We start from the raw sequence: 114,003 nt of genomic DNA, 5'->3' as shown, positions 1-114,003 counted from the left end.
CGACAGCGATTTCACGGCTGCGCGGCAAGCTGAAATATCGACCCGTGATCTTCGAACTGATGCCGGAAGTCTTTACTCTGACCGAGCTCCAGACCTCGGTCGAGGCCATATCCGGCCGGCACCTGCACAAGCAGAATTTTCGACGGCTCGTCGAAAACGCGGACTTGGTGGAGCCGACCGGCGCCACATCAACGGCAACCGGCGGGCGCCCGGCTGCCCTCTTCCGGTTCCGCCATCAGTTGATGAGTGAACGCCCTGCACCGGGCCTGAGGGTTGGCGGCCGTTAGGAACTCGTTAAGCAATTGCCCCAGTAAAACTCATGTGATTAAAGCTTAACGCCTTGTTATATTAACCATAACGCCTCTCGGGGTAGAAAAAAATACGCGAAAATGCCTCAAATCCGCTCTCATTAACGGTCTTTCAAGGTTAAGCGCACATTCTGATATCCGGCGCTGCTGTTTACAGAGCGTTAGTGCTTGTCGTCCGGCGCCCAGGCGCGGTGTGTAACGAGTTGGAGTTGGCTGCGTATGTTTGGCCCAGTTTCCCGCAATGGAAAGCGGTTCTCTTCGAAAGTGACACAGATATCTATACCGGCCCGGGAACACTTGCGCCGCCTGAAATACGTGCTTGCTGCGAGCCCCCTGCTCTATTTCGGACTTGGCGGCTCCATCGGCGACCAGGACATTTTCGCACTGATCAATGCACGGCATGACCAGTCTCCGCGCTGGATGATGGCGCTTGAGCCGGCGAACTTTACCACCAGGGTCACGCCAAAGCTGGCACTCGGTACGCCCGTTGTGCCCGACTATACCAACACACCGGTCCTGACACTCACTTCGGCAGAAGAGGGCGTGGAGAAAAGACCGCTCTATGGCCTCGATGACGTTTTTGCGAGTGCACGGCCAAACGATGTCCCGGATGAGATCGCCACGAACAAGGCAGGCAAAGGCAACCGGCTTATAACGGTGGCACCCGACCGCCAGATGGTCGACAGGGCAGCCGGCAATGTCTATGCGATGTCGAGCATTATCTCGAACGAGAAAAAACACGAAGACCTTCCGCGCGTTGCTTTTGTCAAGCCGACGCCACTCGACAGCCAGGAATCGTCCCGCCTGGCGAAGGCCCGTGAAGACGGCCTCCTGGAAGACGGACCGCTTGACCTGCAAAAGGTGATGATGGCCCGCAACGCGGCTGCCGCGAGTTTCTCTCTCGTTTCCGCCTATGCGCCCGATAGAGTCAAGGAAACCAAGGATCCGTTCAACGCGCTCTTCGGAGCAGCAAAATACGAGCAGGAGCTGCCGCCACCGGAAGATCCGAACAACCCGCACTGGTGGGCGCAAAAACCTCTGCCGCTTTCCGTTGGAACCAAGAAAGAACAGCGCTGCCTCGCCGAAGCTATCTACTTCGAAGCGCGCGGTGAAACGGAAGAAGGCCAGGTTGCCGTTGCTCAGGTTGTTCTCAACCGCGTGAAGAACCCGTCCTATCCGAACTCAATTTGTGGCGTTGTTTATCAGAACAAGCACAAGCGCAACCGCTGTCAGTTCTCCTTCGCTTGCGACGGGATCAAGGACCGTATTTCGAGCAAAGGTGCCTGGAAGACGGCACAGCGGCTCGCACGGGAAGTATCTGACGGCAAGCAGTACCTGAAGATGGTCGATGCCTCGACGCATTATCATGCGACATATGTGAGCCCGCGATGGGCACGCTCCATGGCCAAGCGCGGCCAGGTCGGGTTGCATATTTTCTACAAGACGTATGCCGGCGGCTGGAACTGATCCAGCCAGCCTCTGAACTTCAGTCGTTTGTCCGGAAAACGTTCGTCACGACATAGGTCGCCAGCAGCACAAGGTGGAAGCCGAGCAGCGCGGCGACCTGAAGCGGATTGATCTGCGAAAATTCCAGCAATTCGCTCAGGACATGGATCGACGCAATGATCACGATCGTCGAGACGATCCTGTGCTTCATGCGCCGATAGGCTCTTTCGCTTTCCTTGATGAAGCCTTCGCCGTAAGCCGAGGCTTTCAGCCTGAACGTATTATAGGTGTTATTGGCCACCATCACGACGAGGTTTGCGATGAACACCATGTCCAAAAGATTCAAGATCAGAAGGATGGTCTTTTTCCGGTCCAGGAATTCGTACGTCGCGATGGCGTCGTAGATGTCGATGAAGAATGTGATTAGGAACAGGACCATGCCAACGGACAGTCCAATCAGCATCGGAATCTGCGCCAACTGGGTCAACCGATGCGCAAGATCGAAGTCATTTGAAGGGTCGGCAGGCGGTTTCTGCTCGCTCATCGCACTTCCAGGTCATAAAGAGACAGCTTGTTGCAACGCACGCTAGAATGGTCAGGCGCTGCGATCAACATGTTAGCTCATCTCGATATCGAGACCGAGATCCAGGACCGGCGCTGAATGGGTGATCCATCCGGACGAAATCAGGTCCACGCCGGCCTCCGCGACGCTCTTCACCGTGTCGAGCTCAATTCCGCCTGAAGCTTCCAGAAGCGCTCGTCCATCGGTCAATGCAACCGCCTCGCGCAGCGTTTCCGGCGACATGTTGTCGAGCATGATCACATCGGGACCAGCGTTTAAGGCTTCGCTTAGCTGATCAAGCGTATCGACTTCCACCTCGATCTTCACCAGGTGCCCAGCAAAAGCCTTAGCCGCTTCGATCGCTTTCCGCACGCCCCCGGCTACGGCAATATGGTTGTCCTTGATCAGGATGGCATCGTCGAGCCCAAAACGATGGTTTGAGCCGCCACCGCATTTCACTGCGTATTTCTCAAAGGCCCTCATGCCCGGCGTCGTCTTACGGGTGCAGACAATGTTCGCCTTCGTGTGACGAATGGCCTCGGCGAACCGGCTTGTTGCCGTCGCGATGCCAGACAAGTGACCCATGAAATTCAAGGCGACGCGTTCCGCAGACAGAAGCGCACGCGCCGGTCCCTGAATGCGGGCAACAATATCCTTGGGCGACAGGTGATCGCCGTCCTGTTTTGTCGCCTCGAAGATCAGTCCGGGATCCGTCTGGCGGAAAGCGCTCTCTGCAAAGGCGAGCCCACAGAGCACACCCGGCTTGCGCGCGGCTATCGTCGCACTGGCAAGGGCCGTCTTGGGAAGCGTTGCCTGGCTGGTAATGTCACCGGCGCGCCCCCAGTCTTCAAGAAGCGCGGACTTGACCGCCTCTTGTACCAAGAGGTCAGGAAGGTGGGGGAGCAGCATTTCGCTCATGTCTTCGCGTCCTCTCAGGCTGATTCCAAGGCGCTAGCGGAGATGGCTTCAACCTCTTTCAGGCTGGTATAGGACCGCTTTGCCAGATCCGGATTTTCCTCGGGGAAATCCTTGCGGAAATGGCCGCCTCTGCTCTCCTGACGCTTTAGGGCCGATGCGGCGATGATCTTGCCGGTGATCATCATGTTCTTGATCGACTGGCGCACACAGGTTTTTTCGGCCTCCGCGATATCGGCAAGCGCCCTTTTCAGCCCGTCTGCGTCCCGCAAAACGCCGACGTTTTTCGAAAGCGTTTCACGCAGCACGGTGATTGACCCGCGTTCTTCCACGTTGCGCTGGCTTGGCAGGCCTGGCGCGTCGTCCATCTCATCCCAGAAAGCGCTCCTGGGCGTCGGCATGAGACCCTGGATATCTTCTGCGATACGGGCCGCGAAGACGACCGCTTCAAGCAGCGAGTTGGATGCGAGCCTGTTGGCGCCATGTGCTCCGGTTGAGGCCACTTCCCCGGCGGCCCAAAGACCGTCCAGCGACGTGCGCCCGTTCGCGTCCGTCAGAACGCCGCCCATATGGTAGTGTTCGGCGGGCGCGACCGGCAGCGGCTGTTTCTCCGGGTCTATCCCTGCTGCTGTTGCAGCGGCGTAAACGGTTGGAAACTCGTCCTTGAATTTCGCACCGATGGCTTCCCGGCAATCGAGAAACGCTCCGCGCCCTTCCTCGATCTCTCTGAATATTGCGCGTGCGACAATGTCGCGGGGGGCGAGTTCGCGATCGGGATGGACACCCTCCATGAACCGATCACCCGCCTTGTTGACCAGAAATGCGCCTTCGCCGCGCAAGGCCTCGGTTGCCAAGGGAGACGGGTCCTTGCCGACATCAAGCGCGGTCGGGTGGAATTGAACGAATTCCGCATCGGCAATGACGGCGCCAGCCCGCGCGGCCATTGCAAGGCCATGGCCATTGGCCTCCTGAGGGTTGGTGGTCAGGCCGTAAAGATGGCCAACGCCGCCGGAAGCGAGCACCACTGCCTTCGCCGGGAAAGCCATCCGCGTGATGCCGCCGCGCCGGCGTACCAAAACACCGGTGACGTAACGGCCCTCACCGAGAAAACTCTCGCCGATATAGCCTTCCAGGACGCGGATCGATGGCGTTTTGCGCACGGCGTCGAGCAAGGCGTTCATAATCGCGCGGCCGGCCATGTCGCCGCGCACGCGTACAACGCGGCTTTGTGAATGCGCCGCCTCGCGGGAAAGCTGAAGGCGGCCTTCCAGATCCTGGTCGAAGGGCACGCCATAGGATAGAAGATCATGGACCCGCGCGCTTCCCTCACGCGTCATCTGGTCGACAATTTTCGGTTCGCCGATACCGCATCCCGCGGCCAGCGTGTCGTCCCGGTGTTTTTCGACCGAATCCTGCTCGGAAATCGCGGCGGCGATGCCACCCTGCGCCCAGGCAGAAGAAGCCCCCTGCCCTATCGGTGCATTGGTGATGACTGTAACCGGTCGCGGGCTCAGCTTGAGCGCGCAGAAAAGGCCGGCGAGCCCGCCTCCCAATATGACGACATCGTCCACATCCTTGCCGAAATAGGCAGGTACGAAATCCTCAACCGACACGGCCATTGGAAACTTCCTGGAACTGTGGGCATAGCCCGAATGATCATCCGGACCCTCAACCTGAAGGTCCGGAGGAATGCATTGCGCGGTTTAGGCCAAGGCGGGTCAGATTTTCAAGTTGATCATCCGCTCAACGGCTGTCCGCGCGCGATCTGCGACGGCAGGATCTACAATCACCTCTTCCTTCATCTCGATGAGGCTATCGAGGATCTTGCCGAGCGTGATGCGCTTCATGTGCGGACACAGGTTGCAAGGGCGGATGTAGTCAACGCCCGGGGTTTCGCTGGCGACGTTGTCTGCCATGGAGCACTCGGTGACCATCATAACCTTTTCCGGCCTTTTGGTCTTGACCCAGTTGATCATGTGCGCCGTGGATCCGGCAAAATCGGCTTCGGCGACAACCTCAGGCGGGCATTCCGGATGCGCGATGATCTTTACGTCCGGCTCGATGCGCCGGTAGTCGCGCAGCTCTTCGGCTGTGAACCGTTCATGCACCTCACAAGCACCGTCCCAGACCAACACTTCGACATCTGTCTTGTTGCCGACATTGGCTGCGAGATACTTGTCCGGAATGAGGAAGACCCTGTCGACCCCAAAGCTCTCAACCACCTGAAGCGCGTTTGACGAGGTGCAGCAGATATCGCATTCCGCCTTCACATCCGCGGACGTATTCACATAGGTGATGATCGGCACACCCGGATTGCGCTCGCGCAGGGCGCGCACATCAGCGCCGGTAATGGATTCTGCGAGTGAGCAACCGGCACGCATGTCCGGAATTAGAACCGTTTTTTCCGGGCTCAGGATCTTGGAGGTTTCCGCCATGAAGTGGACGCCGCACTGGACGATCACTTCGGCATCGGTGCGCGTTGCCTCGATCGCAAGCTGGAGGCTGTCGCCAACAATGTCCGCAACGCCGTGGTAGATATCCGGTGTCATGTAGTTGTGCGCCAGGATCACGGCATTGCGCTCTTTCTTGAGCGCGTTGATCGCGTGGACAGTCGGTGCAAGAGCCGCCCATTCGAAGGCCGGGATGAAATGCTTCACCTTCTCGTAAATAGGCGCGGTCGCCTCCGCAATTGCAGGCGTATAGCTGAGTTCCGGACGTGTCACCGGTCCAAAGCGCTCCAGCGCTGTCAGACCGGTCGTAACGGGTTCGGAAACCGAATAGGCTTTCTGGGCAACTGTCATGGCGCCCCCTCCTTCATGCAGGCTGAAACCGGAGTTTCAACTTACGAGACTTTATACTCAAGTTGAGCATATACCCCGCAAAAGAAAACGGGCACAGCGGCCCATACCTTTTGCTCTTTCAGAGTTTATATAAGCGGTACGTGACCAAAAATCCATCACTTTCCGTCTTGTTTTTTTCGGTTTGCTTTTTCCGTATAAGTTTCAGAGAGTTGGCGAGAATTTTTTTGCCGCGATTATAGCCAGCTAATGAGTTAGCTCGATCTTTGCGTTAAGGTGCGGACCTTGTGTGAAAGTCAAATTCTGTTTTTTGATCCAACGATCAAAATTTCGCGTTTTACGATTTTAGGTAAGCGGCTATCTTGTCGGCAACTCCCGATACGAGGTTCTAGATGACAGCCGCATCAACGCCGGCCCGCACAGGTCCAAACATACCTCTCATCATCGTCTGCGGTTGTCTCATCGCGCTCTTTTCCTTTGGGCCACGATCGGCCATGGGCCTCTTTTTCCAACCGATGACGGAGGCCAGGGACTGGAGTCGGGAGATATTTGCGCTTGCCATTGCCATACAGAACCTGGTCTGGGGTATCGGACAACCATTTGCGGGAATGTTTGCGGATCGGTTCGGAACGTGGAAGAGCATGACGATCGGTGCATTGCTCTACTGCGCCGGTCTTTTGATCATGATCGACGCTGAAAGTGCTGTGGCCTTGCATGTGTCCGCAGGCATTCTAATCGGGCTCGGGATCGCCTTTTCGTCTTTCTCGCTGGTTCTGGCGGCATTCGGACGGACGGTTTCGCCTGAGCAACGCTCGCTCGCATTCGGTATCGGAACCGCTTCCGGATCGCTCGGTCAGTTCCTGTTCGCGCCAATGGGCGGCGCCCTCATTGCGAATATCGGCTGGCAGGACACGCTGATCGTGTTTGCGGGTCTCGTTGCGTTGATCCCACTGCTTGCCATCGCACTGAGAGGCAAGTCCGAGCAGCCTCCAGGTACGTCCGTAGCCAACGACCAAAAAATCAGCAGTGCTGTTGCCGAGGCTTTCAAAACACGCGGATTTATTCTTCTGACAATTGGCTTTTTCGTTTGCGGCTTTCACGTTGCCTTCATCACGGTACATTTGCCGCCCTTTATCGCTGACGTCGGTCTCGATCCGAGCTGGGGAGCATGGGCAATCGCGCTCATCGGGCTGTGCAACATCGCCGGCTCACTCGCGTCTGGCTACATCGGCGGCCGCTATTCAAAACCGATCTTTCTGTCGCTGATCTACCTCGGCAGGTCGATCGCCATTTTTGCCTTCATCATGCTGCCGATCACACCGGCCTCCGTCCTGATCTTTTCCGGCGTGATGGGGCTGCTCTGGCTTTCCACCATCCCGCCGACATCGGGTCTTGTCGCAGTGATGTTCGGTCCCCGCTACATGGCAACGCTGTTCGGCTTTGTATTCCTGTCGCACCAGATCGGGAGCTTTCTGGGGGTCTGGCTTGGCGGCAGGCTCTATGACGAAACGGGGTCCTACGACGCCATCTGGTGGTGCGGTATCGTGCTTGGCATTCTGGCGGCCATAATCCACTGGCCGATCGAGGAAAAGCCTGTGCCAAGGCTCGCACAGCAAGCGGCGGAATGATGAAAGGCGCAATTCGCGCAAGGGCGAACAAAATCCATTGAGCTCACCGCGATGAAAACAATCGCAGATGTCCCGGTTTATCCGAGCAGAGGCTTTGCCTGCGCAAACGACAACAACCGCCTGGATTCTTCATCCCACAAGTGAAGACGGACACTGGCAAGACTTTGCCGGATCGTCATGCGGTTACGTTCCGCCAGATCCTTGTGATCCTTCAGCACTTCCGGAAGCCGATAGAACGGGATCCTGCTATTGAGGTGATGCACATGATGGATGCCGATGTTGGCGCTGGACCACCTTAAAACCGATGGCAGCACGTAATGCGAGCTTCCGTGCAGGGCCGCATCATGCAATTGCCAGTCCTCTTCCACATCCCAATGCGTCGTTTCAAACTGATGCTGAACGTAAAACAGCCAAACACCCAGCGTCGCGGCGAGAATTGTCGTTGGGAAAAAAATCAACAGGATCGGCATCCAGCCGCCAAACTTCAGGATAAGTGCCAGGGCCACAACAATCGCAAGATTTGTCGCCATGGCGTAAACCCAATATCTGAAGCTGGCCATATAGCCGAAGGGCAGGCGGTTCTCCAAAAAGAACGTGTAGAATGGTCCAAGGCCAAACATCACGAACGGCGACCGATAGAGCCTGTACCAAAACCGGCTAAGCGGCCTCAGCGCTCGATATTCAGCGACGGTCAAAGTGTGAATGTCACCTATGCCGCGCTGGCCCAGATTTCCCGAGGAACTGTGGTGCAACGCATGTGACCGGCGCCAGACATCATAGGGTGTCAATGTCACAACCCCTATCGCCCGACCCAGCCAGTCGCTGACTGCGCGGTTTTTGAAAAACGACCCGTGCCCGCAATCGTGCTGGATCGCGAAAAGTCGAACCAGAAAAGCAGCGTTGATCAGGGAGATAATTGCGGAAAGCCAGTAACTGACATCGAGTGACAACCAGGCCAAAACCCACAGGAACAAGAACGGGCCCACCGTTACTGCCAGCTCAAAGGAACTGCGAAGCGTGCTCGGATCGCGATATCGGGCAAGGATAGCCACCCAGTCACGCGGCGCTCGGACTTCCGGCGCAGTGCCAGAGGCATCATCTAGTTCGCACATAAACCTGCTTCTTGTTATTCAACTTCCTACATAGCCAGTTGAAAAACGCTTGCAATGGTATTGTGCAAGGTGAGCAAACAATTCTTTGTATATGCCCCGAAAAACCGCCCCTGCGTTGTGGCTCGGCAATAACGCTACCAAACCACCGCTTCAATTTCGCGCGAACAAGTCGAGTCCGTTTCAAATTTATCAAGCAGGTGCAAAGCGCTTGGAAACCGCTTCGTCGCTGCTCCGGTAGTCCTCAAACCCCATGCGCGAATAATAGGCAATGCCGCCGGTGTTTTCCCTGCGGATCGTTGCGTCGATAAATGAAACGCCGGCCTGTCTTGCGGCTGCCGCAGTGCTTTCAAACAGAGCGCGGCCAATGCCTTTTCCGTGGATCTCCGGGTCGACATATGTCCCAATGATTGCCCAGTCAGCCGGTAGTCTTTTCTCTTCAGGCCAAGTGGGATCACACCACAAAAGAGCCTGAAACCCACAGATCTTTTGGTCCTCAACCGCAATGTGACAGGCGATCGCGAGTTCCGGAGCAATAAACTCGCTCATGATTTTCGTATCGTCGAAAAGGTCGCGATAGGCGGTCGTGCCTCCGATCGCGATAATACGGTTAAGCAGCACGGCCATCTCCTCGGCATCTTGCGGCGAAGCCGCCCGAACTTCTATGGACAAAGCGCGTTCCTTCCCTTTTCAATGCCTTGATACGCTTGGCATCGACGCACCAGGCTACCCCGAGACTTTTGAGAAATCCGCGACAACGTGGGTCGCATCGCGGATCTCAGCAAGCAGCTGCAAGCGGTTCGTGCGCAGAGCGGGGTCTTCCGCATTGACCAGAATATCTTCGAAGAACCGGTCGACAGGCGCCCTCAGTTTTGACAGGGCCTCCATCGCGCCTTCAAAGTTTTCCGCCGAAACAGCGCTTTCAGCCTCGGCGCGGGCTGTTCCGATTGCCGCAGCAAGATCTATCTCGGCCTGTTCCTGAAAGTGATCCGCATGCGGTTTGCCGGAAACCGGTGCGCCGTCCTTCTTTTCTTCCGCCTTCAGGATGTTGACCGCGCGCTTGTAGCCCGCAATCAGGTTTGCACCATCATCGGAGGAAACGAAGCTGCCGAGCGCCTCGACGCGTTTGACGATCATCAGAAGGTCGTCCTGATCTTCAAGCGCAAAAACGGCGTCTATCAGATCATGACGTGCACCTTCGTCCTTCAGATGCACCTTCAAGCGGTCCGCAAAGAAGGAGAGAAGGTCGGTCACAAGGGCACCCGGATCAGCTACGTCTACGTCAATCGGTTTGAGCGCCGAAGGGATTGCATCGCCGACGCGCAGCCTGAGACCGTTCTCCAGAACGATCCGGATCACACCGAGGGCGGCGCGGCGCAAGGCATAGGGATCCTTGGATCCGGTTGGTTTTTCCTCGATTGCCCAGAACCCTGCAAGCAAATCCAGCTTTTCCGCGAGTGCGACGGCAATCGCAACAGGATCCGTTGGAACCTTGTCGCTCGGCCCTTGCGGCTTGTAGTGCTCTTCAATTGCGGTTGCCACTGACGGATCTTCACCCTGCGCGGCTGCATAGTAGCGACCCATCAGACCTTGCAGCTCCGGGAACTCGAATACCATGTTGGAGACAAGGTCCGCCTTGGCAAGTTCTGCAGCCCGTTTTGCCTTGGCCTGATCTGCGCCGACCAATGGAGCGAGCTCCCCCGACAAGGCGATCAGGCGCTCAACCCGCGCACCGACACTGCCGAGCTTTTCGTGGAACTTCACCTCGTTCAGATTTGGCAGATTGTCGGACAGGCGCGATTTGAGATCGGTCTCCCAGAAAAAACGCGCGTCCGACAAACGTGCACGGATGACCTTTTCATTCCCCGCGACAATCAGTTTGCCGCCGTCATCGGCGACGATGTTCGAAACCAGAACAAATCTGTTCGCCAAACGACCGGATTGCGGATCTTTCAGGACAAAGCATTTCTGATTGACCCGGATCGTGAGCTGGATGCACTCATCCGGAATTTCGAGAAAGTCCTCGTCGAAGCTCCCCGTCAGCACGACCGGCCACTCCACGAGGCCGGCGACCTCTTCGAGAAGACCATTGTCTTCAACGAGATCCAGACCGAGTGCGAGCGCGCGATCTTTCGCATCGTTGAGGATAATGTCCTTGCGCCGATCGGCGTCGAGAACGACTTTGTGCTTTTCAAGGCCGGTCGCATAATCGTCGAAGCGGCGCACGGTGAATGCTTCGTCGGCCAGAAAACGATGACCACGGGTCGTCTTGTCTGAGTTTATGCCGTCGAACTCAAAGGGCACCAACTCCGGTTCTTCGGTCTCTGGGCCGAAGGTCGCAACAATCGAATGGAGGGGGCGGACCCATCGCGTCGTCGTCGTTCCCCATCGCATGGATTTCGGCCAGGGAAATCCGCGCAAGATTGCGGGCATGAATTCCGCGATGATCTCGATTGCGGACTGGCCTGGCTTTTCGATTACAGCGACGTAGAAATCACCTTTTTTCGGATCGTTTTGAACCTTTGCCTGGTCAATCGACGCAAGTCCAGCTCCGCGCAAGAAGCCTTCTATCGCCTTTTCCGGAGCCCCGACGCGCGGTCCTTTTCGCTCCTCGCGCGTTGCCGCCGATCCTACTGGAACGCCGGCAACGTGTAAAGCCAACCGGCGCGGCGTTGCAAAAGCCTTAGCGCCTTCATATGGCAAACCCGCATCCACCAGGGCGTTGGTTACGAGGGTTTTCAGATCTTCGGCCGCCTTGCGTTGCATACGGGCCGGAATTTCTTCGCTGAAAAGTTCAAGCAGAAGATCGGGCATGGAAACTTTGGCCTTCGGTCTTGGTAAGATACGTCCGGAAACAGCAGTGCGTCCGTTACCAACTCAACGGCGACTTGTCACCCTTTTTCCGGTCTTCCGCCTATCGCGTACCCCGGCACAAATACCGATACCAAATCAGCGCTTTGCTTCATTCTTCTTCAAGAAATAAATGCAAAACTGGAGGTCTGATTAGACAGTTAGCAGTATCAGGACGGAAGAGTGATCAACAGAGGAGCCACAGGCGGCCGTCTCATGGCACGCTCAATGGCCGCGCTATTTGCCGCGGCTATACTTGGTTTCGTCGTGCTGCAATTCATTCCGCATCTTCTGGAAGACTCCCACTCAAACAGCCCGCATCTTTATTTCGACATAGCGACCGGTGTTTTCATGGTGGTCGCCCTCACCGGTGTCGGCTACGGCTTGTGGGCAACGCGCAGGCTGCGCAAGGAACTGAGCGAAAGATCTTCGGAGCATTCTGAAGCGCTGGCGCTGGCGCAACATGACGCGCTCACAGGGCTTCCCAACCGGCGTCGGCTGCTTGAAGCCTTCAGCGATCTTAGCCGAAACGTCAAAGACGAGTCATTCCGAGCCATCATGATGCTGGACCTTGATGGTTTCAAACCGATCAATGACGTTTACGGCCATGCTTTCGGCGACAAGTTGCTGCGCAGTTTCGCAGACCGGCTTGCTGAAACCGTGGGATCGGATGGCATTGTTGCCCGCCTCGGCGGTGATGAGTTCGCAATCGTGTCACCTGTATTCAAGGACAAGACCGAAGTGTCCGGCTTTGCTCGCCGGCTTCTGACACGCCTTGGCGACCGGTTTGAATTCGGCGAACGCCAGATTTCGATCGGCACGGGGATCGGCATCGCGCTCTATCCGCATGACGGACACGCCATCACTGAGCTTTTGCGCCGGGCTGACATCGCCCTCTACCGGGCCAAATCCTCGGGCCGATCGACTTACCGCTTCTTTGAAGTGGATATGGATGCCTCGATCCTGCATCGCACGCTTCTGGAACAGAGGCTTCGACGCGCGATCGAAGATGAAGACGTCAAGGTGCACTATCAACCCATTCTCGACATGGATACTGGGCGAATAGCGGGATTTGAGGGGCTTGCCCGATGGTCGGATAGCGACTTCGGCATGGTTCCACCGAAACAATTCATTCCGATCGCCGAGGACTGCGGGATCATATCTGAGCTTACACGTCATCTTCTGGCGCAAGCTTGCACAACGGCACAGACGTGGCCTGATGAACTTTATCTCTCCTTCAACCTGTCGCCTGTCCAGTTACAGGACCCAGCTCTGCCGGAACAAATCAGAACTATCATAGATGCGTCCAGTTTCCCGCCTGAGCGCCTTGTTCTTGAGATCACGGAGACATCGCTCGTCAAGAACCCTGAATCGGCAAGACGCATTCTAACGGAGCTGACCGAGACCGGCATTACAATTGCGCTGGATGATTTCGGAGCCGGGCATTCTTCCCTGAGCTATCTCAGAGACTTTCCGATCAAGAAAGTGAAGATCGACAAATCCTTCACCGAACGAATGCTGTCCGACAAGCAGTGTGGTGCCATCGTGGAAGCGGTTCTGGTGCTTTCCAAGGGGCTTGATATTGACGCCGTCGCAGAGGGCGTTGAGCGCGGCGACGTACACGACGCCCTCAGCTCAAGCGGCTGCCATTACGGCCAGGGTTTCCTTTATGCCAAGGCGGTCACCGCAGATGCAGCCGCTGAGCTCCTGAAAATCCAGGCCGACGGCCGACTGCCTTTCGACGAGAATTCAAACGTCGCCTGAAGACACGAAAGTGCAACGTGACTGCTGCCGTTTGGGGCCAATGGTCTTCCATGTTCCTTACAGGGCGCACTTACCAGCCGCCGCCACCACCGCCTCCGCCGCCGCCGCCCGACGAACCGCTTGACGAGGAACCCGAGCTTGACGTCTCCGGGGCCGGCAGAGAGGAAACGAAGGATCCTGCAATTGCGCCTGCGGTTGCACCGACGCTCTCTGCGACATCTCTGGCATTGAATGATCTGCCCGAATACCAATCCGGGTGGTAGCCCGTTGCTGCCGAGGCTCCCGCTGCCGTCGCCAACCATCCTTCAAACGCTTCTGACCATGGTTTTTCGACGCCCAGCGCTACCGCGTAAGGAAGCAGTTTCTCGAAGTGAACCGTGCTCATGTCCGGCACATTGTTCATGTTCAGACGATCTTTTTCCGCAACAGAAAGATAGAGCTTCAGTCCCTCTATCTGGTCGAGAAACTGCCTGCCCAGCGTTGTCGGAGCATCGATGATCAAGAAGAAAACGATATTGATGCCCACGAGAATGGCGACGGAGACCGGAAAGGCGATCATCGAGGCAAGCGCGCCGGTTATCAGGTTGGCAAGAGTCGCTGCCAATCCCATCCCGAGGGCAAAGAAACCAAGGGTGAAAACCAGACGAAAGGGAAAGTTCAGAGAGCCAAGAGCCAACGCACCAAGCCCGGCGGAGAAAAAGGTCGCGAAGACGGAGAAGAACAGGAAAAGCATGACGAATTCCTGTTGCTGCGCTCCCAGAAATCCGAAGAAAATCAACAGACCGAACGTCGCCAGGCTGAGCAGAACGCCCGGGATCAGGTAGGTCCAGTTGCTCTTGAAGTACAATCCGCCGCTTTCGCGTTCGATAGCGCCTGTAAATTTTGATCCCAGCGCCTGGATCGACTGGCCGTTCGCTTCGTTCAGGGTCAAGGGGCTTCCCCTGCCGCTGAGCCATTTTTCCAGGGCGGCTTCGCCTTTTGGCAAACCTGAGCCAGGTGCTTCGCCGTTTCGGCCGTCCGGCAGAAGACTCAAGCTTATGTCGCCGCCATCCTCTTCCAGCTTCAGGCGCTTCTTGACGGCAAGACTGAGGCATGCGGCTGAAAGCGCTACCCACTGGTCATTTCCAAAGCCACGGTTTTCAATGTATTTGGCAAGGGCCGGTGAAATATTGGCAGGCGGCTGAAACCTCGGAAAGACCACGCCTCGTGCAGGATCGCGACCGACCCTGAGCCATGCCCAGAGATAGTAGAACAACACCAGTAGAATGCCGGTTCCACCAATCAGTTCGAGCCGGTAATCGCCCAAAAAATACTCAAATTCTTCAGCACCGGTCGGCCGCGCTACCGAACCAACAGGCATGTTGACGACGATCGTGAACCCTTCATTCGCCAAAAGTGACTGCGTGGTCGAGAAAAGAACTACGTTTCCATCATCCTCCACGCTTGCCCGATAGAATTGATCTCTCGAGCCGAAGGCACCGGTATAGGCCGTATTTTCCGTTGCTCTGACGCCGGATGGCAGCACAACGCGGGCAATGGCCTCGTCAATCGGGAAATTCCACTCGTTTCCGGTGGCATTCCAATAGAGCTGGTCTTCGGTCTCAAAGAATCGGATTTGCCGGTCCGTTTCGTACTTGATCGTATAGGTGTAGTTGCCCGGCTGAAGGAAAACGTTCTCCTCACCTACGTAAATCCGAACACCATCGGTACTGTCCCTGACAAAATGCGGAGCCGGACGCCCATCCTGCAGAACCTCCAGAAGTTTGAAACCAACCCTGTAGCTGCGCCCGTTTGCTCCGATCGCTGTCAACGGGAGGTCGCGAAAAATGCCCCGGCGGATCTCGCGTGCCTCCGAGCGAGCGGTGATCGTTTCGGTGACTGTCAGGACGCCGTTCTGCGCAACCTCGATATTGGAGACATATTTCAGGATGCGCTCATCTGCGTGAGCGCCCCAGCCGAGGCAAAGCAGGATCAGCGCCGCCAGTGCGCTCGCGGCGATACGTGAAATTTTCATGACGGACCCTTCTTAGAATTCGACGCCCGGGACGGCCCGGTCAGCCTCATCCTCGATCTCGAAATAGTCGGCCTTTTCAAATTTGAATTGCGTGGCGATCAGATTGGAGGGGAAACTTTCGACAGCCACATTCAGGCCCCTGACAGCGCCGTTGTAATATCTGCGCGACATCTGAATGGCGTTTTCGATTTCATCAAGTGACTGGTGCAGGTCCGAAAAATTCTCGCTTGCCTTCAGATCCGGATAAGCTTCCGCAACCGCAAAAAGGCGTCCGAGAGCCTGACCCAGCGCACCTTCAGCCTTTGCGCGCCCTGCGACGTCTTCCTTCGAAACCGCATTCGCAGAGGTTCGAAGTTGTGTAACCGCGTCGAGCGTTTCCGTCTCGTGCGCGGCATAGCCTTTGACTGTTTCGACAAGGTTGGGAATGAGGTTGGCGCGGCGCTTGAGCTGCACATCGATACCGCTCCAGCCTTCCTCGACCATCTGACGCTTTTTGACGAGCGTGTTGTAGAGAATGATCGCGTAAACCGACAGCGCAATCAAAAGTGCGAGAACAATCCAGGCCAACTTTCAGATCCCCTTTAAAGAACGATCCGGAAGCTAGCTGCTGCGGCTGGGATTGTCATCCTGCGCAAGCACGGTCTTTTGTTTCAATACCGTATCAAATGTCAGGAATGTTGCTGGAGGCGCCCGGCCGCCAGCAAACGTTTCAATCCAAAAAAAGGTTCAGGCTATTCAGCTGCCTGGTTGTGATAACCCACACCGCCCGCTTCGGTTTCCAGAAATGCCGCTCCGCAGGCCTTTGCCAGCTCGCGCACGCGCAGAATATAGCTCTGGCGCTCCGTCACGGAAATTACACCGCGGGCATCAAGCAGGTTGAAGGCGTGGCTGGCCTTGATGCACTGATCATAAGCCGGCAGGACTACCTGGTGCACGCTCGCGCCAACCTCTTCCCGCGCCTTCGCACCAGCTTCCAACAAGGCACGGCATTCAATTTCCGCGTCCTTGAAATGGCGGAACAGCATCTCGGTATCCGCATGCTCGAAATTGTGCCGCGAATACTCCTGCTCTGCCTGCAGGAAGACATCCCCGTAGGTGATCCTCGCGTCACCTTCCATGCCGTTGTAGTTGAGCTCGTAGACGTTATCGACACCCTGGATATACATGGCGAGACGCTCAAGCCCGTAAGTGAGTTCGCCGGAAACCGGTGAACATTCGAACCCGGCCACTTGCTGAAAGTAAGTGAACTGCGAAACCTCCATGCCATCGCACCAGCATTCCCAGCCAAGGCCCCAGGCACCCAGGGTCGGGCTTTCCCAGTCGTCTTCGACAAACCGGATATCGTGCAGTTTCGGATCCAGCCCGATGGCGTAAAGCGATTTCAGATAAAGGTCCTGCAGATCGGCCGGTGACGGCTTCAAGATGACCTGAAACTGGTAGTAGTGCTGCAGACGGTTCGGGTTTTCGCCATAACGCCCATCAGTCGGACGCCGCGACGGCTGAACATATGCGGCGCGCCACGGGCGCGGGCCGAGTGAGCGCAATGTGGTTGCCGGATGAAACGTCCCAGCCCCGACTTCCATGTCATATGGCTGAAGCACAACACAGCCCTGGTCCGCCCAGAACCGCTGGAGTGTCAGGATCAGACCCTGAAAGGAGTTTTCCGGGCGCATATGCGCCGGCAATGTGTCAGTCGACATGAATACCGCTTCCGCAAATGACGCGCTAAGGCGAGCCGGTCCCGCCTGCGCGAGGCGAGAGGTGCCATGATGCGGCGGCGAGGTCAAGACGAGGTTGCCGGGCCTGGCCAATCTGTCTCGCAGCGAACTGCGGGGTTGACCTTCCATCCGGCAGCGACTACCAAAAGCGCCGGTTCCAGACGCCTGCCGCTCGCAGACACAATGTCATGGTGAAGATCTGGTCTCGACGATTTTTCGTTCCTCCGCGCGTTTCGTGCAGGCGGCAATGCGAGCCCTTCCCTACAAGCGAAACGCCTTTATCTGGAGAACGGAATGTCCAACGACACGTCCCGGACGAATGTGTTTACGCACGGGGCTCTCGTCCCCACGCTTTTGAAAACCGCCCTTCCAATCATTCTGGTCATGAGCATGAACGGTCTGCTGACGGTTGCAGATGCCGCCTTTCTGGGTCACTACGTTGGGCCCGACGCGTTGAGCGCCGTTACGCTGATCTTTCCCGCCTACATGCTGCTTGTTGCTGGGGCAACGCTGGTTTCCAGCGGCATGTCCAGCATTCTTGCGCGCCATCTCGGCGCCAAGAGTTTCGACGCAGCGCGATCCGTATTTGCGGGCGCACATGGGCTGTCGCTCCTGGCAGGTGCTCTTGTCATATTTCTGTTCTGGGCGATCGGCTATCGGGCCATCCTTGTTGCCGCTGATGGATCAAAACCAGTTGCGCAGATGGCGTTCACCTATCTGGCGATCACGGCGTTCACTTCGCCCTTGCTCTTCGTCCTGTCTGTGCAGACCGACGCCCTGCGCAGCGAGGGTTACGTCGTGCAAATGGCCGGTATGAGCCTGCTCGTCTCCGTCGCGAACATTCTTTTCAACTTCGTGATGGTGGGGATTTTAAACTGGGGTGTGGCCGGATCGGCCTTCGGGACGGCTCTGGCGCAATTGGTCACGTTCACGGCCGTGCTCATTTTCCGACTGCGGGTTGCGACAATCCTGAAGCCCACCGTCCTGTTCACATACCCCTTACACGGATACTGGCGGTCGATCATTGCCCTTGGAGCACCGCAAAGTCTCAACTTCGCAGGCATCGGTCTGGCGTCCGCTGCGACAATCGCCGCCCTCCAGTATGTTGAATCAGACAGCTACGAAGCGACGATCGCCGCTTTCGGGATCATCACCCGCATCATGACCTTCGTCTTTCTGCCTCTGCTTGGTCTGACGCAGGCATTACAGGCGATGATTGGAAACAACTACGGCGCAAAGGAGTGGCGCCGCTCCGACGATACGCTGCGGTTGGGTCTTTTGACGGCCTTCATTTACTGCGTCAGTGCGCAGGCCGTGCTGTCGCTCTTTCCGGGTCCGATAGGGCTGCTATTCGTCGAAGATGAACGCGTCGTTGGTGAAATTGTCCGGATCATGCCGATCAACATCGCGCTGATGTGTGCCGCTGGACCACTTTTTGTGATCGCGGCTTATTTTCAAGCGTGTGGAGATGCGAAAAAGGCAGCCGTTATCAGTCTGGTCAAACCGTATGTGTTCTTTTTGCCGCTGTTGTTCGTTCTGCCCCATTTCTTCGGCGAAACAGGGATCTGGCTCACTGGCCCGGCTGCAGAATTTCTGCTGCTGGTCCTGACCGCGCTGCTGCTGTTCAGGGCATCGAAAAGACACTCGGCACGGTGGGGGCTCTTCACGGCGCCGAATTGACATAACCCAAGCCGTTGGGGTGGCCCGGCGGAGCGCCCGCTCCGCCTGGTCGGTCAGTTGCTTGGGCGGTACTTTCCTGTTTCCGGATCGAGTACGAGCTTGGCGCCGCGCCCATTCGGATCGGCCTTCGCCGCGGCCTTGGAGATCTGATTCTCGACTTCAGCCATCTTGCGCTTGACGCGCTGGACGATCCAGTAACCGCCGACGGCAAGAGCTGCAACACCAATCAGTTCCGTCATATCGTTCCCCTTTTGCTGTCCCACCTGACGCGAGCAATACGCCCATTTAAAGGCCGTAACGCATCCACAACGCCCGCTCTTCAACCGCTGAAATCAACTCGTCGCCCAAGCCTTCGGTCAGGCGCTGCCCCTTCTGGTTCACGCCGAGCCCCGCACGCCTGCCAAAGAGGCCCCGTGGCGCGGAGATCAGCCGTGGTTCCGTCTTCTCGCCGTATCTTTCCTTCAGAACGCCGCGCAAATCGCCTATCGCGTCGACAAGTCCGAGCTGAACGGCGGTTCGCCCCGTCCAGAACTTGCCCGTGAAAAGGTCCGGATCCTCGGTCAGAACATCGCCACGGCGGGATTTTACCAGTTCGATGAAGGTCTCATGGAGCTCAAGCTGGAGGCTTTTGAGATAGTCAATATCTTCAGGGACCTCCGGCTGAAAGGGATCGAGCGTCACCTTCTTCTCGCCGGCCGTATAGACGCGCCGGTCGACACCGATCTTCTTGATCATTTCTGTAAAGCCGAAGCCAGCCGCGACCACCCCTATGGAACCGACAATGGAGGACGGGTCGACGAAAATCTCGTCTCCCGCGACCGCGATCATGTAGCCCCCGCTTGCGGCGACATCTTCGACGAAGACAAGGACGTCCTTCTCGTTTTCCTTGGCCAGATCACGTATGCGCTTGAAAATCAGGCGCGACTGCACCGGAGACCCGCCCGGCGAATTGACGATCAGCGCGACCGCGGGAGCCTTTTTGACAGAAAACGCCTTCTCAAGCGGCATCGCCGCTGAGGCCAACGACAAGCCCGAGCGCATCGGACTTTGCATGCCGATCGCGCCTTGCAGGCGCACCACGGGAACGATCGTCTTGTCATTGCGGAATGGTTTGGGAAGGAAACGGCGGAAGGTAGAAAGCACGCTGGAAGGCCCTGAGAGAGGTCAAAACTCTCTTCGATATATGTATTCGAGCGGCACTTGCAAAGAGTGCCCCCGGGCAATTTCAGGAATAGGCTGAGAAGGTGTTGGCGGACGTTCAGGTGCCAAAGGCGCTGATGCGCTTTTTCGGTTTAATCTTCTCCGCTTCCTTTTTCTTTTCAGCTTCGCGATCCAGCAGAAGCGCAACCGCTTCAGGCGTCAGGTCCGGTTCCGGCTCGAAAGGCCAGTTCAGTTGAACACCCGCTTGACCGTCCTTGCGCCAGACAATTTTTGCGGCGATCGGCAAGTCCAGACCCGGAATGGAAATTTCAATATCCTGCGGCAGCCGGTCGAGCTTGGCCGCTTCAAGCCGGCATCCGGATTTACTCGCATCAACAATGCGTCCTTTGACGATGAAAGGACTGGTCTTGCCGTAGACAACAGTGCTGATCCAGACAGGACGGCGGATTTCGCGCCGTTTTTCACCCGGCTCCGTGTTCACCACCGAAAAGCTGATCCTGGCCTCATTGTCTCCGTAGGCAATGACCGTCCCGCGAACCAGTTTGTCGTAGCCATTCAGCCGCAGCCCTACCTCTTCCTTGAGTAGGTCGACCTTGTCGGAAACGATCCAGCATCCCTTGTCAGTGAGGTCCAAGGCACTGGCCTCAAAGCAGCTCATATCCGCCAGATCCACGACCAGCGCGGGAACGCAGCTATCGGCAACTTTGACCTCATTGACGTTTGACACTTTCCCCTCCAGCTCAACTACACCCAAGCCTACAACCTGAAGACTGAAAACGGCGTTAACGTCGGGGAAGAGCGGCGCGTCAGGTTCCTTCCAGCTTCAATTGGATGCTGAGAAAATCGCGCCACGAAAGACGCTTTTCCAGGGGGCTGCGCAGAAGATAAGCCGGGTGATAGGTTGCAATCGCATCAATGTCACGACCTGAGACCGGATACTTCATCCAGCGGCCACGCATCTTTCGAATTCCGTCCTGAACACCCAACAGGTTCTTTGCGGATGCTGCGCCCAGAAAGACAATCACGTCCGGGTTGACAAGCTCGATCTGCCTTCTGATGAAGGGCTTGCAGATTTCCGTCTCCTGCGGTGTCGGCGTGCGGTTACCCGGCGGACGCCATGGAACGACATTGGCGATGTAAGCTGAAGACCGATCAAGACCGATAGCTGTGAGCATACGGTCCAGAAGCTGACCGGACCTGCCGACAAACGGTTTCCCCTGCAGATCCTCATCGCGTCCGGGCGCCTCGCCGACAAACATCAACCGGGCCGCAGGATTGCCGTCCGCGAATACCAGCTTCTTCGCCGTCAGTTTCAAATTGCATCCGTCGAAAGCCTCCAGGCAGGCCCGCAGTTCTTCCAGTGACACGGCCGACGCGGCCTGGTCTCGCGCCGAGGCGACAACTTCCCGATCCGGAATGACAGCTGGATTGTTCGGTTTGGCTGGTTGTGCTGTTCGCGGTTGCGGTGCCAAGCCAGTGGGAACCGGTGCCGCGCGGTCATGCGCGGGCGGTTCCGCGGGTGCGGTCCGGTGCGCGACTTCAGATGCCTGAGGCTGTTGCCGCACCGGAGCCTTCCTCCGGCTTAGCTCCGTCCAGTCGACAGGACTGTCACCCAAAAAACAATCGACACCGGCGTCGATATAGAACTCCAGCAGGCTTTCGATGTTTTTCAGGTCTTCACTAGAATGTTGCAAGAAATTGGCCTCCGGTACGGGATATTATCCGGTACGCCTGTTCGTACAAGCGGCGCAGCGCCGCCTTGGTGCAGGACAACTGCGTTTCACACACCTGTACACATCTATTCCCGTGAAACCAAAATCATTTCCGCTTACGTAAGCGTAACTTATTTCGCTTGACGCTTTGATGCGGCTTTGGTCTATCTGGGCGAAATTCGACCAATATGGGGCCGGATTTCGCAAAGAGAATAGAAAAAAATCGTGTATTGCGCTGCGAAATATTGCAAACAGGGCGATACGGATGAAGCCCCGCCGGCTTGAGGGAGAAAATGATGAGCGAACAAGACGCGCTTGGTGAACGCGAAAGCATGGATGTCGACGTTGTGATCGTCGGAGCAGGCCCGGCCGGCCTTGCCGCAGCGATCCGGCTGAAACAGATTGCGAACGAAAAGGGCGAAGAACTAAGCGTTGTCGTGCTGGAAAAAGGTTCGGAAGTGGGTGCGCACATCCTTTCTGGCGCCGTTATCGATCCGATCGCTCTCGATCAGCTGCTGCCGGAGTGGCGCGAAGAGGATACGCCGATCAAAACGGCGGTGACCGCTGATCATTTTCTGGTTCTAGGCCCTGCGGGTTCCATGCGGCTGCCCAATCTGTTCATGCCCAAGCTCATGAACAATCACGGCAATTACATCGTCTCCCTTGGCAATGTGTGTCGCTGGTTGGCGGAAAAAGCCGAAGCGCTCGGTGTGGAGATTTATCCGGGTTTTGCGGCAGCCGAACTGCTTTACGATGATGAGGGCAAAGTCCTCGGTGTCGCGACCGGCGACATGGGGATCGGCCGCGACGGCAAACCCAACGCCATGTTTACGCGCGGCATGGAACTGCGTGGCAAGTACACCCTCATCGGCGAAGGTGCCCGCGGATCTCTTGCCAAGCAGCTGATCGAGAAATTCGACCTCGACAAGGACAGTGACGTGCCGAAATTCGGGATCGGCATCAAGGAACTCTGGCAGGTTGATCCGGAAAAGCACCAACTCGGCCTCGTTCAGCACTCCTTCGGCTGGCCGCTCGACGGCAAGACCGGCGGCGGTTCGTTCCTCTATCACCTGGAAGACAATCAGGTCGCCGTCGGGTTCGTCGTTCACCTCAACTACGAAAATCCCTGGCTGTCACCTTTCGACGAGTTCCAGCGCTTCAAGACACATCCCGCAATCCGGGACACTTTTGAAGGTGGCAAACGCATCTCGTACGGCGCAAGGGCGATTACTGAGGGCGGCTACCAGTCGGTTCCAAAGCTCTCCTTTCCCGGCGGTCTTTTGATGGGGTGTTCTGCAGGATTCGTGAACGTTCCGCGCATCAAGGGATCGCACAACGCCATGCTGTCGGGCATGCTCGCCGCCGAGGAAGTCATGTCGGCCATCGGCCGCGGCGAGGCTCACTCTGAGCTTACCCATTTTGACACGGCCTGGCGTGAAAGCGCGATCGGCAACGATCTGAAAAATGTCCGTAATGCCAAGCCACTTTGGTCGAAGTTCGGCACCTGGCTCGGGATCGGTCTTGGCGGTCTCGACATGTGGACGAATGAATTGTTCGGCTTCTCCTTTTTCGGCACGATGAAGCACGGCAAGCGTGATTCCGAAACGCTGAAACCGGCGAAGGATTGCAAGAAGATCGACTATCCGAAACCGGATGGCGTTGTTTCCTTTGACAAACTGTCTTCGGTGTTCCTGTCGAACACCAACCACGAAGAAGACCAGCCGATCCATCTGAAAGTCAGCGACCTGGCCGTTCAGAAGTCCTCCGAACACGATGTTTTCGCTGGTCCGTCAAACCGCTATTGCCCTGCAGGCGTTTACGAGTGGGTCGAAGAAGGCGAAGACGCGCCGCGTTTCCAGATCAACTCGCAAAACTGCGTGCACTGCAAAACATGCGACATCAAAGACCCGAACCGTAACATCACCTGGACAGTGCCGGAGGGCGCAGGCGGGCCGAATTACCCGAACATGTAAGCTCTGACGGCGATGCACAGAACGCGGCACTGGATCGGAACGGCTTCCGTCGCTTTGTTTCTGTTGCCGGGTGCCGCGTTCGCCGAAGTCTGCGACAAGATAAGGCCTGGCTGGAACAACATTCACGGGCCTGTTTCGCAAGTTGATGATGCCGTCTTCTTCTTTAGTGCATCACCTGCAACGAATCTTGTTTTTGTCGGATTGATCTCAATTTCACTCCTCCTTCGAAATCGATCGCTGTGTTTGTTTTCTGCACTAGTTTCGATCGTGCTCGCTGCAATGCTCGCTTTCGACTGGGTATTTCATTTGGGTGGCAAAGTCACAGAATCCGGTGTTGCCGAGGGCTGTGTGGTCCCGCCCTACTTGCTAACGGCCATTTTCCTCGCGATCTTCACCGTTTGCATCTTCGCAGCGTTCAAACGGCGCATTCAAGTGTGATGGATTGAATTTACAAAATCGGTTTCGGAAACAAACAACGCCGGGAAGTCGACTTCCCGGCGTTGCCGTCTTGTGGCCGATGGGTTGTATCAAACCGGTTAAAGTGGGGGTACCGGTTTGTTGCGGTTGTCAATTACGCATAGCTGGAAGGCCGGACGTACCAGACGTCCATCTGTTGCGCGATCGCCCGCGCCACAAGGCCTGGGCCGTTTTGTTAAACGGCGATTTTTTTGGAGCGAAGGTTCCGATGGAGCCAACGTGCACCTGATCCGGATCTCTGTCCGGTTTTGCGCCAAGGCATTATTAAATTTGATTAACTAAAGCATCAGCGAGTGCCGACATATAGTCACCTTACGGAAACGTCAACTACAAAATCCAGCAAATAACCACAACCTATGACCTTAGTAGATATTTTTATACCAATTGGTCAATTTTCTAACTGAACCTCATTTCTGCGCGGTCAATTCATGTAGGATCATCCAGCAATTCATCGCAGACAACAGGTGCTGCAACACCGCAGCGCTAATCAACGCAGCGCGCGAACGATCCGGCCCGCGATCCGTTCTCCGGCCACGCCGCCCCCGCTTTCATAGTTTCCGGCGAAGATCGTGATTACCAATCCTGCGTCGGGCACGACATAGAGCCGCTGATCGCCCCACCCGGAGGCCATGATCACCTTGTGCCCGGTGTAAAGCACCCCGGGGAACCAGAAATAACCATAACCATATCGTTCCCACGAATTGGCAACGTGTCGGGCGGTAGATATCTCAATCCAGTCTTCCGGCACCAGTTGCCGGCCACGCCACCTACCGGAATGCAACATGAGCGAGCCGACCTTGGCCAGATCCCTGGCCCGCAGGCGCAGTCCTGCCGAAGCGCTTGGGAAATGATCCGACGGCCAAGCTGTTGGACGCCACCACTCATAGTCGGAGATCTGGAGCGGCTCGAAGAGAACCCTATTGGCGTAATCAGTCAGCGCCATTCCCGTCAGCTTTTCGATCACGCCGCCGACAAGTTCGCTCAAGCCGCTGTTGTAGAGCCAGCGGCGACCAGGCGCATCAAGAAACTCTTTGGCCAATGTAAAAGCAATAGGATCATCACCCGTCAGAAGCCGGATAAAATCGTTTTGACTATTGTAGGGAACGATCGTTTCATTCCACGCGAAGCCGGCCGTCATCGTAAGAACATGGTGCAAAGTCACCGCTTTCAGCTCTCCCGCCAGGTTGCGCGCTTCGGGGAAGAAACTCCCGATCGGGCGGGAGAGAGTGCTTTCCGCCGAACCGTCAAGCGCAACTCCCAAAAGGAGCGATGTCACGCTTTTTGTGACCGACCGAATATCGTGCAGTGTTTCGGGTCCATGCTCGACGTAGCCGTACTCACCATCTTCGCCCGGCCAGTAATGTTCGAAAACCAATCGCCCCTTATGTTCCACAAGCACTGCGTGGATATTCCGCGCACTCACGCCCGCATCGATCATTTCGATGAGTTCTGAGAGCGCTTGCGGATCGAGCCTGGCACTGGCGGGTTCTGCAACGGGCCAGCCATCTGCACGTGCGGAAGGCGCGGCATCCATGCCGCGCGCATCTGCCGCCGCCGGCGGAAAAACGGCAGCCAACAGGCTGGACAAAAGGACACGCCGCGTGACCATCACCGATCTCCTCAGGCAACGGATGATACTGAAGCGCGAGAGGTCACGTCCATAAAAGATGATGGCGCGGGAAGACCGTATTTCCGATCTGAAGCAGTTAAACGCGTGAAACGGGATGCTGCTGGGGCTGGGCTTCCCTATCGAACCCGCAATTCGGGTCTTGGTTATCCGGCTTTAAAACCGTCTCTACCGATGAAGGCGCACCGAGGAACCCATAAGCAATCGGATTTGAAATTGAACGGACGGATAATAAAGGCGCTGCAATACGACAATCCGGAAGCAGTAAATTGTCAAAAATCACATCGGAAAATCCCTGATCGATTTTCTAGACCTTTCAACTGCTTATTGAAATCAGATTGAAAATAAACGCCCATAAGAATTTTCTATACAACAATAGATAAAGGGAATGTTTTTTACAATCCTTTGAAACTAAAGCACTTCTCACTGCTTCAGCAAATTTGATTCAATCAATGGTTACGCGGGAAATTGGCACCTGAGAACTCAGAACTCGCTTAACAATATGAAAATATTACACTTTTCGGATTTCCACATGCATTTTTTCTAAAGTTCAGTTGTAATTGCAGACTCGATTTAGTTAATCTAGTTTTACTGTCAACGGGGCTTAGTTGATTGATTTCCGCCATGTTTTGGCGGTTTCCTTGACAGTGTTCGCGGGTTTCCGCGACTTCCCCAGAATAATATAGATCTGGTCGCTAGAAACGGTCAGATACCTTGTGGGCAGGAGGCAGCAGCTTCCCGTCCGGGCTGCGGCGGCACCGGTTCGGGTTTGAAGGGCTTCCAAAAGTACATTCAGGGTAGCGCTTGCTCCCCTGACCCCATCGACCACAAGGTTTGGCACCGGGAAGGCCACTTCCCGGTGCAATTTTTTTGGTTTTTCTGAACAAATCTGTGACCGGTCAGGCCGCATTCTTGCGGTTGTTGGGTCTACGACGCTTCGAAGGCCTTGAAGCGGCATTGTCGTTGTGCCCTTTTGAAGACCGTTTGTGTGCGGGTTTCTTGGACGGCTGTTTGGCATGGCCGCCCCTGTTCTGACCACCGCGCTTTCCACGGCTGGCAGCAGCGGAGAGCGGAGGAACCTCACCTCCGGCAACCGGAATGTCGATCCCGATCAGTTTCTCGATCTGGCGAAACAGCCCTATTTCCTCAGGAGCGCACAGTGCGACCGCCTCACCGTCGGCTCCCGCACGCGCGGTTCTGCCGATGCGATGCACATAAGCTTCGGCGACTTCCGGCAACTCGAAATTGAAGACATGACTCACGCCAGGAATGTCGATACCACGCGCTGCAACATCAGTTGCAACAAGAACGTTGATCTTGCCATCCTTCAGGTCACGAATGGCTCTGTCACGCTGGTTCTGGCTCTTGTTTCCATGAATGGAGCCCGCTGCTATGCCGCCTTGTGAAAGCTTGCGCATCAACCGCTCCGCACCATGCTTGGTCCGGCAGAATACCAGCGACAATCCGTCTGGGTTGGATTGCAATTGGTGGAGAAGAAAATCGGTCTTGGATTTTTGATCCATGAAATGCACCGACTGCGTGACCTTGTCCGCAGTACGACCAGCGGGGACGACTTCAACCCGCACAGGATCGTGCAGATAAGTGCGGGCCAGGTCCGCGATCTGTTTCGGCATCGTTGCTGAAAACAGAAGCGTTTGCCGGTCGTCCCGGACCAGCCCGGCGATCCTGCGCAGTGCATGAATGAAGCCGAGATCCAGCATCTGGTCGGCCTCGTCCAGAACCAGATAAGACGCCGTTCCAAGATCGACTGCCTTGCGGTCGACCAGGTCAAGCAGGCGGCCAGGTGTAGCTACCAGAATATCGGTTCCTTTTGAAAGCCGCTTGATCTGCCCGTTAATCGACACGCCGCCAACAACGGATGAAACGCGCAAGGGCGTCGCTTTCAGATAGGCAATCAGGTTTTTTGCGATCTGGTTCACAAGTTCCCGGGTCGGGGCCAGTATCAGGGCCCGGGTTCCCTTAGGCCGTGCAGCTTCATTGTCGGCCAGCAGGCGGTCAATCAGCGGCAGTCCGAAGGCTGCGGTTTTGCCGGTGCCCGTTTGCGCGAGCCCCATGAGGTCGCGCCCTTCAAGAATGAGGGGAATAGCTTTTTCCTGGATCGGCGTGGGAGAAGCGTAGCCGTTTTCCGAAATTGCCTTCAACAGGCCATCGGAAAGTCCCAGGTTGTGAAAATCGGTCAATATCATTTCCTTGCTTCGAGCGCCAAAGCGCTCCTGTCACCGCAAGTCTTAAGCTTGCGGATTGGTGTCGGTGCGCGGCAGCCGGACCCGTATCGTTCCGTCTCTATGCCGCCAGACCCTCGCGTGACATGGGAACTGGTTGAGCCTCGTATCAGGCTCATGATCTGTGCAACTGGGAAAGTCCAGGCCAAAGATGTCGTGCCCCTGGGCGGGGAACTCGGCGCGTTGTCTCTGCTCACGCGGCAGCAATTGCAGTGCGGTATATCTGCTTCCCGATGCAAAATGTCAAGCCACGCGCCTGACTCGCGTCGCGCTTGGCCTCTCGCCTTTGATCAGGGCACGAGCCTGATCAGACGGCCGTCATCGCTGTCGGTGAGGACATAGAGGTATCCGTCCGGAGCCTGACGCACGTCGCGGATCCTTTCCCCAAGCTCTGACAGCAATTGTTGTTCGGAGACAACCTTGTCGCCGTCCAGTTCGAGTTTCGAAAGATGCCGGCCACGCAGCGCACCGACCAGAAGGTCACCCTGCCAGTCAGGATAGAGGTCGCTGTTGACGAAAGCCATTCCGGAGGGTGCGATCGAAGGGTCCCAATAGTGAATGGGCTGTTCCATGCCGTCCTTGGCTGTCCCCTCACCGATCTTGCCGCCGGTATAGTGCTTTCCATACGATATCACCGGCCAGCCGTAGTTCTTGCCTGCCTCCGGAATATTGATCTCATCGCCACCACGTGCACCATGCTCGACAGTCCAAAGGACGCCGTTTGAAGGATTGATCGCAGCGCTTTGCGGGTTCCTGTGTCCGATAGACCATATCTCGGGTTTATGCTCCGCGCTTCCCTCGAACGGATTGCCGGCGACAGGTTCACCGTCGGCCGTCAAGCGAAGGACGGAGCCTGTATGATCCAGTGTGTCCTGAGAACGCGGACCATCGCCTCTGTCGCCCAATGTCATGAAGAGGTTTCCGTCGGGTGCAAAGGCAAGCCGAGAGCCGAAGTGGCGGCCACCGTATCCCCTGTTGTTGGCCCGGAAGATCGTTTCTCCGTCTTCCAGCCTATAGCCGCCCCCTTCGGGCGACAGTTTCGCGCGGAAGAGTGATGTACCGGCTCCTTCAGGAGAGCCTTGCGAGAATGTCAGGAAAACAGTCTGGTCGGATGCAAAGTTCGGGCTCAGCGCGATGTCGAGCATGCCGCCCTGACCTTGTGCAAAGACTTCCGGCGTTCCCGGAACGACACTCTGCTCGCCATCGCCAGATACGAATTTCAGCAGCCCGTCGCGCTCGGTTACCAGGTAGCCCCCGTTCGGCAGAAAAGCGACACCCCAGGGATAAGACAAGCCGTCAGTCACCGTTTCCAGGTTTACAGAGTTTTGCGCGGCTGCAGGTGCCAACGCGGCCGGAGCGGCCAGAATGCTGAGGGCTGCAGTGGAGATTGCGAAAAAACGGCGGGCATTCATGATGGGCTCCAGAGCAAAAGGTTTTGACCTTAATTAGGAACTCTCGCGACCACGAACAGACGCGGTACCATTAAAAATCATCAATATGGCGTTAGGTTTGGCACTCAAGCGCTCTTTTCGAGGCGGTGCGCAATCACGCGCTGCTCGAAGGCTATGTTCCAGTCGATCAGCGTGCGCCAGACGAGATCCACCTGATCGGCTTCAAGACCAAGTTCCTCGGCCCGCTTCCTGATAACGGCAATCATCTTTTCGATGCGTTCCGCATCGAAAGCTTCATCGGGATGCTGTTTGAGCTCCGACATTCGCCGCACGAAGCCTTGTCGCTCCGCGAACAGCCGAACGAGTTTTTCGTCGAGCCGATCGATTTCATCACGAACGTCTTCTTTGGTGAGGCAGTCCACAGGCGTTTTCACGTTCACCATCCGGGTTTGCGGGATATCTGTACCCGCGAACCGGTATCCCGGTCCGCGTCCTGGAGTTTTTTGATCGACAATGCTGTAGCGCAGAACAGCAGATCAGTCGGCCAGCCGTGTCTGGGCTTCCACGCAAGCGAGCGCCGACATGTTGACGACCCCGCGCGAGGTCACCGACGGTGTCAGAATGTGCGCCGTCTTCGCAGCGCCGAGCAGAATTGGACCGACGTGAAGCGCTTGTGTCGCGACCTTCAGAAGGTTGTGCGCGATATTGGCGGAATCAAGGTTCGGGAAAAGCAGCAGATTGGCCTCCCCCTTCAATTTGCTGCCCGGCATGACACTCTCGCGCAAAGCCTCGCTGAGAGCGGAATCGCCGTGCATCTCGCCGTCGGCTTCGAGCTCGGGATGGCGTTCCCAGATCAGTTCAAGCGCTTCACGCATCTTGCGCGAGGAAGCCGTATCCCTTGAGCCGAAATTGGACATGGACAGCAGGGCGATCTTCGGCTCGATGCCAAAGCGCCGGATTTCTTCAGCTGCTAGAACCGCCATTTCCGAAATCTCGACAGCGGTAGGGTTCTCGGTGACGAACGTATCCGACATGAACAGCGCACCCTGGCTGTTGATCAGCAGCGACATTGCCGACAGGTCCTTGGCCGTTTCACAAACGCCGATGACTTGCTTGATGTCGCGAAGATGGCGAATGAAGCGCCCTTCCAAACCGCATATGACGGCGTCTGCATCACCGCGCCGGACCGCGAGGGCCGAGATGACTGTTGCGTTGGTGCGCACAACCGTGCGGGCGGCATTGGGTGGCATGCCGAGGCGTCCGACGCATTCGAAATACTCATCTACATAGTCGCGGTACCGCGGATCTTCCTGCGGGTTGACGTATTCAAAATCGACATCGGGACGGATCTTGAGGCCAAAGCGTTCACAGCGCTGCTTGAGGACATCGGGCCGTCCGACCAGGATGGGTTTTGCAATATGGTCTTCGATCAGCACCTGCGCGGCGCGCAGCACACGTTCGTCTTCCCCTTCGGCATAAATGATCTTTTTCGGATCTTTCGAAGCGTTCTGAATGATCGGCTTCATGATCAGGCCCGACCGGAAGACGAAACGGTTCAGCCTGTCGTAATAGGCATCGAAGTCCGTAATCGGACGGGTCGCGACGCCGGACTCCATCGCCGCCTTGGCAACAGCAGGCGCAATGCGCAGGATCAGCCTTTGGTCAAACGGGGACGGGATCAGGTAATTGGGCCCGAAGGTTTCCGTCTTGCCACCGTACGCACGCGCCACAACATCGGAAGGTTCTTCCTGCGCCAGTCCTGCGATCGCCTCAACAGCTGCCCGTTTCATTTCCTCGTTGATCGTTGTTGCGCCGACATCGAGCGCACCGCGGAAAATGAACGGAAAACAGAGAACGTTGTTCACCTGGTTCGGGTAGTCTGACCTGCCCGTGCACATGACAACATCATCGCGTACGGACAATGCGTCCTCCGGCATGATTTCCGGATTCGGATTGGCAAGCGCGAGAATGAGCGGCCCCTTGCCCATTTTCTCGACCATATGCGGCTTGAGCACGCCGCCGACAGACAGACCGAGAAAAACATCAGCACCCTCGATGATATCGTCCAGGGTGCGCTTGTCGGTTGGCTGTGCAAATACCGACTTCCACTCGTCCATGAGCTTTTCGCGGCCTTCATAAACGACGCCTTCGATGTCGGTGATCCAGATGTTTTCGCGCTTAGCGCCGAGCGACACCAGCATGTTCAGGCACGCGAGTGCCGCCGCGCCTGCGCCGGACGCGACGATCTTGGCGTCTTCAATCTTCTTACCCGCAAGGTGAAGACCGTTACGGACTGCAGCGCCGACGATGATGGCGGTTCCATGCTGATCGTCATGGAACACCGGGATGTTCATCTTTTCCCGCAAACGCGCTTCGACCATGAAGCACTCGGGCGCTTTTATGTCTTCCAGATTAATGCCGCCGAAAGTGGGCTCCAGCACCGAAACGGCGTCAACAAACTTGTCGACATCGGTTTCGTCCACCTCGATGTCAAAAACGTCGATCCCGGCAAACTTCTTGAACAGGACCGCCTTGCCTTCCATGACCGGCTTTGAGGCGAGAGGTCCGATATTGCCGAGGCCGAGCACGGCCGTACCATTTGAAATCACCGCGACAAGGTTGGCGCGGGACGTGTAGTGCGCCGCCTTTGCGGGATCTTCGGCGATTTCAAGGCAGGGCGCGGCGACGCCCGGAGAATAGGCCAGCGCGAGGTCGCGCTGGTTGCCGAGCGGTTTCGTCGGCTGGATCTCAAGTTTCCCGGGCTTGGGATGCTCGTGATAGAAGAGGGCTGCTTCGGTCAGATCGTGTTCAGTCTTGTTGCTGTCGCTCATGACGTTTTCTGGCTCCCTGACCTGTTCCGCTCGGTATTTGTATTTGTCTTTGGCTTGTGATTGGGAAGCGTGACGCTTCGCGATCCGAATTGCAAATTCCTGAAGTGTCTGTGTGGTTTACCCGGCGCGCTGGAAAATGAGAACCCGTATTAGCAAAAACAGCACAACGGCGTTCAGGATATGCCACATGAAATGAATTCCGAACTCGATATGGGAACAGAGCGGCTCGTCCAGCGTGCGGAACGTCAGCGATGCCAGGAAGACAAGACCTGTCAGGAGGACCTGAGCTCCGAGCTTCTTGTCCTTGCGGGCAAACAAAGTACCAACCACGAAAATCGCCAGAAGGGCGGGTACGTATCCCGCCGACGAACCAACAAGCGGTGCGAAAAGCGTGTCCGCGAACAGGACCGTTGCGACGAGGAAGGCGACGACAATCCCGAGAGAGGCCCACCAGGCAAGCTCAAGGTAACGAATGAGCGCGACATAGAGATAAACGTGAATGAAGATGACGATCGGAATGACATCGGCGAGCACCGCCCACACCGTTGCAAACGTGTGGAAGAGGAAGGAACCGATACCGATTGCGGCGAGAATCACGATCAACGCAAGGCCCACCCAATCGTCAGGTGTCTTTCTGCGCCAAATCAGAAATGCGACTGCGGCCGCGATCAGGAAGGCAGCGTTGGTTATGGCATTCAACGGTTCCGACCAGAATTCAGGTCCGATACGTTCACAGTAATTGTCAAGCTGCTGCGTCAGATCCATTTGCGGCACATCGGTTCGTTGCTCTTTTGTATCCTTTACAGCCCCGACGTGACAGTTTCGGCAATCATCGCGCCAAGACGTGAAATTCCCTCTTCAATTCGAGCAGGGCTGGCGCAAGAAAAGCTCAACCGTAGTGTGTTGGCACCACTCCCATCTGGATGAAACGCGCCTCCCGGGACAAATGCAACCTTGACGGTATCAACCGACCGTTCCAGCAATCCGGCAGCGTCCATTCCCTTCGGTAGCTCGACCCAGATGAACATGCCACCTTCCGGTCTCGACCAATGCACTCCGGCCGGCATATGCCGCTCCAAGGCGGCAAGCATCGCATCGCGGCGCTCCCTGTAGATCTTATTGGTATGCGCCGTATGGCTGTCGAATTTTCGCTCGGCGACACGCGCCATTGCTTCCTGGTTGAGAACAGGTGTGTTCAGGTCGCTCGCCTGTTTGATCAGAACCAGCCTGGAAATGACTTCGGAGGCTGCGCAGATCCAACCAAGACGCAGTCCGGGCGAAAGCGACTTGGAGAAGCTGCCGCAATAAAGCGTCCGGCTGTTTTCGATGCCTCCGCTTTTCTCACAGTCCAGCGCGAGGACCGCGGGCACCGGCTCGCCATCGTAGCGCAGGCTCTCGTAGGGAGCGTCTTCTATGACCGCGCAGGCGAGTTCTTCTGCAAGCGAGAGGATTTGCCTGCGCTCGTCCAGACCGAGCGAAAGGCCCGTCGGATTCGCAAAGTCCGGCGACAGATATGCAAATTTCACGGCTCCGCCCTTTTGCGACGCCCTCAACGAATAGTCATCCGCCGGCCGGTTTGTGCCCGGATCCAACCGGTCGAAGTGCAGCTCATAGGCGTTGAAAGCCTGGATCGCGCCAAGATAGGTCGGCCATTGCACCAGCGCCGTGTCGCCTTCCGACAAAAACAGCTTGCCGATGTAGTCGAGGCCCTGCTGGGACCCGGAGGTGATGAGAATGTTCTCGGGGCCGCATGAGACGCCGAGTTCCTGCATGTGCCTGACAATCCATTGGCGCAGCCTCAGACTGCCTTCGCTGATGCCGTATTGAAGCGCCTTTTCCGCATCAGGCCCGCCCAGGATTTCGCCATAGGCTTCCTTGAAAGCGTGTGCCGGAAAGAGCGCAGGGTCCGGAATGCCGCCGGCAAACGAAATCACATCCGGACGGTCGAGGAGCTTCAAAAGTTCACGGATTTCAGAAGCGCGCATGCGGGTGGCACGTCGTGCGTAGAGGCTGTCCCAGGTCGTCATGGTTGTCTCGAAAATTGTTTTGATGTTATTTAAGTCAATAATACTGACCTATTTATTTTGCAAGTGTCCCAATCTTGTTATTTTTTGTAATTTTATTTCGCGGCGATTGTCTGCGCATGAAGTTGGGCCCGGTCACTGGAAGCGGCGCCGTTCTTCCCCTATGTCTTGAGGACAAAGGAGATTTCCATGTCGCGAATTGATGACTCCCGACCCTTCATCCCGCTGAACATCGCCGTCCTGACTGTCTCGGACACACGCAAGCCTGAAGATGACAGGTCTGGGAACACACTGGCGGACCGGTTGACAAAGGCGGGACACGTGCTTGCTGACCGCAAGATCGTCCAGGATGACATTCCGGCCATTCAGGACACGGTCCGCACCTGGATCGCCGATGAAGGCGTTGATGTGATCATTTCGACGGGCGGCACCGGATTCACAGGACGGGATGTAACGCCGGAAGCCATGGAACCTCTTTTCGAAAAACGCATGGACGGGTTTTCCGAGGTCTTTCACCGAATTTCTTACGACAAGATCGGGACCTCGACGATCCAGTCCCGCGCAACGGGTGGTGTTGCCGGTGCAACTTATATCTTTGCCCTTCCCGGCTCGCCCGGCGCCTGCAAGGACGCCTGGGACGGGATTTTGAAGATGCAGCTCGATTACCGCCACATGCCATGCAACTTCGTGGAAATCATGCCCCGTCTGGATGAGCACCTGAAACGCGGGAAGCTGCAGGAAGCCTGACAGCATGTCCGTTTCGCTCCGCCCGACCGACATCACTGATGCTGACGCTGTCTCCTCTTTGCTTGTCAAAAGCTATGCGGCGCTGCTTGCGGACGCATACGACCAGGAGACGCTGGACGCTGCACTCCCCCTGATCACTGTCGCGCAACCCGATCTGCTAACGTCCGGCACATACTATCTGTGCGAAACGTCTGCCGGCCAGATCGTGGGTGTCGGCGGATGGACGAAACACTCCCCGACCGGACAGGACGACACGGCTTCGAACGGCAACATCAGGCACTTCGGTACCGATCCCGACCATGTCGGCAAGGGTATCGGCCGGACCTTGATGGACCGGTGCGTTGCGGATGCCACAGCAACCGGGCTAAGCGAACTCAATTGCTATTCAACGCTGAACGGCGAAGCGTTCTACCGCGCGTGCGGTTTTCTGCCTGTCGAGCCATATTCCCTCAAACTACCGGGTGGTGTCATCTTTCCTTCCGTCCGCATGACCCGAACCTTGTAACCATCACCAGCAAACCGGAGACACTCATGGGACTTCTTGTAGACGGCACCTGGGACCCGAATGCGACCGGCGATACCGTGGCCTCCGACCGGTTCGAAAGGTCCAAGGCGCAAATCCGGAACTGGGTGACAGAAGACGGTTCGGCGGGCCCATCAGGTGAGGCCGGGTTCAAGGCGGAAAGCGGCCGGTACCATCTTTATGTTGCGTGGAATTGTCCCTGGGCGCACCGCACGCTGCTGATGCGCGCGCTCAAGGGGTTGCAGCAGCACGTTCCGATATCCGTGCTCGCGCCGAAGCGAACGGAAGACGGATGGGTCTTTGATCCGGACAACGGTTATGTCGACACGCTTTCAGGAGCTTCAGCGCTGCACGAGGTCTATTCCGCCGGAACGGACACCTATACCGGCCGCGTCACGGTTCCCGTGCTCTGGGACACGAAGCCGGGCCGTCTGGTGAGCAACGAGTCGGCTGAAATCATACGCATGTTCAACGGCGCTTTTCAGAGCGTTTGCGATAACAAGACGGATTTCTTCCCTCAAGACCTGCGCGAAGCGATCGATGAATGGAACAGTTTCATCTACCCGAAACTTAACAACGGAGTGTACCGGGCCGGGTTCGCGCGTTCCCAATCGGCCTATGAAGAAGGCGTTAAAGGCGTCTTTGAGGCCCTGGACCGTATCGAAAAAACGCTTGAAAACAGTCGATGGCTCCTTGGCGACACTCTGACGGAGGCCGACATTCGTCTCTTTCCAACTCTCGCACGCTTTGACGTCGCCTACTGGAGCGCTTTCAAGTGCAACCAACGACGGCTGATTGATTATCCAGGACTGTGGGCCTATGCGCGCCGTTTTTACGCTCTGCCGGGCGTTGCCGAGACCGTCAAGCTCGACATTTACCGTCGCGGCTATCATTCAAGGAGCGATGTCCGCAATCCACACGGTATCGTGCCGCTCGGGCCAATCGTCGATTTTTCTGAACCGTTGGCCGCCGCTTGAGTCAAGCGTGCCTAGCCATGCAGCTTGACGGCAACGCTCGCCGGGATGCGCAGCGTGCCGACGCAAAACCGCGCCAGACCCTGGCGGAAACGCGATACGCTGCTGTCGCCTTCCGATTCTCCCGACGTCACGGCCGCTGCGCGCAGAAAGACGATCCGGGCGCGGCCAATCCGCTTGGCGATATCAAGATCCTCGAGCTCCGGCAAAGGCCGGTGACCGCCCAGTTTTTGATAAAACTGCCGTGAGATCAGAAGGCCCTGGTTGCCATAAGGCATTCCCAGAAGCTGGGATCGGAGCGCGGCGATCGATTCACTTATACGGGCGCTCATGCTGAAGGCTTCGTACCTGAGACGGAAACTTGCTGCGGTCCGTGTTCCGTTGGGCGCCCTGGTTGCCCGCTCGATAAACGCCTGGGCTTCGTGATGCCAGCCGCTTTCCAGCAAGGTTTCAGGGCGCAGGAACAACAGCCAGTCGCCGCGTCGCGCGAGCCCTGCCCCATAAGCCAGGCGCTCGCTGCGAGACATGGATTTGCAACTCACCCAATGACACCCGGCAGCATCGGCAACGCACTCGGTCCCGTCACTCGAGCCGCCATCCACAACGATGACTTCCCGTATGACGCCTTCGGCAGCAGCTGTCACCAGAGACGAAAGTGAGTGTACAAGCTCGGTCTCTGAGTTCTTTGTCGGTACTATGACACTGATCATGGTGCAGTCTTTTACATCAAAAATTCGCAAGTGCGAAATATGCGGGTTGTATTACGTGATTTTTGAGCTAATGTTCCTGATATGTTCTCAATCCACATCGATATGTTTTCATGAGCTCCGCGCTACACTCTGAGGTTGATCTGACGCTGGAAGAACCCACAGATCCTGACGTCTCACGGCTTCCGGGGGAAAGGCGCAGAGGCCGGGCCGCAGCAACAAATGCTTCCGGCCGTTATGAACCTGTGTCGCGGGAAAGTTTCGACGACGGATGGGAGACGCTGGATGACCTCCCGCCCCTCAAAACAGAGGTGCAGGAAGAGCGTGCCCGCACGATTATCACCCGCAACCAGTCACCGGATCTCTCATTTGACCGCTCTATCAATCCCTACCGGGGTTGTGAGCACGGTTGTATCTATTGCTTCGCCCGGCCGACGCACGCTTACATGGGCTTGTCCCCGGGACTGGATTTCGAAACGAGGCTGTTCGCGAAGCCCAATGCGGCGGCGCTGCTGGAGCGCGAATTGTCCAGGCCCGGCTATACGCCGCGCGTGATCGCCATTGGCACCAACACCGATCCCTATCAGCCCCTTGAAAAGAGCTATCACCTCATGCGCGAGATCCTGGAGGTCATGGATAGCTGTTCGCACCCGGTTGCCATCGTCACGAAGTCATCTCTCGTGACCCGTGACATCGACATCCTCTCCAGGCTGGCAGAACGCAATCTGGTCAAGGTGGCCCTCTCAGTCACAACGCTCGACAGAAAGCTCGCGCGCGCAATGGAACCGCGCGCCTCTGCGCCGCACAAACGTCTTGGGGCAATCCGGTCGCTTTCGGATGCGGGCGTTCCCGTAGCGGTCATGATGGCGCCTGTCATACCCGCCCTGACCGACAGCGAAATCGAAGCTGTGCTTGAGGCCGCAGCCAGCCAAGGTGCGACCGAGGCAAGTTTCGTGCTGTTGCGCCTGCCGCTCGAAGTTTCCGAACTCTTCCGCGACTGGCTGCTGCGGGAGCGACCGGATCGCTACCGACATGTAATGAGCCTCGTTCGCTCCATGCGCGGCGGCAAGGACTATGACGCAAAATGGGGCGAGCGTCTGCGCGGACGCGGTCCTTATGCGGACCAGATTGCCAAGCGGTTTTCACTGGCCGCAAAGCGCCTGGGACTCAACCTGCGGCGAAAGAAACTCAATGCTACAGACTTCGTCCAACCCCAAAAAGGTGGTGTGCAACTCGACCTCTTTTAGGTTTCCTGCTTGCAGCATGGGCAATTCGGCGGCAGCGTTGCCTCATGACTGCAGGAACTCCCCTTTTCGACCTTTCCTTTCCCGAGAGTCCGGACCTGAAACTGGAGCGTGCGCATGCGCTCACGTTTCCAGGAGGTCTTTGCGGCGTCGATGAAGCCGGGCGCGGTCCGTGGGCTGGACCTGTCGTTACCGCAGCGGTTGTCCTGGACTATGACAATGTGCCCGAGGGACTGAACGATTCCAAAAAGCTCACCGAAGCCCGGCGGGAAGAATTGTTCGAGAAGATCGTGTCGAGTGCCACGGTTTGTTGCGCAAGCGCTTCCCCCGCTTCCATCGACAGCATGAATATCCGGGCCGCGACACTGGCGGCAATGGTCAGAGCCGTGAACGGACTTGCGGGCATTCCAGACTATGTGCTTGTCGACGGACGTGATGTGCCACCAGGTCTGAAACAGCCGGGACAGGCCCTGGTCAAAGGCGATGGGCGCTGTCTTTGCGTTGCGGCGGCCTCCATCGTTGCCAAGGTCACACGCGATCGGATGATGGTGCGTCTGGAACGACATGTTCCCGGCTATGGCTTCGCTCAGCACAAGGGATACGGGGTTCCCCGGCACCAGGCCGCGCTCGAGGCGCTCGGCCCTTCCCCGCACCACCGGATGAGTTTCAAGCCCGTGAGACTGACCGTGAACAAGGGTGACTAATCTTTGCGTCGCGCAGCGCTTGCCCTCCCTGCGCAGGCAGGGATCCAGTAGACACATGCTCTCGCGGTGAGTACTGGATCCCGGTCTTGACGCTGTGCATCAAACCGGGATGACAACAGTTGGTTCCGCGAAAACAATCCAGTTGCTTTGCGCTCAGACATATCGAAACAGTAAAGATGCCACCCACCTGGCTTGAGGACTAGAGTAGCCCACTCCTGGATGGTTCATCAGGTCCGGTTATACAGGACGAGCAAAACACACCAACCTCCACCGCTTGTCATTCCTGCGAAGGCAGGGATCCAGTACACGCAAACTTACGCCGTGGATACTGGATCCCGGTCTTGACGCTGCGCATCAAACCGGGATGACAACGGGTGTTTGGATCAGGAAAACGAACTCGGTTGCGTGCAGCCATATCGGCAACGGGAGTGAGTAACTACCAATCTTGGTTGCTGAAGTGTCACGCTTTAGGATAGCTCAATGCGACCGCTTACGTGCTGCCTGTTCTCTGACCTCCGACGCGAATTTCTCTGCCGGCCACCCTTCCGCCAGTGCCTGGCGCATGATGTCCTGCTGGCTGGGTGGTGCCATGCCGGAGAGCGGTGAATCGATGTCGAGATTTGCCGGAAAGGGATAGCCTTCCGCCATTGCGCAGACGACGGTGTCGATCTCACGCGCGTTCAGCGTTTCATTCGTCTTGGCGGCGAGAAGCGCCGGATAAGCGGCAAGAGACATGCGCAGGCGATCCACAATCTCGATCGAACGTCCGTAGGCTGATCCAATTTGAAGGAGGTTTGCAAACCGCTCCACGTCGCTGGTCCGGTTTTCGCCTGCGGCGTGGAAGGTTGCGGGATTGAAGAACAGGAGATCTCCCTTTTGCAAGGGCATCTGTACGTAGTGCTCTTCAAAATAGGCCCGGAACTCGGGAAGGAGCACGGCCTGATAGCCGGGGAGATAACTTTGCGAAAACGGAAGCAGCTTTGTGGGTCCGGCTTCAACAGGCATGTCGCTGTGGGCGATGCCGCCCTGGAGCGTCAGATGGCAAGAAAGAGCGTGCTGTGTGGCCGGGTACCCCTGCATCAGCGCCGCGTCCTGGAACCCCATGTGGTAGTCGCGATGGGCCACCTGGGCATTACCGCCAGGGTGCACCACATTGACCTGGCAGGTAATCTGATAGCCCGGGCCGAGCCACGCTTCGCTTGCCCGGCGCAGGAGGTCGTTCGCATTGTAGCGAATGAACAGTTCCGGATCGGCTACACAGAGCTTCTCATGTGCGTTCCAGATCCGTGTATTTGCGCCGGCGGCAGCAAAGTGGTCGCCCTTGCCGGTATTTTGCTCGGCCTCTTCTTTCATGATCCGGTTCAAAACGTCGGTAACCGCATCAAGAAGGGTAGTGTCCGTATAACCTTCACGGATAACGATGATGCCAGACCCGGTCGCAAAAGAACGGTTCCATTCCGCCATAACTTCGCGCCAGGCGACCTCGCTGGTGTTGTTTTGAAAGAGTGCAGCGCCGTCATAAACAGGAATGTTTGACACAATCTCAGAAGCAGCCGGATAAGCGGCGCTTTCCGTCTTCTGGTCTAAATGGCGCTTGAAGTCTTCGATGGAGCAGGAACTCTCATTGATCCAGACCGGCGCCGCGCGCTCCGTCTTGTCCAGCATAGCATCCTCCCAAATCACCCATGGCTGCCTTCGGCATTGCCGGCCCCGGCACTCCCGGTATCGAACAGTGCAAGACAGGTCCTTTTCTGATTGCGCATATGGTTGCCGAAGTTCCGACTGCTGGCAACTCAAGGGCAAACAAAAAAAGCGGCCCATGGGCCGCTCTTTCAATATTCGATCCGATTGAAACCAATCAGTTCAAGCGTTCTTTCACCTGGTCGATGCTCTTGGAAAGAATATCGTCGGCAACCGAGTCCTTGACCTTGGCGGTAAGGATTTCCTCCGCCGCTGCAACGGCAATGTCCGCTGCCTTGGCCCGAACTTCCGCGATTGCCTGCGTTTCCGCCTGCGCAATCTTGACCTCGGCTGCCTTGGTGCGCCGCGCGATCATTTCTTCAAGTGCCTTGTTGGTTTCCACCGTCAGGCGCTCTGCCTCGGCATTCGCCTCGGCAATGATTGCTTCCGCTTCACCTTCAGCCTCGTGACGCTTGCGCTGGTATTCCGAAAGCAACTCCTGGGCTTCTTCACGCATTTTGCGTGCTTCTTCCAGTTCCTTGCGAATTCCATCAGCACGGTTGTCCAGAGACGAACCGATCTTGCCCGGAACCTTGAGGTAGGCAATCAAGGCGAAGAAGAGAACAAGACCGATCAGGGCCCAAAATGTTGCGTCCATGATCGTCTCCTCAGTCCATCGCCGACTTCAGCGCTTTGGTCAGGTCGGTCTTCGTCGGAGCCTTACCGATCAGCTGCTCTACAAGCGCCGATGTGGTGTCTCCAGCGATATCGCCGATCTGCGACAAAGCTTCGGTCTTGATCCCGGTGATCTGCGTTTCCGCAGCCAGTAGCTTCTCGTTCAGTTCCGCTTCCGCTTTTTCGCGGCGCGCTTCCTGTTCCGCCTTCAGCTTGGCGCGTGTGTCATGCGCAATGCTGTGAGCCTTGTTGCGGGCTTCCGCCAGCGCCTGCTCATAGGCTGCAATCGCTGCGTCGGTCTCGTCCTTCAGGCGGTTGGCCTCGGAAAGATCACCGGCAATGCGGTCCTTGCGGTCCTCCAGGATCCCGGCAATCCGCGGCATCGCCACGTTTTTCATGATCCAGTAGAACACACCAAAGGTGATGGCGAGCCACAGCAGCTGTGACGCAAAAGTGGTCGCGTCGAACGGTGGGAAGCCCACACCGTGCTCGGCGGCCGCTTCCGTGATGGCCGCTTGGCCTTCAGTGGTCGTTTCGCCTGCCATTTCCTGTCTCCTAAGTCCGGTCAGGCGGCACAATCAAAGCGCCGCCACCGGAGTCGCGTCGAATATCGCTGCGTGTGAGCGATTAAGCGAACAGGATGAGGAAGGCGATCAGAAGTGAGAAGATGCCCAGAGCTTCCGTCACGGCGAAGCCGAAGATCAAACGGCCGAACTGGCCATCAGCTGCAGACGGGTTGCGCAGAGCGCCAGCGAGGTAGTTACCGAAGATGGTGCCGAGGCCGATGCCTGCACCGCCCATGCCGAGACATGCGATACCCGCACCGATGTATTTTGCTGCTTCTGCTTCCATGACACGTGCTCCTAGATGTGTTTGCAGATTGCTCACTTACGGCGCCACAGGCCGTGTGATTGGATTGCCCTTAGTGTGAAGGATGAAGGGCGTCGTTCAGGTACATGCAGGTCAGAACGGCAAAGACGTAAGCCTGCAGGAATGCAACGAGGAATTCGAGCGCTGTCAGCGCGACCGTCATTGCAAGTGGAAGAACCGCGCCGAAGATACCGACCGCACCCATGGCACCGAGGCTCACGACGAAGCCGGAGAAGACCTTCAAGGTGATGTGGCCGGCCAGCATGTTCGCGAACAGACGAACTGACAGGCTGATCGGGCGGGACAGGAAGGAGATCACTTCGATCATGGTCACAAGCGGAATGAGTGCGCCAGGCACCCCACTCGGGACGAAAAGCTTTAGGAAGCTCATGCCGTTACGCAGGAAGCCGTAGATGATCACGGTCAGAATCACCAGCATGGCCAGCGCGAACGTGACAATGATGTGGCTTGTGACGGTGAAGAAATACGGGAACATCCCGAACAGGTTGGCGACCAGGATAAACATGAAAAGAGAAAAGACGAGCGGGAAGAACCGCATCCCGTCAGATCCTGTCGCATCTCGTAACGTACTGGCTATGAACTCATACATCATCTCCGAGACCGACTGAACGCGGGTCGGCACCAGACCACGGCCGCTGGTCGAGAAAATCAGAAATGCGGAGGTCGCCGCCACGGTCAAGACCATGAACAGGGAAGAGTTGGTAAATGAGAAATCCATGCCTCCGACTTCAATCGGAAAGATCTTCTGGATCTGGAACTGTGAGATCGGATCGTTCGCCACCGGCCAGCCTTCTTCGCTCGTTCATAATCACAGCGCCCGCAGGCGCGCCAAATACTAGTCTGATCTGTCGTGTGGAGCATTCTTGTCGCGCCTTAGCCCGACCTGCGGCTGTTCGACCACACCGGCCGATCGCAACACATTCAGAACGCCCGCGGCAAACCCCAGCAGCAGGAAAATGATGAGCCCAAACGGCGTCGTTCCCAACCACTGATCGGCGACCCAACCAATCCCGGCCCCCACCAGAACGCCCGCGATGAATTCAGAAGACAATTTCATCGCCTGCGCATAACCGGCAGAGTTGCTTTCCGATTTTCGGGCTGCCTTTTCATCGGCAACACGCTGATCATCAAGCTTCCGGTTTAATTGAGCCCGCCGCTCCGACAGACCCGCTTGCGAAACATCTGTGTTCCGATCGTCATTTTGGTCGTTTTCCGAAGACATGTTCCTTTGTCCCCAGTGCGCCGACATGTCAGATCAATCAACAGGAGTGCCCCGTAAGCCGCGCGCACCATAGTCGGCGCCTCAGGCCGTGTCAAGGAGACTTGATTAATAATTATCCTATTGAAAATGCTTATCTTTTTCGCTTCGAGAGATTTTTGCGAGACCTAAGTTGTACGTGCGCTCGGTGGCGGTGGCACCCGCAAAGGGGCGGTCAGCCCGTTTCCCGGAATCGCTCAGCCGTCTCAAGGTCGACCGAAACAAGCTGCGAAACACCTCTTTCGGCCATGGTGACCCCGAAAAGGCGGTTCATCCGGGCCATCGTGATCGGGTTATGCGTGATCACAACAAACCGGGTTTCCGTGCTTGCCGCCATTTCGTCGAGCAAGTCGCAGTAACGCTCGACATTGGCATCGTCGAGCGGTGCGTCCACCTCATCCAACACGCAGATCGGCGCAGGATTGGTGAGGAAGACGGCAAAAATCAGTGACATTGCGGTCAGCGCCTGCTCGCCGCCGGACAGCAGCGTCATTGTCTGCGGCTTTTTGCCCGGCGGACGCGCAATGATTTCAAGTCCTGCATCGAGCGGATCATCGGAATCGACAAGCTGTAGTTCGGCCGTCCCCCCGCCGAAGAGGTGCGTAAACAGTCGCTGGAAGTGGCCGTTGACGACTTCGAACGACGCAAGCAGACGTTCGCGTGCTTCACGGTTGAGATTGGAGATGCCGGTCCGGAGGCGCCGGATTGCCTCGATCAGGTCGTCGCGTTCCGACGTCAGTGTGGTTTTCTGCTCATCGATTTCCTTCAGTTCTTCTTCGGCGCGAAGGTTCACACCGCCGAGCCGCTCGCGTTCGGATTTGAGTCGCTCAAGCTTGCGCTCCGTGGCGCCAGCGTCCGGAAGCGGTGCGCCCTCCTTCAGACCTGCAATGCCCGGCAAAGCGGCGACCGTAACCTCCAGATCCTCGTCTATGCGGCGCTCAAGATTGCTCTTGCGCTCTTTGGCGGCTTCAAACCTTTCTTCGGCGCGGATCTTCTTCTCGCGCGCACCGGCCATCGCATCCATGGCCACCTTTGCCGCGCGGTCCACGTCGGCAAGGTCAAGTTCGGCCTGCTGGAGCTGGTCATCCCGGTTCTTCTTTTCCGCTTCTGCCTTGGAAACGGCAGACAGGAGATCACGGCGCTTGATTTCAATGTCTTCCGGCGCTTCGATCAGTTCCGCCCGCTCTTCTTCCGCCTCTTCCCTGCGTTCGGTCAGCACCGTGACCTGCCGTGCAGCATTTGCGGCCCGCGCCTTCCAGCTGTCATATTCGCGCGCAATGGCCTCGAGCCGCCGGTCGCGCATCACCTGTTCGCGTGACAGACCTTCCGAGATCGCACGCGCTTCGGCAAGTTCGGCCCGTGCGTCGGCGACACGCGTCTGGAGCTCTTCAATCCTGTCCTGATAGTTGGAGCTTTCAGGCGCGTCCGCGAGGCGTTCCTCGGCTTCCGCCATTTGTTCGCGCGCAAGTTCAGCCTCTTCGCCGAACCTTTCAGCGCGATCCTGTGCCGCTGCCTTTTTCGCGGCCAACTGTGAAACCGCGCGCTCTGCAGCACTCAGAGCCTCGCGGGCCGAGGCGGCGCTGCGCTGACCGTCCCTCGCCTTGCCGCGCGCGGCCTGTTCCCATTCGACAGTTTTGCGCACGTCGGCGGCAGCGATTTCGAGTGCCTGCTGCTTGTCGACCAGATCGCGGCGCGCCGTTTCGATTTCGTCGCCCAGTTCCAACAGGCGGTTCTTCTGTGCCAGTCGTTGAGCAGCCGGTGTCGGTGCATTTGCCGCGACGACAAACCCGTCCCACCGCCACAGGTCGCCCTCTTTCGAAACGAGCCTCTGACCGGGTGCAAGCCTATCGCGAAGGCCGGGGCCCTCGGCCTGTTCAACGACACCGACCTGGCGCAGCCGCCGTGTCAGCTCAGGAGGGGCAACGACAAACTCGGCAAGGGGTCTGACACCTGCTGGCAGACCGGCATCCTCAGCGTGCGGCAACGCCGGACCCCATTTGACAGCGGCACTCGCGTCCAGCGGCGCGTCCAGATCCTCGCCAAGTGCGGCTCCGAGCGCAGTTTCATACCCTTGCTCGACCTGAAGCTGTTCAACGACAGGTGTGAAATCCTTGTCAGCCAGGGTGTTGAGGACCTGGTCAAGCGTCCTTGCTTCCGTTTCAAGGCCTTGCAAGGCCTGCTGCGCCTCTGACAGCGGAGTGCGTGCGGCCTGCTCGGCATCACGTGCTGCACGCGTTGCTGTTTCTGCTTCCTCAACAGCCGTTTCCGCCTCCAGAAGGGTTTCTTCAGCGAGCTCCAATGCCTCGCGGTTTTCGGCAACGCCGTCATGCTCCGCCATTTGAGCGTTGAGCGTTTCAAGCGTCTGGTTGGCATCCTGAACCTGAACCACCAGACGGTCCGCGCGCAGACGCGACTCGGCAACCGCCCTTTCGAGCTGCCTGCGTTCTGCGCTCGCACGTGCCTCGGACGCCGTCACATCGGCGAGTTGCGCTTCCAGCGTTCCGACCGTTTGCTCGGCTGCCGCCACCTTTTCGCGTGCGGCTTCCGTACGTTCCTGCACGGTCTCGTTTTCTTCAAGAAGCTCGGCACGCTCTTCACTCAGGCGCTCCAGAACGTCATCGTTTTCCGAGGCCATTGCCTGTTCGCGCCGAATGTCCTCGGCAAGCTGCACCAGTCGTCGTTCCAGATCCTGCAGACGTTCCTTGACCCGTCTTTCTTCCGCATCCAGTTCATTGCGGGCGATAACGAGACGCTGCAAGGTGGCGGCGGCCTTTGCGGATTCATCGCGCAGTTCAGGCAACTTATGCGCCGCAATCGCCTGAATGCGAGCGCTTTCGGCCTGCAGGGCGGTCGCTTCATTGACCTCCTTCTGCGTCTCGGTGAACTGTTCTTGCGCCGCCGCGAGCGCATCCCGCGATTCCGTCCAGCGAATGTAAAGGATGGAGGCTTCCGCAGCCCGGATTTCGGAGGAGAGGTTCCTGTAGCGCGATGCCTGGCGGGACTGACGGCGAAGATTGTCGAGCTGACCGTCGATCTGCAACAGGACATCTTCCAGCCGTTCAAGGTTCTGTTCAGCGGCGCGCAGGCGAATTTCCGCCTCATGCCGGCGGGAGTGCAGACCGGAAATACCAGCAGCTTCTTCCAGGATCTGCCGCCGGGCCGTCGGTTTGGCTGCAATCAGCTCGCCGATCTGGCCCTGGCGAACCATTGCGGGAGAGCGCGCTCCCGTCGAGGCGTCGGCGAACAAAAGCTGCACGTCCCGAGCGCGGACATCCTTGGCGTTGATCTTGTAGTTGGAGCCCTGCTCCCGTTCGATGCGCCGGCTGACTTCCAGCAGGTCGGCATCGTTGAAAGCTGACGGTGCCGTGCGGTCCTGATTTTCAAGGAAAAGGGCAACTTCGGCGGTGTTGCGGGCCGGACGGTTCAGGCTACCGGAAAAGATCACGTCATCCATTCCGGATGCACGCATATTCTTGTAGGAGTTCTCGCCCATAACCCAACGCAGGGCCTCGACGAGATTGGATTTTCCGCAACCGTTGGGACCGACGACGCCCGTCAGTCCATCACCGATGATGAATTCCATCGGCTCGACGAAAGACTTGAAGCCCACAATGCGCAGTTTTGAGAATCTCATCGGCGCTCACTCCGCTGTTGAGCGAGCGCCGGAAAAGTCGATTTTGCGGCGAGGCATGCGCCTCCAGCCGGCGATAGAGCCGCCGGTTCAGAGTTCCGCGTCGATGAGTGCTCCCATCTGTTCAATCGACATCGCCCCCGGGTGCCTTGCACCGTTGATGAAGAACGTCGGTGTCGAGTTCACGCCGAACTCGTTGGCCGCACGATCCCTCACTGCATTAACTGCGTCGAGCAATCCCTGGTTTGTCAAGCATTCCTCAAAGGACTCCTGTGTAAATCCGATCTGTTTGGAAAAGTCGAGCAAGGAATTGTAGGGATTGTCGGTGAACGCCCATGCACGCTGGTTTTCGAACATGGTATCCACAATTTCAAAGTAGTTTTCCGCAGGTGCACAACGTGCCAGCATGAATGCGGCTGCCGAGACAGGATCGAGCGGAAACTCGCGGAAAACAAAGCGGACCTTGCCGGTATCGACATACTGCTCTTTCAGCGGCTTCCACGTTCTGTTGTGGAAGTTTGCACAATGCCCGCAGGTCATGGATGCATATTCGACGACCGTCACCGGTGCGTTTTCGTCTCCGAGGATCTTGTCGCCAAGCGGACCCGGCACCATGAGCTCGTCAACATCAACGCTCTGTGCAAAAGCCGGAAAACTGAAAGTGAGGCCGGTAGCAGCGGCTGCCAAGGCAGTCGACTTGAGAAAGTGTCTGCGAGTCTGGGTCACGAGAATCGTCCTGTCACTTGTTTTAAGCACAGCACCCGACGGTGCCGGTTCTATGGCATCATTTGCCTCTTGAGGCACGTGGCGTCAACAACGCTTATCAAATGTGGCAGGAGAGAGGAGAACAGAAACCTTTGTTTCACGATGATGTTATTGCTTTGTTATCGCCGATTTGCAGCGTTTCGGCGCAACGGATCAGGCAGCCTTGTCCGAGTTCTTGGCGATCACCTGCGCACCCAGTTTCTTCAGGGCCTCGCGAAGGCGGCCGTTTTCGACACCTTCCAGACTTTTTTCCAGTTTTTCCTCTTCAGACGCGGAAAGCGATCGCAGGGGTTTGGGTTCTTCCACTGGTTTCGCGCGGACAGGCCGCTGCAAAATCTTGATGCGCCCGACCGCCGCCCAGCCATAGAAAGAGTTGATCCTCTCGATCACCTGCATGCCGTCATGAGAAAGCATCAACGCGGTCGCGCCGTCCGTATGGACGACAAGTGTCGCTGACTGGCGCGGGGCTTCCGGATCATCCAATTCGACTTGCCGGGGCCAGATCAGTTTGTCGGGTTGAACGCGGGTGCCGTACCGCTCGCCAACGATATCCGCCCAGGCCGCGACAATGTCGACGGAGGCAAAACCGCGTTTCCGGCAGGCAGGCGTCATGGCCTTGCCGACAAGGTCGGCCAGCAGTTTTGCCTCTTTCGGCTTGTTGTGCGCATTTGCCTTTGACACGTTGTTGGCCTACCTCCTGATACGGTCTGCCGATAGGTGCCGATTAAAACCGGTTCTCACATTGGGATTTGATGTCGCAATAGAATACGACAAAATGACGACGAATACTTTCACATGTTCCATACCTGGATCACATCTTCCCAAGTTGTCCCCAGGCTTTCCAAGATTGCGACAATGAATTCATCGACAAGTACACTCTGGATCTCATGACAACTGCTTCGCTCAGTCACACATTGCTGACATGGTACGACCGGCACGCACGAAAACTTCCCTGGCGCGTCTCACCGGAAGACGGAAAGATGGGGGAAGTCCCTGATCCGTATCGCGTTTGGCTATCAGAGATCATGCTGCAGCAGACGACCGTTGCAGCAGTGAAAGACTATTTTCAAAAGTTCACGGCTTCATGGCCAACGGTTGAACTTCTTGCGGCCGCCGACGAGGAAGACGTCATGAAGGCCTGGGCGGGGCTGGGTTACTACTCACGTGCGCGAAATCTGAAAAAATGCGCCGAATTGGTCGCTCATGAGCACGGCGGAAAGTTTCCCGAGGCCGAAGACGCCCTGCTCAAGCTTCCCGGCATCGGTCCCTACACGGCCGCTGCCATTGCCGCAATCGCGTTTAACCGGCCGGCCGCTGTCGTCGACGGCAATGTGGAACGCGTTCTTACGCGCCTGAAACAGATCGAGACGCCCCTGCCCGATGCCAAACCCGAAATAAGGGACGCAATGGCCGGTCTGACGCCACATGATCGCCCTGGCGATTTTGCGCAGGCGGTGATGGATCTGGGAGCGACCATCTGTACCCCGCGGCGGCCGGCTTGCGGTCTTTGTCCATGGATGAACGACTGCGAGGTTCAAAACTCAAACCTTGCGGAAACCCTGCCCAGAAAAGCGCCGAAGAAGGAAAAACCGACCCGGTATGGTGCAGCCTTTGTCGCGGTTGACCGGAAAACAGGCGCCGTATTGCTTCGCCGAAGGCCTCCAAAAGGATTGCTGGGCGGCATGACGGAAGTTCCCGGAACCGAGTGGTCCGAGACGTTCGATCCGGCGCGGGCAGCGGGCCAAGCCCCGTTTGCCGGCGCATGGAAAAAATGTACTTCGGAAGTGAAACACACGTTCACCCACTTCCACCTGCGGCTGACGGTCTTTCGCACAGACACGGAAGACGCCGTTCTTTCCAAGGTAGGTGGCGCCTGGTGGTCGCCAACCGCGTCGCTCGAAGACGAAGCTCTGCCGACGGTAATGCGAAAGGTGGTCTCGGCGGCACTGCGCTGACGGAACCTTTGCCAGCAAAAGGGCTAGAGGATCTCGCCTACATCTATCCGGTTGCCGTCGGGATCCGCAAAGACGAACGCTCTCAGGCCATAGTCCTTGTCCTGAAGGCGTTTGATTATGCGAAGGCCATGGTCCTGGCACCTTCGATAGGTCTCCGTTGCATCGGAGACCAGCATATGCGCGACATTGAAAGCCGGTGCCTTGTATCCTTTTTGAAGGGTGAGGTGCAGTTCCGCATCGTCTTTTCTCAGTATCATGAAACCGACGGGGTCACCGTTTTCAAACGTCTTTTCGAATCCGAAGACATCCCGATAAAGCTGAAGCGATCTTTCAATGTCGCTTACCGGAAGCATTGCGGCGATACGACCAAGGCGAAGGGAATGGTTTTGTTTGGTAGGCATGACATGCCCCTTTTCAGGATGCGGGCCGCCATCCGGATCGGTCGGTGCCGTATTCCAGCCGCTTGCCTCGCTGTTCAGGTCGGTGCCTGAAGACATACTAGACGCTCCGAAATCTGCGTCAAATGTTGCGCCCGAGTTCATTCACGCAATAGAACTCGATTGCGTTTCCTGACGATTGCCGTTTGAAGGAGACGAGCAAACATCCGGACACATCTTCATGTTCACTCATGCAATTCCTTCTCTTTTTTCTTCCGCCGAATGCACTGAAATCATCCGTTTGAGCCAGGCGGAGACACAGAATTCCGGCGGGCTCGTCGGTGGCGTTCAAGAGAGCGAAATCCGACGGGCAAAAATCAGCTGGCTCGACGACGAAGGACCAGCTGCATGGGTCATGGAGCGGATCATGAGCGCTGTGGCCGAAGCCAATCGGGAAACCTTCGATTTTGAGATCACCGAGTTCCGGGAGAAGCTGCAGGTCGCTGTCTACGATGAAAACGAGGCAGGTCATTATGACTGGCATTCCGACATAGGCGACGGCCAGATCGCGCAGCTTCGCAAGGCGACTATCGTGGTTCAACTTTCGCCGCCACTCACTTATGAAGGTGGCGGCCTGGAGATCAATCTCGGCAGTCGGGTGCTGGAAGCTACCCGGGATCAGGGCAGTGCCACCTTATTTGCCAGTTTCATGCTGCACCGGGTGGTGCCTGTCGTTTCAGGGCGTCGCGTCTCGCTGACATGCTGGTGTCACGGTCCGAGATTCCGCTGAAAGCAGATCCGCCTGTTCTGCGCCGTCCCGGACCCGATCCGGGACCTGTTGCCAAGTCCGGCAGACCGCGGCTCGAGGTCAGGGCGGCTTGTTTCTATCGCGGGTGCGGGCACGCGCGACGTAGATTGGGTGTCTCTGGATCACACGAAAGTGTGCGTAAATCCGCGATCACTTTTTCCTCATCCATTTTTAACGAACGGGCGTAAAGACAGCGACACAGGTGCACAAACAACTTTTTGAATTCGCTCGGGAAAGTGCGTTTCCCGAAGCCCTGTCCCCTTGCCTGTGCGCTACACCGGGAGTGAGTTATGAAACTAATCCAGAAGCTTGTATTCGCCCTTCTTCTTGTTCTGCCGCTGTCCGCGGCCAAGGCCGGCCAGAAAGACATCGTCGACACTGCAGTCAGCGCTGGCTCCTTCAACACGCTGGTAGCCGCCGTTCAGGCAGCAGGTCTCGTCGACACGCTTAAAGGCGACGGCCCGTTCACTGTCTTTGCACCGACCGATGAAGCATTTGCCGCACTGCCGGAAGGCACCGTTGAAAACCTGCTGAAGCCTGAGAACAAAGACCAACTCGTCGCGATCCTCACCTATCACGTGGTGCCGGGCAAGGTGATGTCTTCCGACATCGCAGGCAAAAAGGCTGAAGTCGCGTCCGTAGAGGGCAGCGAAATCACTGTCGACGCCACCGATGGTGTGAAAGTGGACGGTGCGAAGGTCGTTTCAGCTGACATCGAAACCTCCAACGGCGTTATCCACGTCATTGATGCGGTCATTCTGCCGCAATCCTAATCAAAGAACAGACGGGTACATTCAAGCCCCATCATGTTCCGTCTGCCGGCGCGGTCTCGAAAGAGGCCGCGCTATTTTGTTTCGAAAGCACGGCCAGCGCGCGGCTGCGTATGGCGCGGAGTGCGCTTCAACGCGAAACGGCATTTGACGCGCTCCGAATTTTGCTTTTTTCATAAACTAGCACTGGACACATAGCGTAGAATGATTCTAAAAAACAACTCTAGAATTATTCTAAACTATATCCCATAGACTCCGAGGAGAGGTGGCCATGAAGGGTAGTGAAAAAGTCATTGAGCGTTTGAACGAGGCCCTGTTCCTTGAGCTCGGCGCAATCAACCAGTACTGGCTGCATTATCGGCTTCTGGCCGATTGGGGCTTTGCCCGTCTCGCCAAAAAAGAGCGGGAAGAGTCCATTGAAGAAATGCAACACGCCGACAAGCTGACGGACCGGATCATCTTCCTGGAAGGTCATCCGAACATGCAAAAAGTTGCACCGCTGCGCATTGGCCAGAACATCAAGGAAGTTCTGGAATGCGACCTTGCCGGTGAATACGACGCCCGCGCATCCTATAAGACGTCCCGCGACATCTGCCGTGACGAGGGCGACTACGTTTCCATGGCGATTTTTGAAGAACTCCTGGCGGACGAAGAAGGTCACATAGACTTTCTGGAAACCCAACTTGAGCTTCTTGAGAAGATCGGCGAAGAGCGATACGGCCTGCTGAATGCCGCTCCCGCTGACGAAGCCGAATAAGACCGGCTAAAGTCCTCTTAAGTTCTTGAACGCGCGCTGGAAACAGCGCGCGTTTTTTTGATCTGATCAGCTCCTCTTTCCGTAAAGTTAATATTACCTGAGGAGGACGGAATGGTTGGGGAAAGACTGAAACAGCTCGCTGATATGCTTGAGGCTCAAGTTCAGATCCTGATACGCAGCGGTGAGCTTACCGAAGCCGCGGTCGCAACGCGGGAAGTGGCGTCACTGCGGCTTCTTGCAGAGGTTTCGGAGTAGAGCGACGCCCTACTGGAATGCGGTCTCGGCAAAGCTTCTCAGTTTGCGCGAATGCAATCGTTCAGCGGTCATATTGCGCATCTTTTCAAGGGCTCTGATGCCGATTTGCAGATGCTGTGCGACCTGTCTTTTGTAAAAATCTGTCGCCATGCCCGGCAGCTTCAGTTCACCATGCAAAGGCTTGTCCGAAATGCACAGCAGCGTTCCGTACGGAACACGGAACCTGAAACCGTTCGCAGCGATCGTCGCCGATTCCATATCAAGCGCAATGGCACGTGATTGGGAAAAGCGTTTGACCAGTTCGGGCTGGTCCCACAGCTCCCAGTTCCGGTTGTCCAGGGAGACCACCGTTCCCGTGCGCATAAGCCGCTTCAGGTCATAGCCGTCGATACCCGTGATCTCCGCAACGGCATCTTCCAGCGCGACCTGCACCTCGGCCAGCGGCGGGATGGGAACCCATGTGGGCAGATCCTGGTTGAGGACGTTGTCGTCACGCACATAACCATGCGCCAGCACATAGTCACCGAGTGTCTGGCTGTTGCGCAGGCCCGCACAATGGCCAAGCATCAACCAGACATGGGGTCGGAGCACGGCCACGTGGTCGGTAATCGTCTTGGCGTTCGACGGACCGACACCGATGTTCACCATCGTAATCCCGCCACCGTCTGCCCGTTTCAGATGATATGCCGGCATTTGCGGAAGCTTTGCCGGCTCTGCACCGCATGACGGCTCGCTCTCGCCGGCTTCCGTTGTGAGGTTTCCTGGTGCCACAAACGCTTCATAGCCGCTGTCGGGATCGTTCAGAAGCTCGTGCGACATGCGGCAGAATTCATCGATATAGAATTGATAGTTCGTGAAGAGTACGTAGTTCTGAAAATGCTCTGCCGCCGTTGCCGTATAATGCTGAAGGCGGTGCAGTGAATAATCGACCCTCGGTGCCGTGAAAGACGCGAGCGGCATGATGCCGTCTGCGGGATCATAAGTACCGTTGGCAATGGAATCGTCCATCACCGTCAGGTCCGGCAGGTCAAAAATGTCGGCAAGCGGGCGGTCCAGATTGGCCGCTGCGGCGCCACCTTCGACATGCGTGCCATCGTAAAACGCAAAGTGAAGCGGGATCGGCATCTCGCTGTCGCCGATAAGGATCGGAACATCATGGTTTTTCATCAGCAGCGATAGCTGGGATTCCAGGTAGTGACGGAAGAGATCGGGCCGAGTGATGGTCGACGCATGCGTGCCGGGGCCGGAGACGAAGCCGTAGGACAGGCGGCTGTCCAGGCGAACGTGACTGTCTGTCACGATCCGCACCTGAGGATAAAAAGCCCTCACCCGTTCGTTTATCTCGTGTCCCTCCAGGAGGTCATTGAAGTGGGAACGCAAAAAAGCCGTGTTCGCCTCGAAGATATCAATCAGCCGGTCGACCGCCTTTTGAGCGCTCGTAAACACTTCAAGCGGATGGGAAGGTGCCAGACGGACCCGCCGGGTTCCGGTCGGAATATCGCTGTTGATCAAATTGGACATAAACATCTCCTTATTGTTGTTATGGGAAGCACAGTCCCGCCAAGCCACGCCATGGTCAATACACCTAGCGGCAGTTTTTGAATTTTTTTTCGCGATGAGAAAATTTCTGCAGCATTCACAAGCTCAAATTGCAAAACAGGGAAACTGCCAACTTTTGCAACATGCCGCTGTTTCTGGGGCAATAGGTCCATCTCAAGCGCTGGCATCAACCGGCGCTGCTGTTCCGCTGCGAACGAACGGTCTTTTCGCAAGCACGCATTGCCGATACTATCGTCCCGAATTCTGATCAGGAGCTTCCCATGAAACGTATCCTATTGAGCCTTGCGGTGGCTGTTTCCTTTGCGTTTGGAACCGGATTTGCGGCGTTTGCGGCCGATCTGCCTGACCTTGGCGGCAAGGAGGTGGTGATTGCTTCAGAAAACACCTATCCACCGCTGCAGTTCGTCGACCCCAAAACGGGTCAGCCGGCCGGATGGGAATATGAGGCGATCGCAGAGATCGCAAAACGGCTGAACATGGAAGTGACGTACGAGAATGTCAGCTGGGATGCGATGATCCCTGCGATTTCCGCAGGCGAATATGACGTCGCCATGAACGGCATCACCATTCGTGAGGACCGGGCTGAGAAGGTTGCTTTCTCTGACCCCTATATGCGTTCGGAAATGTTCATGCTCGTCCGGGCCGAGGAGGATCGTTTCACAGACCCCAAGGAGTTCGCCGCCAACACCGACTTCCTGGCGGGCGCTCAACCCGGCACCACGCCGTTCTACGTGACTGTCTATGAAGTTCTGGACGGGGATGAAAACAACCAGCGCATCAAACTCTTCGAAACGTTCGGAGCCGCGGTTCAGGCCCTCAAGATCGGCGATGTCGATCTGGTTCTGACGGACAGCACCGGTGGACAAGGCTACGTCAATGCCAACCCTGACACGTTCAAACTGATCGGAGATCCGATGGGGACGGAAGACTTCGGGTTCATTTTTCCAAAAGGTTCAGAGCTGATAGAGCCGTTTAATGCAGCGATCGCCAGCATGCGCGAAGATGGCACATTGGACGCGCTCAACACAAAGTGGTTCTTCGAGTACAAGGCGGATCAATAAAAGGCCCGAAAGCTCCTACCGAGTGGCGACAAAAGATCATACAGCCGGTATCGGGTAAAGCCCTTTGCCGGCTTTCTTATGACCACGCGCGTCTTCGTCGTTTCGAGGCGTTTCCTTCCGATCAGCCCAAGAGGGCATCATGACCAGCAAAAAGACTGCGGCAACAGTCCCGCAAAAGGAATTTCCCTACTGGCTTGTGGCCGCCTGCGCCATCGCAGTTTTTCTTCTCTTCCAGATCGGCACCGATGAGATCTATACCCAGGTCATGTCGACCGTGTCGCGCGGGATCGGCTTGACGATTTTCGTGACTCTGGTGGCGTTTTTCCTGGCATCCGTTATCGGGCTCCTGCTAGCGCTCGCGCTGCTGTCCGGCTCGGTCGTTTTGCGCCAGAGCGCTCGGTTCTACGTCGAAGTGGTTCGCGGACTGCCGATTATCGTGCTGCTGCTTTACATTGCGTTTGTCGGTACGCCATTGCTCGTCGCTGCGATCAACGCAGTTTTGGAACCGCTGGGTGCAGGCACGATGCGCACACGCGACTTTCCGCTTTTGTGGCGGGCGATCGTTGCCTTGATGATCGGCTATTCGGCCTTTATCGCGGAAGTGTTCAGGGCCGGAATCCAGGCCGTAGACAAAGGTCAGATCGAAGCCGCAGAAGCGCTTGGAATGAACCGCTGGCTGCGCTTCCGGCTGATCATTTTTCCGCAGGCCCTCAAGACGATCCTGCCGCCGCTCGGCAACGATTTTGTCGCCATGATCAAGGACAGCTCACTGGTATCCGTGCTCGGCGTCGCCGACATCACGCAGCTTGGCAAGGTCTATGCCGCAGGTTCGTTCCGGTATTTCGAAACATACAACGTCGTGGCACTTATCTATCTGATGATGACAATAACCCTGTCCCTCGCGCTGCGCCGGTTCGAAAGGTCGAAGGATGTTGGCGGACGGTAACGCTCAGGCAGGTGCCGCTTGCCGAACTGTTGCCCTGCTTGCTGTTGTCTTGCCATTCCTGCGAAGGCAGGAATTCAGTGAACACAGGAGCGGGCAATCCAACTCTAATGGGGTGCTTACTGAACCCCTGGCATCCGCTGTATTGCGGCCACGATGACACTAAACGGAGATGAGGACATGCGTTCCTTTGAAGAGATTGAGGCTCTTGCGGCAGGCAAGAAAGGCGGGCCGGACCGGCTTGCAGCTCTGCTCGGCGAGCACAATATGCCCAAGTCCGTCGAAGATCTGGAAAAGATAGGCGACGACCGCTGGCTGTCGATGTTCACCAAGTGCGTTTTCCAGGCCGGTTTCAGCTGGAAGGTGATTGAACAGAAGTGGTCCGGGTTCGAAGAAGCCTTCGAAAACTTTGATGTCGCCCGCCTCGCCTTCCTGCCCGACGAGGCCTTTGAGGCGCTGCTAAGGGATACCCGGATCGTGCGAAACGGTGCAAAGATCAAAGCTGTTCAGGACAATGCGGTGTTCCTGAAAGACCTTGCCCGCGAACACGGCAGTGCGTCGAAGTTTTTTGCTCACTATCCGGCCAGCGACCAGATTGGTCTGATGGAGTTGATGAAAAAACGGGGCAGCCGTCTCGGCGGCACAACGGGACAGATTTCCCTTCGCTTCATGGGAAAGGAAAGTTTCATCCTGACAGGTGATGTGGTTAACGCCCTGATCCGCGAAAATGTCATTGAGAATGATCGCATGTCGAAAAAAAATCTGTCGGCAGCACAAGTTGCCTTTAACGAATGGAAGACAACTTCCGGTCGTACCCTGAACGAAATCAGCAGAATTCTGGCGTTTTCGGTCGGGACAAGTCATTAACTTCTCATTTAACTTTTACGATTGTAAACAAAGCCTTGATTCAAAGGGAATTTTTCTTTTGCGGACTTAACCGCTGATTTACCAAACCCGGTAACCATGACACTCGAAATTGCGTGAGGTATTGCGTCGCAATGAGTGTACTGAGTACCGGGGTGTCCTCCGCGGCACCCCATCCGACCCAAAATCAGGAAGCATCCGCTTCCTGGCTGAATACGATCCTGAAGGGCGACTGTGTAGCCGCTCTTGAGAATTTGCCGCCACGGTCTGTCGACCTGGTCTTCGCCGATCCGCCCTACAATCTTCAGCTGGGCGGCGACCTGCACAGACCAGACCAGTCGAAAGTCGACGCCTGCGACGATCACTGGGACCAGTTCGAGAGCTTTGAAGCCTATGACGGTTTCACCAGGGCGTGGCTTATGGCCGTGCGCCGGGTGATGAAGCCGGACGGGTCGCTCTACGTCATCGGCTCCTACCACAACATCTTCCGCGTGGGCGCGATCCTGCAGGATCTCGGCTTCTGGATCATGAACGACATCGTCTGGCTGAAATCCAACCCGATGCCGAATTTCCGTGGCAAGCGTTTCACAAACGCCCATGAGACTATGATCTGGGCCACCAAGTCGAAAGATGCTAAGCCGACCTTTAATTACGATGCGCTGAAGACGTTCAATGACGATCTGCAAATGCGATCCGACTGGCATCTTCCGCTGTGTACCGGATCGGAGCGGTTGAAGGACAAGAACGGGCAAAAGGTTCACCCGACCCAAAAGCCGGAGTCGCTGCTCTACCGTGTTCTGACGGCATCTTCCAAGCCCGGCGATGTGGTTCTGGATCCCTTCTTCGGAACAGGAACAACCGGGGCGGTTGCCAAGAAACTCGGCCGCGCCTTCGTTGGTGTCGAGCGCGAGCAGGACTACATTGATGCCGCACTTTCCCGCATCGATGCGATCGAGACGGGTGACAGCGAAGCCCTGGAAATGCAGCAGGGCAAACGCGCCCAGAAGCGCATTCCATTCGGCACATTGCTGGAAAGCGGATTACTCACTCCAGGTGTGGAACTCACCTGTTCCAAAGGCAAGCATGTTGCCACCGTGCGCGCCGACGGCTCCCTTAAATCCGGCGATCATACCGGGTCGATCCACAAGGTCGGCGCGCTCGTGCAAGGTCAGGAAGCGTGCAACGGCTGGACCTTCTGGCACACGAAGGACGGTTCCGCGAAGTCACCGATCGACGAGTTGCGAAAGGTGGTCAGATCCCGCCTGCAGGCATAAGCAGGCTGTCAAGCAGAAGCCAATTTCGCGATCCCCGCGAAGAGACTTTTCACCCGCCTTTCTTAGTAGAGGCGGGTTTTCTTTTGCACCAATCAGGTCATTCATTGGGTCAAATTTTCTCTGCAACCTGACTACAACTAAAAATTTAAATAACTTAAAGGTGTCTATTTCAAATTGTTTGCCCTACTATTCCGAATGACTTTAGGTAAATTTTAGGTCTATTCCCATGACGCGAACATTTCTCACGTTTTCAGCTTCAATCTCAAATGACAAAACACAGGCTGTCGAAGACAAACTCGATGGTTTCGGCAATCCCGTCAGTCAGGATATTCGAGAGGCCCTCGACGGCAGCAGCGTTCATTTCATGTCGGTCAACGTTCTGCCGGCAGATGCTGACAGCGGCCACGGTGCCTTTCTGGTCGTGGAGACCAGTCAGGACGGCAGCAAAGACGAAGCGATCAAAGATCTTGCGAAGCGACTGAACGCGCCCTTGCGCGATATCCTTGCGCTTGCCGGCCACACTGTTGCCGAAAACGATCTTGCGAAGTTTATCGAAGATCATTCCCACGACACGGGTTGGGGCCTATTGAGCACGCCTGGCCTGAACCACTCAGGCACGCCGGGCCTCACGGAAAAACGTATCGAACGGGAGAAAAAGTTCGGCGAGAAAGTCCGGGAAATCGTAACTAGTGGTGAGGTGACGGGCTCTCCACTGGAAATCCTGAACGAAGTGAAGAGCCGTATGCAGGGCCTTTCAGATTTTCAGGATCTGATGTCGCCGGAAGACGTGGCTTTTGCCGATTCAAGAAGAGGGGCTTCCGTTCCCGTCGCAAAGCTTGTCATGGACGGGTTGAAAACCTTCGCATGGCCTTATCTCATCTTGCTGGGCATTTGTCTTTTGTGGGTTATCATCGCGTCCTTCTCTGCGATGGGCTTCTGGTTTGCCGTCGGAATGGCCGTACTGACGCTGATCGCAGGCGTTTTGGTGATGATTGTCATCGCAGGCGTTCTCTACAGCATGCTGCGCACCAAGGAACGCACTGATCCGGCAGAGGACTTCTCACCCGATTTCGAGGTTCTGAGTGCCGTTATGGCGCGTGAAAACGACGGCAGCGTCAATCATCTTTACGGCATCTCGAAAATGAAACCCGGCAAGCTGCGCCGCATCACGCTGCGTTTCGCGTTCTGGTTCATCGCCCAGATGGCAACGCATGTCTTTAGGCCGGGTTTTCTCGGCAAGATCGGCACAATCCATTTTGCCCGCTGGATCCTGTTGCCCGGAACCGACAAACTGCTTTTCTTTTCGAACTTCGGCGGCAGCTGGGAAAGTTACCTTGAGGATTTCATCACCAAGGCCTCTTCCGGCCTGACCGGTGTTTGGAGCAACACGGAACATTATCCGCGCACGGAAAATCTTTTTTTCAAAGGCGCGACCGACGGTGACCGGTTCAAGCGGTGGGCGCGCCGTCAGCAGAGGCCGACGCTCTTCTGGTATTCAGCCTATCCCAACTCGACAACGGATCTGGTCCGGCGCAACGCGTTGATCCGCTACGGCCTGTTGAAGGGTTCGACCGAAAGTCAGGCGCGCGAATGGCTCTCACTGCTCGGCTCGCGCCGTATGCCGGCAAATGCGCTTGAGACTGACGAAATCCAGTCAATCCTCTTTGGCGGCATGGGCGCGCTCAATCAGGCTGCGTGCCTGCTGATCCAGTTGCCGGACGATCAAGCTGCAGCGAAACAATGGCTGAGAGCGGTCCAACCTCATGTTTCCTTCGGTGATCGCCCGCCACATGAAAAGGCTGCTTTGCTGGCAATGACGGCCACCGGCCTTTCCAAACTGGGCTTGAAGGATAGTCAGCTTGCGTCCTTCCCTGCCGTCTTCAGACAAGGCATGGATGAGCCGGTTCGGGCAGAATTCGTGCTCAAGGACACGGGCGACGACAAGCCTGATCTATGGTGGTGGGGCCATGACGGCACGCACATCGATGTCGCCGTCATTGTCTACGCGGAAGAAGCCGGCCTTGCCGACGCGGCCAAAGTTCAGGAAGACCTGATTGCCGCTCACAACTGCAAGCTCATCCACAAGATCACATCCAAACCCGGCCCCGGCAAAAGCGGAGGATTGGAAAAAGAAGCATTCGGTTTTGCGGACGGCATCTCCCAGCCCATTATCAAAGGATCAAGACGGTCGATCGATCCGGACAACGCCATTCATGTGGTCGAACCTGGCGAGTTCATTCTTGGTTATCCCGACAACCGCAATTACATGCCGACCAGCCCGATCCTTCCGGCATCGGATGATCCGAAGAACATTCTGCTGAGCTACAAGCCCGAAGCCGAGCAGGACGACTGGCCTGACTTTGCCGCCAGCGAAGCGCGATCTCCGCGCAATTTCGGACGCAACGGGTCCTATCTCGTCATCCGGCAACTCGAACAGGATGTGCCCGCGTTTCATGCCTTCTCGGAGGCCGCTGCGAAGGAAATCAAGGGCCGGCAAGGCACACCACCCGGCGCAAACGAAAAAGATCTCCAGGAATGGGTCGAGGCCAAGATGGTTGGCCGCTGGAAAGACGGCACATCCCTGGTCCGCCATCCGTTCAAGCCGGGAGGTGGCACTCCGGACAATGACTTCCTGTTCGGTGAGGATGATCCCTCAGGGTTCCGCTGCCCGTTCGGTGCCCATATCCGCCGGGCCAATCCGCGTGAAAGCCTGCATCCTCAGGATGGCGAAGAGGAACTCTCGATCACGAACAGGCATCGCATCCTGCGGATGGGCCGTCAGTACGACCAGGCCGGCGCTGGAAATGACGCGGCTGACAACCCCGGCCTTCTGTTCATGTGCCTCAATGGAAACCTGGAACGGCAATTCGAATTCGTGCAGCAAACCTGGTGCATGGACCGCCTTTTCCACGGTTTGGACGGAGAGGTCGACTCGGTGCTCGGCCGCGGACGCAAGGGCGGCCGCCTGACGATCCCAACGCCGGAAGGCCCACTCATTGTCAGTGGTATGAAGGACTTCGTGAAAGTCCGCGGCGGATCCTATTTCTTCATGCCCGGGGCAAGTGCCATCAGGTACCTCGCCGACTAGAAGCGCAGGTGTTTGCCGCAGGCGCTGCCAAACAAGAACATCCGGTTCAGGCCAGGCGTTCCAGCAAATCCGCCAGCGCAAGAGGTTCGCTTACCATCGCGTCATGGCCGGTCGCGATCTCCTCGACCGGCCAGCTAAGTTTTCGTGCTCTCTCCAGAGAAACACCTGCTGGCCGGTAAGGCGGATCGGTGCAGCTGATATAGACAGCCTGTAAACTGTTGCCGATCGGGTTTTTCAAGCTAAGTGCCGTGGTGAAAGTCCGGAACGGATGCGGTGTCAACCGGGCTTCGACAAAGGCAATGTCTTCCGGCCGTGACACTCCAAAACTATAGGCTGGCGCTGGTGGCAGCGAAAGACCACCACTGGATTTGCGGGCCAGTTCGGCGCGGTCCTTCGCCATATCCTCCGGCAGCAGATCAAACCAGGTCTCGCCGGTCCCCAGCATGATCGCATCGAGATAGACCAGCTTTGCGATACGATCCGGGACGACGTCCGCGGCCCCGGTGATGGGGATGCCGCCGAAACTGTGGCCGACAAGGATGACATGGCCAGCGCTTTCGAATTTCAGATGTTGGACGATGTCGTCGACGAATGTCTGGATCGTGATATCGGGCGAGAGGAGATGGCATCTCTCACCAAGACCGGTCTGGGTCGGCGTGGTGACGCGATGTCCACGCGCCCGCAAAATGTCAGCAACACGCGACCAGCACCATCCGCCGTGCCAGACGCCGTGAACAAGAACGAAGGTCTTTGAGTTCATGAATGCGCTTTCAGGGTAATCTTGAAACCTATTCGGCAGCCACTGAGGCAGGATCGTAGCCGCGTAGCTGTTTCAATTTATGCCCCACTTCGACAATGGCTTCGAGAGCCGGGATCAACTCTTCACCAAGATCTGTCAATTCGTATTCGACGGATGGCGGTGACGTCGGGCGCACGTGACGCAGAAGAACGCCGCGCTCTTCCAGCTCGGAAAGCCGTGCGGACAGCACCTTTGACGAAACAGGTGGAATGTCCTCTTTCAGTTCGCTGAAACGGCGCGGTCCGGCCCTCAGGCTCCAGATGACGTTAGGCGCCCAGGCACCTGCGATCACCTGCATACATTCCGTCAGATGACAAGGTTCCGGTGGTTTCGGACTGTGGTTTTTGCGCATTTTCAGGGACATTTGGCATGTAACTCCGCTGAAATCAGGTTTCTTGGCGGTAACTCGAAAAACATAGTTACCACTGGTTACCTACTTGTCAACGGTAACTTTGATCAGCACTTTCCGACCATCGAAACGAACGATGGAGCTACCTGATGAAACTCTTTTACAAACCCGGCGCCTGTTCGATGGCAGCGCATATTCTCCTGAACGAGACGAATGTTTCCTATCAGCTGGAGAAAGTGGACACCGCCAAGGGCACGACCGAGACCGGTGAGGCCTATGCCAACACAAATCCACGCGGATACGTACCCGCACTCAAGTTGGACACGGGACAGGTTCTGACGGAAAATGTCGCAATCCTTCACTGGATGAGTGAGCAGTTGCCAGGCCTGCAAGCCGGACACACCGACCAGCCGCTGCAGCGTTTCCGGCAGCTTGAACTCCTGAGTTTCCTCTCCTCGGAACTCCACAAAGCCTTCAGCCCCTATTTTTCCGGCAAGACCTTCAGCGAAGAAGAGCAGGCAACAAACAGCGCCAAACTCCAGGCTAAGCTTGGTCAGTTCAACGCGCTCCTCGCCGGCGGAAAGACCTATCTGCTCGGGGATGCCTTCTCGGTGGTTGATGCCTACGCCTTCGTCATCTTGAACTGGACAAACTTCATCGGTGTCTCCCTTACCGACTTGCCGGAAACGCAAGCCTATGTTTCGCACCTAGCTGCACGGCCCTCCACCCGCAAAACCCTGCAGGAAGAAGGACTGGCGGCATGACCGGACCGATCGAAGAGCTGCAGAGCGTCATTCGCGATTATTTTGATGCGCTTTATCATTGCGATACGGAATTGCTGCAGAAAGTGTTTCACCCGAAGGCAGTCTATGCGACCGCCGACGAAACACCCCTCCTGCACCGCACGATGGACGAGTATGTCCCCGTGGTCGCCGCCCGGGTTTCACCGGCCTCGCGCGGCGAGATCCGGGATGATGTCATCGACGAGATCCAGCTGGCGGGCGACAACACGGCCTTTGCCCGTGTTCGCTGCACATTGGCGGGCAAGGCCTATGTCGATTTCCTGACTTTCGTGCGCGACGAAGGGCACTGGCGGATCATGGCGAAGATATTTCAGATGAATGCCGAAAACAAAGGGGGCGCTTGATCATGCCTTACATCAATATTCAGGTGACCCGGGAAGGTGTCACGTCAGAGCAGAAAGCCAAACTCATCAAGTGTACGACAGATTTGCTCGCTGACGTTCTCGGCAAAAACCCGTCAACGACGTTCGTCGTGATCGACGAGGTCGACATGGAGAACTGGGGCATCGGCGGGCTGCCGGTGGAAGCGTTCCGGACAAAAGCTGCCTCGGAGGGCCGCTAGCAACAGATCGTCGAAAGCCGGGTCCCACCCCGGCTTCCCGGTCCATTCGTCAGGGATTTGTGAACCATTAGGCCAATCAATGGTTGCAGTGCCTTGGTCTAAATGCACACTCCGCGCTTAGACAACATCCCAAATTATCGACTGCCTCCCGATGCCACGCGTCCTTTATCAGACCATTCTGGGTGAAAGATTCAACTAGGTCCCAACCCAAATACGCGAAATGCACACTTTCGCCAGGCGCGCCATCGGAACGGCGACAGTCTGGTGGGGTGCATCGCCAGCAGCACGATTGATTTGTCGTCTCGCCTCCCTTCCGGAAGCGCAAAACAATGTGCCGATTGAAACGTCATTTGCGGAAATCGACAGCGGTGAACGCTGGGTACGCAAGTTTAATGGTCAACCGTTTATGACCGACATGATCGCAGGCAAAGATGAAGCGCATCCCTGCATGCTCGAACGGCTTGGCCCATTCCTCTTCAAGATGCGTGTTACAGCAAGTTCCGCTGGCATCGACCTCACGCCGGAACACGTTTATCTGGGCCCCCTGAAGATTCCGAAAACAGTCGCACCAAGGACAATAGGCCGAGAACGCGTCGAGGATGACCTCTACAGATTGTCGGTTGAAGTCAGCTTTCCGCTTATCGGCAAGGTGTTCGGCTATGAGGGAACAATCGAACCTTGCGAATTGGTCGCAGATCACGAAGCTGTCTAGTTGCATTCATTCGTTCAAAGCCGATCAATGCCGGGATTTCAGTTCAAATCTTGCGAGCATTTATCGTCATCCCGGACGCAGCGCAGCGGAGATCCGGGACCGGAGAGCCGGAATGCGACGATAGGGTAACAGGGACACCGGCAGATTTGTGTCTTCCCGGTCCCGGCTCGCGCTGCGCTTGGCCGGGATGACGAGGAATGGTTGGCAACCTCATCCTGAGGAAGCGCGCAAGCGCTGTCTCGAAGGATGGGCCGCGGCCTCTGAATCTGCCGCCCATCCTTCGAGACGGACCTTCCGGTCCTCCTCAGGATGAGGGTTTTGTTGCTGGCAGTCTTTAGACTTGGAAGAGCGTGCGCAGGCGCTATTCGAGTGGTATTCACCCTCCCATCGTCATCCCGGACGCAGCGAGGCGGAGATCCGGGACCGGGGAGCCGGATCTTGTCTGTCAGGCAGCAGCAAAGCCAGCAAGGCCATGACTTTCCTGTCCCAGCTCACTCGAACCCGACCAGCGCTTTCCGACGCTTGCCGACAGATACTGCGAGCCTGTCGTTCGCCTTCAGGTCGCCGGTTGCGATGCGGCGTTTCGGGTCGTCGACGATCCGGCTGTTGAGGCGCACGCCACCCGCTTCCACCAGACGCCGGGCCTCGCCGTTCGAGGCAGCAAAGCCGATGGCAACCACGAGTTCCAAAAGACCAAGGCCTTCGGCAAGACGCGCCAGAGGCAGCAGGTGCGTGGGCTCCAGTATTTCGCCTTCACCGGCGAACAGGGCGTCCCCCTGCTGCAGGGCCGCGCGGGCTTCCTCCGGTCCGTGAACAATGGTCGTGACCTGGGTAGCCAGGATTTTCTTCGCCTCGTTCAGCTCGGCTCCCTCAAGTTCACTGAGACGCTCCACTTCGCTGATCGGCAGCTCCGTGAAGAGACGCAGGAACTTGCCGACATCGGCGTCTGCCGTGTTGCGCCAGAACTGCCAGAAACCAAAGGGGGACAGATGCTCCGGGTGAAGCCAGACGGCACCGGCAGCGGTCTTGCCCATCTTGGCGCCACCTGCCGTAGTCAGAAGCGGGACCGTCAGACCGTGAAGTTTTCGCCCGTCGCGCCGTCCCAGTTCGACACCGTTGACGATGTTGCCCCACTGATCGGACCCGCCGACCTGCAACACGCAGTCGTGGCGTTTGGCGAGTTCCAGGAAATCGACCGCCTGGAGCATCATGTAGCAGAACTCCAGCACGGTCAGCGGCATCTGGGCCTCCAGGCGCGATTTGACGCTGTCGAAGGTCATCATGCGGTTGACGGTGAACTGGGAACCATAGTCGCGGAGAAATTCCAGGAAGCGGAATTCGTTCAGCCATTCCGCGTTATCGACCAGCAGCGCACCGTCAGGCCCCTCCATGTCGACCAGCCTCTCGACCGACCGGCGAATGGTCGCGATGTTGGCGGCAATCTGGCGTTCTTCCAGCAGAGGGCGCGCGTCGTTCCTGAAACTCGGATCACCGATCTGGCTCGTGCCGCCACCCAGAACGATGACCGGACGATGGCCCAGTTTCTGGAGCCAGCGCATCGTCATCAGCGGCATCAGGTGCCCGACATGAAGGCTCGCGGCCGTCGCATCGAACCCGGCATAGGCGGTGACAGGTCCGTCGGAGAGCCGTTTGTCGAGGGCTTCCACATCGGTGCACTGGTGCACGAGGCCACGTTCCAGAAGCACGGCGAGCGCTTCCGACTTGAGCTTGGTCGCCGGCTTTCCGGCTTCAATCATGTGCTTGGTCATTTCGGCTTCCTGGTTTCCCCGCCAGGAGCCTCCTTGAAACCAAAAAGCCGCCTGACGCGGCGGCTGTTTTCGGTTTCTATGGTGTGAGCAAGATCCTACGCAGCCGCCGGCATGTCGGTGACGTAATAAAAATACACGAAGGTTGCGGTCGTCTTGGTCATGAAAGCTTACATGCGATAAGGCGCTACCAGAGTCAAGGCGAGAATTCAGATCACCCTTTCACGGCCGACAGGCGTTTTGATTCTTTCACGAAAGACCCAGCTCACTTTCGCCGCGCGAAAGGATAATCGGCACGATCAGATCTTCTTCGTCCGAGAGATGTTGCTTGAGACCCATGAGAAGCGCTTCGCTGACGGCGGCATAATTGTCCGTGGCGCGGCGAAGCGCATCCTTATCGTCGCCTTGCAAAGAGACGATCAGTTCATTGGCACTGACCACCACCGTTTCGATGTGCTGATGGATCATTTCATGGTCTGCCTCCAGCAATTCAAAACCGGGAATCAGACGCTTTTCTGCGTCCATGAGAACCGGGAAATAATGATGGTCCTCAATCATATGGTGATTGTGCAACTCGGTCAGGAAAAGCTGAAGCTGCGGTGCGAACATGCCGCCGAACCGGTCAGGTGGAACCTGGCCTTCGCGAAATTGCTGAAGCATGGCGATCAGGGTGTTTCCCATGTTGCGGAAACCGTCGTGGCGGTTCAGCCAGAACTCGGTCAGCGGCCCAAGATTATCGTGTTCAAGCCACTCTTTTCGCGGAAACTCCTGAAGCAAAAACAGCCACTCCTGCGGCAACTCACGACGGCGCGCCAGGTCGAGCGGTTCAGTCATTTGTGCGTACTGCCTTCGCTGCTGTGCCAAACGATGGGTCAGGTCCGTCGGTTGACGCCGGTTCACTCTCAAGGGAGGTATCATGTTTCACCAATCAATCCTGTACCGGGAACTTATTGTTTCAGGACAACCGCTCCCGGAAAACCAAAAGTACAAATCCAAATCAAGGCAACAGCTTACCAAGCATGTGCCACAATATTCGTGTTTCTTCATCGTCAAGGTGGACTGAAAACTCCGCCTCGACAGCCTTCTTGTATGCAGGCCACATCTCTTTTAACAGGTCTTCTCCATTAGAAAGTAGGTGTATCATCACACCTCGGCCGTCTTCTGCCGCTTTTCGCTTTTCGACATAGCCCGCCGCTGCAATTCTCTCGATCATCCTCGAAACATTGTATTGTGCCAGAAGTGTCCGCTTCTCGATTTCGACAGGCCTGAGGGCCATGCCCTCCGACCGCTTCAATTCAAGCAACATGTCGTACCATCCGAGAGGCGGAAAGCCGTCGGCCTTCAGCCGCGCTTCGACGCGGGACAAGACAACACCGCTTGCGCGCTGCAACCGCGCCCATGCATCCATTTTGTCCGGTTCGGATCGATCTCGCATTTTTCCATTCATGCTCATGGCATAAAACTTTCATGCAGCTGCATCAATCTTGTATTTTCATGCAGATGCATTTACTTTAATGCAAATGCATGAAAAAGGAAAAACTCATGAACACAGACTTCACCCTGATCAGCCATACGCTTTGCCCCTATGTTCAACGGGCGGCCATTGTTCTTACGGAAAAAGAGGTTCCGTTCGAGCGCATATATATCGACCTTGGCAACAAGCCGGACTGGTTCCGTGCCGTCTCGCCACTCGGCAAGGTTCCGCTTCTGAAGACCGAAAAAGGTATCTATCTGTTTGAATCGGCTGCGATCGTGGAATTCATCGACGAGGTCTGCGGAAAAAGGCTGCATCCGGAAGATCCGGTCGAAAGAGCCGGTCATCGCGCTTATGTGGAATTCGCGTCCCAGATCCTGAACGGGATCGGCGCTCTCTATAATGCCGCCGAGGTCTCTGAATTCGAAACCGCACGGCAGGCGCTGCGATCGAAATTTGAGCACCTCGACGGACGGATTGACAAAGAAGGCCCCTTCTTCGCAGGCAGCAGTTTTTCGCTCGTCGATGCCGCCTTCGGCCCTGTGTTCCGCTATTTCGATGTCTTCGAAACCATCACCGATCTGGATATCTTCAATGACCTTGAGCAGGTCAAACGCTGGCGGCATGCCTTGGCGAAACGTCCGTCCGTCGAGAATGCGGTGGCCAAGGACTATGGTGCACTCCTGCGTGCTTTCTTGCTGAAGCGGGGCAGCTGGATAACAGGCTTGATGCAGGAAGCAGAACAAGCGATGCAGGCGCAGCCTGCCTGACACTTCAGGCGACCTGGCCGGGCCCAAACGCACCGGCCAGTCAACCCAGCAAGCTCCAGCTACTGCACGGACAGCGGGCGGGTGAAGAGCACGGCCTTGTTGTCACCGTTGAAATAGCGGATCTCGTAGTCCCCGGCTTCCTTCGGTGCTTTCAAACTGACGGTCTGTGCGTCGATGTCCCCTGACCAGACGCGCCGTTCAAAAACGGCTCTGCCATTGCCGCCACGTGCCCTGGGATCCCAGATCTGTACCGAGTCATACCGCGCGCCCGGCCCTTGCCATGAAACGGAGAATGTCGTTTCCGCTTCAACGCTCTCCGGCCCATCTACCCCAAGCTCGACCGGCACGACGGAAATCGGACGTGTCAGCATCACGGTTTTGTTGTCGCCATTGTAGTAGCGCAGTTCGTAGTCACCCGGTTTTGCCGCACTCGGCAGAGTGACCTTGGAGTTGTCGAAGTCGTCATTGCGCAGACGTTTTTGATGAACAACTCGCCCTTCACCGGCACGCGCACGCGGATCGAAAAACTGAACGCTGTCATAACGCGCTCCGGGGCCAGTCCACGTCACCGTGATGTGGCGTCCCTGTCCGATCTGGTCAGGCGCTTCGAGGGCGACAACAGCGGCAGTGACTTCTATTGGAACGGAGGCCAATACGGTCTTGTTGTCACCGTTGTAGTAGTGCAGCTCATAGGGACCTGCCTTGACCGGTCCCGGCAAGGTTACGCGCTGATTGTCGAAATCGTCATTGCGCAGACGCTTTTCGTGGATTTTCTTGCCGCTTGCCGGGTCGACCAGCCGGACGCTGTCATAGCGCGCTCCCGGCCCGATCCAGTCGACCAGGATCGGCTTGCCGGCTTCGGCTGCCTCATCCGTTTCGAGCGTCACCGGTGCTTCGATAATGTCCAGCGGACGCGTCGCCAGTACAATCTTGTCTTCCCCGGCATAGTAACGAAGCTGATAGGTGCCGGGCTTTGCCGGTGTCGGCATGGTCACCTTGTTGTTGTCGAAGTCATCATTGCGCAAGCGTTTGTTATGCAGGACCTTGCCTTCACCACCGCGCGCCGTGGCATCATAAAGTTCTACCGCATCATAGCGGCCACCGGGTCCAACCCACTCCACCGTCACAGGCTTTGCCATTGCAATCTCGTTGGGAGCGAACAGCGCCACTTCGGCCGGCGTAACCTCAATTGCGCGCGTCGCCAGTATCTGGCGGCCGGAACCGTCCCAGTAGCGCAACTCATACTCTCCCGGCTCGTTCACAACCGTCATCGTAACGGTGTTGTTGTCGAAATCACCGTTGACCACCGCCTTGGACCGCAACCGCTTGCCCTCGCCGCCCCTGGCCTTCGGATCATGCAATTCAATCTGATCGTATCGGCCACCGGGTCCCTGCCAGGCAACATCGATCCGTGCGCCGATCTCGGCCGTGTCGGGAGCAGTCAGCGAAGCTTCCGGCAACTGTACCGGCTGCTCTGTTGCTTCCACAACCGGCACGGTTTCAACGGTCGCCGTCAACGCGCCGGACAGCTCTTCGGCATTTCCGGCCTGGATGTAAAGGCCACCGGTGTTCTCAGCGAGACAGGCAACCTGACGCCCCTCTTCCGGGCTCAGTCCGAAGCCGATGACATGAGCGGTGAAATTGACGCCTAGACGGGCCAGTTCCTGCCCAAGAGCGCAAGGATCCGCGTTACAGGTCTCGATGCCGTCCGTCACCAGGACGACGGTCGCCTTGTCCTCCGTGTACCGCATCGTTTCGGCCGCCTGACGAACGGCCGCCGAAAGCGGCGTTTTGCCTTTCGGCGTGATGTTGTCCGTTGCAGCCTTGATCGCGGCGCCGGTTCCGGCCGCCGGAGGCACGATCAGCTCGATATCGTCACACTTTCCCTTCTGGCGATGGCCATAGGCGAAAAGGCCGAGTTCCAGGTCGCCTGGCAGTGTTCCAAGCACATTGCTCATCGCGTCCCGCGCAATTTCGATCTTGGTGCGGCCTTCGATCTGGCCCCACATGGAGCCGGATCCATCAAAAACAATGGCAACCTTGTCGGCGGCCTGGGATGTGGTTGAAAAAATGGAAAGCGCAGTTACAGCAAAAATAAACGGTCGAAACATGGTTCCTCCGACGGAATGCATTGGCAAGGTGTCGAAACCTAACCGTGCCACATGCCGACGCCGTCGAAAAGATAACACTTTCACGGTATTCAGACGATCACAGCCCCTGAATCGCCCAGCTCCTCCTTGAGCAGCGACCACTTTTCAGGTGTCGCCGTCAAAGTCGCCGCATCCCGTATTTCGACAAGATATCCACGTGCGAGCGCACCCTTTGCCGTGAGTTGAACGCAATGGCACGAATCCAGTCCGGTCAGGATCAGCTTTCCGACCTTTCGTGTTTCGAGCCAGTCTTCAAAGGAGGGGCTGGAAAAACTGTCCCCGACCGCTTTTTCGAAAACCGGCGCCTCATCGACCTCCATGGATCGATCGATTTCAAGACCTTTGCGCCCGGGCGTCCCAATACCCTTTGCAATCAGCCTGATGATCAGGATTGCGAGCCAGTTGCGGAAGACATGCCGGATAAAGACAACTTCGTTCCCGGCGGAACGTGCAGATGAGACGTGCTGATTGATGACGGCAAGCGCGGCATCGCGGTAAGCCGGCTCAAAAGCGGTGCTCCCCCCGTTGCGCGTGAAATCCTCCTGTACGTCGATCACAACAAGCGCGGTGTTCGGCCGCTCGTTCAGATCAATCTTGTCTCCACGCGTCGGTGTCCCGATCTTGCGCATGACAAAGACCGTGTAAAGCGCCAGGCCTGCCAGCACGACGATTGGCAATCCCACGACAAACCACATTCCGGACATTGCTCAACTCCTTGCGAACTATCACTAAAACGGACTGGGATGATCAGGATCATCTTCGAACTCAGCGAAATGATCGAGCATCGCGCAAAGAACCCTTTGAGCGGACTGAAGATCATCTGCGGAAAAGAGCTCGCAGACCGCTTCTATTTCGTCGTTTTCCCTGGCCCGAACTTCACCAAACAAGGTCGTGCCTTGGTCCGTCGGGCGAAACAGAGGAGACCGCTTGTGGGCCGGGTTCGGCTGCCGTTCAACAAGCCCGGCATCTTCAAGCGTGTTCACCATCACCTGGATCTGCTGCCTGGTCAGAAAAAGCACGCGCCCGATTTCAGGAACCGAAAGCGGTCCCGCTTCTTCCAGCACTTCCAGCACCGCGCGCATTCCGACCGTGATGCCGGTGCCATCCAGCTTTGCTTCCACGGCACGCGCCAGACGGCGGTGAACCGGCCGGACCAGCCGTATGATCTCGTAGAGTTCAAGAGACTTTTTCATCGTTTCTCTATTTGACATATTTATTGTCATACTGACAAGTAATTTGTCAAATTTCTTGTCTTGTTCATCGAGCGAACCTCGAAGCCCCTCAATGACCGAGTTGAGTTTTCATAAGCCCCTGAAAAGGCGACAGATTTCTCTGAACATACAAACTCATTTGGTTGCAGAGACTATGCAAATCCGCAGGTTGAAATCGAAATGAGCCGCCTTTAGCGTCAAGACGATAGAAGACATTTTTTTCAAGAGCCAAATGACATTTGCAGTAAAAAAAGGCCATCGCGGCGAGCACGTTCTAAAGATACAGAGCAAACTCAATGAAGAGGCTCTTGTCGGCTACTCGACCTACCTGCCCTTGCTCCCGGATGGTATTTTCGGGAAAAACACGAGGCTTCGTGTCGAAGAATTCCAGATGCACAACGATCTTCAAATTGACGGGATCGTTGGACCTTTTACCTGGGGTGCGCTCTTTGGAGGCCATGTACCGGCGGACGTTCAAGCAGACGCACAAAAGGCGGTGGTAACGTCACCCAGTGCTGCATCCCCGCCGCTCGAGGAAGGATATCTCTATCTCATTTCCGGAGATATTGTTCCGAAGGGCAAACGCGTCCCTGGAAACCTGCCAAGAGCGAAACGACACAAAGCAACGGATTGCCACTACGTTTTTGTGGACGAAGGGCAGTTTCCCCAAAGCGCGGACATGATGAAGGCCAAGGCCGACACCAACAATCTGCTCATCAAGGAAGTTATGATCATCGCCCATGGTGGCGGCGGCGGTGACGTGTTGATTGGTGGACAACACTACTATTTCGGCGGCACCACTGCCCATTTGTTCAAAAAAGTGAAGCACCGCTTCGTTAGCGACACCATCATCTGGATTTTTGCATGTAATTTCGCGGCCTCGCGCGGGCAGCGCAATTCGTTCGAGGCGGACGCGCTCACGCCGAACGAGTTAATGAAAGGGGCCGGGCTCAATGCCATGATTGACCTTGCCAAGGCGTCAGGCTGCGAAGTCCGCGCGACGTTCATGCCTCATTTCGGGGCGTTTGACGGTTTCCCTATTCTTTGGGCATCCGCCTACCCGTCAGGCAAATACGAATACAATCTGAGCGGCCGGACGCTCTCTCCGATGGAAGCGATGACGATCCTCTCAGATCATGTCGTCGGGTCTTACGGCCAGATTGTTACCCCACTGATTGAATTCTTGTTCGACTAATTCGCCGGGAACCAGAATACGGCTGCGTTGGGGATACAAAGACCTGCAGGTGAACTGCCTCAAATCTCACGGGTGACTCGCCGCGCCTAAGGCCCGACAAGTTTCAATGGCTCCGGTTCGACCAGAATTTCGCACTTTACCGAATTGGCAATGAAACAGACATCATGCGCCTTTTCGTGGATTGCCTGCAGCCACGACTCGTCAGGTTGCTCCGCCGAAATGAGCGTGACTTCCGGGCGCAAGACCACTTTGGAAATCGCCATTTTGCCCGGACCGATCCGGCTCATTTCGCCTTGGGCCTTGTCCCGGTAAGTTGCAACGTTGAAATTCGCCCGCCGCGCAAGATCAAGGAACCAAAGCATGTGGCAGGAGGAAATCGCTGCGACAAAGGCTTCCTCCGGATCGACCGCCGCTTCTACCGAATGCGGAAGCGGCACGACTGTCGGCGACGCGCTTGCCGGGACTTCAAGCCCCCCGTCGAAACGCCATATATGCCCGCGTGAATAAGTATTTGCGGCATAGTCGCCGTCACAGGCCCACTCCACCTGGGCCGAATAATAATGCCCCGCCATCGATCACAATGTCTCCAGAAAGGCCTTGTAGCCGGCTTCATCGAGCAATTCGGCAAGTTGGCTTTCATTGCCGACTTTCATTTTCAGGAACCAGGCCGCCCCCTCAGGATCCTCGTTGACCTTTGCCGGTTCGTCCGCGAGTGCCGCATTGGATTCCACGACTTCGCCATCGATCGGTGCGTACACTTCACTGGCAGCCTTGACCGATTCCACGACGGCCGCTTCATCGCCTTGCGCGAATTCTGCGCCGGCTTCCGGCAGCTCAACATAGACAACATCGCCAAGCTGTTCCTGTGCGTAGGAGGTGATGCCAATCGTTGCAATGCCCTGGTCGACGGCAATCCACTCGTGGTCCTTGGAGTAATAAGTTGTCATAGCGCCATCCGATGTTTGTGTTCAGGTCAGACCCGCCGGCCCGGCCTTTAAAGACCCGGCCGTCAAGACCCCCTCTGTCCGACTACCTGAGAGATTTCCCGCCGAACACTCATACGTTCCGCGGCTACTCCTTCGGTGAGCGGTCTGCCTGACGTTTCAGCAGAACACTTCTTTCCAGAGCGTTTTTCCCATGCGGTCCTTTTGCCTGAGAGTTTCCGGGGCGGTTGCTCCTTCGGCACCGGGATGTTTCACCCGGTTTCTCCCGCGTGGGACAAGCGTGCTGAGACACGCCGACCAGGTCACGACCCTGATAGCGGGCGCGATTGTGGGAGTCGACTAGACCCTTGTCAATATGGGGAAATCTGCAAGTTGTGCCTTACCAAGGGGAAGTCGCTTGGCTTCAGCGCCGCCGCCCTTCATCAAATCCGAAGACGACCTTGACGCTGGCTCCCTGCGGGATCGTGAATTTCTCTTCCACGAGGGTCCATTTCTCTGCGGGAGCGCCTTCAGACAGCGTCACCGGGATCGTCAGAAGATCGGAGCTAAGCGGTTCAGCGCCGCTGCCGCCCGGAACGATGGAGACCCGCAACGGCAAGGTCACTTCGCCCCCCTTCCAGGCCGGTCCCGGCGTCACGTCGCCGGAAAACCCGACCTTCATCCGCCTCTGTCCGTTGGCTTCCTGCGTGCAACTGTTGGCCCAGTCTTCAAGCGTCGCCTGATAAAGAAGGCCTTCCGACTCATCCTGCTTGCCCCGGACGTAGTTTCTGATGAGAAACGTGTTGGACCTGAGCTCCATCGGAGGGCAGGCGACGGGCGGTGCAAATGTTTCCGGAGAGACCTCAATCGGCTCCTGTCCGCCCGTAATGATCTTGGCAGCAACGCTGTCAGAGCCACCGCCGCACCCCGCGAGCATCACGGAACACAGACCCGCTGACAGAACTGTCTTGAAATTCTCATTGAAAACGGCCGGTAACGGACTGATCATCATCTACCTATCGGATCAAATAATAACTTGGCGCAGTGTCATAGCAGGTGAGCATTTGCTTGGCGAGGTCCCAACACGGAAAGCTTCAATCAGCATATTGTGGCTGAAATAATGCGCAGTTGCGCGCACCTCACTTGACACGAAAGAGCTTCAACCCCTTATTGCGGCCAGAGAGGCTTGCCGAAAGAAGACGATGAGCAATACCACACAATCAAAACCGCCGCTCTCCATCAGCCTTTGCGCGCCGCGCGGGTTTTGCGCGGGCGTCGACAGGGCCATCCAAATCGTCGAACTGGCGTTGGAAAAATATGGCCGTCCGGTCTACGTGCGCCACGAAATCGTGCACAACAAGTTCGTTGTGGACGGTCTCAAGGCGAAAGGTGCCGTCTTCGTTGAAGAGCTGGCCGAGATTCCTGCGGGCGACACGGACAGACCCGTCATCTTTTCGGCCCACGGTGTCCCGAAATCCGTCCCGGAAGATGCGCAGGCGCGCAACATGTTCTATCTCGACGCGACCTGTCCTCTCGTGTCGAAGGTTCACAAGGAAGCGCAGATTCATGATCGCCGCGAGCGCGAGGTCCTTTTGATCGGTCACGCAGGCCATCCGGAGGTGATCGGCACAATGGGTCAATTGCCTGAAGGCACGGTCGAACTGATCGAAACCGAGGACGACGCGCTAAATTATCAACCCAAATCCGACAAGCCGCTCGCCTATATCACGCAGACCACCTTGTCGGTCGACGACACTGCAGGCATCGTGGCCGTTCTTCAGGACCGCTTTCCCGATATTGTCGCCCCGCACAAGGAAGACATTTGCTACGCAACCACAAACCGGCAGGAAGCCGTGAAGCATGTTGCGCCAAGCGTTGACGCCATGGTCGTTGTCGGAGCGCCGAATTCTTCCAATTCGCAGCGCCTGCGGGAAGTCGCCGAACGGGCCGGTTGCAAGATCTCTGTTCTTATACAGCGCGCAAGCGACATCAAATGGTCGGATTTCGAAGGAATGCGGTCGCTTGGTCTGACTGCAGGTGCGTCTGCCCCCGAAACTCTGGTAGAGGAAATCATCAATGCCTTTTCCGAGCGCTTCGACGTCACCGTCGAAACGGTTCGGACGGCTGAAGAAACGATTTCCTTCAATCTGCCTCGTGAGCTGAGAGACGTGGTCCCGGCAAACCAGGCAGCCACCGGATAAGAATATGGCCGTTTACACCGAAGTTACCGATGAGGAATTAGAGGACTTCATCGGATCTTACGACGTCGGGCGCCTTCTTTCATTCAAGGGCATTGCCGAGGGTGTCGAAAACAGCAATTTTCTGGTTCACACAGACAAGGCCTCCTACATACTGACGCTTTACGAAAAGCGCGTGAACCCGGACGACCTCCCCTATTTTCTGAACCTGATGCAACATCTGGCCGGCAAGGGCCTTTCGTGTCCGACCCCTGTCCCTTCAAAGGACGGCAAACTGCTGGGGGAGCTTGCCGGACGGCCGGCCGCGCTTGTCACGTTCCTGGAGGGCATGTGGGTCAAACGGCCCCGGGTTGAACACTGTACCGGTCTTGGCAAAGCCATGGCCGACTTGCACCTTGACGGCCAGGACTATGACGGGTTCCGGAGCAACGCGCTCAACGTTTCCGGCTGGCGGCCGCTGTTTGAACAGTGCAGCGACAGGAGCGACCAGGTTTTGCCTGGGCTGCAGCAGGAAATAGCCAAAGAGCTTGAATATCTGGAGGCTTCGTGGCCTTCCGATCTGGCATGCGGTGTTATTCACGCGGATCTTTTTCCGGACAATGTCTTTTTCCTTGGCAGCGAACTGTCCGGGCTGATCGACTTTTATTTTGCGTGCAACGACGCGTTCGCCTACGACGTTGCGATCTGCCTGAATGCCTGGTGTTTCGAGAAGGACCTGTCGTTCAATGTCACAAAGGCCCGCGCGCTGCTGAAAGGATACACGAGCGTGCGTCCGCTGCAGCCAGATGAATATGATGCACTGCCCACGCTTTGCCGCGGCGCCGCGCTCAGATTTCTTCTGACCCGGCTTTACGACTGGCTGAGTGTGCCGGAGGGGGCACTTGTCACCCCCAAAGACCCGCTGGAATATCTCAAGAAACTGCGTTTTCACCAGACAATTGCCGGCACACAGGCCTACGGACTGGAACAATGAGTACTCAAAACCGCGTCACAATCTTTACCGACGGCGCTTGTTCGGGGAACCCCGGACCAGGCGGATGGGGTGTGCTCCTGAGGTTCGGCGAGCACGAAAAGGTGCTGAATGGCGGGGAACCCGAAACCACCAACAATCGCATGGAACTGACGGCGGCAATTGAAGCTCTCAATGCGCTCAAGCGGCCCTGTGCCATCGACCTTTACACCGACAGCACCTATGTGCGCAGCGGTATCAGCGAATGGATGGATGGCTGGAAACGGAAAAACTGGCGTACGGCCGGCAACAAGCCTGTGAAAAACGCTGACTTGTGGCAGGCCCTCGACGAAGCGCGGGAACGTCATGACGTCACCTGGCATTGGGTGAAGGGACACGCCGGTCATCCTGATAACGAGCGCGCAGATGAACTGGCCCGTGGCGGAATGGCGCCGTATAAGAGCGGCGCCTGAACGAAGAAGGCGGCGAACACATAGAGGACAATACGTGACAGTTTTCTGGTGGTCTGCCCCGGTTTCCCTGCGCACTCCCGTTCCCGACATGCCAGGGTCTGTCCTCATCATGGCAAATCCGACATCCGGCGGCTACCGGGCAGAGTTCCTGGACAATGTTCGCACAAGGCTCGAAGACCACGGGTTCCACACTCAAATCAGGCTTACGAGACATGCGGGTGAAATCGGAGAAGTCTGCACCAGTCCCGGCCTCGGTGTGCGCACGCTCGTTGTCGCGGGAGGCGACGGCTCGATCAATGAAGCGCTCACCGGGTTGCAGAACCATCCCGATCCGCCACAGCTTGCGGTGATCCCTTTCGGGACGGCTAACGTTCTCGCGCTTGAACTCGGACTACCACGCAATCCGCGCGCCATAGCGGACATGATCTGGCGGCAAAAGACCAAACCGCTCCACTTTGGCCTCGCCAATGGACGTCCGTTCGTGCTCATGGCTTCAACCGGGTTTGACGCTGAAGTGGTCCACGCGGTTCCACTCGCGCTGAAGCGGAAGTTGGGCAAGCTTGCCTATGTTCTCACGGCGTTCCGGATTGGGTTCAAACGCGCAACCAGCCATCTGGAGATTTCCCTGGATGGTGAACGGCTGAAAGGCAAGTTCGCCGTGGCGAGCAATGCGCGTCATTATGGTGGCCCATTCGTGATTTGCCCAAGCGGTGCAACCGAACCGAACCTCCATATGCTGGTGCTTGAAAAGGACGACCCGTGGTCGTCCTTTTGTTATGGAATGGCTCTACTGCGCGGCCGCATCCACGACGCAGACGGTGCGACCATGCGTCCTTTCACGTCCGCAACAATCACCTCACCGTTGCCGGTTGCTGCGCAGGTCGACGGCGACCCCTTCGGCGCAACACCAATAGAGATCCGCCGGACCGAAAAGACAGTGCCGATACTGGTGCCGTGATGCAGCCCAGACAAAACGATCCTGCTTGAAATGATGATACCTTCGAAACGCGGTGTTGCATCCGTCTTAGTCAACTAACGGCAATCAGGCGCTTTCGGCTTCTGCGGGCATCTTGCGCAACAACTTGGTCGCTTCAGAGGCGGACACCGCCTCACCGAAGAAATACCCTTGCGCGTATTCGCAGCCGAGTTGGTAAAGTTCGAGCGCGTCGCTCTCGTTTTCAGCGCCCTCGGCAACCACCGACATCCCAAGATCATGGCCCATGGCGACAATCGTTCTCAGGAGGACGGATCGCGCGGACGACGCATTGGGTTTGACGAAGGACTGGTCGATCTTGATCGTGTCAAACGGGAACCGTTGCAGATAAGACAGTGATGAATGCCCGGTTCCGAAGTCATCCAGGGACAATCCAGCCCCGAGACCACGCAGGCGTTCCAGCACCTTTGCGGAATACTCCGGATTGGACATGACGAGCGACTCGGTGAGTTCCAGCTTGAGCGTTGCAGGTTCAAGCGACGTACGTGAGAGAACGGCCTTCACGTCGTTGATCAGATCCTGTTTCAAAAGCTGCCTCGATGAGAGGTTCACCGAGGCAAAGAGCGGCCTTTGCATCGGGTATTCGCGCTGCCAGAATGCAAGTTGTTGCGCACCGCGATCGAGCATGTACATGCCCAGTTCGTTGATCAAACCGGACTGCTCGGCGATCGGAATGAACTCAGATGGCGCGATTTTTCCGCGCTTGGGATGGTTCCACCGGGCGAGCACCTCGTAACCCGCAATGGACTGGTCTTCCAGGCGGATGATCGGCTGGAAAAAGACGCCAAGCGTTTCCTTCTTGATCGCATCGCGAAGATCCGCTTCGAGGTCGACAATGTTCTTGTCGAGCGGGCGCAGGATCGGGCGGAACACTTCCTGCCGGTCTCCCCCCAGCCGCTTGGCGTGATTGAGAGCGATCTCGGCATTGGTGAGCATGTCCTCAACCGCCTGTTTGCCCCCTTCGAAAAAGGCAATGCCAACCGAGCAGGTCAGGAAGATTTCCCGGTCGCCAAACGTAATCGGGGCACGCACCGCCTTGCGCAGCGCATCGGCCAATGCAACGATCCTGTCCGGTTCCTGTTCCGATAGAAGCACCAGTCCGTACTGGTCGCCGGACAGCCGGCCGAGCGTGTCCTGCTGACCGATCAATCGCCCAAGCCTGCGCGCTACCGTCAGAAGAATACTGTCGCCGGCCGACAGGCCAATGCTGTCATTCACCTGCTTGAAACGGTCGAGATTGAGAACAAGAAGCGTCGGCTTGGAGGTTTCCTCTGCCTTGGACCGCACGACACTTGTGCGCAAGCGGTCGACAAAGAGCTCCCTGTTCGGCAGACCGGTGAGATTGTCGTGCACCGCATCGTGCAGCAATCGTTCTTCCGCCGTGCGCTCCTCGGTTACGTCCAGCAGGGTTCCAACACAGCGTATGACCTCCCCGTCAGACCCGATGATCGGCCTTGCCCTCAGCCGGAACCAGCGGAAATGGCCATCTTCGGAACGCAGGCGGAAGGTTTGCATCACCTTGCCGCGTCTCTGGTCGATCACCGCATCCAGGGTTGCGCGAAAGCGGTCCCGGTCCTGCGGGTGCAGAACCTCCAGCCAATCGCGCGCCGGACCTTCCAGTGAGCCGCGCTTGAGGTTCAGCAGCTCTTCAACCTCATTGCCTGTATAGATGCGGTCACGATCGATATCCCAGTCCCAGATAATATCTCCAGCGCCCGTCAAGGCGAGCGCCTTACGCTCCACATCCGAAATCAGACCTTGTGCGATGGCACCGCCTGCAAATGCATGCTGCATCACCGTGAAGCCGATGAGCAGCACGATCAGAACGAGTCCACCGCCGAGGGCCGGCTGAACGATATCATTCGACAGATAGCCGGTTATGGTCATGCCGGACCCGACCAGCCAGGCAAGGAGCAGGCACCAGGTCGGGATCAAGAGAATGGCTCGGTCGTAGTGCTGAAACGCCAGCACTGCGATGGTGATAAACCCAAGCGCGCCGATAACGGCAAGCGAGAGCCGCGCGATGCCGGCCGCGATTGACGGGTCCCAGACCGCAACGCCGAGAAGGCCGAGGATCAGGATCAGTGTGGTCAGAGCGAGATGGGAATAATGAATATTCCAGCGATTGAGGTTGAGATAAGCATAGAGAAAAATGAGCAGGCTGGCCGCGAGCATTACCTCTGCACAGGAGCGCGCCAGTTGGCTGCCACCGCCGTCCAGGTTGAATACAAGGCCCCAGAAGCCGAAGTCGATGCAAAGATAAGCAAGAACCGACCATGCCAGTGCGGCGGTCGCCGGAAACATGACTGTGCCTTTGACGACGAACAGGATTGTCAGAAACAGCGCCAGCAAGCCGGATATGCCCAGAATGATCCCGCGGTAGAGCGTATAGGCGTTTATCGTTTCCTTGTAGACGTCAGGTTCCCAGATCCTCATTTCCGGCAGATTAGGCGTCGTGAGCTCGGCGACGAAAGTCACGATCGAACCCGGGTCGAGCGTTACGAGAAAAACGTCGGCTTCCAGGCTTTTGAGCCGAACGGGTGCAATCCCCTGGCTCGGCGTAATCGCGGTGATGCGGGAAGATCCGAGATCCGGCCAAAAAAGATCGGAACCGACGAGCTTGTAATTCGGCGCAACGATGAGGCGATCGATCTGTTCGTCGCTGGTATTGGCGAGTGCAAAGACCGCCCAATTGGTGTTGGAGCCTTCCAGCGAAGGAACTTCAATCCGGCGCACAATACCATCAGCTCCGGGGGCCGTGGACACCTGCAACCGTGTCCCGGCATCCCGGTGCATTTCTATGGAATTCGTAACGTCGAGCGCCTCGATATCGATCGGAACGGGGATCGGCTCAAGAGCCTGGGCGGGCAAAGACACCACGACCGCGACAAGTGCGGCAAAGGCGAGTACCAGACGTTTGAACACGTTACAGATCGGATCCGATGATAAAATCGACATGGAGCGAAGAACTACCGGGTTGTGGCGCATGTCACAAGAATTCTTTCAACATACCCTCAACACTGGGGCTAATTTTCCCACACAGCGACGCGTAGTCTTCGGAAAGGCAGGCAAATAACAAGTGATCCTGCCAAGTTCCGTTAATTAACAAATAGTTGCGTGCGTAGCCCTCACGACGGAACCCGGCATTTTCGAGAAGCCTGATCGAAGGCGTATTGACGGGAATGCAGGCCGCTTCCACCCGATGAAGGTTCAAGACGTCGAAACAAAACGGCAAGATCATGGCGACGGCGGCCGACATGTGCCCCTTGCCCGCGTGGCGCTCGCCCATCCAGTAGCCCAAAGTCGCAGTCTGACTGACACCGCGCCTGATGTTGCTGAGCGTGAGACCGCCGAGAACTTCGGCCGATCTCGATCTGAACAACAGGAAAGTCAGGCTACGGCCTTCTTTCCTGTCACGCGCGTACCGGCGCAGGCGGCGGCGAAATCCCGATTTTGTCAGGTCGTCGGACGGCCACAGGGGCTCCCAGGGCTTCAGAAAATCCCGGCTCTCGTTTCGCAGATCCGCCCAGGCCTTGAAGTCAGACATCAGGGGCGGGCGCAGAAAGTATCCGCCCGCTTCGATCAGCAGCTCGGCGTCAGGTGAGGATCCCGGCCGTAGCAACGCCATGCCCTGAACTCCACAGTTTACAACGAGGCCGCCCGCAGCACGGGAGCCTGCTGAAGCCTCCCTGCCAGGTCGTTTGCCGTCATGATGCCGTCAACGGGACCGATCGCCGTGAGCGTGGGCGTTGTGCCGACAAATGTCTCGTATGCGACCCGGCGCATATCTTCAGCCGTGACGGCTTCGATATTGCTCGAAATCTCGTCCGGGCCAAGCACCCTTCCATGTACCAGTATCTGTCGGGCGATCTGGCCCGCACGGGCGGCCGGGCTCTCAAGCGCCATCATCAGGCCGGCCCGGATCTGCGCACGCGACCTTGCCACCTCCTCGTCCGTGATGGTCTGCGATGCGGACACCAGCTCGTCCGCGATCATCGGCATCAGGGCAGCGAGATCTTCATGACTGGTTGCCGCGTGCAGGCCGAAGAGCCCGGTATCTGAAAAGGCCCAGTGAAAACTGTAGATCGCATAACACAGGCCGTGGCGCTCGCGAATTTCCTGAAACAGCCGGGACGACATCCCGCCGCCGAGGACGGAGGCGAGGATCTGAATGGTGTAGTAGTCCTTGGACTTGTAAGGCAATCCTTCGAAGCCGATCAGAACCTGGGCTTCCATCAGGTCCTTGCTGCGCAACGTTTCACCGCCGCTATACTGGGCGGTCACATCTTGGGCCGCTGGCGCACCGTTAAAGCCGCCGAATTTTTCCCGTGCCAGTGCAACAAGGTCATCATGATCGACAGCGCCCGCCGCCGCCAAGACCATGTCCGGCGCACGGTACCGGTCGGACAGATACGCGTTGAGTGCGTCCCGGTTGAAGCTCTGCACGGTTTCGGGCGTTCCCAGAATCGGCCGTCCGATTGCCTGGTCCGGCCAGGCGGTTCCCTGAAAGAGGTCGAATGCCTGGTCTTCCGGTGAATCGTTTGCCGCTCCGATTTCCTGCAGGATCACATGCTGCTCGCGCGTCAGCTCCTGAGCGTCGAAGGTTGAGTTCTGCAAGATGTCGGACAACAGGTCCACCGCCAAAGGCATGTCTTCGGCCAGGATACGGGCATAATAATTCGTATGCTCGATGCTCGTCGAAGCGTTCAGCTCTCCTCCGACCGCCTCGATTTCTTCCGCGATACTGCGCGCCGTCCGCGACTTCGTGCCCTTGAAGGCCATGTGTTCGAGAAGATGGGTAATGCCGTTCTGCTGAACGGTTTCCGCACGGGATCCGGTTCGAACCCAAACTCCGAGCGCCGCCGTCTTCAGATATGGCATCTGGTCGGTTACGACCGTCATCCCGTTTTCCAGGACCGTTGTTTGTACTTTCATATAGTTACACCTTGGCGGTGACGGCCCGGGCGTGATCTTCGATAAAACGTTCCACCACGTCCTGCTCTGCCGCCAATACCTGCTGGCGCTCCTCCGCACTCATCATGTCTTTCAAGTTGTCCGGCAATTCTGGCCGAATACCAGAGGCTTTTTCAACTGCATCGGGAAATTTTGCCGGATGCGCCGTTCCCAGCACCACCATAGGCGCCTGACCGTCATCGTGGGCCTTTGCCACATGCACACCGATTGCCGTGTGCGGGTCGAGCAAATAACCGGCTTCCCTCCAAAGCCCGGCTATCGTTTCTGCCGTGTGTGCCTCATCACAACGGCCTGCCCCGAAATGCTGCCTCATTGCCGAAAGCGGACCGTCCTCAATCTCGAAGCTGCCGGATTGAGAAAGCCGGTTCATCATCTGGCGAACAGCGGCCCCGTCCCGGCCGCAAACTTCCGCGAGAAGACGTTCGAAGTTCGATGAAACCTGGATATCCATGGACGGAGAAATCGTCGGCGTGACGCCGCGCTTTTCGTAGCGCCCGGTCTCCAGAGTGCGAGCGAGGATGTCGTTCACATTGGTCGCGACGATCAGCTTCTCGACCGGAAGCCCCATCTTCATTGCGGCGTAACCGGCAAAGATATCGCCGAAGTTGCCGGTCGGCACCGTGAAAGAAACCTTGCGCCCGGGTGCGCCGAGCGCTGCCCCGGCAACGAAGTAATAGACAATCTGCGCCAGTATTCGCGCCCAGTTGATGGAGTTGACCCCTGACAGCGCGACCCGGTCCCGGAACGAGAAATGGTTGAACATGCCCTTCACGATCGCCTGGCAATCGTCAAAGTTTCCGGTCAGTGCCAGCGCGTGCACGTTGTCTTCGGTCGGGGTCGTCATCTGCCGGCGCTGTACATTGGACACCCTGCCGTCCGGAAACAGAATGAATATGTCGGTCCGCTGACGGCCCCTGAAAGCCTCGATTGCGGCACCACCGGTGTCACCGGACGTTGCCCCGACAATCGTCGCGCGCAAACCGCGCTTTGTGAGCACATAATCCATCATGCGGCCAAGGAGCTGCATTGCAACGTCCTTGAACGCCAGCGTCGGACCGTGGAACAACTCCAGAATGAAGGTGTTCGGCCCAGTCTGCACCAATGGTGTCACTGCCGGGTGCCGAAAACCGGCATAGGCCTCATCGATCATAAGTTTCAGGTCGGCTTCCGGAATAGCGTCGCCGACAAAGGGCCGTACGATCTCCAAAGCAACCTCGGCATAAGGCTTCCCTGCAAAGGAAGCGATCGTATCGGCATCGATTTGTGGCCAGGTTTCGGGAAGATAAAGGCCACCATCGCGGGCCAGTCCCTGCAGCAGGACATCGGATAAATCCAGGACCGGCGCTTCGCCGCGCGTACTGCTGTATTTCACCCTGCCACTTCCCTTTTTTATCACTCCCGCGGACGTCGCCCGCATGGTCCAGACAGCCGGGCTATCACCCTACTGCAATCCAGGCCGCTTTGAAACAAACATGCCACCCAAGCGACTTACGCGCCATAACATTCAAGCGCAAGTCGCTTTTGGGTTAAATAGTGACCGTAACCGGACAGGATCTGGAATTTGTCGGTTGCGCCTTTTGTCAGGCGTGGCCGGCATCCGTATAAAGCATTGCCGGATCAATGCCCAAGGAGGCAAGTGCGCGGTGCCATTTCGCGTCGAAGTCGGTGTCGAACAGAATTTCCGGATCGGCTGGCGCCGTTAGCCAGCCATTGGCCTGGATTTCGTTTTCAAGCTGTCCCGGCGCCCAGCCCGCGTAACCGAGTGCCAGGATGGCCTGCGAAGGCCCGTCCCCCTCTGCCAGAGCGCGCAGGATCTCCAGCGTCGCTGTCAGGCAGATGCCGTTGTCGATTGCCAGGGTCGACTGATTGAGCATGAAGTCATCACTGTGCAGGACAAATCCGCGTTCCACCTCTACCGGCCCACCCTTGTGGACATTCATGTCCCGCACGCTGTCCGGCAGCCGGATCGAGCCTTCGTCATTCACGATATCGAGCTGAATGAGAAGTTCTTCCAGCGATAGATGCCGCGCGACCTGATTGACAACCAATCCCATCGCGCCCTGATCGGAATGAGAGCAGAGGTATATCACGGAGTGTTCGAACCGGCTGTCAGCCATGCTCGGCATTGCAATCAGAAACTGTCCTTCGAGAGAGTCTGTTTCTTCAGCTCCGACCATCAAAACCTCAAAAAAATTCGCGGCAAATGCCGAACATACAAAAGCATACCGTCTTTGAGCTGCTTTGTTAATGACTGTTTCAGGTCACAATCGCCGCATGGCTCACTTTACCGTAACACAACCGTCACGAGGATATGACCGGACCGGGGCCAACGAAACAATGACGCGAATTCGAAACTCGTGTAGCTCTGATGCCATGAGAACACTTCTCCACGCTCTTGCAATTTTTGCAGTCTGCGCGTTCAGCCCCGCGCGTGCGGCCATGACGGAATGGGTCGAAGTCCATGGCGGTGCAGTGCGTCTGATCTCGTCCGGTCCGCTTGACGATGGCCGTTACCTGGCCGGTCTTGAGTTTCTCATGGAACCGGGCTGGCACACGTATTGGCGTTACGCGGGAGAAGCAGGCATACCGCCCCAGATCTCGATGACTGCATCGGAGAATGTGGCCGAGCTCGACATCCTCTATCCGGTGCCGGAGCGCTATCACGACGGTTTTACGGAAAGCATCGTCTATCACGATGGTGTTGTCCTTCCCTTCAGGATCACACCTAACGAGGCCGAAAAGAGCGCCAGGATGGAGATCGAGGTCTTCTTCGGCATCTGCAAGGATATCTGTGTTCCAGGCGACGCCGTGTTGTCCCTAGACTTTCAGCCCGACGATAGCAAGGACGCCCTTGCATCCCGGCTGATCGAACGCGACCTTGCCGCCGTCCCGAAAGCACAGCCAGGCAACGGCCTGGAGATCAGTTCTGTAACTTTCGACGGTAGCAAGTTCATCATCGTAGAAACAAAAGTCTCGGGTGAAGCCGAAGCCGATCTTTTCGCCGCGGGACCTGAAGGATCCTATATCGGACTTCCGAAGTTCGTCGAACAAGCAGGCGACAAGCGTGTTTGGCGGCTCTCGACAAAAGGCCTGAAGACTTCGCAATACGATGACACGCTGCGGCTGGTGCTAACGTCCGGCGGACATGCCATCGAACATCTGGAAGCTGTGCCGGCCGACTGGGTTCAGTGAACCACTGCATGGAAGCGGGTCGCCAGAGCGGCGTCATTGACGGTTCTCTCGACGCGGGACGCTCAACGCTCTATGTCTGTCACGGGCGAGTTCATCGTTCTACAATCCAGCAAAAGGATATTCGATATGACAATCAAGGTTGGGGACCGTCTTCCGGACGCCAGTTTCAAGATCATGACCAGCGACGGGCCGGGCGAGATGTCGATGAGTGACCTGACAAGCGGCAAGTCCCTCGTGCTTTTTGGCGTACCCGGCGCTTTTACACCAACCTGCCACATGAATCATCTGCCGGGCTTCGTTGAACACGCCGAGACCCTGAAAAACAAAGGCGTCGACACTATTGCCGTGGTTTCCGTCAATGACGTCTTCGTCATGGATGCCTGGGAGAAGGCATCAAACACAAGCGGCAAGATCACCTTCCTGGCCGACACCGGTGCGGAGTTCGTCGATTCCATCGGCCTTGGTCTCGGCCCTGCACCGATTTTCGGTCACCTTCGCTCACAGCGTTTTGCGCTTATCGCAAAGGATGGAGAAGTGACCTTCCTGGCTATAGAAGATGCGCCTGGCGAAGCGACCAAGACTGGCGCTGCCGCTATCCTGGAAGCACTCGGTTAATCATCCTCGACCGCCTTGTTGCGCGGCCAGAGAACACTGGCCGCGTAAGTCAGGAAGACGCCGATCAGCGTTGCGGCAAGACCGAACCAGGTCAACGCATAGCCCAGATGATCGTTTTTGAAGCGTACGATGGTTTCACCGGCCTGCGGAAAGCCGCCTTCAGGTGTGAAGGACGCGTCGAGGTCAATGCTGTATGGCGCAAGGCGTTCGTTTTCCAGTCCGAGAAGCTGTGCCATCGCCCCGGTGTCGCGGGCGAACCATATCCTGTCTGAAGCATCGGGTGTCGGCGTGGTCCAGTTCGGCTTCTCGCTGAGCCGCAACAAACCGGTCAAGACCATCTGTCCGTCGGGGGCGTTCAGGGCGGCGTCTCTTGCTTCACCGTCCAGTCCTTGCGGCAAAAATCCCCTGTTGATCAGAACCGTCCACCCTTCCTGTGTTTTGAATGGCGCATAAGCCATGAGGCCAGGGCCTTCTGCCTGTCCGACCGGATCGGATAGCGAGGTGTAATAGAACGTGTTGCCCTTCAGAAACTCACCGGTCACCTTGACCCTGAGGTAGTCAAAGTCCTCGCCGAGACTTTGTGAGCGCGGCGCAGGCGCATCGACAGGCGACTTGGTAACGCCGGCCTCCACTTTCGCAATGAGGTTCTGCTTCCATTCAAGCCGGTTCAGCTGCCAGAATCCGAGGTTCAGCAATATACCGAGAGCCAGGGCTGCAGCGACCGCAGGAAAGAGGAGTTTCTTCAGTCCGCCCATGGGCTGGTCATGCCTCATCTTTGCTTGCGGCAGGCGCGTCAAGACGGCCTTCTTCAGCCTTGTGTTTGAATTGCAACGCGATCATCAGCCCCTTGAGCGGCCGCAGTACCGCAGCTGCTAGGACGACCGTCAGCGGAAGCCATAGAATGAGGTGCAGCCATATCGGAGGCTGGAAACTCAATTCCACAAACAGAACCAGACCGACGATAACAAACCCGACCAGCATTATGACGAAAACAGCCGGTCCATCGCCGCTGTCGGCGAAAACGAAATTCAGCCCGCAAGCGCTGCAGGATTTCTTGACGCTCAAGAACCCGTCGAACAGTTTCCCCTGCCCGCAACGGGGACACTTGCCGGACAAACCGACCGAAACAGGATTGACCGGTGGAAACTGCGCTTTGTCTTCCATGCACATGGACCTGCTAATAAGAAAAACGCCCGGTCATTTTGCAGACCGGGCGCTTAATTGGGACTATCCCGGCAGCTTAGTGCGGGGCTGGCGTACCAGCACCCCAGATATAGATCGCGACGAACAGGAACAGCCAGACAACGTCAACGAAGTGCCAGTACCAGGCGGCAGCTTCAAAGCCAAAGTGCTTCTCAACCGTGAACTGGCCGGCCATTGCCCGTAGCAGACACACCAGCAGGAAGATGGTTCCGACGATCACGTGGAACCCGTGGAAGCCTGTCGCCATGTAGAATGTCGCACCGTAAATGTTGCCGTCGAACGTGAATGCGGCATGACCGTACTCGTAACCCTGCACAATTGTGAACAGAACACCGAGCAGAACGGTCAACGTCAGACCCCATTTCAGGCCTTCACGATCGTTGTGCAGCATCGCATGGTGCGCCCAGGTTACGGTCGTGCCGGAGCAAAGCAGGATCAGGGTGTTCAGAAGCGGGAGGTGCCAGGGATCGAATGTCAGGATACCGTCCGGTGGCCAATGACCGCCGGTCGCCTCAACGCGGCTGAACTGGATGGCTTCGCCAGCAAAGAGGGCTGCGTCGAAATAGGCCCAGAACCACGCCACGAAGAACATTACTTCCGAGGCGATGAACAAAATCATGCCGTAACGCAGATGCAGGGAAACGACACGCGTATGGTGCCCTTCCTGCGACTCCTTGATGGTGTCTCTCCACCATCCGTACATCACATAAAGAACCACCAGGAGCCCGATGGCGAACAAACCCCAGCTGGACGCAGCAAAGTTGATCCCGAAGAGATCAAAGGAATTGCCGGATGCGGCCTTCATCCATGCGATCGCTCCGATTGCCATGACGAAGGCGCCAACTGACCCGAGAAAGGGCCACGGGCTCGGCTCGACCAGGTGGTAATCGTGGTTCTTGGTATGTGCCTCAGCCATCGGCAAGCTCCCCAAACACTGTCATTTCAGGCGCGTTTCGCGCAGTCTCTCACAAATTTGTCTCAGCACCGGGCGCATCGGCCCGGGCCGCAACAGGGCGTTCCGGTTGTTCTACCGGGAAGAACGTGTAGGACAAAGTGATTTCCTTCACATGCTTCAGCTCAGGATCCTTGTCCATTTCCGGGTCAACAAAAAAGACAACCGGCATCTCAACGGTTTCACCTGCTTCAAGCGGTTGCTCTGTAAAGCAGAAGCAGTCGAGCTTGTTGAAATAGGCTCCAGCAGATGGTGGCCAGACATTGAAGGTCGACGTTCCAACCGTTATCTCGTCACCGATATTGGTCGCCACATAGGCGAGTTGCGCACTTTCGCCCATTTTCAGCGATACGGACCGTTGCTCCGGCTTGAAGTGCCAGGACAGCTGTTTGTTGACGTTTCCGTCAAACCGGATTGTGATCATCCGGTCGATTACAACGTCGCTTTCGCTGTCCGCAACCTGCGTCGTGCCGCCAAACCCGGTGACCCGGCAAAAGAGATCGTAAAGCGGCACGGCAGCGTATGCCGCACCCACCATCAGGCTAAACATGCCGGCACAGGCAAAAGCCACCTTGCGGTTGCTGTTGGCTGCATTGCTGCTGTCCTGTCTGTTGCTCACGCGTCGTCCCTCAAAGAGCCCTGTCCATGACACCCGGTCCCAACTTGACGATGGTAACCGCGTAAAAAAGCGCAACAAGCGCGAGTAGCGCCAGTGCGATTGCGATAGACCTGGAGCGCCGCTTCTTCTGCTGCTCCGGCGTCAACCTGATCCCCTGGTCGTCTTCGGCCATCATACTACGCTCCGGCGATCAGGCTTTCGGCCAGCAAAATGGCAAAAAGCAGGAAGAGGTAGAAGATGGAGAATTTGAAAAGCCGTATGCATGCCTGCCGTGCAACGTCGCCTTCGCGCTTGCGCCAGACATCTGCGGCGAGCGCCAGAAAGGCCAGTCCCATGATCAGCGATACGGCACCGTAAAACGGACTTGCAAATCCCAGCAAGTAGGGTGCAACACCGATAGGCGCCAGCAGCAGCGAATAGATCAGAATGTGGTGACGCGTGCTGGTCTCTCCGGCGACCACCGGCAGCATGGGCACGCCGGCATTGCGGTAGTCGCTGCTCTTGAACAGCGCAAGCGCCCAGAAATGAGGAGGCGTCCACATGAAGATGATCAGGAACAGCACGAAGCTTTCCAAGCTCACGGACCCGGTCACGGACGCCCAGCCAATCATTGGCGGGAAAGCACCGGCTGCGCCGCCGATGACAATATTCTGCGGTGTCGAGCGCTTCAGCCACATTGTGTAAACAACAACGTAGAAGAAAATTGTGAAGGCGAGGAAAGCACCGGCGAACCAGTTGACCAGCAGCCCGAGTGTGACAACAGATCCGATCGAGAGTGTCATCCCGAATGCAAAAGCTTCTTCACGGGATATCTTACCGGCAGGGATCGCGCGTTTCCGGGTCCGGGACATGACTTCGTCGATGTCGGCGTCGTACCACATATTCAATGCGCCGGATGCCCCTGCACCGATTGCGATACACAGGATCGCCACTGCGCCGAGTATCGGGTGTACAGAGCCGGGCGCCAGCATGAGGCCGACAAACGCCGTGAAAATGACGAGCGACATCACACGCGGCTTCAGCAGCGAGACATAGTCGCCAACTGAGCCCATGCCACCGTTCCAGACGGCACTTTCCTGACCGATTGTGTCCTGGCGCTCGACGAGCGACATGCGCGTGTCCTTCAACTTCCCGGTTTCTGCCCCGCCTCTTACGCAGGCGGTCGGGACGATTTTTCCGTCCGGCAGTCTTTCAAAGGTGCACCGCGCCGTTTCTGGGCGCGGTGCCGGTTTCCGTCGGGAGGCATGGCCTCCGTGTTCGCGCTACTTGATCCGCGGCAGAGTTTCGAACTGGTGGAACGGCGGCGGAGAAGACAGGGTCCACTCCAGTGTCGTTGCACCTTCGCCCCACGGGTTGTTGCCGACGGCGCGCTTCTTGGCGAAAGCCTCAAAGATACCGTAAAGGAACACCAGAACAGCAAAGGCGGAAATGTAGGATCCGATAGAGGACACGTAGTTCCAACCCGCCAGTGCATCCGGATAGTCGGCATAGCGGCGCGGCATGCCGTTCAGACCCAGGAAGTGCTGCGGGAAGAAGATCAGGTTCACGCCGATGAAGGTGATCCAGAAATGGGCCTTGCCGATGGCTTCGTTATACATGTACCCGAACATTTTCGGGAACCAGTAGTACCAGGCGGCGAAGATCGCAAACACTGCACCAAGGGACAGAACGTAGTGGAAGTGGGCCACCACGTAGTAGGTGTCGTGGAAGGCACGATCGAGACCAGCGTTCGCCAGCTGCACACCGGTCACACCACCAACGGTGAACAGGAAGATGAAGCCGATCGCCCAGACCATGGGCGTCTTGAACTCGATGGACCCGCCCCACATGGTCGCGATCCAGGAGAAAATCTTAACCCCCGTCGGCACCGCGATCACCATCGTGGCAGCAACGAAGTAAGCCTGGGTCTCGGACGACATGCCAACCGTATACATGTGGTGTGCCCATACAATGAAGCCGACGACACCGATCGCAACCATCGCGTAGGCCATTCCGAGGTAACCGAAGATGGGCTTGCGCGAGAAGGTTGAAATGATGTGGCTGACGATGCCGAAGCCCGGCAGGATCAGGATGTACACTTCAGGGTGACCGAAGAACCAGAACAGGTGCTGGAACAGGATCGGGTCACCGCCGCCGGACGGCGTAAAGAAGGTCGTACCGAAGTTACGGTCCGTCAGGAGCATCGTGATCGCACCGGCGAGAACCGGGAGCGACAGAAGCAGCAGGAACGCCGTGATCAGAACCGACCACGCAAACAGAGGCATCTTGTGCAGGGTCATGCCCGGCGCACGCATGTTGAAGATCGTGGTGATGAAGTTGATCGCACCCAGGATCGACGACGCGCCTGCAATGTGCAGCGACAGGATCGCGAGATCCATGGCCGGTCCGGGCTGTCCCGTTGTCGATAGCGGAGGATAGATCGTCCAGCCACCGCCGACACCGTTGCCGCCTGGAGGGCCTTCAACGAAGAGAGACAGCAGCAGGAGCAAGAAAGCCGGAGGCAGAAGCCAGAACGAGATGTTGTTCATCCGCGGGAATGCCATGTCCGGCGCACCGATCATGATCGGCACGAAGTAGTTGGCATAGCCGCCGATCATCGCCGGCATGACCATGAAGAAGATCATGATCAGGCCGTGAGCCGTCGTGAACACGTTGAACATGTGCGGGTTGCTGAAGATTTGCATCCCCGGCTCCTGCAGTTCCATCCGCATTCCGACACTGAGTGCGCCGCCCACGATCCCGGCAAAGATCGCAAACATGAGATACATCAGTCCGATGTCTTTGTGATTGGTCGAATAGACCCACCGGCGCCATCCGTAGGGATGGTCATGTGCCGCATGTGCTTCGCTCGCAGCCATTTGGGGCTCCCTCTCTAAATTCCTTCAGCAGCGCTGCGTCTTATCGCGCGGTGCCAGACAAACGAAAGCCGCCGCGTTACTTCGCGGCGACAGAGATGTCTTCCAGCTTGCCGGCCGCAAGCTTCTTTTGCTCGTTGATGGACGCCATCAGCTGTTTGTTGGCGCTGTCCAGATCTTCCTGCGCCGCAGCAGCCCACGTCTGAAACTGCTCCTTGGAGACAACACGGATCGCAATGGGCATGAACGCATGGTTGATGCCGCACAGCTCCGAGCACTGTCCGTAGTAGACACCCTCTTCGCGGGCGCGGAACCAGGTTTCGTTGAGGCGGCCCGGAATAGCATCGATCTTGAGACCCATTGAAGGCATGGCGAAGGCGTGAATGACGTCCTCCGCAGTCACCTGCAGGCGAACCGTCGTGTCAACCGGAACAACGAGATCGTTGTCGACGGCCAGCAGGCGCGGGACTTCGTCTATGGTCACGCCGCGCTCTGTTGCGACTTCCTGGCGCGCAGCAACATCAGCATCAGGGTCCAGCGGGTCCCCGAGCATGTAGGAATCGAAGTAAAGGTCACCCATGCCTTCGTCGTTGTACTCGTAGCCCCAGTACCACTGATAACCGATGGCTTTCACGGTCATCTCGTACTCTGGAATATCGAGCTGCTTGTAAAGCAGGCGGAAGGACGGGATCGCAATCACCACCAGAATGAGGATTGGAATAACCGTCCAGGCCACTTCGATCATGGTGTTGTGTGACGTCCGGGAAGGCACCGGGTTGGCCTTGGCACTGAACTTCACGATGCAAATGATCAGCAGGGCGAGAACGAACAGTGTGATCACCGTGATGATGATCAGCGTGAAGGCATTGAACCAGGTGATGTCGTCCATCATATCTGACACCGAGGCCTGAAAGCCCAGCTGCCAGTTTGTCATGCCGGATTCGGCTGCAAGAGCCGCTGTGGACACTCCAGCGAACGTTGCCGCCGTACCGGCGATTGTCATGAGACGCTTGAAGATAGCCTTCACGTCTGCGCTCCCTTCCCTCAGCCGCATGAATGCGGCACATGCATACATCCCGGACCTATGATCCAATCCATTCTGGTTGGGCAGTAACGGGCTTCACGCAACTTCGCAAGCCTCAATCGTCCGGCACCACACCCCGGAGAATCCCTTCAGGTACTCGGAATATAACCATAAACCTCTATCAAGGGCGATGGTTACATTCAGCCAGAGCGGCGATCTGCCGCATCACCCTGCCAACACCATTACGCCGCACAAAAACCACAAGAAACGCCGAGCCGCAATGATATTTCCAACTTTTCGACTCCATCGGCAGGTCACATCCGATTGAGACAAATCAAGGACACGTGGAATTTAGACAAAAAACAGGGCTAATCGACCGTCATGCGGCCTGCGAGACTGGAATCGCGCGCCATCATGCGGCAAGGTCTGGCCGATAATACACGACGATTCGCGGTGCAGTCCGATTTCAAATGGGTCTGCCTTCAAGGGAATCGGACAACGATTGACCGGAGGAATTCTTGTCAACACACACGCAGCAGTCTCTCAAAACCGGCGGTGCTGACCGTTTCAAGCCGTCATTTTCAACGCTCGCTGTTGTTGCCGGACTTTTGTTCGGTGCATTTGTCCATGGAACACCAGCGGCCATGGCTCAAGGTGAAGTCCGATCTTCGCACGGAGACTGGCAGATGCGCTGCGACACGCCACCGGGCGCTGCCGGCGAACAATGTGCCCTGATTCAAAACGTCACAGCGTCCGATCGCGAGAATGTGGGGCTTTCGGTCATCGTGCTGAAGACAGCGGACAAGCAGGCAAGAATTCTGCGCGTACTGGCCCCCCTCGGTGTGCTCCTGCCGTCCGGTCTCGGGCTTCGCGTCGACAATGCCGACATCGGACGGGCCGGCTTCGTGCGCTGCCTGCCCAACGGCTGCATCGCCGAAGTGATCCTGGAAGACGAACTGCTGTCGAAACTGCAGGCCGGGTCCCAGGCGACGTTCATCATTTTTCAGACACCGGAAGAAGGCATTGGAATTCCAATCTCGCTGAACGGGTTTTCGGCCGGTTTCGACGCCCTTCCGTAGGACCTCCGGGCTTATCGAGATGCCTCAGAGCGTGGCATTTCCTTCAGAGACTTATTCGGCAGGTGCATCCTGCCGATCCTCGCCTGCCTTGCGAGGCGTGACCTTGTGTAAGCGGTCCGACCCGGCGAACATGCCTTTTTCAAGTTGAACGGCAAGACGTTCCTCGTCCCGCCTGCGCACGTCTTCCTCGATCTGGTCGATCCGGTCGAGCGGCGTTCCGAGCGCCTCAAGCGCTGCCCGTCCAAAGACGACGCTCGATTCGAAGGTCTCTCGGATCTGATAGTCCACACCGCGCCGGGTAAGGTCCATCACGTGCGCTCTGTCGGTCGCGCGGCAAAAGATCAGCGCGTCCGGAAATCCGTCCCGGATCTGATCGATCGACCTTGCCATGACCTTGTCGTTCTCGATGCACATGGCGACGAGCGCCGATTTACCGGCGCCAGCCGCAGCCAGAACGTCCGCCCTGGTGGCGTCGCCGTAGTAGACCTTGTAGCCCTGCTTCCGGGCGTAATCGATACGGTCTGGCCGGTTGTCGATGGCCGTGATCTCAAGGCCTTCTGACGTCAGGATCTGGGCAACCACCATGCCGAACCGGCCAAAACCAATAACAAGTACCGTGGGAGCAGCCTCCTCGAAGGTCTCGATCGACGGATTTTCAACGCCTCGGGCCTTCGCCCTGGCCGCCAGCTTGTCGAGACCAAGGCATGCAAGCGGTGTCAGCAGCATGGTTAGAATGACAACGGCATTCAGCAGATTGGCGGTCTGATAATCCAAAATGCTGTTGCTGACGGCGGCCGTGAACAGAACGAATGCAAATTCCCCGCCTTGCGGCAGTGTCACGGCAATACGCATTGCGTCCGAGTTCGACGAACCGGTTCCCCGGGAGAGCGCCCACAGGAACACGCCCTTCAACCCCATGACTATTGCTACACCAGCGGCAACAAGCAGCCAGTTTTCGATCACCAGCGACACATCGAGCGACATGCCGACGGCAACAAAAAACAACCCCATCAGCAAGGAGCGGAAAGGTTCGATATCGGCTTCCAGCGTGTGCCGGAAACTGGACTCGGCCAACAGAACGCCGGCAAGAAACGCACCCAAAGCCATCGACAGGCCAACGGAATGCATGATCCCTGCGCTGCCGAGAGCAACCAGGAGAGCTGCGGTGAGCATGACCTCGCGCGCCCGGCTGGCCGCCAGGAACAGAAAGATCGGTGAAATAAGATAGCGACCGGTCAGAATAACGGCAGCAACTGCGCCAAGAACGATGAAGATTTCACTTGCGATTTCCGTTGCGGTGGAAGGGCCTTCGCCGGGCGCAAGAATAGCCACCATTGCCAGCAACGGAACGATCGCGATGTCCTGCAACAACAGGATCCCGAATGCACGCTGGCCGTAGGGTGATGAGAGTTGGCCGCGTTCCTGCAGGATTTGCAACGCAAATGCCGTCGACGACAATGCAAGACCAAACCCTGCAACAAAAGCCGTCGAATAGGGCATCCCGAAAAGACGGGCGACCGCAAACAAACAAACACCGGTCAAAACGACCTGAGCCGTCCCCAAGCCGAAAATGTCCCGTTTCATGCGCCAGAGCTTTTGTGGGTCCAGCTCCAAGCCGATCACAAACAGGAGGAGTACGACCCCGAGTTCCGCAACATGGAGAACATCTTCACCGGAGCCCAGGAGCTGCAGACCGTGAGGGCCGATCGCCGCACCGGCGGCCAGATAACCCACAACCGATCCCAGACCCAGCCGCTTGGCAATCGGCACCGCGACACAGGTGGCAGCCAGAAACACAATCGCTTCGGCAAAAAACGGAGGTGCGCCCTCTGCTGCCATCCCATCTCCTCTGCCGTCAGGCTGAAAATCCCCGCCCCCAGCATGACAGCCAGGGAGTTGATTCCATATTAACAAAACTGAAGTGGTTTAACTTTGACAAATCTTAAAAAACGCAGCAACGCGTGACCAAAAAACGGTCAATGCCTCTAAATTGCAGAGCTGATTTTTGATTTCAAAGCACGTCGGGCAGAAACACACAAAGAAATGCCGTCTACGCCCATCGCCATTACCTTGGTCGAGACGGCCAATTTTCGCGCGCTCACAGGTTTCAAATTGGCCCAAGCGGCCCTTTTCCCATTCTTTCGTGCAGTCCCGTTTTCTGGAACAAACCTGAAGTCAAACCAGACGATGTTGCCTTAAGAAACTGAGGAGTGCGTCGACGGCCGAGTAGACGTGCCCCGTCATTCCGGCTTTTTCCGCGCCGGCAACGTTTGCGGGATTGTCGTCGACAAACGCGCTTTCCCCTGGTGCGTAACCGTATTTTTCACACAGGCGCAGATAGACGGCCGGATCTGGCTTTCGCGCCTTGAATTCTGCGGAAACGTGCGCTTTTTCGCCGAAAATCTCGACGACTTCTGGCGCACACAATGGTAGAGCTGCCTTGAGCATCATGCCGTTGTTGGTCAAGAGAGCGAGATCAGCGCCCGGCTTCAGACGGCGAACGAGATCAAGCACGTCCGGTCTTGCCCGCATCATCCTGCGCCGGATATCCGCCCAGGTTTCGAAATCAATCGGATACCCGAGCAGGTCGGCATATTGCGCGAGATAGCCTTCCGCCGTGTCGGGAGAACCGGCCTCCGCAGCAGTCTCATGCGGTCCGCCCCACACGGCCTTGTCGATCTCTGCCGCGGCACGGCCGGTAAGCTCTTCCAGGAGCTTCAAACGGGTTTGGTGATCGTAGTCATAAAGCACCTGATCCATGTCGAAGACGACAAACCTGATGTCAGGCATTTTCCACTCCACCGAAAACTTGTCAGACCGCTGTTCCGCCAATCGTCATTTCGTTGATACGCATGGACGGCTGGCCAACACCGACAGGAACGCCCTGCCCCTGCTTGCCACAGGTCCCCATGCCCGGATCGAGCTTCATGTCATTACCGATCATCGAAACGCGGGTCAGTGCATCTGGGCCGTTGCCGATCAGCATTGCCCCTTTTACAGGTGCCCCAACCTTGCCGTTTTCAACACGGTAGGCCTCCGTGCAGGAAAACACGAATTTCCCGGATGTGATGTCGACCTGCCCGCCGCCGAAGGCAACGGCATAGATGCCATCCTTGACGGAACTCAGGATTTCCTCCGGGTCCTTGTCGCCAGCCATCATCACGGTATTGGTCATGCGCGGCATCGGGATATGCGCGAAAGATTGCCGACGACCGTTACCGGTCGGCTCCATGCCCATCAATCGGGCGTTCTGTCTGTCCTGCATGTACCCTTTCAAAATTCCGTCTTCGATCAGAACGGTCCGACTTGCTGGGGTACCCTCGTCGTCAACGCTGAGCGATCCGCGCCTGTCCGGAATCGTGCCATCATCGACGATCGTTACACCCGGAGAGGCCACCCGTTCTCCCATAAGACCGGCAAAGGCGGAAGTTTTCTTGCGGTTGAAATCACCCTCCAAACCATGACCGACGGCTTCATGAAGGAGGATTCCCGGCCAGCCCGGGCCGAGGACAACATCGAAGGAACCAGCAGGTGCGGGGACGGCTTCGAGGTTCACCAACGCCTGGCGCAAGGCCTCGTCGACGCCACCCTGCCAGTTTTCGGTGGTGATGAACCTTTCGAACCCTTCCCGGCCGCCACAGCCGAAAGAACCGCTTTCCTGGCGCTCATCGTTTCCGGCAACGACCGAAATGGACAGGCGCACCATCGGGCGGACATCGCGTACCAGGTGTCCGTCGGCGCGCAGGATTTCCACCACCTGCCAGGACCCTGCGACAGAGGCCGTGACCTGTCTGACGCGCGGGTCTTTTGCCCTGGCATAGGCGTCGATCTCTTGGAGAAGCTTGACCTTCTCCTCAAAACTCGGACCACCGAGCGGGTTGGCATCGGTGTAAAGCGACTGGTTCGTGCGCACGGGCGCTGCGGCATAGGTTCCTGAATAGCCCTTCTTGACCGCGCTCACGGCTTCCGCCGCCCGCTTGAGGGCCTGTTCCGAAATGTCACCGGCATGGGCATACCCGGCTGCTTCACCGGCCACGGCTCTGAGGCCGAACCCTTGTGCGGTGTCATAATTGGCTCCCTTGAGCCTCCCGTTGTCAAAAACGAGGCCTTCCGTTTGCCGGTATTCGACAAAAAGCTCACCATCATCGGCACCCGACAGTGCGTCCTGGGTAATGCGTTTGGCAGCGTCGAGACCAAGGCCGGACGTTTCGATGAGATCCGTTGTCGAAAGGGTCATTTCTGTATCCTGTCTTCGTCTTCGAAAAAAAGACGTTCTTATGCGTCCCGTTTCGGACGGCGAACTGATTGTCGCTAAAGAACATAGGTGCCTTGCGTCATTTTTTCACTTCAAAAGCCCAAAAATCCACTTGAGAGACTTTTTAGTTGAGTTTAAAACTCAACTTATCTTCTCTACCGGAAAGGTGTGCTCAGCAGCCGCGCCCGTTCCAAGGCCAAGCCAACATCCAAAAAATTCAACCGAACCGTCACGCGTGACAGCGTGAAGGGAGTGTATGCGCATGTCAGGATCAAAAGGCGCGCCTGCCTCAGGCAGCATCAATTCGTTTCATGAGCTTGCCGCACAGCGCGGTGACGGACTTCATCCACTGCTTCGCGAGGCTTTGGCGAAAAGCGGTTCGGTGTCCGGACCGCCTGCCGACAGTGAGAAGAACAATGCAAACGTCGTTCCTGTGCAGTTTGGCAAGCTGCCGTCGTCCCGCGGCGATCAGAGAGAAGCCGCCAAATGAAAGCCGTTCTTGTTGCAATGCACCTTGTTGCCTGCCAGCCGGACCTTTTGATCTGCAAGGACATGTCGGTGAATTCGAAGCGCTGGACTGACGTTGAAACCTGCCGCCAGGACAGGGACGCGGAAATTTTCCGTGTGAAGCAGACATTGCCGGAGACCGTTGTCGTGATGTCGCGCTGCAGGTATCTCATTGGCAAAGACCGCCGCACCGCGCCTGCGTTCTAAGTTGTCTTGTTGTTTATTCGTCTGACGACTTGCCGGGGAGGTATGATTTACCGTAAAAGACCGCGAGAACCAGTGCAACAGACAGTATACCGGCGACAATGAACCGTTACGAAAATCCGCGCATACCGAGCGAAGCCCGTGTCCGTTACCTGGATGGCGACTACCAGGTTGAAACGCCCGGAACGTTTGTCCGGTGCGCGGTGACCGGTGCAGCCATTCCACTGGATGAACTCAAATACTGGTCAGTGGAGCACCAGGAAGCTTATGTCGATGCCAAAGCATCGATGAAACGCTATCTGGAAACGCGCTGAAACCCGCCTAGTTCACGAATGCCTTTGCACGAAGCTTCTCCCTGATCAGCGCGATGAGGCGCTCAGGCGCGTCTATTTCCATTGCAACATCAAGAACTTCGGCCTTGGCTGATGCCCATCTGAAGAGCTCGCCGTTCAAGGTCGTCAGTCGAACCATGTCCTTGGAAGTGGTCACCAGTTGGAGGCCGTCCCTTTCAGCATTGGTCATTAAACTGCTGACATCGGCTTCGGTGTAGTGATGATGGTCGGAAAAAGCACGCGTTTTCTTGACCCTGTAGCCAAGCTCCTTCAACGAGGCGAAAAACTTCTGCGGACGGCCGATGCCTGCAAACGCATAGAGATCCACGCCTTCCAGGTTGCTATTGGCCCTTGCACGAAGGTGCGCATGCAAAATCGGCAGGCCTTTGCGGCCAGCAAGGTGGACCGCCTCGTTTGCCGCTTCACCGTCGCCAACGAGGACAAGACAGTCGGTCCTGACGATCTGCTGGTGTGCGGGAGCTCTTAACGGACCGGCGGGAATGCAGAACCCGTTGCCGAAACCGGTCGCACAATCCACCAGAACAACGCTCAAATCCTTTGCCAGTGAAGGGTTCTGAAAACCGTCGTCCATGAGAAGAATATCAACCGGTTCGTTTTCCGCGCGCCGTGCTCCCGCAGCCCTGTCGGAAGAAACGATCGTCGGGCCATGCTCCGCCAGAAGCAAAGCCTCATCACCGACATCACTGCTGCCATGCCGCTCCGGATCAACCAGTAGCGGACCTTTTTCCCGTCCGCCGTATCCGCGCAGCAAAAAAGCGGGCTTGTGCCCCTCCTCGCGCAACAGGTGCGCAAGTTCGATCGCAAAGGGTGTCTTCCCGGTGCCGCCGACGACAAAATTCCCAATGCAGATCACGGGCAGACGGCTTTTGGCCTTGGGCTTGGAGAGCATTCTGCGGCCGGACACAAGACCGTAAATCCATCCGGCCGGCGCCAGCAAAAACGAAAGGATTGAGCCCGAAGACTGCCACCAGAATTCAGGAGCCTTCATCACTGTAAGCCTCCGAAGGCCGACGCAATTTCTCTTTTGCAAGATACGGACGCAGCAAATCGAGTGACTTACCCAGCGCGCCCCGCCCGGCCTCGACCAGCGAACGTGCGGTTTCGGCCTGGGTTCGCGCACGGCCGGTATCCATCAGAAGCAAGCCAATCTGTTCGGCAAGCATTGAGGGCTCGCTCACCCTGACAGCTGCGCCACCACTCCAGAAATCCTTGTAAACGGCGCGTGCATTTGCGACTTTTGGTCCTGTTGCCAGAGCAGACCCAGCCAGCGCGGCTTCAACGGGATTATGGCCGCCGACGTCAGTGAATGAGCCCCCCAGAAACGTTACGGGCGCCAGGCGGTAGTAGAGCCCCATTTCACCGAGCGTATCGCCGAGAAACACTTGAGTATCGGATGTGACTGTATCTCCGGAGCTGCGCGTCACAACGGAAAAATCGCGCGCCTCGGCTTCCGTCTTGATTTCCTCCGCCCGCACAGGGTGCCTGGGAACAAGGACCAGAAGCAGATCAGGCGTTTCGCGCAGCAAACTGGAAAACGCGTCAAAAACGATTTCATCTTCGCCGGGATGCGTCAGGGCCGCCAGCCAGATTGTGCGCTCACCGATCTGGGTTTTGAGCTGCAAGAGTGTTGCTTCATCTACCGTCAATTCGGACGCATCGAATTTCAAGTTGCCTGGCACCTGCACATTTGTGCATCCCAGTTTCCTGAACCGTGCCGCGTCTGCCTGGCTTTGGGCGAGGACCAAATCGAGACAGTCAAAGACAAACCTCGATGTTTGGGGAACACGCAACCAGTTCCTGAGCGACCCGTCGGACAGTCGGCCATTCAGCAAGACAAAGGGCACCTTGCGGCATCGCAATTCATCGAACAAACAGGGCCAGATTTCCGATTCAACCACCATCGCGAGGTCCGGGGACCAGTGATCCAAGAACCGCTTCAGGGGAGCCGGGGCATCATAGGGCACAAACTGGTGTATCGCGCCGTCGGGGAGGCGTTTTGCGGCCAACTCGGAAGCGGTCACGGTCACCGTGGTTAGCAACACCGTGTACCCCTCAGCGGTCAGTGTTTCGATAAGCGCCAGCGCAGACGTTGTCTCGCCGACGCTTGCCGCATGAATCCAGACCAGGTTTCCGTTTGGACGGGCAATCGACGATCTGCCAAAACGCTCCTGTTTGCGTTCCGGAATTTCCTTCCCAGATCGGCTTCTCGACCAGAAGAGCACATGAAACAGCGGCGACAGTGCCTGTGCGGCCGCACGATAAAGACTGAGCAGGACGGGTCTTTGCTCAGCCATTCGCCCTGCCGACAAGTTGGTAGGCATGCGTGGTCGCCGCATTCAAACCGTCTTCGACCTGCTTCCGATAACTCTCGAGCGCCTCATCCTCTGTGTCGCCCGGGACCCAGATCAAGTCGCCGACCGCAATGCTGCCTTTTCCAAAGGGAAGGTTCACACTTGCCTTGTCCCAGCTGTTTAGCTCGATGCTTCGGCTTGTGGCGACCGCAACAGGCAGTATCGGGCGTCCAGAGTGTTTCGCCAACTGCACGATGCCTTCGCCTGCAATACGCGCCGGCCCTTTGGGGACATCGGCGGTCATGGCAATGCTGTACCCGTCTTTGAGGGCCCTGACAGCTTCTATGAAGCCACGCATTCCGCCACGCTTCTTGATCTGGCGCGCATTTTTGCCGCCGGAGGCCCTGATCAGGCCGAGACCGAACTTGCTCGCCGCAATGGCATTGACCTCGCCGTCTGCGGATCTGGATATCATGACCTTGGCGGGCCAGTGTCTTGGCTTTGCAAAGGGAACCATAAAATGCTGACCGTGCCACATCGCGACGATTACGGGCAGTTGCTTCTCTGTTTCGTCGTGGACACCTTCAGGCGCAACGACAAACCTGTTCGTATGGTAGACCAGCTTCAGGTAACCCGCGAGGGCGGAACCCACCGCCGAAAGAACCCAGGGTTGGCGGCCAAGGCGTTTGATCATTTTTGTTATCGCCGCGTTTACGTGTCTATGTTGCCGTTTCCGGATCCAGCAGTCGGTGCATGTGAACGATAAAGTATCGCATATGCGCGTTGTCCACGGTCGCCTGCGCCTTCGCCTTCCAGGCGGTGTAGGCTTCCGCGTAGTTCGGATAGATGCCAACGATATCGAGCTCGTCCAGATCCCGAAACGTCAGCCCTTCCGGTGTTTCCAGTTCACCACCGAAAACCAGGTGCAACAGCTGTTTGGGAGCGTCAGTCTCGCTCATAAGCATCCTCGCTTAGTTGATCCGGGCAATACCGCTGCTATCGGATTATGTCCTTAAGCACCGCGCACACTGGTCCTATAAGCGTGGTTGATGCTGCGATCAATGCCGGGTGACCTGTCCGCACACGATTATAGGTCAATGCCTTTCCGGAAAGGTCCATCACGCGACCGCCTGCTTCTTCGACCAGAAGATCCGCTGCAGCAAGATCCCAGTCGCTTGGCCCGCCACGCGCTGCGCCGACATCGATGCGGCCGGCAGCTACCATCACAATCCGGTAGGCCAGGGATCTGAGGATTTCCGCTTTCTCAAATCCTGCGGCAACCACGTCCGTGTTTGAGACAATCGAATGCGTTCCGGTCAAAGTCGCGCCGACAACCTCTTTTCTTTCAGACACCTTGATCTCAGAGCCGTTCAGCCATGCGCCGCCACCTGTGCGCGCCAAGAACATCTCATTCCGGCAGGGACAAAAAACGCTGCCTGCGACCGGTCGTCCGTTTTCGACAACGGCAAGCGAGATTGTCCATTCATCACCGCCGGCCAGAAATGCCCGTGTGCCGTCAATCGGGTCGACGATGAAAACACGACTGCGGGAGAGGCGCGCCTTGTCATCCGCAGTTTCCTCGGACAGCCAGCCATACCCGGGACGGGCAGAAGTCAGTTTGTCGGCAAGAAACCGGTCGACAGCGATGTCTGCTTCCGATACCGGCGACTCGTTGCCCTTGCCCTTGTACCAGGTCTCAAGCCCCTGACCGAAAAAACCCAAGGCAAGTTCACCAGCCTGGCGGGCCGCCGTTTCCAGTAATTCAAGATCCGCCTGAAAGTCCTTGTCGCGTATGCTCTGGTCAGCTTCCGGCAAGCGCCATCCCTTCGATCATGACAGACGGCGTTGCCGCAGAATACCGGTTGTCGAGGTCGCTTCCAGCGACGAGACGCTTGAACATGTCATTGAGATTGCCCGCGATTGTTATCTCGCTCACAGGCTCGACGATTTTGCCGTTTTCGAACCAGAAACCCGCTGCACCGCGCGAATAATCTCCTGTCACACCATTGACGCCATGGCCGATCAAGTCGGAAACCAGCAAGCCGCTTCCGGCATCAGACATCAGCTCTTCCAGCGACTTCTCACCCGGCATCAAGGTTACATTGGTGGCACCCGGGGACGTTCCGCTGCCACTGCGATGCGCACGGCCGTTGGGGCTAAGCCCCAGTTCACGCGCGGACGCGCCATCCAGAAACCAATGCTGCAGCACGCCGTCTTCAATGACATTCAAGACCGACGCTGCCGTGCCCTCGCCGTCAAACGGTCTGGTTGCGGCACCGCGGCGTTTGAAGGGGTCATCGACGACCTGAATTCCGGGCGCAAAAATTGCGTCACCCATCTTGTCCTTGAGAAAACTTGTTTTCCGGGCAATCGACGCGCCGTTGATTGCCCCGGTCAGATGGCCAAGGATGCTCCTGGCTGCGCGCGCCTCGTAGATCACATCGGTCGTTCGTGTTGACAGTTTCTGCGGGTTCAGCCGCCGAACGGCCCGCTCGCCCGCTCTTTTGCCGATCTCCGCCGGAGCATCGAGATCTTCAAAGAACGTTCTGCTGTCGAAATCGTAGTCCCGCTCCATCGACGTGCCCTCTCCGGCAACCGCCGTCATGGCGATGCCGTGCCGGGAGGACATATAAGCGCCTTGGAACCCGTGGCTTGTGGCCAGAACAACCCCAGCCAGCCGCCAGGATGCTCCCGCGCCACCGGATTTGCTCACGCCGCTGACGGCCAGGCCTGCCTCCTCGGCTTCCAGCGCAATGTGCGTCAATGTCTCCGCCGTCATTTCGCGGCTGTCGAGAAGCTCCAGATCGGGCAATTGCTTCACAAGCAGGTCCTGATCGGCCAGACCCGCAAAAGGATCCTCCGGTGCCACCCTGGCCATGGCGATGGCGCGTTCAGCGAGTGTTTGCGGATCGTCCAGCTGATTGGCGGAGACGGCCGCGGTGCGCCTGCCGACAAAAACGCGCAAGGTGACGTCGTCGCCTTCCGCCCGCTCGGTTTCCTCAACCTTGCCTTCTCTGACGTCCACCGAAAGTGACACGCCGGTCACTGCAACGGCGTCACAGGCATCGGCCCCGGCCTTTTGGGCGGCCTCAACGAGGCGGACGGCGCGAGACTGCAATTCGCTTTGATCAATAACTTCTGACATTCAATCCGCCTTAACGGGTTTGTTAATTTGCGCCCCACTCGGGATTGTGTTTACGCCCAGCTTCGGGGCGGCGCAACAATTTGCCGTAAATAGCAACTGTATGTGATCCCGAAACCCTTTGAAACAGCTTCCGATTTCCGCCGCGCCTCATTTTAACCACAGGCATAAACAGTCCGTTTGCGACGTGCTTACACTCCGGTAACCCTCTTTGAAATCAGAGTTTTTTAACTCTGTCTCTTAAGTGGTTCACGACCTTTGTGCGCTAGCTTTGGGTGCATCAAGAGACCAAAAGGTCCGACGGAGAGTCATTTGAGACGTCAAACAGAAATACAGGTGCCAAAGGCAGCCGGGCATAATGCAGACACAATACTGCACCCCGGCTGTCTACCGGTCCGATTTGAACAAAGACTCGAATCCCGGCCGGGAACGCCATCGCTTCCCGCGGAAATCTTTCTTGATCAGAACAGGGTCATCATCAATCGCCGTGTTGCCGGCGTGCCGGTCCGGGTGGTGGTGCCGTCATGTGCATTTGACGGTGTCATGGTTCGGATCGTTCCAGGATCGACACCTGGCAATATCTCGGCAGCACTGATCCTGAAACACCCGGACAGCGCGCTATCGATTACGCTTGCGGAGACCGAGACCTCAGACGAACTCGCCGTTTTGTGGAGCCGGTGGGCAGAGACTTTCAAACTTCCCATGCTCGTCTGTGACCTCGGTGGCGAAGTCAAGCCGATCGAGGCGTTCAGCGCCACACCGGCTGCCGGGCCTGCCCCACGCCGCAAGTTGCGCCTTCTGACGGGTCGCCGTCCGCGTTTCCTCAACAAGAGGGCACCGGGCCGAACTCACCGTTCGCCCGAAAATTTCGCGCATGAACGCGAAATCATTGCGCGTACCTGAAGCTTCGATTACGTGAATCATCCGGAGATGGCCGCGTTGAAGCCGCAGTCTCAAAGACCGGCGCCGATAAGAGCGTCGGCAACGAACCCTGCGAACAGGATCCAGCCGTAAGTGCCGTTGGAGCGGAAGAGCTTCAGGCACTGGTCGCCGTCGTCGATATCCAGAACAACTATTTGCCATCCCAGGTGAACCACCCCGGCCAGAATTCCGGCAAAAGCTGCAGGCCCCGCGTCGGCAAGAACCGCCGCCGAAGCGAAAAACAACGTGGCAAGCCCGTACAGAGCCATCAGGGCCGGTTTCGTCCTGGTGCCGAACAGCCGCGCTGTCGATTTCACCCCAACAAGCGCATCATCCTCTTTGTCCTGATGGGCGTAAATCGTGTCGTATCCTATGGTCCAGCAGATTCCGCCAATATACAGGAGTACCGGCGCAAGTGACAGAGATCCGAATTCTGCCGCCCAGCCCATGAATGCACCCCAGGAGAACGCGAACCCCAGGAACATTTGCGGCCAGTTCGTAATGCGTTTCATGAACGGATAAATCGCCACCGGCACGAGTGAAACGATCCCCAAAACGATCGAGAAAGTGTTGAACTGGAGGAGCACCAACAGCCCGATCAGCGCCTGCACCACCAGAAAAACCTTGGCCTGCGTCCGGCTGACCTGCCCGGCCGGAATGGGTCTTGACCGGGTTCGTTCAACCTGGGCGTCAATGTTCACATCGACAATGTCGTTGTAGGTGCATCCGGCACCGCGCATCGCAACAGCACCGGCGAAAAACAGGAAAAGATGCCAAATGTTCGGAAAGCTGTTTCCGGCAGCAATGGCAGCGAGTGCTGCAGACCACCAGCAAGGCCACAGGAGCAGCCACCAGCCAATCGGCCGCTCCCACCTTGCAAGCCTCGCATAGGGACGCAAGGCAGCAGGCAATTTCGTGTCGACCCAATGCCGCTTGACCGCATCAGCGACCGGTCCGGTGTCCTTGGTGGAAAAAAACATTGTGCACCCTCTTCGAATTCGGACCTTCTACAGATATTGGCGATGGATTACACCCGGCAAGTGGCCATAGTGTCGTCGTCGTGGGTTATAGGTTCAGGGGCAGTGCACGACTTCCTTTGCCGCTTTTGAGCGCAATCTATCAGGACGGAGTACATCGTGGTTTTTCCACCCAGACATTTGGGTTTTGCCTTGCTCGCAACCGCTCTGGTTCTCGCGGGCGCACCGACCGTTTCCATTGCACAGGATCCTCCTCCGCCGCCACCGCGTCCAGGCGACGCTTCGCCGCCCCCCCGACCCGGCGACGGGAACCCGCCACCTCCGCGTCCCGGTTCCGGACCACAACCACCGCGCTCTGCGGACGGCACCCGGCCGCCAAGGCCGGAAGATGGCCCTCCGCCGCCCCGGCCCGGAGGCCGGGATCTCAACGAGACCACGCTGGCCACGACAGGCGCGAAAAAGATCCGTGGGGAAGTCTGGGCCGATAACTGGTTCAAGCTCTACATCAATGGCAGGGAGTTGACTGAAGACAGTGTGCCGATCACGACAGAACGGTCCTTCAATGCAGAGCGGTTTGAGTTCAAGGCGGATCTGCCAATGACTATCGCGTTCGAGTTCCGCGATTTCATGGAAAACGCAACCGGCCTGGAATACATCGGCTCCAGGCGTCAACAAATGGGCGACGGCGGTGCAATCTTTCAGTTCCGGGACCTTGAAAGCGGAGCTCTCTTGGCTGCAAGCAGTGCGGACTGGCGCTGTCAGGTCGTCCAGTCCGCACCCGCGGACAGGTCCTGCGAACGCGAAGATAATCCTGACATTTCTCTTCCCAATTGTTCAGAACCAGTCACTTCGGTGCCAGGCGATTGGATGCAGCCCGGGTTTTATGACAGTTCGTGGCCTGCAGCTGTTGTCCACAGCGAGTCGGACGTCAGACCAAAGGACGGTTACGACCGGATCGAGTGGGACCCATCCGCCAGGCTCATCTGGGGCGCTGATCTTGAAAAAGACAACGTTCTTTACTGCCGCGCGATCGTAGGGAACTGAAATCAAAGCAGTTTCCTCGATATCCCTGGATCAGGTGAGGTCGTTGGTCCTGACTGATGGCAGCGAGACCCAACGCGCATCTGATTGCAGCAACCGGGGGGGCGTGATAGACCCCGCGTGAAGGCGCTGGCCCGCTCAGGGCCAGCTTGAACGAGCGTATCAAAGAGACCTGCGACTTATGAATATCCTGCTTATAGGCTCCGGCGGGCGTGAACACGCTCTTGCGTGGGCTCTGGCAAAATCTTCCAAACTCACGAAGCTGTTTGTAGCGCCCGGTAATGCGGGCATTGCCGAGGTGGCTAAGCTCGTGGCACTGGATGTTGACGATCATGACGCTGTGATCGCGTTTTGCCGCACCGAGCAGATCGATCTTGTCGTGGTGGGTCCGGAAGCGCCGCTGGTCGCCGGGCTGGTTGACGATCTGGAGCGAGCTGGTGTCAAGGCATTTGGACCGAGCAAAGCTGCCGCGCAACTGGAAGGCTCCAAAGCGTTTACAAAGGGCGTTTGCGACGAAGCCAATATCCCGACAGCCGGATACGGGCGTTTCTCAAATCCGGACGACGCCCTCGCCTACATTAAAGCCAAAGGCGCTCCCATTGTGGTCAAGGCTGATGGCCTTGCCGCCGGGAAAGGCGTCGTTGTCGCCATGACCCGGCCAGAGGCAGAAGACGCAGTCACGGCCTGTTTCGACGGTTCATTCGGCGATGCGGGCGCAGAAGTCGTGATTGAGGAGTTTCTTGAAGGCGAAGAGGCAAGCTTCTTTGTGCTTTCTGACGGCATCAACGCCCTGCCGCTTGCGACAGCACAGGACCACAAGCGGGTGCATGACGGCGACACTGGTCCCAACACAGGTGGCATGGGGGCCTATTCTCCGGCACCGGTGATGACGCCGGACCTGATTTCACGGGTGATGGACGAAATCATTCAACCAACCATCAAGACACTCGCGGACCGCGGAACACCATTCAAAGGCGTCCTTTATGCCGGCCTTATGATCACGTCCGCAGGCCCGAAACTCATTGAATACAATACCCGTTTCGGCGATCCGGAGTGCCAGGTGCTGGTAATGCGCCTGAAAAGCGATCTGTTGGATCTCCTTGTGGCCAGCGTTGACGGAACCTTGTCCGACCAGCAGGCTGAGTGGCATACGGACAGCGCCCTGACAGTGGTCATGGCCTCCAACGGTTATCCGGCCTCCTACAAAAAAGGCACTGAAATCCGCGGTTTGGACAACGCCGCTTCTGACATGGTCGAAGTCTTTCATGCGGGCACGAAACGCGAAGGAAACCGGTTGCTGGCGGTTGGTGGCCGGGTGCTGAACGTAACCGCTTTGGGAAACACCGTAGGAGCGGCCAAGACCCGCGCCTATGAAGCCATCGAGCAGATAGACTGGCCGGAAGGTTTTTGCCGGAGCGATATCGGCTGGCGCGCTATCGAGCGGGAAACAGAGCCTGAGGCGTAAGAAATCCAAGCCGACCGGGCGGCCTGACCGGATCGTTTCGGCCGGGAGGCATTGGCGCTTTGCCCTCCGCTTGCAGCAAAGCTAGGGTGTGTTCCGGATTTTGTGCGGGAGAATGGTTTGAAGTCAGATTTACCGGATCTTTTCCCCGGATTCGAAACGCGGGTCGTACAGGCAAACCAGACGGGCCTTTTCTGCCGGATCGGTGGGTCCGGCCCACCGCTGCTGCTCCTGCACGGCTACCCTCAGTCCCACGTGATCTGGCACGAAATAGCGCCCGAGCTTGCCGAGCATTTCACGCTTGTCATGCCTGATCTGCCTGGATACGGCATGTCATCCGTGCCCGCCGTTTCCGCCACTCACGAAGCCTATTCGAAACGCGTCATGGCATCCGGCATGCGTGAATTGATGCGCACACTTGGTTATGAGCATTTCTTTGTGGCTGGTCATGACCGAGGCGGACGGGTTGCTTACAGGCTCGCGCTTGACCACCCTGAAAGTGTGCCGAGACTGGCCGTGCTCGATATCCTTCCCACATCAGACTATTGGGATCGTCTCGACCGCGCCTTCGGGCTCAAGGTTTATCACTGGATGTTCCTCGCGCAGCCCTTTCCGTTTCCGGAGAAGATGATTGCAGCTGCGCCAGTCCGCTATCTTGAGCATACATTGGCGAGCTGGACCGCCAACAAGAACCTCGACTGTTTCACCCAGGGTGCGCTCGATCACACCAGGCGCTGGTTCTGCGAACCGGATCGGATCTCGGCCTGCTGCGAAGACTACAGAGCCGGCGCAACAATCGACTATGAGCATGACCGCGCGGATCAGGATAACGGCAACACGATCCGCAGCGAATTGCTCGCACTTTGGGGTAACAAAGGCATCGCAATGAGTGTCGATGACCCCTTGGCGGTCTGGCGTACCTGGTGCCCTCATGTGCAAGGGCGCTCCCTTCCCTGCGGCCACTTTCTCCCTGAAGAAGCTCCCAAGGAAACGGCAGCAGCACTGCGTGTCTTTTTCAGCGACTGATACGTTTTTATTTAAATAAAACGCAAAAGTCTTGTTCCAGATTCGCAAATATACACGTCAATTACCCTCAAAAATTGTATTTCTTCTCTCAAAAGGCGAATTTTCGCTTAATGCCTCTTAAGAAATTCATTCAATGCAATTTAACTATTTTATTTTATTAATAAAAATGGCAGAGACAGCTTGCATCAGCTTGCGGAGAAGACACATCCAGCAGCCGTATGTTGGCATCCTGACCAACGAGTTCGCAGCTTCGGCTGCCGGGGGTGTGTGTGCAGGAAATTGGCGATCGAGAAGCGGCGAAAGGCGGCCCGCGGGGACATCACCCGCGCGGCCACGAACGCGTCACGCTTCTTGACCGCATCGTTGAACGCCTCTGCCCGGACGACCTGAACTTCGAACGTCCGCTCCGGATTATCTTTCTGTCATTCCTGGCGGTGACTGTCTTCGTTCTCACGATGCAGAATATCGTTGCAGAGTACCGCAACCTGCGCGAACCGCAGGACGCAATTGTCGCAACCGCGGAACGCATATTGATGCAGCAAAGGGCGCTCGGTTCACATGCCCTTGATGAAATCGTCAGCGCGACAAAAGAAGACACCGACTTCAAACAGGCCATCCAAAACAGGGACGCAGGCAAAATTCAGCAGTTTGCCAAAGACGTCGTGACAGAAACATTTGACGATCTGAATATACTGGCACTGGAAATATTCGATGCCGATGGAACGAACCTGACACGAGCGCCCGGTACTGCTCTTCAGATTGCATCCGGACATTCAACCGGCGCTGAAATGGGTTCCATGCCGAGCGGCCAAATCGATGGGATTGTGCTCGGCCCAAACAATCGCTTTGCGGTTACAGTGGTCAAACCCTGGCTTTCCAACAATCAGTTGCAGGGTTACTTGAAGCTTGTCATCGGAATTGAGAACTCGCTCGCGCTTGCAAGCACGGCGTTGGATGCGCAAATCGTCAAGATCTGCGAGGAGGCCAGACCCGGACAGGGTCGGTCCACGTCCACAAAATTCAAGGTGCTGGGTAACCTGTCACCCAAGGGCATGAAGCTTGATGTCTTTGCAAAAAGCGGCCAGGACCTGACGCGTATCCACCCGTTCTATATGCAGGACAGCAAGATTTTCATGGTCCGCGATCTGCCGATCGCGGTTGCACAAAGCGAACACGAATTCAAGCTGCTGCTGGTGAAGGACATCACCGGCAATGTCTGGGCATTCTTTAACGGCGTCATCATTTCCGTTCTGATCGGTGCCGGCCTGTCGTTGATCGCGTGGGCGGTCATTCACCGGCTGCTGTCGCGGCTGCAGAATTCAGTTCAGATAACGCGCGAACGATTGGAAGCTGAAGTCCGCAACTATACGGACAAGCTTGAGAACAATGCGTCAAAACTCCTGGAGGCTCAACGTATCGCGACCGTCGGGAGCTGGGAACGCAACGTCGCCACGAACGAGATCAGCGCCACGGAAGAGTACTTCCGGATCATGAATATACCGGCGGGATTGCCGTCCGACGAGATCATTGAAAGGGTCTATTCTCAAATTCCCGAACACGAAGCGCAAGCTGCGAAACTGATGGTTCAAAATGCCATCGAAACGTGCGGCGAATTTGACTTCGAACACTCGCTGGTGACCGGAACCGAACCACCCCGTGCCCTTCATATCCGAGGCTACGTGCTCCCTGGCCCTGACGGCAAAGGTGCCCGCGTTGTCGGCACCGTCCATGACATTACCGAGCGCATTCAGGCAGAACAGAAGAACAACCTGCTGGCCGACATTCTGGAATCGTCTCTGAACGAGATTTACATCGTCGAGGCGGAATCATTCCGCATTGAACATGCCAACAAATGTGCGCTCAGCAATCTAGGTTACCAGATCGGTGAACTGAAATCCCTTCGCCTTTGGGACGTCAATCCGCTTTACACCAAGGAAGCGATCCAGCATCAGGTCAGGCCTCTGCTGAACGGAGAGCTTGAGGGTATTGCGTCAGAAAGCATCCACAAGCGCCGGGACGGGTCAGAGTATCCCGTCGATCTGCGCGTGCAGTTGTTCAAGGACAAGGATCAGTCACTCTTCGTCATTATTGCAAACGACGTGACAGAACGGGTCTTGCGCGAAACCGAAACCCGCGAAGCACGGGTGCGTGCAGAGCGTCTCGCCTATTTCGACCAGTTGACGAAACTGTCCAACCGTGCGGGCTGTCAGCGCGATGCGAAACAACGCTTTGCGCAAGACG

General features: G+C 57.1%; 109 protein-coding genes and 2 riboswitches (2 of these 111 running past the window's edge). Of the genes, 42 read left to right on the top strand and 67 right to left on the bottom strand.

The genetic code is table 11. The annotated features are described in order from the left end of the window. Both ABVF61_RS17480 and ABVF61_RS17475 read left to right on the top strand, forming a co-directional pair. On the top strand, positions 1-287 hold the end of the coding sequence (locus tag ABVF61_RS17480) for an NUDIX hydrolase (RefSeq protein WP_353994812.1). 697 nt of this gene lie to the left of the window's left edge; 287 of the gene's 984 nt are visible here — the last part of the coding sequence; its start codon lies off the left edge, out of view; it ends in the stop codon at positions 285-287. Positions 288-572: 285 nt separating this feature from the next. After that, the gene (locus ABVF61_RS17475; protein WP_353994811.1) at positions 573-1,775 is read left to right on the top strand and encodes a cell wall hydrolase; all 1,203 of its coding nucleotides are present in this window, start codon (positions 573-575) and stop codon (positions 1,773-1,775) included. 19 nt (positions 1,776-1,794) lie between these two features. Here the strand turns inward: ABVF61_RS17475 and ABVF61_RS17470 are convergent, their stop codons facing one another. From ABVF61_RS17470 to nadA, 4 genes are all read right to left on the bottom strand, one after another. Further along, complete coding sequence (locus ABVF61_RS17470; protein ID WP_353994810.1) at positions 1,795-2,298, bottom strand: YqhA family protein; 504 nt, start codon at positions 2,296-2,298, stop codon at positions 1,795-1,797. A 72-nt stretch (positions 2,299-2,370) separates the two neighbouring features. Further along, entirely contained in the window at positions 2,371-3,234 is an 864-nt protein-coding gene (gene nadC / locus ABVF61_RS17465; protein WP_353994809.1) for a carboxylating nicotinate-nucleotide diphosphorylase, read from the bottom strand. Positions 3,235-3,248: 14 nt separating this feature from the next. After that, positions 3,249-4,850 (bottom strand): L-aspartate oxidase, encoded by a 1,602-nt coding sequence (locus tag ABVF61_RS17460; protein WP_353994808.1) that lies wholly within the window; start codon positions 4,848-4,850, stop codon positions 3,249-3,251. 99 nt (positions 4,851-4,949) lie between these two features. Next, positions 4,950-6,032 (bottom strand): quinolinate synthase NadA, encoded by a 1,083-nt coding sequence (nadA, locus tag ABVF61_RS17455; RefSeq protein ID WP_353994807.1) that lies wholly within the window; start codon positions 6,030-6,032, stop codon positions 4,950-4,952. 389 nt (positions 6,033-6,421) lie between these two features. On the opposite strand from nadA, the gene ABVF61_RS17450 reads away from it, so the two are divergent. After that, positions 6,422-7,657, top strand: a complete 1,236-nt coding sequence (locus ABVF61_RS17450; protein WP_353994806.1) for an MFS transporter — start codon at positions 6,422-6,424, stop codon at positions 7,655-7,657. Positions 7,658-7,734: 77 nt separating this feature from the next. Here ABVF61_RS17450 and ABVF61_RS17445 read toward each other — a convergent pair whose 3' ends face one another. The 3 genes from ABVF61_RS17445 to glyS form a co-directional block, all read right to left on the bottom strand. Then, positions 7,735-8,769 carry a fatty acid desaturase gene (locus ABVF61_RS17445; protein WP_353994805.1) on the bottom strand — a complete coding sequence of 345 codons (1,035 nt, stop codon included), beginning with the start codon at positions 8,767-8,769 and terminating at the stop codon, positions 7,735-7,737. A 189-nt stretch (positions 8,770-8,958) separates the two neighbouring features. Continuing rightward, entirely contained in the window at positions 8,959-9,438 is a 480-nt protein-coding gene (locus tag ABVF61_RS17440) for a GNAT family N-acetyltransferase (protein WP_353994804.1), read from the bottom strand. Positions 9,439-9,492: 54 nt separating this feature from the next. After that, positions 9,493-11,580 carry a glycine--tRNA ligase subunit beta gene (gene glyS / locus ABVF61_RS17435; RefSeq protein WP_353994803.1) on the bottom strand — a complete coding sequence of 696 codons (2,088 nt, stop codon included), beginning with the start codon at positions 11,578-11,580 and terminating at the stop codon, positions 9,493-9,495. Positions 11,581-11,832: 252 nt separating this feature from the next. Here glyS and ABVF61_RS17430 point away from each other — a divergent pair, with 252 nt between their 5' ends. Beyond that, positions 11,833-13,380 (top strand): putative bifunctional diguanylate cyclase/phosphodiesterase, encoded by a 1,548-nt coding sequence (locus ABVF61_RS17430; protein WP_353994802.1) that lies wholly within the window; start codon positions 11,833-11,835, stop codon positions 13,378-13,380. Between the two features lie 70 nt (positions 13,381-13,450). Here the strand turns inward: ABVF61_RS17430 and ABVF61_RS17425 are convergent, their stop codons facing one another. From ABVF61_RS17425 to ABVF61_RS17415, 3 genes are all read right to left on the bottom strand, one after another. After that, the gene (locus ABVF61_RS17425; protein WP_353994801.1) at positions 13,451-15,394 is read right to left on the bottom strand and encodes a DUF2207 domain-containing protein; all 1,944 of its coding nucleotides are present in this window, start codon (positions 15,392-15,394) and stop codon (positions 13,451-13,453) included. Positions 15,395-15,406: 12 nt separating this feature from the next. Further along, complete coding sequence (locus ABVF61_RS17420) at positions 15,407-15,952, bottom strand: LemA family protein (RefSeq protein ID WP_502950010.1); 546 nt, start codon at positions 15,950-15,952, stop codon at positions 15,407-15,409. 173 nt (positions 15,953-16,125) lie between these two features. Next, positions 16,126-17,067 carry a glycine--tRNA ligase subunit alpha gene (locus ABVF61_RS17415; protein WP_502950009.1) on the bottom strand — a complete coding sequence of 314 codons (942 nt, stop codon included), beginning with the start codon at positions 17,065-17,067 and terminating at the stop codon, positions 16,126-16,128. 339 nt (positions 17,068-17,406) lie between these two features. Between ABVF61_RS17415 and ABVF61_RS17410 the strand changes: the two genes are divergently transcribed. Then, on the top strand, positions 17,407-18,792 hold the full coding sequence (locus ABVF61_RS17410; protein ID WP_353994798.1) for an MATE family efflux transporter: 1,386 nt from the start codon (positions 17,407-17,409) through the stop codon (positions 18,790-18,792). Positions 18,793-18,845: 53 nt separating this feature from the next. On the opposite strand, the gene ABVF61_RS17405 is transcribed toward ABVF61_RS17410, so the two are convergent. The 4 genes from ABVF61_RS17405 to ABVF61_RS17390 form a co-directional block, all read right to left on the bottom strand. Beyond that, positions 18,846-19,031 (bottom strand): hypothetical protein, encoded by a 186-nt coding sequence (locus tag ABVF61_RS17405; protein WP_299480237.1) that lies wholly within the window; start codon positions 19,029-19,031, stop codon positions 18,846-18,848. Positions 19,032-19,077: 46 nt separating this feature from the next. Continuing rightward, entirely contained in the window at positions 19,078-19,935 is an 858-nt protein-coding gene (locus ABVF61_RS17400) for a S49 family peptidase (RefSeq protein ID WP_353994797.1), read from the bottom strand. A 115-nt stretch (positions 19,936-20,050) separates the two neighbouring features. Continuing rightward, a complete protein-coding gene (locus tag ABVF61_RS17395) occupies positions 20,051-20,680 on the bottom strand; it encodes a PilZ domain-containing protein (RefSeq protein WP_353994796.1) in 630 nt (209 codons plus the stop codon). A gap of 79 nt (positions 20,681-20,759) precedes the next feature. Continuing rightward, positions 20,760-21,647, bottom strand: coding sequence for a uracil-DNA glycosylase (locus tag ABVF61_RS17390; protein WP_353994795.1), 888 nt, complete (start codon positions 21,645-21,647; stop codon positions 20,760-20,762). A gap of 314 nt (positions 21,648-21,961) precedes the next feature. Here ABVF61_RS17390 and ABVF61_RS17385 point away from each other — a divergent pair, with 314 nt between their 5' ends. Next, positions 21,962-23,638 (top strand): electron transfer flavoprotein-ubiquinone oxidoreductase, encoded by a 1,677-nt coding sequence (locus ABVF61_RS17385; RefSeq protein ID WP_353994794.1) that lies wholly within the window; start codon positions 21,962-21,964, stop codon positions 23,636-23,638. A gap of 964 nt (positions 23,639-24,602) precedes the next feature. Here the strand turns inward: ABVF61_RS17385 and ABVF61_RS17380 are convergent. The 7 genes from ABVF61_RS17380 to ABVF61_RS17350 form a co-directional block, all read right to left on the bottom strand. Next, entirely contained in the window at positions 24,603-25,724 is a 1,122-nt protein-coding gene (locus tag ABVF61_RS17380; RefSeq protein WP_353994793.1) for a serine hydrolase domain-containing protein, read from the bottom strand. A 917-nt stretch (positions 25,725-26,641) separates the two neighbouring features. After that, positions 26,642-27,943, bottom strand: coding sequence for a DEAD/DEAH box helicase (locus tag ABVF61_RS17375; protein WP_353994792.1), 1,302 nt, complete (start codon positions 27,941-27,943; stop codon positions 26,642-26,644). 332 nt (positions 27,944-28,275) lie between these two features. Continuing rightward, the gene (locus ABVF61_RS17370; protein WP_353994791.1) at positions 28,276-29,397 is read right to left on the bottom strand and encodes a PQQ-dependent sugar dehydrogenase; all 1,122 of its coding nucleotides are present in this window, start codon (positions 29,395-29,397) and stop codon (positions 28,276-28,278) included. A gap of 104 nt (positions 29,398-29,501) precedes the next feature. Further along, entirely contained in the window at positions 29,502-29,819 is a 318-nt protein-coding gene (locus ABVF61_RS17365; protein ID WP_353994790.1) for a chorismate mutase, read from the bottom strand. Positions 29,820-29,912: 93 nt separating this feature from the next. Beyond that, positions 29,913-32,207 (bottom strand): NADP-dependent malic enzyme, encoded by a 2,295-nt coding sequence (locus tag ABVF61_RS17360; protein WP_353994789.1) that lies wholly within the window; start codon positions 32,205-32,207, stop codon positions 29,913-29,915. A gap of 117 nt (positions 32,208-32,324) precedes the next feature. Further along, positions 32,325-32,972 carry a ceramidase domain-containing protein gene (locus ABVF61_RS17355; RefSeq protein ID WP_353994788.1) on the bottom strand — a complete coding sequence of 216 codons (648 nt, stop codon included), beginning with the start codon at positions 32,970-32,972 and terminating at the stop codon, positions 32,325-32,327. 35 nt (positions 32,973-33,007) lie between these two features. Further along, the gene (locus tag ABVF61_RS17350; protein WP_353994787.1) at positions 33,008-34,234 is read right to left on the bottom strand and encodes an aminotransferase-like domain-containing protein; all 1,227 of its coding nucleotides are present in this window, start codon (positions 34,232-34,234) and stop codon (positions 33,008-33,010) included. Positions 34,235-34,420: 186 nt separating this feature from the next. On the opposite strand from ABVF61_RS17350, the gene moaB reads away from it, so the two are divergent. Genes moaB through ABVF61_RS17335 form a run of 3 tightly spaced genes read left to right on the top strand, consistent with a single transcriptional unit; the run spans position 34,421 to position 36,478 of the window. Further along, positions 34,421-34,978 (top strand): molybdenum cofactor biosynthesis protein B, encoded by a 558-nt coding sequence (gene moaB, locus ABVF61_RS17345; protein ID WP_353994786.1) that lies wholly within the window; start codon positions 34,421-34,423, stop codon positions 34,976-34,978. 4 nt (positions 34,979-34,982) lie between these two features. Beyond that, positions 34,983-35,483 carry a GNAT family N-acetyltransferase gene (locus tag ABVF61_RS17340; protein ID WP_353994785.1) on the top strand — a complete coding sequence of 167 codons (501 nt, stop codon included), beginning with the start codon at positions 34,983-34,985 and terminating at the stop codon, positions 35,481-35,483. A gap of 26 nt (positions 35,484-35,509) precedes the next feature. After that, positions 35,510-36,478, top strand: coding sequence for a glutathione S-transferase family protein (locus ABVF61_RS17335; protein ID WP_353994784.1), 969 nt, complete (start codon positions 35,510-35,512; stop codon positions 36,476-36,478). An 11-nt stretch (positions 36,479-36,489) separates the two neighbouring features. Here ABVF61_RS17335 and ABVF61_RS17330 read toward each other — a convergent pair whose 3' ends face one another. After that, positions 36,490-37,185: a glycosyltransferase gene (locus ABVF61_RS17330; protein WP_353994783.1), complete on the bottom strand. Its 696-nt coding sequence runs from the start codon at positions 37,183-37,185 to the stop codon at positions 36,490-36,492. Between the two features lie 110 nt (positions 37,186-37,295). On the opposite strand from ABVF61_RS17330, the gene ABVF61_RS17325 reads away from it, so the two are divergent. Together ABVF61_RS17325 and rnhB are read left to right on the top strand one after the other, a co-directional pair. Beyond that, the gene (locus ABVF61_RS17325) at positions 37,296-38,429 is read left to right on the top strand and encodes a PA0069 family radical SAM protein (protein WP_353994782.1); all 1,134 of its coding nucleotides are present in this window, start codon (positions 37,296-37,298) and stop codon (positions 38,427-38,429) included. Positions 38,430-38,473: 44 nt separating this feature from the next. Further along, positions 38,474-39,130, top strand: a complete 657-nt coding sequence (rnhB, locus tag ABVF61_RS17320; protein ID WP_353994781.1) for a ribonuclease HII — start codon at positions 38,474-38,476, stop codon at positions 39,128-39,130. Between the two features lie 477 nt (positions 39,131-39,607). Here the strand turns inward: rnhB and ABVF61_RS17315 are convergent, their stop codons facing one another. From ABVF61_RS17315 to ABVF61_RS17275, 9 genes are all read right to left on the bottom strand, one after another. Beyond that, a complete protein-coding gene (locus ABVF61_RS17315) occupies positions 39,608-40,795 on the bottom strand; it encodes a phytanoyl-CoA dioxygenase family protein (protein ID WP_353994780.1) in 1,188 nt (395 codons plus the stop codon). A gap of 193 nt (positions 40,796-40,988) precedes the next feature. Then, positions 40,989-41,468: a F0F1 ATP synthase subunit B gene (locus ABVF61_RS17310; protein ID WP_353994779.1), complete on the bottom strand. Its 480-nt coding sequence runs from the start codon at positions 41,466-41,468 to the stop codon at positions 40,989-40,991. Between the two features lie 10 nt (positions 41,469-41,478). Beyond that, complete coding sequence (locus tag ABVF61_RS17305; RefSeq protein WP_353994778.1) at positions 41,479-42,030, bottom strand: F0F1 ATP synthase subunit B; 552 nt, start codon at positions 42,028-42,030, stop codon at positions 41,479-41,481. 82 nt (positions 42,031-42,112) lie between these two features. After that, positions 42,113-42,337, bottom strand: a complete 225-nt coding sequence (locus ABVF61_RS17300) for a F0F1 ATP synthase subunit C (RefSeq protein WP_055111220.1) — start codon at positions 42,335-42,337, stop codon at positions 42,113-42,115. Between the two features lie 70 nt (positions 42,338-42,407). Next, a complete protein-coding gene (locus ABVF61_RS17295; RefSeq protein WP_353994777.1) occupies positions 42,408-43,157 on the bottom strand; it encodes a F0F1 ATP synthase subunit A in 750 nt (249 codons plus the stop codon). Positions 43,158-43,211: 54 nt separating this feature from the next. Continuing rightward, complete coding sequence (locus tag ABVF61_RS17290) at positions 43,212-43,598, bottom strand: AtpZ/AtpI family protein (protein WP_353994776.1); 387 nt, start codon at positions 43,596-43,598, stop codon at positions 43,212-43,214. A 211-nt stretch (positions 43,599-43,809) separates the two neighbouring features. Further along, the gene (gene smc, locus ABVF61_RS17285) at positions 43,810-47,268 is read right to left on the bottom strand and encodes a chromosome segregation protein SMC (protein ID WP_353994775.1); all 3,459 of its coding nucleotides are present in this window, start codon (positions 47,266-47,268) and stop codon (positions 43,810-43,812) included. An 87-nt stretch (positions 47,269-47,355) separates the two neighbouring features. After that, the gene (locus ABVF61_RS17280) at positions 47,356-47,991 is read right to left on the bottom strand and encodes a DsbA family protein (RefSeq protein WP_353994774.1); all 636 of its coding nucleotides are present in this window, start codon (positions 47,989-47,991) and stop codon (positions 47,356-47,358) included. Positions 47,992-48,183: 192 nt separating this feature from the next. After that, positions 48,184-48,711: a DUF721 domain-containing protein gene (locus ABVF61_RS17275; RefSeq protein ID WP_353994773.1), complete on the bottom strand. Its 528-nt coding sequence runs from the start codon at positions 48,709-48,711 to the stop codon at positions 48,184-48,186. 206 nt (positions 48,712-48,917) lie between these two features. On the opposite strand from ABVF61_RS17275, the gene mutY reads away from it, so the two are divergent. Continuing rightward, positions 48,918-49,985, top strand: coding sequence for an A/G-specific adenine glycosylase (gene mutY / locus ABVF61_RS17270; protein ID WP_353994772.1), 1,068 nt, complete (start codon positions 48,918-48,920; stop codon positions 49,983-49,985). A 23-nt stretch (positions 49,986-50,008) separates the two neighbouring features. Here the strand turns inward: mutY and ABVF61_RS17265 are convergent, their stop codons facing one another. Continuing rightward, complete coding sequence (locus ABVF61_RS17265) at positions 50,009-50,386, bottom strand: VOC family protein (protein ID WP_353996451.1); 378 nt, start codon at positions 50,384-50,386, stop codon at positions 50,009-50,011. Between the two features lie 217 nt (positions 50,387-50,603). Between ABVF61_RS17265 and ABVF61_RS17260 the strand changes: the two genes are divergently transcribed. The 4 genes from ABVF61_RS17260 to ABVF61_RS17245 all read left to right on the top strand — a co-directional run bounded on the left by ABVF61_RS17260 (position 50,604) and on the right by ABVF61_RS17245 (position 52,952). Then, entirely contained in the window at positions 50,604-51,152 is a 549-nt protein-coding gene (locus tag ABVF61_RS17260; RefSeq protein WP_353994771.1) for a 2OG-Fe(II) oxygenase, read from the top strand. 308 nt (positions 51,153-51,460) lie between these two features. After that, on the top strand, positions 51,461-51,943 hold the full coding sequence (locus ABVF61_RS17255; RefSeq protein ID WP_353994770.1) for a fasciclin domain-containing protein: 483 nt from the start codon (positions 51,461-51,463) through the stop codon (positions 51,941-51,943). 268 nt (positions 51,944-52,211) lie between these two features. Continuing rightward, the gene (gene bfr / locus ABVF61_RS17250; protein WP_353994769.1) at positions 52,212-52,697 is read left to right on the top strand and encodes a bacterioferritin; all 486 of its coding nucleotides are present in this window, start codon (positions 52,212-52,214) and stop codon (positions 52,695-52,697) included. Between the two features lie 111 nt (positions 52,698-52,808). Further along, positions 52,809-52,952: a hypothetical protein gene (locus tag ABVF61_RS17245; RefSeq protein ID WP_353994768.1), complete on the top strand. Its 144-nt coding sequence runs from the start codon at positions 52,809-52,811 to the stop codon at positions 52,950-52,952. A 9-nt stretch (positions 52,953-52,961) separates the two neighbouring features. Here ABVF61_RS17245 and ABVF61_RS17240 read toward each other — a convergent pair whose 3' ends face one another. After that, positions 52,962-54,473, bottom strand: coding sequence for an AMP nucleosidase (locus tag ABVF61_RS17240; protein ID WP_353994767.1), 1,512 nt, complete (start codon positions 54,471-54,473; stop codon positions 52,962-52,964). Positions 54,474-54,772: 299 nt separating this feature from the next. Between ABVF61_RS17240 and ABVF61_RS17235 the strand changes: the two genes are divergently transcribed. The 5 genes from ABVF61_RS17235 (at position 54,773) to ABVF61_RS17215 (ending at position 61,742) form a co-directional block, all read left to right on the top strand. Further along, positions 54,773-55,573, top strand: coding sequence for a transporter substrate-binding domain-containing protein (locus ABVF61_RS17235; RefSeq protein WP_353994766.1), 801 nt, complete (start codon positions 54,773-54,775; stop codon positions 55,571-55,573). Between the two features lie 139 nt (positions 55,574-55,712). Then, positions 55,713-56,519: an amino acid ABC transporter permease gene (locus tag ABVF61_RS17230; RefSeq protein ID WP_353994765.1), complete on the top strand. Its 807-nt coding sequence runs from the start codon at positions 55,713-55,715 to the stop codon at positions 56,517-56,519. Positions 56,520-56,696: 177 nt separating this feature from the next. After that, positions 56,697-57,383: a DNA-3-methyladenine glycosylase I gene (locus ABVF61_RS17225; RefSeq protein ID WP_353994764.1), complete on the top strand. Its 687-nt coding sequence runs from the start codon at positions 56,697-56,699 to the stop codon at positions 57,381-57,383. 131 nt (positions 57,384-57,514) lie between these two features. Beyond that, positions 57,515-58,654 (top strand): site-specific DNA-methyltransferase, encoded by a 1,140-nt coding sequence (locus tag ABVF61_RS17220; protein ID WP_353994763.1) that lies wholly within the window; start codon positions 57,515-57,517, stop codon positions 58,652-58,654. Between the two features lie 226 nt (positions 58,655-58,880). Next, complete coding sequence (locus tag ABVF61_RS17215) at positions 58,881-61,742, top strand: hypothetical protein (protein ID WP_353994762.1); 2,862 nt, start codon at positions 58,881-58,883, stop codon at positions 61,740-61,742. A 46-nt stretch (positions 61,743-61,788) separates the two neighbouring features. Here ABVF61_RS17215 and ABVF61_RS17210 read toward each other — a convergent pair whose 3' ends face one another. Next, positions 61,789-62,502, bottom strand: coding sequence for an alpha/beta fold hydrolase (locus tag ABVF61_RS17210; protein WP_353994761.1), 714 nt, complete (start codon positions 62,500-62,502; stop codon positions 61,789-61,791). A gap of 28 nt (positions 62,503-62,530) precedes the next feature. After that, a complete protein-coding gene (locus ABVF61_RS17205; RefSeq protein WP_353994760.1) occupies positions 62,531-62,905 on the bottom strand; it encodes a winged helix-turn-helix transcriptional regulator in 375 nt (124 codons plus the stop codon). Between the two features lie 134 nt (positions 62,906-63,039). Here ABVF61_RS17205 and ABVF61_RS17200 point away from each other — a divergent pair, with 134 nt between their 5' ends. The 4 genes from ABVF61_RS17200 (at position 63,040) to ABVF61_RS17185 (ending at position 64,967) form a co-directional block, all read left to right on the top strand. Continuing rightward, positions 63,040-63,654 (top strand): glutathione binding-like protein, encoded by a 615-nt coding sequence (locus ABVF61_RS17200; protein WP_353994759.1) that lies wholly within the window; start codon positions 63,040-63,042, stop codon positions 63,652-63,654. Beyond that, the gene (locus ABVF61_RS17195) at positions 63,651-64,037 is read left to right on the top strand and encodes a nuclear transport factor 2 family protein (protein ID WP_353994758.1); all 387 of its coding nucleotides are present in this window, start codon (positions 63,651-63,653) and stop codon (positions 64,035-64,037) included. Before ABVF61_RS17200 ends, ABVF61_RS17195 begins: the two co-directional genes overlap by 4 nt. A gap of 2 nt (positions 64,038-64,039) precedes the next feature. Then, complete coding sequence (locus ABVF61_RS17190; protein ID WP_353994757.1) at positions 64,040-64,255, top strand: tautomerase family protein; 216 nt, start codon at positions 64,040-64,042, stop codon at positions 64,253-64,255. 220 nt (positions 64,256-64,475) lie between these two features. Beyond that, positions 64,476-64,967: a DUF4166 domain-containing protein gene (locus ABVF61_RS17185; RefSeq protein WP_353994756.1), complete on the top strand. Its 492-nt coding sequence runs from the start codon at positions 64,476-64,478 to the stop codon at positions 64,965-64,967. Between the two features lie 491 nt (positions 64,968-65,458). On the opposite strand, the gene tyrS is transcribed toward ABVF61_RS17185, so the two are convergent. From tyrS to ABVF61_RS17170, 3 genes are all read right to left on the bottom strand, one after another. Continuing rightward, complete coding sequence (tyrS, locus tag ABVF61_RS17180; protein WP_353994755.1) at positions 65,459-66,736, bottom strand: tyrosine--tRNA ligase; 1,278 nt, start codon at positions 66,734-66,736, stop codon at positions 65,459-65,461. Positions 66,737-66,982: 246 nt separating this feature from the next. After that, positions 66,983-67,567: a hemerythrin domain-containing protein gene (locus tag ABVF61_RS17175; protein WP_353994754.1), complete on the bottom strand. Its 585-nt coding sequence runs from the start codon at positions 67,565-67,567 to the stop codon at positions 66,983-66,985. 163 nt (positions 67,568-67,730) lie between these two features. After that, a complete protein-coding gene (locus ABVF61_RS17170) occupies positions 67,731-68,168 on the bottom strand; it encodes a MarR family winged helix-turn-helix transcriptional regulator (protein WP_353994753.1) in 438 nt (145 codons plus the stop codon). A 107-nt stretch (positions 68,169-68,275) separates the two neighbouring features. Here ABVF61_RS17170 and ABVF61_RS17165 point away from each other — a divergent pair, with 107 nt between their 5' ends. Further along, complete coding sequence (locus tag ABVF61_RS17165; RefSeq protein WP_353994752.1) at positions 68,276-68,977, top strand: glutathione S-transferase family protein; 702 nt, start codon at positions 68,276-68,278, stop codon at positions 68,975-68,977. Positions 68,978-69,036: 59 nt separating this feature from the next. Here ABVF61_RS17165 and ABVF61_RS17160 read toward each other — a convergent pair whose 3' ends face one another. From ABVF61_RS17160 to ABVF61_RS17150, 3 genes are all read right to left on the bottom strand, one after another. Then, positions 69,037-71,088, bottom strand: a complete 2,052-nt coding sequence (locus ABVF61_RS17160) for a vWA domain-containing protein (RefSeq protein WP_353994751.1) — start codon at positions 71,086-71,088, stop codon at positions 69,037-69,039. A gap of 89 nt (positions 71,089-71,177) precedes the next feature. Beyond that, positions 71,178-71,831 (bottom strand): cysteine hydrolase family protein, encoded by a 654-nt coding sequence (locus tag ABVF61_RS17155; RefSeq protein WP_353994750.1) that lies wholly within the window; start codon positions 71,829-71,831, stop codon positions 71,178-71,180. Positions 71,832-71,855: 24 nt separating this feature from the next. After that, on the bottom strand, positions 71,856-72,320 hold the full coding sequence (locus ABVF61_RS17150) for a MarR family winged helix-turn-helix transcriptional regulator (RefSeq protein WP_353994749.1): 465 nt from the start codon (positions 72,318-72,320) through the stop codon (positions 71,856-71,858). A gap of 250 nt (positions 72,321-72,570) precedes the next feature. On the opposite strand from ABVF61_RS17150, the gene ABVF61_RS17145 reads away from it, so the two are divergent. After that, positions 72,571-73,533, top strand: coding sequence for a peptidoglycan-binding domain-containing protein (locus ABVF61_RS17145; protein ID WP_353994748.1), 963 nt, complete (start codon positions 72,571-72,573; stop codon positions 73,531-73,533). 86 nt (positions 73,534-73,619) lie between these two features. Here ABVF61_RS17145 and ABVF61_RS17140 read toward each other — a convergent pair whose 3' ends face one another. The 3 genes from ABVF61_RS17140 to ABVF61_RS17130 all read right to left on the bottom strand — a co-directional run bounded on the left by ABVF61_RS17140 (position 73,620) and on the right by ABVF61_RS17130 (position 75,468). Beyond that, positions 73,620-74,105 (bottom strand): OsmC family protein, encoded by a 486-nt coding sequence (locus ABVF61_RS17140; RefSeq protein ID WP_353994747.1) that lies wholly within the window; start codon positions 74,103-74,105, stop codon positions 73,620-73,622. Between the two features lie 3 nt (positions 74,106-74,108). Next, positions 74,109-74,480, bottom strand: a complete 372-nt coding sequence (gcvH, locus tag ABVF61_RS17135) for a glycine cleavage system protein GcvH (protein WP_353994746.1) — start codon at positions 74,478-74,480, stop codon at positions 74,109-74,111. A gap of 72 nt (positions 74,481-74,552) precedes the next feature. After that, a riboswitch (glycine riboswitch) is annotated at positions 74,553-74,660 on the bottom strand. A 3-nt stretch (positions 74,661-74,663) separates the two neighbouring features. After that, positions 74,664-74,755, bottom strand: a riboswitch (glycine riboswitch). Between the two features lie 125 nt (positions 74,756-74,880). Continuing rightward, complete coding sequence (locus tag ABVF61_RS17130) at positions 74,881-75,468, bottom strand: hypothetical protein (RefSeq protein ID WP_353994745.1); 588 nt, start codon at positions 75,466-75,468, stop codon at positions 74,881-74,883. A 190-nt stretch (positions 75,469-75,658) separates the two neighbouring features. Here ABVF61_RS17130 and ispH point away from each other — a divergent pair, with 190 nt between their 5' ends. From ispH to ABVF61_RS17110, 4 genes are read left to right on the top strand one after another with little or no spacing between them, the layout of a single operon-like run. Then, positions 75,659-76,657: a 4-hydroxy-3-methylbut-2-enyl diphosphate reductase gene (gene ispH, locus ABVF61_RS17125; RefSeq protein ID WP_353994744.1), complete on the top strand. Its 999-nt coding sequence runs from the start codon at positions 75,659-75,661 to the stop codon at positions 76,655-76,657. 4 nt (positions 76,658-76,661) lie between these two features. Next, on the top strand, positions 76,662-77,627 hold the full coding sequence (thrB, locus tag ABVF61_RS17120; RefSeq protein ID WP_353994743.1) for a homoserine kinase: 966 nt from the start codon (positions 76,662-76,664) through the stop codon (positions 77,625-77,627). After that, a complete protein-coding gene (rnhA, locus tag ABVF61_RS17115) occupies positions 77,624-78,076 on the top strand; it encodes a ribonuclease HI (RefSeq protein WP_353994742.1) in 453 nt (150 codons plus the stop codon). The genes thrB and rnhA overlap by 4 nt, the downstream gene beginning before the upstream one ends. 34 nt (positions 78,077-78,110) lie before the next feature. After that, positions 78,111-79,034, top strand: a complete 924-nt coding sequence (locus tag ABVF61_RS17110; RefSeq protein ID WP_353994741.1) for a diacylglycerol/lipid kinase family protein — start codon at positions 78,111-78,113, stop codon at positions 79,032-79,034. Between the two features lie 84 nt (positions 79,035-79,118). On the opposite strand, the gene ABVF61_RS17105 is transcribed toward ABVF61_RS17110, so the two are convergent. The 5 genes from ABVF61_RS17105 to ABVF61_RS17085 form a co-directional block, all read right to left on the bottom strand. Continuing rightward, positions 79,119-82,028: an EAL domain-containing protein gene (locus ABVF61_RS17105; RefSeq protein WP_353994740.1), complete on the bottom strand. Its 2,910-nt coding sequence runs from the start codon at positions 82,026-82,028 to the stop codon at positions 79,119-79,121. A 31-nt stretch (positions 82,029-82,059) separates the two neighbouring features. Beyond that, positions 82,060-82,698 (bottom strand): GNAT family N-acetyltransferase, encoded by a 639-nt coding sequence (locus ABVF61_RS17100; protein ID WP_353994739.1) that lies wholly within the window; start codon positions 82,696-82,698, stop codon positions 82,060-82,062. A gap of 17 nt (positions 82,699-82,715) precedes the next feature. Next, positions 82,716-84,005 carry a M16 family metallopeptidase gene (locus tag ABVF61_RS17095; RefSeq protein ID WP_353994738.1) on the bottom strand — a complete coding sequence of 430 codons (1,290 nt, stop codon included), beginning with the start codon at positions 84,003-84,005 and terminating at the stop codon, positions 82,716-82,718. 4 nt (positions 84,006-84,009) lie between these two features. Next, complete coding sequence (gene thrC / locus ABVF61_RS17090; RefSeq protein ID WP_353994737.1) at positions 84,010-85,416, bottom strand: threonine synthase; 1,407 nt, start codon at positions 85,414-85,416, stop codon at positions 84,010-84,012. 208 nt (positions 85,417-85,624) lie between these two features. After that, positions 85,625-86,221: a YqgE/AlgH family protein gene (locus ABVF61_RS17085; protein ID WP_353994736.1), complete on the bottom strand. Its 597-nt coding sequence runs from the start codon at positions 86,219-86,221 to the stop codon at positions 85,625-85,627. Positions 86,222-86,417: 196 nt separating this feature from the next. Between ABVF61_RS17085 and ABVF61_RS17080 the strand changes: the two genes are divergently transcribed. Both ABVF61_RS17080 and ABVF61_RS17075 read left to right on the top strand, forming a co-directional pair. Beyond that, positions 86,418-87,236, top strand: coding sequence for a protein-disulfide reductase DsbD domain-containing protein (locus ABVF61_RS17080; RefSeq protein ID WP_353994735.1), 819 nt, complete (start codon positions 86,418-86,420; stop codon positions 87,234-87,236). Between the two features lie 126 nt (positions 87,237-87,362). Continuing rightward, positions 87,363-87,851 carry a peroxiredoxin gene (locus tag ABVF61_RS17075; protein ID WP_353994734.1) on the top strand — a complete coding sequence of 163 codons (489 nt, stop codon included), beginning with the start codon at positions 87,363-87,365 and terminating at the stop codon, positions 87,849-87,851. Here ABVF61_RS17075 and ABVF61_RS17070 read toward each other — a convergent pair. The 8 genes from ABVF61_RS17070 to coxB form a co-directional block, all read right to left on the bottom strand. Then, positions 87,848-88,624 carry an SURF1 family protein gene (locus tag ABVF61_RS17070; RefSeq protein WP_353994733.1) on the bottom strand — a complete coding sequence of 259 codons (777 nt, stop codon included), beginning with the start codon at positions 88,622-88,624 and terminating at the stop codon, positions 87,848-87,850. The genes ABVF61_RS17075 and ABVF61_RS17070 overlap by 4 nt on opposite strands. Further along, positions 88,614-89,015, bottom strand: coding sequence for a DUF983 domain-containing protein (locus ABVF61_RS17065; protein ID WP_353994732.1), 402 nt, complete (start codon positions 89,013-89,015; stop codon positions 88,614-88,616). Before ABVF61_RS17065 ends, ABVF61_RS17070 begins: the two co-directional genes overlap by 11 nt. 76 nt (positions 89,016-89,091) lie before the next feature. After that, positions 89,092-89,970 carry a cytochrome c oxidase subunit 3 gene (locus tag ABVF61_RS17060; protein WP_353994731.1) on the bottom strand — a complete coding sequence of 293 codons (879 nt, stop codon included), beginning with the start codon at positions 89,968-89,970 and terminating at the stop codon, positions 89,092-89,094. A gap of 49 nt (positions 89,971-90,019) precedes the next feature. Beyond that, complete coding sequence (locus ABVF61_RS17055) at positions 90,020-90,625, bottom strand: cytochrome c oxidase assembly protein (protein WP_353994730.1); 606 nt, start codon at positions 90,623-90,625, stop codon at positions 90,020-90,022. Positions 90,626-90,635: 10 nt separating this feature from the next. Further along, a complete protein-coding gene (locus ABVF61_RS17050; protein WP_502950008.1) occupies positions 90,636-90,797 on the bottom strand; it encodes a cytochrome c oxidase system small membrane protein in 162 nt (53 codons plus the stop codon). A gap of 4 nt (positions 90,798-90,801) precedes the next feature. Next, positions 90,802-91,737, bottom strand: a complete 936-nt coding sequence (locus tag ABVF61_RS17045) for a heme o synthase (RefSeq protein WP_353994729.1) — start codon at positions 91,735-91,737, stop codon at positions 90,802-90,804. Positions 91,738-91,887: 150 nt separating this feature from the next. After that, positions 91,888-93,483, bottom strand: a complete 1,596-nt coding sequence (gene ctaD / locus ABVF61_RS17040; RefSeq protein WP_353994728.1) for a cytochrome c oxidase subunit I — start codon at positions 93,481-93,483, stop codon at positions 91,888-91,890. A 76-nt stretch (positions 93,484-93,559) separates the two neighbouring features. Beyond that, the gene (gene coxB, locus ABVF61_RS17035) at positions 93,560-94,483 is read right to left on the bottom strand and encodes a cytochrome c oxidase subunit II (RefSeq protein ID WP_353996450.1); all 924 of its coding nucleotides are present in this window, start codon (positions 94,481-94,483) and stop codon (positions 93,560-93,562) included. A 629-nt stretch (positions 94,484-95,112) separates the two neighbouring features. Here coxB and ABVF61_RS17030 point away from each other — a divergent pair. Beyond that, positions 95,113-95,583: an invasion associated locus B family protein gene (locus ABVF61_RS17030; protein ID WP_353996449.1), complete on the top strand. Its 471-nt coding sequence runs from the start codon at positions 95,113-95,115 to the stop codon at positions 95,581-95,583. 51 nt (positions 95,584-95,634) lie between these two features. Here ABVF61_RS17030 and ABVF61_RS17025 read toward each other — a convergent pair whose 3' ends face one another. The 3 genes from ABVF61_RS17025 to tldD all read right to left on the bottom strand — a co-directional run bounded on the left by ABVF61_RS17025 (position 95,635) and on the right by tldD (position 99,820). Further along, positions 95,635-97,422, bottom strand: a complete 1,788-nt coding sequence (locus tag ABVF61_RS17025; protein ID WP_353994727.1) for a monovalent cation:proton antiporter-2 (CPA2) family protein — start codon at positions 97,420-97,422, stop codon at positions 95,635-95,637. A gap of 336 nt (positions 97,423-97,758) precedes the next feature. After that, positions 97,759-98,373 carry an HAD family hydrolase gene (locus tag ABVF61_RS17020; RefSeq protein WP_353994726.1) on the bottom strand — a complete coding sequence of 205 codons (615 nt, stop codon included), beginning with the start codon at positions 98,371-98,373 and terminating at the stop codon, positions 97,759-97,761. A gap of 22 nt (positions 98,374-98,395) precedes the next feature. Next, a complete protein-coding gene (gene tldD / locus ABVF61_RS17015) occupies positions 98,396-99,820 on the bottom strand; it encodes a metalloprotease TldD (RefSeq protein WP_353994725.1) in 1,425 nt (474 codons plus the stop codon). A gap of 280 nt (positions 99,821-100,100) precedes the next feature. On the opposite strand from tldD, the gene ABVF61_RS17010 reads away from it, so the two are divergent. The 3 genes from ABVF61_RS17010 to ABVF61_RS17000 all read left to right on the top strand — a co-directional run bounded on the left by ABVF61_RS17010 (position 100,101) and on the right by ABVF61_RS17000 (position 100,863). Beyond that, positions 100,101-100,328: a hypothetical protein gene (locus ABVF61_RS17010; RefSeq protein WP_353994724.1), complete on the top strand. Its 228-nt coding sequence runs from the start codon at positions 100,101-100,103 to the stop codon at positions 100,326-100,328. After that, positions 100,325-100,552: a hypothetical protein gene (locus ABVF61_RS17005; RefSeq protein ID WP_353994723.1), complete on the top strand. Its 228-nt coding sequence runs from the start codon at positions 100,325-100,327 to the stop codon at positions 100,550-100,552. Before ABVF61_RS17010 ends, ABVF61_RS17005 begins: the two co-directional genes overlap by 4 nt. Before the next feature lie 98 nt (positions 100,553-100,650). Further along, complete coding sequence (locus ABVF61_RS17000) at positions 100,651-100,863, top strand: DUF2093 domain-containing protein (protein WP_299480429.1); 213 nt, start codon at positions 100,651-100,653, stop codon at positions 100,861-100,863. Between the two features lie 7 nt (positions 100,864-100,870). On the opposite strand, the gene lpxK is transcribed toward ABVF61_RS17000, so the two are convergent. From lpxK to ABVF61_RS16970, 6 genes are read right to left on the bottom strand one after another with little or no spacing between them, the layout of a single operon-like run. Then, a complete protein-coding gene (lpxK, locus tag ABVF61_RS16995; protein WP_353994722.1) occupies positions 100,871-101,890 on the bottom strand; it encodes a tetraacyldisaccharide 4'-kinase in 1,020 nt (339 codons plus the stop codon). Next, positions 101,877-103,196 (bottom strand): 3-deoxy-D-manno-octulosonic acid transferase, encoded by a 1,320-nt coding sequence (locus tag ABVF61_RS16990; RefSeq protein WP_353994721.1) that lies wholly within the window; start codon positions 103,194-103,196, stop codon positions 101,877-101,879. Before ABVF61_RS16990 ends, lpxK begins: the two co-directional genes overlap by 14 nt. Beyond that, positions 103,189-103,887, bottom strand: a complete 699-nt coding sequence (locus ABVF61_RS16985; protein ID WP_353994720.1) for a lysophospholipid acyltransferase family protein — start codon at positions 103,885-103,887, stop codon at positions 103,189-103,191. The genes ABVF61_RS16990 and ABVF61_RS16985 overlap by 8 nt, the downstream gene beginning before the upstream one ends. 25 nt (positions 103,888-103,912) lie before the next feature. Then, positions 103,913-104,152, bottom strand: coding sequence for a DUF4170 domain-containing protein (locus ABVF61_RS16980; protein ID WP_353994719.1), 240 nt, complete (start codon positions 104,150-104,152; stop codon positions 103,913-103,915). A 37-nt stretch (positions 104,153-104,189) separates the two neighbouring features. After that, the gene (locus tag ABVF61_RS16975) at positions 104,190-105,008 is read right to left on the bottom strand and encodes a 3'(2'),5'-bisphosphate nucleotidase CysQ (RefSeq protein WP_353994718.1); all 819 of its coding nucleotides are present in this window, start codon (positions 105,006-105,008) and stop codon (positions 104,190-104,192) included. Then, positions 104,995-106,338 carry a TldD/PmbA family protein gene (locus ABVF61_RS16970; RefSeq protein ID WP_353994717.1) on the bottom strand — a complete coding sequence of 448 codons (1,344 nt, stop codon included), beginning with the start codon at positions 106,336-106,338 and terminating at the stop codon, positions 104,995-104,997. Before ABVF61_RS16970 ends, ABVF61_RS16975 begins: the two co-directional genes overlap by 14 nt. Before the next feature lie 309 nt (positions 106,339-106,647). On the opposite strand from ABVF61_RS16970, the gene ABVF61_RS16965 reads away from it, so the two are divergent. After that, on the top strand, positions 106,648-107,238 hold the full coding sequence (locus tag ABVF61_RS16965; protein ID WP_353994716.1) for a DUF6101 family protein: 591 nt from the start codon (positions 106,648-106,650) through the stop codon (positions 107,236-107,238). A 50-nt stretch (positions 107,239-107,288) separates the two neighbouring features. On the opposite strand, the gene ubiA is transcribed toward ABVF61_RS16965, so the two are convergent. Then, the gene (ubiA, locus tag ABVF61_RS16960) at positions 107,289-108,236 is read right to left on the bottom strand and encodes a 4-hydroxybenzoate octaprenyltransferase (RefSeq protein ID WP_353994715.1); all 948 of its coding nucleotides are present in this window, start codon (positions 108,234-108,236) and stop codon (positions 107,289-107,291) included. Between the two features lie 156 nt (positions 108,237-108,392). On the opposite strand from ubiA, the gene ABVF61_RS16955 reads away from it, so the two are divergent. The 4 genes from ABVF61_RS16955 to ABVF61_RS16940 all read left to right on the top strand — a co-directional run. Then, positions 108,393-109,277 carry a PEBP family protein gene (locus tag ABVF61_RS16955; RefSeq protein ID WP_353994714.1) on the top strand — a complete coding sequence of 295 codons (885 nt, stop codon included), beginning with the start codon at positions 108,393-108,395 and terminating at the stop codon, positions 109,275-109,277. Positions 109,278-109,455: 178 nt separating this feature from the next. Then, a complete protein-coding gene (purD, locus tag ABVF61_RS16950; RefSeq protein ID WP_353994713.1) occupies positions 109,456-110,739 on the top strand; it encodes a phosphoribosylamine--glycine ligase in 1,284 nt (427 codons plus the stop codon). 117 nt (positions 110,740-110,856) lie between these two features. Beyond that, positions 110,857-111,762, top strand: a complete 906-nt coding sequence (locus ABVF61_RS16945) for an alpha/beta fold hydrolase (protein WP_353994712.1) — start codon at positions 110,857-110,859, stop codon at positions 111,760-111,762. Between the two features lie 269 nt (positions 111,763-112,031). Continuing rightward, positions 112,032-114,003, top strand: partial view of a sensor domain-containing protein gene (locus ABVF61_RS16940; protein ID WP_353994711.1) — the 5' portion only. 1,214 nt of this gene lie beyond the right edge of the window; the window shows 1,972 of its 3,186 coding nt (coding positions 1-1,972); the start codon lies at positions 112,032-112,034; its stop codon lies off the right edge, out of view.

Origin of the sequence: Roseibium sp. HPY-6, assembly GCF_040530035.1 — a bacterium.
Taxonomy (GTDB): domain Bacteria; phylum Pseudomonadota; class Alphaproteobacteria; order Rhizobiales; family Stappiaceae; genus Roseibium.
The sequence above is the reverse complement of the archived record's forward strand: the minus strand, read 5'-3'. Positions and strand labels throughout refer to the sequence as shown.

Bases quoted from the DNA above. Each gene is read 5' to 3' on its own strand.
- ABVF61_RS17255 (WP_353994770.1), top strand. From the start codon at position 51,461: ATGAAACTAATCCAGAAGCTTGTATTCGCCCTTCTTCTTGTTCTGCCG.
- bfr (WP_353994769.1), top strand. From the start codon at position 52,212: ATGAAGGGTAGTGAAAAAGTCATTGAGCGTTTGAACGAGGCCCTGTTC.
- ABVF61_RS16985 (WP_353994720.1), bottom strand. From the start codon at position 103,887: ATGATCAAACGCCTTGGCCGCCAACCCTGGGTTCTTTCGGCGGTGGGT.
- tyrS (WP_353994755.1), bottom strand. From the start codon at position 66,736: ATGACCAAGCACATGATTGAAGCCGGAAAGCCGGCGACCAAGCTCAAG.
- ABVF61_RS17160 (WP_353994751.1), bottom strand. From the start codon at position 71,088: ATGTTTCGACCGTTTATTTTTGCTGTAACTGCGCTTTCCATTTTTTCA.
- ABVF61_RS17095 (WP_353994738.1), bottom strand. From the start codon at position 84,005: ATGAAAGTACAAACAACGGTCCTGGAAAACGGGATGACGGTCGTAACC.
- ABVF61_RS17075 (WP_353994734.1), top strand. From the start codon at position 87,363: ATGACAATCAAGGTTGGGGACCGTCTTCCGGACGCCAGTTTCAAGATC.
- ABVF61_RS17215 (WP_353994762.1), top strand. From the start codon at position 58,881: ATGACGCGAACATTTCTCACGTTTTCAGCTTCAATCTCAAATGACAAA.
- ABVF61_RS17425 (WP_353994801.1), bottom strand. From the start codon at position 15,394: ATGAAAATTTCACGTATCGCCGCGAGCGCACTGGCGGCGCTGATCCTG.
- ABVF61_RS17300 (WP_055111220.1), bottom strand. From the start codon at position 42,337: ATGGAAGCAGAAGCAGCAAAATACATCGGTGCGGGTATCGCATGTCTC.
- ABVF61_RS16990 (WP_353994721.1), bottom strand. From the start codon at position 103,196: ATGGCTGAGCAAAGACCCGTCCTGCTCAGTCTTTATCGTGCGGCCGCA.
- ABVF61_RS17355 (WP_353994788.1), bottom strand. From the start codon at position 32,972: ATGGATCTGACGCAGCAGCTTGACAATTACTGTGAACGTATCGGACCT.
- ABVF61_RS17220 (WP_353994763.1), top strand. From the start codon at position 57,515: ATGAGTGTACTGAGTACCGGGGTGTCCTCCGCGGCACCCCATCCGACC.
- ABVF61_RS16970 (WP_353994717.1), bottom strand. From the start codon at position 106,338: ATGTCAGAAGTTATTGATCAAAGCGAATTGCAGTCTCGCGCCGTCCGC.
- rnhA (WP_353994742.1), top strand. From the start codon at position 77,624: ATGAGTACTCAAAACCGCGTCACAATCTTTACCGACGGCGCTTGTTCG.
- ABVF61_RS17175 (WP_353994754.1), bottom strand. From the start codon at position 67,567: ATGACTGAACCGCTCGACCTGGCGCGCCGTCGTGAGTTGCCGCAGGAG.
- ABVF61_RS17445 (WP_353994805.1), bottom strand. From the start codon at position 8,769: ATGTGCGAACTAGATGATGCCTCTGGCACTGCGCCGGAAGTCCGAGCG.
- ABVF61_RS17200 (WP_353994759.1), top strand. From the start codon at position 63,040: ATGAAACTCTTTTACAAACCCGGCGCCTGTTCGATGGCAGCGCATATT.
- ABVF61_RS17155 (WP_353994750.1), bottom strand. From the start codon at position 71,831: ATGTCCGGAATGTGGTTTGTCGTGGGATTGCCAATCGTCGTGCTGGCA.
- ABVF61_RS17005 (WP_353994723.1), top strand. From the start codon at position 100,325: ATGAAAGCCGTTCTTGTTGCAATGCACCTTGTTGCCTGCCAGCCGGAC.
- ABVF61_RS17290 (WP_353994776.1), bottom strand. From the start codon at position 43,598: ATGTCTTCGGAAAACGACCAAAATGACGATCGGAACACAGATGTTTCG.
- ABVF61_RS17130 (WP_353994745.1), bottom strand. From the start codon at position 75,468: ATGATGATCAGTCCGTTACCGGCCGTTTTCAATGAGAATTTCAAGACA.
- ABVF61_RS17085 (WP_353994736.1), bottom strand. From the start codon at position 86,221: ATGGTCGGAGCTGAAGAAACAGACTCTCTCGAAGGACAGTTTCTGATT.
- ABVF61_RS17265 (WP_353996451.1), bottom strand. From the start codon at position 50,386: ATGCCTACCAAACAAAACCATTCCCTTCGCCTTGGTCGTATCGCCGCA.
- ABVF61_RS17170 (WP_353994753.1), bottom strand. From the start codon at position 68,168: ATGCGAGATCGATCCGAACCGGACAAAATGGATGCATGGGCGCGGTTG.
- ABVF61_RS17000 (WP_299480429.1), top strand. From the start codon at position 100,651: ATGAACCGTTACGAAAATCCGCGCATACCGAGCGAAGCCCGTGTCCGT.
- gcvH (WP_353994746.1), bottom strand. From the start codon at position 74,480: ATGACAACTTATTACTCCAAGGACCACGAGTGGATTGCCGTCGACCAG.
- ABVF61_RS17210 (WP_353994761.1), bottom strand. From the start codon at position 62,502: ATGAACTCAAAGACCTTCGTTCTTGTTCACGGCGTCTGGCACGGCGGA.
- ABVF61_RS17365 (WP_353994790.1), bottom strand. From the start codon at position 29,819: ATGGTGAACGTGAAAACGCCTGTGGACTGCCTCACCAAAGAAGACGTT.
- ABVF61_RS17240 (WP_353994767.1), bottom strand. From the start codon at position 54,473: ATGTCCAATTTGATCAACAGCGATATTCCGACCGGAACCCGGCGGGTC.
- glyS (WP_353994803.1), bottom strand. From the start codon at position 11,580: ATGCCCGATCTTCTGCTTGAACTTTTCAGCGAAGAAATTCCGGCCCGT.
- ABVF61_RS17025 (WP_353994727.1), bottom strand. From the start codon at position 97,422: ATGGCAGCAGAGGGCGCACCTCCGTTTTTTGCCGAAGCGATTGTGTTT.
- ABVF61_RS17450 (WP_353994806.1), top strand. From the start codon at position 6,422: ATGACAGCCGCATCAACGCCGGCCCGCACAGGTCCAAACATACCTCTC.
- ABVF61_RS17140 (WP_353994747.1), bottom strand. From the start codon at position 74,105: ATGGCGGGGCATTATTATTCGGCCCAGGTGGAGTGGGCCTGTGACGGC.
- ABVF61_RS17185 (WP_353994756.1), top strand. From the start codon at position 64,476: ATGCACACTTTCGCCAGGCGCGCCATCGGAACGGCGACAGTCTGGTGG.
- ABVF61_RS17050 (WP_502950008.1), bottom strand. From the start codon at position 90,797: ATGGCCGAAGACGACCAGGGGATCAGGTTGACGCCGGAGCAGCAGAAG.
- ABVF61_RS17235 (WP_353994766.1), top strand. From the start codon at position 54,773: ATGAAACGTATCCTATTGAGCCTTGCGGTGGCTGTTTCCTTTGCGTTT.
- ABVF61_RS17340 (WP_353994785.1), top strand. From the start codon at position 34,983: ATGTCCGTTTCGCTCCGCCCGACCGACATCACTGATGCTGACGCTGTC.
- ABVF61_RS17335 (WP_353994784.1), top strand. From the start codon at position 35,510: ATGGGACTTCTTGTAGACGGCACCTGGGACCCGAATGCGACCGGCGAT.
- mutY (WP_353994772.1), top strand. From the start codon at position 48,918: ATGACAACTGCTTCGCTCAGTCACACATTGCTGACATGGTACGACCGG.
- ABVF61_RS17430 (WP_353994802.1), top strand. From the start codon at position 11,833: ATGGCACGCTCAATGGCCGCGCTATTTGCCGCGGCTATACTTGGTTTC.
- tldD (WP_353994725.1), bottom strand. From the start codon at position 99,820: ATGACCCTTTCGACAACGGATCTCATCGAAACGTCCGGCCTTGGTCTC.
- ctaD (WP_353994728.1), bottom strand. From the start codon at position 93,483: ATGGCTGCGAGCGAAGCACATGCGGCACATGACCATCCCTACGGATGG.
- ABVF61_RS17415 (WP_502950009.1), bottom strand. From the start codon at position 17,067: ATGCGCCCGGAAAACTCCTTTCAGGGTCTGATCCTGACACTCCAGCGG.
- ABVF61_RS17020 (WP_353994726.1), bottom strand. From the start codon at position 98,373: ATGCCTGACATCAGGTTTGTCGTCTTCGACATGGATCAGGTGCTTTAT.
- ABVF61_RS17165 (WP_353994752.1), top strand. From the start codon at position 68,276: ATGAACACAGACTTCACCCTGATCAGCCATACGCTTTGCCCCTATGTT.
- nadC (WP_353994809.1), bottom strand. From the start codon at position 3,234: ATGAGCGAAATGCTGCTCCCCCACCTTCCTGACCTCTTGGTACAAGAG.
- ABVF61_RS17325 (WP_353994782.1), top strand. From the start codon at position 37,296: ATGAGCTCCGCGCTACACTCTGAGGTTGATCTGACGCTGGAAGAACCC.
- ABVF61_RS16980 (WP_353994719.1), bottom strand. From the start codon at position 104,152: ATGAGCGAGACTGACGCTCCCAAACAGCTGTTGCACCTGGTTTTCGGT.
- ABVF61_RS17105 (WP_353994740.1), bottom strand. From the start codon at position 82,028: ATGTCGATTTTATCATCGGATCCGATCTGTAACGTGTTCAAACGTCTG.
- ABVF61_RS17190 (WP_353994757.1), top strand. From the start codon at position 64,040: ATGCCTTACATCAATATTCAGGTGACCCGGGAAGGTGTCACGTCAGAG.
- ABVF61_RS17315 (WP_353994780.1), bottom strand. From the start codon at position 40,795: ATGCTGGACAAGACGGAGCGCGCGGCGCCGGTCTGGATCAATGAGAGT.
- ABVF61_RS17045 (WP_353994729.1), bottom strand. From the start codon at position 91,737: ATGTCGCTCGTCGAGCGCCAGGACACAATCGGTCAGGAAAGTGCCGTC.
- ABVF61_RS17470 (WP_353994810.1), bottom strand. From the start codon at position 2,298: ATGAGCGAGCAGAAACCGCCTGCCGACCCTTCAAATGACTTCGATCTT.
- ABVF61_RS17225 (WP_353994764.1), top strand. From the start codon at position 56,697: ATGCGTTCCTTTGAAGAGATTGAGGCTCTTGCGGCAGGCAAGAAAGGC.
- ABVF61_RS17405 (WP_299480237.1), bottom strand. From the start codon at position 19,031: ATGACGGAACTGATTGGTGTTGCAGCTCTTGCCGTCGGCGGTTACTGG.
- rnhB (WP_353994781.1), top strand. From the start codon at position 38,474: ATGACTGCAGGAACTCCCCTTTTCGACCTTTCCTTTCCCGAGAGTCCG.
- ABVF61_RS17305 (WP_353994778.1), bottom strand. From the start codon at position 42,030: ATGGCAGGCGAAACGACCACTGAAGGCCAAGCGGCCATCACGGAAGCG.
- ABVF61_RS17350 (WP_353994787.1), bottom strand. From the start codon at position 34,234: ATGACGACCTGGGACAGCCTCTACGCACGACGTGCCACCCGCATGCGC.
- ABVF61_RS17380 (WP_353994793.1), bottom strand. From the start codon at position 25,724: ATGGTCACGCGGCGTGTCCTTTTGTCCAGCCTGTTGGCTGCCGTTTTT.
- ABVF61_RS17070 (WP_353994733.1), bottom strand. From the start codon at position 88,624: ATGAGGCATGACCAGCCCATGGGCGGACTGAAGAAACTCCTCTTTCCT.
- ABVF61_RS17370 (WP_353994791.1), bottom strand. From the start codon at position 29,397: ATGAATGCCCGCCGTTTTTTCGCAATCTCCACTGCAGCCCTCAGCATT.
- ABVF61_RS17360 (WP_353994789.1), bottom strand. From the start codon at position 32,207: ATGAGCGACAGCAACAAGACTGAACACGATCTGACCGAAGCAGCCCTC.
- ispH (WP_353994744.1), top strand. From the start codon at position 75,659: ATGAGCAATACCACACAATCAAAACCGCCGCTCTCCATCAGCCTTTGC.
- ABVF61_RS17245 (WP_353994768.1), top strand. From the start codon at position 52,809: ATGGTTGGGGAAAGACTGAAACAGCTCGCTGATATGCTTGAGGCTCAA.
- ABVF61_RS17460 (WP_353994808.1), bottom strand. From the start codon at position 4,850: ATGGCCGTGTCGGTTGAGGATTTCGTACCTGCCTATTTCGGCAAGGAT.
- ABVF61_RS17150 (WP_353994749.1), bottom strand. From the start codon at position 72,320: ATGAAAAAGTCTCTTGAACTCTACGAGATCATACGGCTGGTCCGGCCG.
- ABVF61_RS17260 (WP_353994771.1), top strand. From the start codon at position 50,604: ATGTTCACTCATGCAATTCCTTCTCTTTTTTCTTCCGCCGAATGCACT.
- ABVF61_RS17385 (WP_353994794.1), top strand. From the start codon at position 21,962: ATGAGCGAACAAGACGCGCTTGGTGAACGCGAAAGCATGGATGTCGAC.
- smc (WP_353994775.1), bottom strand. From the start codon at position 47,268: ATGAGATTCTCAAAACTGCGCATTGTGGGCTTCAAGTCTTTCGTCGAG.
- ABVF61_RS17065 (WP_353994732.1), bottom strand. From the start codon at position 89,015: ATGGAAGACAAAGCGCAGTTTCCACCGGTCAATCCTGTTTCGGTCGGT.
- ubiA (WP_353994715.1), bottom strand. From the start codon at position 108,236: ATGTTTTTTTCCACCAAGGACACCGGACCGGTCGCTGATGCGGTCAAG.
- ABVF61_RS17145 (WP_353994748.1), top strand. From the start codon at position 72,571: ATGACATTTGCAGTAAAAAAAGGCCATCGCGGCGAGCACGTTCTAAAG.
- ABVF61_RS17205 (WP_353994760.1), bottom strand. From the start codon at position 62,905: ATGTCCCTGAAAATGCGCAAAAACCACAGTCCGAAACCACCGGAACCT.
- ABVF61_RS17230 (WP_353994765.1), top strand. From the start codon at position 55,713: ATGACCAGCAAAAAGACTGCGGCAACAGTCCCGCAAAAGGAATTTCCC.
- ABVF61_RS17410 (WP_353994798.1), top strand. From the start codon at position 17,407: ATGTCCAACGACACGTCCCGGACGAATGTGTTTACGCACGGGGCTCTC.
- ABVF61_RS17010 (WP_353994724.1), top strand. From the start codon at position 100,101: ATGTCAGGATCAAAAGGCGCGCCTGCCTCAGGCAGCATCAATTCGTTT.
- ABVF61_RS17060 (WP_353994731.1), bottom strand. From the start codon at position 89,970: ATGGCTGAGGCACATACCAAGAACCACGATTACCACCTGGTCGAGCCG.
- thrB (WP_353994743.1), top strand. From the start codon at position 76,662: ATGGCCGTTTACACCGAAGTTACCGATGAGGAATTAGAGGACTTCATC.
- lpxK (WP_353994722.1), bottom strand. From the start codon at position 101,890: ATGAAGGCTCCTGAATTCTGGTGGCAGTCTTCGGGCTCAATCCTTTCG.
- ABVF61_RS17195 (WP_353994758.1), top strand. From the start codon at position 63,651: ATGACCGGACCGATCGAAGAGCTGCAGAGCGTCATTCGCGATTATTTT.
- ABVF61_RS17080 (WP_353994735.1), top strand. From the start codon at position 86,418: ATGAGAACACTTCTCCACGCTCTTGCAATTTTTGCAGTCTGCGCGTTC.
- coxB (WP_353996450.1), bottom strand. From the start codon at position 94,483: ATGACAATCGCCGGTACGGCGGCAACGTTCGCTGGAGTGTCCACAGCG.
- ABVF61_RS17330 (WP_353994783.1), bottom strand. From the start codon at position 37,185: ATGATCAGTGTCATAGTACCGACAAAGAACTCAGAGACCGAGCTTGTA.
- purD (WP_353994713.1), top strand. From the start codon at position 109,456: ATGAATATCCTGCTTATAGGCTCCGGCGGGCGTGAACACGCTCTTGCG.
- ABVF61_RS17310 (WP_353994779.1), bottom strand. From the start codon at position 41,468: ATGGACGCAACATTTTGGGCCCTGATCGGTCTTGTTCTCTTCTTCGCC.
- moaB (WP_353994786.1), top strand. From the start codon at position 34,421: ATGTCGCGAATTGATGACTCCCGACCCTTCATCCCGCTGAACATCGCC.
- ABVF61_RS17100 (WP_353994739.1), bottom strand. From the start codon at position 82,698: ATGGCGTTGCTACGGCCGGGATCCTCACCTGACGCCGAGCTGCTGATC.
- nadA (WP_353994807.1), bottom strand. From the start codon at position 6,032: ATGACAGTTGCCCAGAAAGCCTATTCGGTTTCCGAACCCGTTACGACC.